93 protein-coding genes, 1 tRNA gene and 2 pseudogenes (1 of these 96 running past the window's edge) are annotated in these 115,343 nt (G+C 38.8%); 73 read left to right on the top strand and 23 right to left on the bottom strand.

Annotated features, from left to right (window positions below; translation table 11 throughout):
- From NRL14_RS08200 to NRL14_RS08150, 11 genes are all read left to right on the top strand, one after another.
- On the top strand, positions 1 to 1,420 hold the 3' portion of the coding sequence (locus tag NRL14_RS08200; protein WP_149606084.1) for a tryptophan halogenase family protein. The gene continues 74 nt to the left of window position 1, outside the view; only the last 1,420 of its 1,494 coding nucleotides appear in the window; its start codon lies off the left edge, out of view; it ends in the stop codon at positions 1,418 to 1,420.
- A complete protein-coding gene (locus NRL14_RS08195) occupies positions 1,420 to 3,276 on the top strand; it encodes a glycoside hydrolase family 13 protein (RefSeq protein WP_149606085.1) in 1,857 nt (618 codons plus the stop codon). Before NRL14_RS08200 ends, NRL14_RS08195 begins: the two co-directional genes overlap by 1 nt.
- Before the next feature lie 89 nt (positions 3,277 to 3,365).
- Positions 3,366 to 5,225 (top strand): alpha-amylase family protein, encoded by a 1,860-nt coding sequence (locus tag NRL14_RS08190; protein WP_149606086.1) that lies wholly within the window; start codon positions 3,366 to 3,368, stop codon positions 5,223 to 5,225.
- Positions 5,218 to 6,714 carry an MFS transporter gene (locus NRL14_RS08185; RefSeq protein WP_149606087.1) on the top strand — a complete coding sequence of 499 codons (1,497 nt, stop codon included), beginning with the start codon at positions 5,218 to 5,220 and terminating at the stop codon, positions 6,712 to 6,714. The genes NRL14_RS08190 and NRL14_RS08185 overlap by 8 nt, the downstream gene beginning before the upstream one ends.
- A 10-nt stretch (positions 6,715 to 6,724) precedes the next feature.
- On the top strand, positions 6,725 to 9,133 hold the full coding sequence (locus NRL14_RS08180) for a glycoside hydrolase family 15 protein (protein WP_306724418.1): 2,409 nt from the start codon (positions 6,725 to 6,727) through the stop codon (positions 9,131 to 9,133).
- 673 nt (positions 9,134 to 9,806) lie between these two features.
- Positions 9,807 to 12,491, top strand: a complete 2,685-nt coding sequence (locus NRL14_RS08175) for a TonB-dependent receptor (RefSeq protein WP_306724417.1) — start codon at positions 9,807 to 9,809, stop codon at positions 12,489 to 12,491.
- 104 nt (positions 12,492 to 12,595) lie between these two features.
- On the top strand, positions 12,596 to 13,369 hold the full coding sequence (locus NRL14_RS08170; protein WP_007375369.1) for a family 16 glycosylhydrolase: 774 nt from the start codon (positions 12,596 to 12,598) through the stop codon (positions 13,367 to 13,369).
- A gap of 380 nt (positions 13,370 to 13,749) precedes the next feature.
- The gene (locus NRL14_RS08165) at positions 13,750 to 16,302 is read left to right on the top strand and encodes a glycoside hydrolase family 3 protein (RefSeq protein WP_306724416.1); all 2,553 of its coding nucleotides are present in this window, start codon (positions 13,750 to 13,752) and stop codon (positions 16,300 to 16,302) included.
- A gap of 45 nt (positions 16,303 to 16,347) precedes the next feature.
- Complete coding sequence (locus NRL14_RS08160; RefSeq protein ID WP_033039307.1) at positions 16,348 to 17,430, top strand: sensor histidine kinase; 1,083 nt, start codon at positions 16,348 to 16,350, stop codon at positions 17,428 to 17,430.
- Positions 17,405 to 18,232, top strand: a complete 828-nt coding sequence (locus NRL14_RS08155) for a LytTR family DNA-binding domain-containing protein (protein WP_096792971.1) — start codon at positions 17,405 to 17,407, stop codon at positions 18,230 to 18,232. The genes NRL14_RS08160 and NRL14_RS08155 overlap by 26 nt, the downstream gene beginning before the upstream one ends.
- A 235-nt stretch (positions 18,233 to 18,467) precedes the next feature.
- Positions 18,468 to 18,701: a DUF6429 family protein gene (locus NRL14_RS08150; protein WP_008134061.1), complete on the top strand. Its 234-nt coding sequence runs from the start codon at positions 18,468 to 18,470 to the stop codon at positions 18,699 to 18,701.
- A gap of 14 nt (positions 18,702 to 18,715) precedes the next feature.
- Here the strand turns inward: NRL14_RS08150 and NRL14_RS08145 are convergent, their stop codons facing one another.
- Positions 18,716 to 19,732, bottom strand: a complete 1,017-nt coding sequence (locus tag NRL14_RS08145; RefSeq protein ID WP_007375364.1) for a LacI family DNA-binding transcriptional regulator — start codon at positions 19,730 to 19,732, stop codon at positions 18,716 to 18,718.
- A gap of 292 nt (positions 19,733 to 20,024) precedes the next feature.
- On the opposite strand from NRL14_RS08145, the gene glk reads away from it, so the two are divergent.
- From glk to NRL14_RS08115, 6 genes are all read left to right on the top strand, one after another.
- The gene (glk, locus tag NRL14_RS08140; protein WP_007375363.1) at positions 20,025 to 21,017 is read left to right on the top strand and encodes a glucokinase; all 993 of its coding nucleotides are present in this window, start codon (positions 20,025 to 20,027) and stop codon (positions 21,015 to 21,017) included.
- A 35-nt stretch (positions 21,018 to 21,052) separates the two neighbouring features.
- Positions 21,053 to 22,069, top strand: a complete 1,017-nt coding sequence (locus NRL14_RS08135) for a LacI family DNA-binding transcriptional regulator (RefSeq protein ID WP_007375362.1) — start codon at positions 21,053 to 21,055, stop codon at positions 22,067 to 22,069.
- Positions 22,070 to 22,403: 334 nt separating this feature from the next.
- Entirely contained in the window at positions 22,404 to 24,254 is a 1,851-nt protein-coding gene (gene edd / locus NRL14_RS08130; protein ID WP_096792974.1) for a phosphogluconate dehydratase, read from the top strand.
- A gap of 33 nt (positions 24,255 to 24,287) precedes the next feature.
- Positions 24,288 to 24,908 (top strand): bifunctional 4-hydroxy-2-oxoglutarate aldolase/2-dehydro-3-deoxy-phosphogluconate aldolase, encoded by a 621-nt coding sequence (gene eda / locus NRL14_RS08125; protein WP_007375360.1) that lies wholly within the window; start codon positions 24,288 to 24,290, stop codon positions 24,906 to 24,908.
- Between the two features lie 9 nt (positions 24,909 to 24,917).
- Positions 24,918 to 25,922: a type I glyceraldehyde-3-phosphate dehydrogenase gene (gene gap, locus NRL14_RS08120; RefSeq protein WP_007375359.1), complete on the top strand. Its 1,005-nt coding sequence runs from the start codon at positions 24,918 to 24,920 to the stop codon at positions 25,920 to 25,922.
- Positions 25,923 to 26,127: 205 nt separating this feature from the next.
- Positions 26,128 to 27,252 carry a sterol desaturase family protein gene (locus NRL14_RS08115; RefSeq protein WP_306724415.1) on the top strand — a complete coding sequence of 375 codons (1,125 nt, stop codon included), beginning with the start codon at positions 26,128 to 26,130 and terminating at the stop codon, positions 27,250 to 27,252.
- Between the two features lie 78 nt (positions 27,253 to 27,330).
- Here the strand turns inward: NRL14_RS08115 and NRL14_RS08110 are convergent, their stop codons facing one another.
- The 4 genes and pseudogenes from NRL14_RS08110 to NRL14_RS08095 all read right to left on the bottom strand — a co-directional run bounded on the left by NRL14_RS08110 (position 27,331) and on the right by NRL14_RS08095 (position 33,755).
- Positions 27,331 to 28,653: a leucine-rich repeat-containing protein kinase family protein gene (locus NRL14_RS08110; RefSeq protein ID WP_373462525.1), complete on the bottom strand. Its 1,323-nt coding sequence runs from the start codon at positions 28,651 to 28,653 to the stop codon at positions 27,331 to 27,333.
- 41 nt (positions 28,654 to 28,694) lie between these two features.
- Positions 28,695 to 29,408, bottom strand: a complete 714-nt coding sequence (locus tag NRL14_RS08105) for a YebC/PmpR family DNA-binding transcriptional regulator (protein ID WP_002959761.1) — start codon at positions 29,406 to 29,408, stop codon at positions 28,695 to 28,697.
- Positions 29,409 to 29,666: 258 nt separating this feature from the next.
- Positions 29,667 to 31,745, bottom strand: a pseudogene (locus NRL14_RS08100) (M13 family metallopeptidase).
- A 228-nt stretch (positions 31,746 to 31,973) separates the two neighbouring features.
- Positions 31,974 to 33,755: an ABC transporter ATP-binding protein/permease gene (locus tag NRL14_RS08095; protein WP_306724413.1), complete on the bottom strand. Its 1,782-nt coding sequence runs from the start codon at positions 33,753 to 33,755 to the stop codon at positions 31,974 to 31,976.
- 101 nt (positions 33,756 to 33,856) lie between these two features.
- Here NRL14_RS08095 and NRL14_RS08090 point away from each other — a divergent pair, with 101 nt between their 5' ends.
- The 6 genes from NRL14_RS08090 to NRL14_RS08065 all read left to right on the top strand — a co-directional run bounded on the left by NRL14_RS08090 (position 33,857) and on the right by NRL14_RS08065 (position 38,762).
- Positions 33,857 to 34,318, top strand: coding sequence for a hypothetical protein (locus tag NRL14_RS08090; protein WP_008134047.1), 462 nt, complete (start codon positions 33,857 to 33,859; stop codon positions 34,316 to 34,318).
- 108 nt (positions 34,319 to 34,426) lie between these two features.
- Entirely contained in the window at positions 34,427 to 36,265 is a 1,839-nt protein-coding gene (secD, locus tag NRL14_RS08085) for a protein translocase subunit SecD (RefSeq protein WP_306724412.1), read from the top strand.
- Positions 36,258 to 37,211 (top strand): protein translocase subunit SecF, encoded by a 954-nt coding sequence (gene secF, locus NRL14_RS08080; RefSeq protein WP_306724411.1) that lies wholly within the window; start codon positions 36,258 to 36,260, stop codon positions 37,209 to 37,211. Before secD ends, secF begins: the two co-directional genes overlap by 8 nt.
- A 182-nt stretch (positions 37,212 to 37,393) precedes the next feature.
- Positions 37,394 to 37,870 (top strand): GreA/GreB family elongation factor, encoded by a 477-nt coding sequence (locus NRL14_RS08075; protein ID WP_306724410.1) that lies wholly within the window; start codon positions 37,394 to 37,396, stop codon positions 37,868 to 37,870.
- A 323-nt stretch (positions 37,871 to 38,193) separates the two neighbouring features.
- Entirely contained in the window at positions 38,194 to 38,451 is a 258-nt protein-coding gene (locus NRL14_RS08070; protein ID WP_010555056.1) for a type II toxin-antitoxin system Phd/YefM family antitoxin, read from the top strand.
- A complete protein-coding gene (locus NRL14_RS08065) occupies positions 38,439 to 38,762 on the top strand; it encodes a type II toxin-antitoxin system RelE/ParE family toxin (RefSeq protein ID WP_306724409.1) in 324 nt (107 codons plus the stop codon). The genes NRL14_RS08070 and NRL14_RS08065 overlap by 13 nt, the downstream gene beginning before the upstream one ends.
- 15 nt (positions 38,763 to 38,777) lie before the next feature.
- Here the strand turns inward: NRL14_RS08065 and NRL14_RS08060 are convergent.
- A pseudogene (locus tag NRL14_RS08060) lies at positions 38,778 to 39,076 on the bottom strand (IS110 family transposase); the annotation flags it as partial.
- A gap of 142 nt (positions 39,077 to 39,218) precedes the next feature.
- Here NRL14_RS08060 and NRL14_RS08055 point away from each other — a divergent pair.
- Entirely contained in the window at positions 39,219 to 39,686 is a 468-nt protein-coding gene (locus NRL14_RS08055) for an SLATT domain-containing protein (protein WP_188085494.1), read from the top strand.
- Between the two features lie 146 nt (positions 39,687 to 39,832).
- Complete coding sequence (locus tag NRL14_RS08050) at positions 39,833 to 40,270, top strand: hypothetical protein (RefSeq protein ID WP_096792987.1); 438 nt, start codon at positions 39,833 to 39,835, stop codon at positions 40,268 to 40,270.
- Positions 40,271 to 40,369: 99 nt separating this feature from the next.
- Here NRL14_RS08050 and NRL14_RS08045 read toward each other — a convergent pair whose 3' ends face one another.
- Positions 40,370 to 40,708 carry a zinc ribbon domain-containing protein YjdM gene (locus NRL14_RS08045; RefSeq protein ID WP_306724408.1) on the bottom strand — a complete coding sequence of 113 codons (339 nt, stop codon included), beginning with the start codon at positions 40,706 to 40,708 and terminating at the stop codon, positions 40,370 to 40,372.
- A 294-nt stretch (positions 40,709 to 41,002) separates the two neighbouring features.
- Between NRL14_RS08045 and NRL14_RS08040 the strand changes: the two genes are divergently transcribed.
- The 3 genes from NRL14_RS08040 to NRL14_RS08030 are packed head-to-tail and all read left to right on the top strand — an operon-like array spanning position 41,003 to position 44,035.
- On the top strand, positions 41,003 to 42,397 hold the full coding sequence (locus NRL14_RS08040) for a RimK family protein (protein WP_306724407.1): 1,395 nt from the start codon (positions 41,003 to 41,005) through the stop codon (positions 42,395 to 42,397).
- 4 nt (positions 42,398 to 42,401) lie between these two features.
- Entirely contained in the window at positions 42,402 to 43,514 is a 1,113-nt protein-coding gene (locus NRL14_RS08035) for a GNAT family N-acetyltransferase/peptidase C39 family protein (RefSeq protein WP_306724406.1), read from the top strand.
- Positions 43,515 to 43,522: 8 nt separating this feature from the next.
- Positions 43,523 to 44,035, top strand: coding sequence for an MgtC/SapB family protein (locus NRL14_RS08030; RefSeq protein WP_149605384.1), 513 nt, complete (start codon positions 43,523 to 43,525; stop codon positions 44,033 to 44,035).
- A gap of 55 nt (positions 44,036 to 44,090) precedes the next feature.
- Here NRL14_RS08030 and NRL14_RS08025 read toward each other — a convergent pair whose 3' ends face one another.
- Positions 44,091 to 45,101 (bottom strand): GlxA family transcriptional regulator, encoded by a 1,011-nt coding sequence (locus NRL14_RS08025; protein WP_306724405.1) that lies wholly within the window; start codon positions 45,099 to 45,101, stop codon positions 44,091 to 44,093.
- A gap of 126 nt (positions 45,102 to 45,227) precedes the next feature.
- Here NRL14_RS08025 and NRL14_RS08020 point away from each other — a divergent pair, with 126 nt between their 5' ends.
- Both NRL14_RS08020 and NRL14_RS08015 read left to right on the top strand, forming a co-directional pair.
- A complete protein-coding gene (locus tag NRL14_RS08020) occupies positions 45,228 to 47,135 on the top strand; it encodes a beta-ketoacyl synthase (protein WP_306724404.1) in 1,908 nt (635 codons plus the stop codon).
- Between the two features lie 180 nt (positions 47,136 to 47,315).
- Positions 47,316 to 48,341, top strand: coding sequence for an energy transducer TonB (locus NRL14_RS08015; RefSeq protein WP_306724403.1), 1,026 nt, complete (start codon positions 47,316 to 47,318; stop codon positions 48,339 to 48,341).
- A 62-nt stretch (positions 48,342 to 48,403) separates the two neighbouring features.
- Here NRL14_RS08015 and NRL14_RS08010 read toward each other — a convergent pair whose 3' ends face one another.
- Both NRL14_RS08010 and NRL14_RS08005 read right to left on the bottom strand, forming a co-directional pair.
- The gene (locus tag NRL14_RS08010; RefSeq protein ID WP_306724402.1) at positions 48,404 to 49,588 is read right to left on the bottom strand and encodes a DUF1624 domain-containing protein; all 1,185 of its coding nucleotides are present in this window, start codon (positions 49,586 to 49,588) and stop codon (positions 48,404 to 48,406) included.
- Between the two features lie 149 nt (positions 49,589 to 49,737).
- On the bottom strand, positions 49,738 to 50,154 hold the full coding sequence (locus tag NRL14_RS08005) for an MgtC/SapB family protein (protein WP_024590122.1): 417 nt from the start codon (positions 50,152 to 50,154) through the stop codon (positions 49,738 to 49,740).
- Positions 50,155 to 50,366: 212 nt separating this feature from the next.
- Here NRL14_RS08005 and NRL14_RS08000 point away from each other — a divergent pair, with 212 nt between their 5' ends.
- Entirely contained in the window at positions 50,367 to 50,591 is a 225-nt protein-coding gene (locus NRL14_RS08000; RefSeq protein WP_306724401.1) for a hypothetical protein, read from the top strand.
- A gap of 75 nt (positions 50,592 to 50,666) precedes the next feature.
- Positions 50,667 to 51,041: a hypothetical protein gene (locus NRL14_RS07995; protein WP_008134020.1), complete on the top strand. Its 375-nt coding sequence runs from the start codon at positions 50,667 to 50,669 to the stop codon at positions 51,039 to 51,041.
- Here NRL14_RS07995 and fghA read toward each other — a convergent pair.
- Together fghA and NRL14_RS07985 are read right to left on the bottom strand one after the other, a co-directional pair.
- A complete protein-coding gene (gene fghA / locus NRL14_RS07990) occupies positions 50,995 to 51,837 on the bottom strand; it encodes an S-formylglutathione hydrolase (protein WP_306724400.1) in 843 nt (280 codons plus the stop codon). The two genes, NRL14_RS07995 and fghA, sit on opposite strands and share 47 nt — an antisense overlap.
- A 66-nt stretch (positions 51,838 to 51,903) precedes the next feature.
- Entirely contained in the window at positions 51,904 to 53,025 is a 1,122-nt protein-coding gene (locus tag NRL14_RS07985) for an S-(hydroxymethyl)glutathione dehydrogenase/class III alcohol dehydrogenase (RefSeq protein ID WP_306724399.1), read from the bottom strand.
- A gap of 134 nt (positions 53,026 to 53,159) precedes the next feature.
- Here NRL14_RS07985 and NRL14_RS07980 point away from each other — a divergent pair, with 134 nt between their 5' ends.
- The 6 genes from NRL14_RS07980 (at position 53,160) to hflX (ending at position 59,617) form a co-directional block, all read left to right on the top strand.
- On the top strand, positions 53,160 to 54,032 hold the full coding sequence (locus NRL14_RS07980) for a LysR family transcriptional regulator (protein WP_306724398.1): 873 nt from the start codon (positions 53,160 to 53,162) through the stop codon (positions 54,030 to 54,032).
- A gap of 147 nt (positions 54,033 to 54,179) precedes the next feature.
- Positions 54,180 to 55,397, top strand: a complete 1,218-nt coding sequence (locus NRL14_RS07975; protein WP_306724397.1) for a lipoprotein-releasing ABC transporter permease subunit — start codon at positions 54,180 to 54,182, stop codon at positions 55,395 to 55,397.
- The gene (gene lolD, locus NRL14_RS07970; protein WP_007375330.1) at positions 55,390 to 56,088 is read left to right on the top strand and encodes a lipoprotein-releasing ABC transporter ATP-binding protein LolD; all 699 of its coding nucleotides are present in this window, start codon (positions 55,390 to 55,392) and stop codon (positions 56,086 to 56,088) included. Before NRL14_RS07975 ends, lolD begins: the two co-directional genes overlap by 8 nt.
- Positions 56,078 to 57,322: a lipoprotein-releasing ABC transporter permease subunit gene (locus NRL14_RS07965; RefSeq protein WP_007375329.1), complete on the top strand. Its 1,245-nt coding sequence runs from the start codon at positions 56,078 to 56,080 to the stop codon at positions 57,320 to 57,322. The genes lolD and NRL14_RS07965 overlap by 11 nt, the downstream gene beginning before the upstream one ends.
- 117 nt (positions 57,323 to 57,439) lie before the next feature.
- Entirely contained in the window at positions 57,440 to 57,913 is a 474-nt protein-coding gene (locus tag NRL14_RS07960; RefSeq protein ID WP_002960721.1) for a DUF1456 family protein, read from the top strand.
- A gap of 354 nt (positions 57,914 to 58,267) precedes the next feature.
- A complete protein-coding gene (gene hflX, locus NRL14_RS07955; protein ID WP_007375328.1) occupies positions 58,268 to 59,617 on the top strand; it encodes a GTPase HflX in 1,350 nt (449 codons plus the stop codon).
- A gap of 152 nt (positions 59,618 to 59,769) precedes the next feature.
- Here hflX and NRL14_RS07950 read toward each other — a convergent pair whose 3' ends face one another.
- Positions 59,770 to 61,503: an AMP-binding protein gene (locus NRL14_RS07950; RefSeq protein ID WP_306724396.1), complete on the bottom strand. Its 1,734-nt coding sequence runs from the start codon at positions 61,501 to 61,503 to the stop codon at positions 59,770 to 59,772.
- 184 nt (positions 61,504 to 61,687) lie between these two features.
- On the bottom strand, positions 61,688 to 62,134 hold the full coding sequence (locus NRL14_RS07945; protein ID WP_002960715.1) for a DUF3010 family protein: 447 nt from the start codon (positions 62,132 to 62,134) through the stop codon (positions 61,688 to 61,690).
- A gap of 353 nt (positions 62,135 to 62,487) precedes the next feature.
- Between NRL14_RS07945 and thrS the strand changes: the two genes are divergently transcribed.
- The 9 genes from thrS (at position 62,488) to NRL14_RS07900 (ending at position 72,778) form a co-directional block, all read left to right on the top strand.
- Positions 62,488 to 64,398: a threonine--tRNA ligase gene (gene thrS / locus NRL14_RS07940; RefSeq protein WP_149605398.1), complete on the top strand. Its 1,911-nt coding sequence runs from the start codon at positions 62,488 to 62,490 to the stop codon at positions 64,396 to 64,398.
- 59 nt (positions 64,399 to 64,457) lie between these two features.
- Entirely contained in the window at positions 64,458 to 65,018 is a 561-nt protein-coding gene (gene infC, locus NRL14_RS07935; protein ID WP_007375325.1) for a translation initiation factor IF-3, read from the top strand.
- Positions 65,019 to 65,230: 212 nt separating this feature from the next.
- Positions 65,231 to 65,431, top strand: a complete 201-nt coding sequence (gene rpmI, locus NRL14_RS07930) for a 50S ribosomal protein L35 (RefSeq protein ID WP_002960713.1) — start codon at positions 65,231 to 65,233, stop codon at positions 65,429 to 65,431.
- A 15-nt stretch (positions 65,432 to 65,446) separates the two neighbouring features.
- On the top strand, positions 65,447 to 65,806 hold the full coding sequence (gene rplT / locus NRL14_RS07925; RefSeq protein WP_002960711.1) for a 50S ribosomal protein L20: 360 nt from the start codon (positions 65,447 to 65,449) through the stop codon (positions 65,804 to 65,806).
- A 633-nt stretch (positions 65,807 to 66,439) separates the two neighbouring features.
- Positions 66,440 to 68,260, top strand: a complete 1,821-nt coding sequence (locus tag NRL14_RS07920; RefSeq protein WP_306724395.1) for a M14 family metallopeptidase — start codon at positions 66,440 to 66,442, stop codon at positions 68,258 to 68,260.
- A 207-nt stretch (positions 68,261 to 68,467) separates the two neighbouring features.
- The gene (locus NRL14_RS07915; RefSeq protein ID WP_007375323.1) at positions 68,468 to 68,926 is read left to right on the top strand and encodes an Lrp/AsnC family transcriptional regulator; all 459 of its coding nucleotides are present in this window, start codon (positions 68,468 to 68,470) and stop codon (positions 68,924 to 68,926) included.
- 128 nt (positions 68,927 to 69,054) lie between these two features.
- Positions 69,055 to 70,611 carry a SulP family inorganic anion transporter gene (locus NRL14_RS07910; protein ID WP_008133998.1) on the top strand — a complete coding sequence of 519 codons (1,557 nt, stop codon included), beginning with the start codon at positions 69,055 to 69,057 and terminating at the stop codon, positions 70,609 to 70,611.
- Between the two features lie 272 nt (positions 70,612 to 70,883).
- Positions 70,884 to 71,957 carry a sensor histidine kinase gene (locus tag NRL14_RS07905; RefSeq protein WP_033029398.1) on the top strand — a complete coding sequence of 358 codons (1,074 nt, stop codon included), beginning with the start codon at positions 70,884 to 70,886 and terminating at the stop codon, positions 71,955 to 71,957.
- Positions 71,954 to 72,778 carry a LytTR family DNA-binding domain-containing protein gene (locus NRL14_RS07900; RefSeq protein WP_306724394.1) on the top strand — a complete coding sequence of 275 codons (825 nt, stop codon included), beginning with the start codon at positions 71,954 to 71,956 and terminating at the stop codon, positions 72,776 to 72,778. Before NRL14_RS07905 ends, NRL14_RS07900 begins: the two co-directional genes overlap by 4 nt.
- A gap of 64 nt (positions 72,779 to 72,842) precedes the next feature.
- On the opposite strand, the gene pyk is transcribed toward NRL14_RS07900, so the two are convergent.
- Complete coding sequence (gene pyk, locus NRL14_RS07895) at positions 72,843 to 74,279, bottom strand: pyruvate kinase (RefSeq protein ID WP_306724393.1); 1,437 nt, start codon at positions 74,277 to 74,279, stop codon at positions 72,843 to 72,845.
- A 373-nt stretch (positions 74,280 to 74,652) separates the two neighbouring features.
- Here pyk and gndA point away from each other — a divergent pair, with 373 nt between their 5' ends.
- On the top strand, positions 74,653 to 76,026 hold the full coding sequence (gene gndA / locus NRL14_RS07890; RefSeq protein WP_007378052.1) for an NADP-dependent phosphogluconate dehydrogenase: 1,374 nt from the start codon (positions 74,653 to 74,655) through the stop codon (positions 76,024 to 76,026).
- Between the two features lie 67 nt (positions 76,027 to 76,093).
- Here the strand turns inward: gndA and ansA are convergent, their stop codons facing one another.
- Complete coding sequence (gene ansA / locus NRL14_RS07885; protein WP_007378053.1) at positions 76,094 to 77,104, bottom strand: asparaginase; 1,011 nt, start codon at positions 77,102 to 77,104, stop codon at positions 76,094 to 76,096.
- 82 nt (positions 77,105 to 77,186) lie between these two features.
- Positions 77,187 to 79,052 (bottom strand): signal peptide peptidase SppA, encoded by a 1,866-nt coding sequence (gene sppA, locus NRL14_RS07880; RefSeq protein WP_306724392.1) that lies wholly within the window; start codon positions 79,050 to 79,052, stop codon positions 77,187 to 77,189.
- Between the two features lie 290 nt (positions 79,053 to 79,342).
- Between sppA and NRL14_RS07875 the strand changes: the two genes are divergently transcribed.
- From NRL14_RS07875 to NRL14_RS07845, 7 genes are all read left to right on the top strand, one after another.
- Positions 79,343 to 81,304 carry an FAD-dependent oxidoreductase gene (locus NRL14_RS07875; RefSeq protein WP_033039371.1) on the top strand — a complete coding sequence of 654 codons (1,962 nt, stop codon included), beginning with the start codon at positions 79,343 to 79,345 and terminating at the stop codon, positions 81,302 to 81,304.
- Between the two features lie 103 nt (positions 81,305 to 81,407).
- Positions 81,408 to 82,094, top strand: coding sequence for a DoxX family protein (locus NRL14_RS07870; protein ID WP_306724391.1), 687 nt, complete (start codon positions 81,408 to 81,410; stop codon positions 82,092 to 82,094).
- Positions 82,095 to 82,225: 131 nt separating this feature from the next.
- Entirely contained in the window at positions 82,226 to 82,774 is a 549-nt protein-coding gene (locus tag NRL14_RS07865; RefSeq protein WP_008136700.1) for an NAD(P)H nitroreductase, read from the top strand.
- A gap of 203 nt (positions 82,775 to 82,977) precedes the next feature.
- Positions 82,978 to 83,355, top strand: coding sequence for a hypothetical protein (locus tag NRL14_RS07860; RefSeq protein WP_149614847.1), 378 nt, complete (start codon positions 82,978 to 82,980; stop codon positions 83,353 to 83,355).
- A 96-nt stretch (positions 83,356 to 83,451) separates the two neighbouring features.
- Positions 83,452 to 83,542: transfer RNA gene (locus NRL14_RS07855), tRNA-Ser, on the top strand.
- A 50-nt stretch (positions 83,543 to 83,592) separates the two neighbouring features.
- Entirely contained in the window at positions 83,593 to 83,976 is a 384-nt protein-coding gene (locus tag NRL14_RS07850) for a hypothetical protein (protein ID WP_149605403.1), read from the top strand.
- A 69-nt stretch (positions 83,977 to 84,045) separates the two neighbouring features.
- Positions 84,046 to 84,666, top strand: coding sequence for an FKBP-type peptidyl-prolyl cis-trans isomerase (locus NRL14_RS07845; RefSeq protein ID WP_007378060.1), 621 nt, complete (start codon positions 84,046 to 84,048; stop codon positions 84,664 to 84,666).
- Between the two features lie 362 nt (positions 84,667 to 85,028).
- Here the strand turns inward: NRL14_RS07845 and NRL14_RS07840 are convergent, their stop codons facing one another.
- Positions 85,029 to 87,410: a TonB-dependent receptor gene (locus NRL14_RS07840; RefSeq protein ID WP_306724390.1), complete on the bottom strand. Its 2,382-nt coding sequence runs from the start codon at positions 87,408 to 87,410 to the stop codon at positions 85,029 to 85,031.
- Between the two features lie 433 nt (positions 87,411 to 87,843).
- Here NRL14_RS07840 and NRL14_RS07835 point away from each other — a divergent pair, with 433 nt between their 5' ends.
- From NRL14_RS07835 to NRL14_RS07810, 6 genes are all read left to right on the top strand, one after another.
- The gene (locus tag NRL14_RS07835) at positions 87,844 to 90,171 is read left to right on the top strand and encodes an agarase (protein WP_306724389.1); all 2,328 of its coding nucleotides are present in this window, start codon (positions 87,844 to 87,846) and stop codon (positions 90,169 to 90,171) included.
- A complete protein-coding gene (locus tag NRL14_RS07830) occupies positions 90,158 to 91,156 on the top strand; it encodes an SMP-30/gluconolactonase/LRE family protein (RefSeq protein ID WP_306724388.1) in 999 nt (332 codons plus the stop codon). The genes NRL14_RS07835 and NRL14_RS07830 overlap by 14 nt, the downstream gene beginning before the upstream one ends.
- A 290-nt stretch (positions 91,157 to 91,446) precedes the next feature.
- Positions 91,447 to 92,556, top strand: a complete 1,110-nt coding sequence (locus tag NRL14_RS07825) for a mandelate racemase/muconate lactonizing enzyme family protein (protein ID WP_306724387.1) — start codon at positions 91,447 to 91,449, stop codon at positions 92,554 to 92,556.
- A gap of 528 nt (positions 92,557 to 93,084) precedes the next feature.
- Complete coding sequence (locus NRL14_RS07820) at positions 93,085 to 94,257, top strand: cytochrome P450 (protein ID WP_306724386.1); 1,173 nt, start codon at positions 93,085 to 93,087, stop codon at positions 94,255 to 94,257.
- A 60-nt stretch (positions 94,258 to 94,317) separates the two neighbouring features.
- A complete protein-coding gene (locus tag NRL14_RS07815) occupies positions 94,318 to 94,626 on the top strand; it encodes a 2Fe-2S iron-sulfur cluster-binding protein (protein WP_096793009.1) in 309 nt (102 codons plus the stop codon).
- Positions 94,627 to 94,642: 16 nt separating this feature from the next.
- On the top strand, positions 94,643 to 95,920 hold the full coding sequence (locus NRL14_RS07810; protein WP_306724385.1) for an NAD(P)/FAD-dependent oxidoreductase: 1,278 nt from the start codon (positions 94,643 to 94,645) through the stop codon (positions 95,918 to 95,920).
- Here NRL14_RS07810 and NRL14_RS07805 read toward each other — a convergent pair.
- Positions 95,906 to 96,655, bottom strand: a complete 750-nt coding sequence (locus tag NRL14_RS07805; RefSeq protein WP_007378069.1) for a helix-turn-helix domain-containing protein — start codon at positions 96,653 to 96,655, stop codon at positions 95,906 to 95,908. The two genes, NRL14_RS07810 and NRL14_RS07805, sit on opposite strands and share 15 nt — an antisense overlap.
- A gap of 141 nt (positions 96,656 to 96,796) precedes the next feature.
- Here NRL14_RS07805 and NRL14_RS07800 point away from each other — a divergent pair, with 141 nt between their 5' ends.
- The 4 genes from NRL14_RS07800 to NRL14_RS07785 all read left to right on the top strand — a co-directional run bounded on the left by NRL14_RS07800 (position 96,797) and on the right by NRL14_RS07785 (position 101,109).
- Positions 96,797 to 97,906: a Zn-dependent alcohol dehydrogenase gene (locus tag NRL14_RS07800; RefSeq protein ID WP_007378070.1), complete on the top strand. Its 1,110-nt coding sequence runs from the start codon at positions 96,797 to 96,799 to the stop codon at positions 97,904 to 97,906.
- Between the two features lie 11 nt (positions 97,907 to 97,917).
- Positions 97,918 to 98,736 carry an alpha/beta hydrolase family protein gene (locus NRL14_RS07795; protein ID WP_306724384.1) on the top strand — a complete coding sequence of 273 codons (819 nt, stop codon included), beginning with the start codon at positions 97,918 to 97,920 and terminating at the stop codon, positions 98,734 to 98,736.
- An 11-nt stretch (positions 98,737 to 98,747) separates the two neighbouring features.
- Positions 98,748 to 100,670 carry a beta-agarase gene (locus NRL14_RS07790; protein ID WP_306724383.1) on the top strand — a complete coding sequence of 641 codons (1,923 nt, stop codon included), beginning with the start codon at positions 98,748 to 98,750 and terminating at the stop codon, positions 100,668 to 100,670.
- A gap of 157 nt (positions 100,671 to 100,827) precedes the next feature.
- Positions 100,828 to 101,109 carry a hypothetical protein gene (locus NRL14_RS07785; protein ID WP_306724382.1) on the top strand — a complete coding sequence of 94 codons (282 nt, stop codon included), beginning with the start codon at positions 100,828 to 100,830 and terminating at the stop codon, positions 101,107 to 101,109.
- A gap of 29 nt (positions 101,110 to 101,138) precedes the next feature.
- Here NRL14_RS07785 and NRL14_RS07780 read toward each other — a convergent pair whose 3' ends face one another.
- Positions 101,139 to 101,525, bottom strand: a complete 387-nt coding sequence (locus NRL14_RS07780) for a YkgJ family cysteine cluster protein (RefSeq protein WP_033029369.1) — start codon at positions 101,523 to 101,525, stop codon at positions 101,139 to 101,141.
- A 281-nt stretch (positions 101,526 to 101,806) separates the two neighbouring features.
- On the opposite strand from NRL14_RS07780, the gene NRL14_RS07775 reads away from it, so the two are divergent.
- The 3 genes from NRL14_RS07775 to NRL14_RS07765 all read left to right on the top strand — a co-directional run bounded on the left by NRL14_RS07775 (position 101,807) and on the right by NRL14_RS07765 (position 105,299).
- On the top strand, positions 101,807 to 101,986 hold the full coding sequence (locus tag NRL14_RS07775) for a hypothetical protein (RefSeq protein WP_007378075.1): 180 nt from the start codon (positions 101,807 to 101,809) through the stop codon (positions 101,984 to 101,986).
- Between the two features lie 199 nt (positions 101,987 to 102,185).
- Positions 102,186 to 102,614: a hypothetical protein gene (locus NRL14_RS07770; protein WP_007378076.1), complete on the top strand. Its 429-nt coding sequence runs from the start codon at positions 102,186 to 102,188 to the stop codon at positions 102,612 to 102,614.
- Between the two features lie 639 nt (positions 102,615 to 103,253).
- Positions 103,254 to 105,299, top strand: a complete 2,046-nt coding sequence (locus NRL14_RS07765; protein WP_262501083.1) for an agarase — start codon at positions 103,254 to 103,256, stop codon at positions 105,297 to 105,299.
- Between the two features lie 235 nt (positions 105,300 to 105,534).
- Here the strand turns inward: NRL14_RS07765 and NRL14_RS07760 are convergent, their stop codons facing one another.
- A complete protein-coding gene (locus tag NRL14_RS07760) occupies positions 105,535 to 106,638 on the bottom strand; it encodes a 6-bladed beta-propeller (protein WP_306724381.1) in 1,104 nt (367 codons plus the stop codon).
- 78 nt (positions 106,639 to 106,716) lie between these two features.
- Positions 106,717 to 107,490: a phytanoyl-CoA dioxygenase family protein gene (locus NRL14_RS07755; RefSeq protein WP_306724380.1), complete on the bottom strand. Its 774-nt coding sequence runs from the start codon at positions 107,488 to 107,490 to the stop codon at positions 106,717 to 106,719.
- A gap of 232 nt (positions 107,491 to 107,722) precedes the next feature.
- On the opposite strand from NRL14_RS07755, the gene NRL14_RS07750 reads away from it, so the two are divergent.
- The 5 genes from NRL14_RS07750 to NRL14_RS07730 all read left to right on the top strand — a co-directional run bounded on the left by NRL14_RS07750 (position 107,723) and on the right by NRL14_RS07730 (position 114,736).
- Positions 107,723 to 108,490, top strand: a complete 768-nt coding sequence (locus tag NRL14_RS07750) for an IclR family transcriptional regulator (RefSeq protein WP_306724379.1) — start codon at positions 107,723 to 107,725, stop codon at positions 108,488 to 108,490.
- A 432-nt stretch (positions 108,491 to 108,922) separates the two neighbouring features.
- A complete protein-coding gene (locus tag NRL14_RS07745) occupies positions 108,923 to 111,694 on the top strand; it encodes a TonB-dependent receptor (RefSeq protein ID WP_306724378.1) in 2,772 nt (923 codons plus the stop codon).
- Positions 111,695 to 111,767: 73 nt separating this feature from the next.
- Entirely contained in the window at positions 111,768 to 113,321 is a 1,554-nt protein-coding gene (locus tag NRL14_RS07740) for a tryptophan halogenase family protein (RefSeq protein WP_149605411.1), read from the top strand.
- A 23-nt stretch (positions 113,322 to 113,344) separates the two neighbouring features.
- Positions 113,345 to 114,067: a SapC family protein gene (locus NRL14_RS07735; protein ID WP_306724377.1), complete on the top strand. Its 723-nt coding sequence runs from the start codon at positions 113,345 to 113,347 to the stop codon at positions 114,065 to 114,067.
- A gap of 69 nt (positions 114,068 to 114,136) precedes the next feature.
- Complete coding sequence (locus NRL14_RS07730) at positions 114,137 to 114,736, top strand: DUF1287 domain-containing protein (protein WP_306724376.1); 600 nt, start codon at positions 114,137 to 114,139, stop codon at positions 114,734 to 114,736.
- A gap of 158 nt (positions 114,737 to 114,894) precedes the next feature.
- Here NRL14_RS07730 and NRL14_RS07725 read toward each other — a convergent pair.
- On the bottom strand, positions 114,895 to 115,343 hold a 449-nt coding region (locus NRL14_RS07725), incomplete at its 5' end, for a tetratricopeptide repeat protein (protein ID WP_373462524.1).

The following is a 115,343-nucleotide window of genomic DNA, read 5'->3' as shown; positions in this document are numbered from 1 at the left end:
AGTGTTAGGTAAAGTAATTAATATCACATTGATAGAGTCATCATCTATTGGCACCGTGGGAGTTGGAGAAGCAACAATTCCGCCTATTATTTCACTTAATAACGCATTAGGCATTAACGAAAAAGAGTTTATAAACGAAACCAACGCAACAATTAAACTCGGTATTGAATTCGAAAACTGGAAAAAACCAACGCACAGTTATATGCATGCGTTTGGCCCGATTGGAAAAGACTTCCCGTTTTGCGACTTTTATAACTTTTGGTTAAAAGGTCGAATCACGGGTTGCGAAGACGATTTATGGGATTTTTCGTTAAATTACCAAGCCGCTAAACAGCATAAATTTGCTCCCTTAAACACAATACCCAATACCCAATTACCAGGGCTAAGTTACGCTTATCATTTTGACGCCACACTTTACGCTGAATATTTAAAAAAGCTGGCAATATCGCGCGGTGTAAAACACATTGATGCCAAAATTAGTGAGGTTACACAATGTTTAGCAACGGGTAATGTAGAAACACTCATACTCGATGATAATAAGCAAATCAACGGTGATTTATTTATAGATTGCACAGGGTTGCGTGCGTTGCTTATTGAGAAAACACTCAATACCGGATTTGTAGATTGGTCTCATTATTTACCATGCGATAGTGCCATCGCAGTACAAACAAAATCAAACGACGAATTAAAACCTTATACGCAATCAATTGCGCACAGTGCCGGTTGGCAGTGGCAAATTCCGTTACAAAGCCGAATAGGCAATGGCTTGGTTTATTGTAGTCGTTATTTATCGGATGAAGACGCAAAGGCGTTGTTGCTTAATAACTTACCGGCAGATCCAATAACAGAACCTAGATTTATTAAATTCAAAACAGGTAGACGTGTAAAACAATGGCATAAAAATGTAGTCGCGGTTGGTTTATCAAGTGGCTTTTTAGAGCCATTGGAATCTACAAGCATTCACCTAATTCAAAGCGCAGTTACACGGCTGATCAAATTATTTCCACACCATGGTATCAGCGATGCGTTAGCAAGCGAGTTTAATAAACAAAGCGTGACAGAAATAGAGCACATGCGCGATTTTATTATTTTGCATTACAAACTTACAGAGCGGGGCGACTCTGCATTTTGGCGTCAGTGTAAGCAAATGGAAATTCCCGACTCATTGGCTCATAAACTCAGTTTATTTAAACACACAGGCAAGGTAGTCCGTGAAAACGACGAGTTATTTGCTGAAGTTGCTTGGCAGCAAGTGTTTATAGGCCAGGGCCTTATCCCCGATGATTACAACAGTATTGTAGATTCACTCAGTAGTGAACAACTTAACGATTTATTTTCTACATTAAAAACGCTTATTACTTCAACGGTAGAGCAGTTACCCACTCATAAAGATTTTTTAAAAGAAATCAAAAAGGCCTAATGATGCGATTTTTAAACACACTTTTACTTGTAAGTGCATGTACCTTACCAACCATTAGCTATGCACTTGACGTTGAACCGGCCAATTGGTGGGTAGGTATGAATAAAAGCACTATAACCATCATGGTGCATGAAAAAAATATTTCTAACGAGCAAATTAAATTAGCTAAATACAATGGCGTTAAGTTAAATAAAATAACGCGTACAGATAACCCTAATTATGTATTTTTAAATATAACCATTTCCGATGCCGCTAAAGCGGGAACGCTTGAATTTAATAGCAGCGAAACGAACCAACGTTTTGAATTTCCGCTACTTGCACGTTATAAAAACAGTGCAAAGCGCCAAGGGTTTACATCAGCCGATACTCTTTATCTAATTAACCCCGATCGTTTTGCTAATGGTGATGAGCAAAACGATACTGTCCCTAGCATGCTAGAAGCCGCTGATCCTACTACAAAGGGCGGGCGACACGGTGGTGATATACAAGGTGTTATTAATGCATTGCCATATTTAAAAGATTTAGGTGTAACGCAGTTGTGGTTAACGCCGGTGCTTGAAAACAACATGCCCGATTACTCTTATCACGGTTATGCTATTACTGATTTTTATAACGTAGACCCACGCATGGGTTCTAATTCACTTTATAAATCGCTCTCAGTAAAGGCCAAAGAGCAGGGGATTGGTCTTGTAATGGATATGGTGCTTAATCACTTTGGTGCTGAGCATACATGGATGAAGGATAAACCGAGCAAAGATTGGATCAACTTTAATGGCGAATTTGAAAATGGTAAAAATGCGACAAGCCATGCCCGCCAAACAATTCAAGACCCACACGCAAGCGATTACGATAAACGCCAGTTTAACGATGGCTGGTTTGTAGCCAGCATGCCGGATTTAAACCAGCGCCAACCACTTTTAAGCGAATATTTAACTCAAAATGCGATTTGGTGGATTGAATACGCAGATTTAAGTGGTATTCGCGTTGATACTTACTCTTACTCAGATAAAGCATTTTTGAGCGATTGGACAAAAGCAATTATGCAAGAGTATCCGGATTTTAATATTGTAGGAGAAGAGTGGACCTCTAACCCTGCTATTGCCTCTTACTGGCAACGTGGTAAGCATAACCAAGATGGCTATACATCAAGCCTACCAAGCGTTATGGACTTTTCGTTGCAAGAGGCGGTAATTCAAGCGCTAAACGAAGATGAAAGTTGGAACACCGGTTGGGTTAAAGTATATGAATCGTTAGCTAATGATTTTTTATACCCTGATACCAATAACATTATGGTATTTGCAGATAATCACGATATGAGCCGCGTTTACACTGAACTTGGCCAAGACGAAGCCAAAACTAAAATGGCAATGACCTTGTTTTTAACCACACGAGGTATAGCCCAAATGTACTACGGTACGGAAGTGCTATTAGATAACACTCCAAGTAAAGACCATGGTGATATTAGAATAGACTTCCCAGGTGGATTTAAAGGCCAAACTCGTAACGCCTTTACGGGCGAGGGGCTAACAAAACAGCAAAAAGAGATGCATAAAACAATTAGCACCTTGCTTAACTTTAGAAAAGGCAGCAATGCGCTTGATAAAGGAAAGCTTGTACACTTTACGCCTCAACAAGGTGTGTATAGTTACGCGCGTATTAGCGACGAGCAAACTGTGTTGGTATTTATGAATAAAAACACAAAAGAGCTCACTAAGAATATTGAGTATATGCAGGAAGTAATACCAAAAAATACCAAAGCACTTAACTTATTCACCCACAAAACACAGGTGTTGGGTAATACAGTTGCTTTACCGGCAATGAGTGCAACGGTATTAATTATAAATACCTCTCAATAGTTTACCTGAATACGTATGCAGCAACTGTATGGTTGCTGCAGTAATCTTTAGTATAAAGTTAATAACAATACTGACAAAAAAGACACACAATGAAAAAATCAGTTTATGTACCCGCAGTACTGTGTAGTGCACTTATTGCTACAGGGTGTTCAGAAAATAACAAACCTGAACAACAGCAAACCCCCGCACACACACAAAATGAGCTTACCAAGCCGGTTGTATATCAAGTATTTACCCGTTTGTTTGGTAATACTGAAACTGCCAATGTGCCATGGGGCACTAAAGAGCAAAATGGTGTAGGTAAATTTGCCGACTTTAACGATGCAGCCCTAAAAGGCATTAAAGAGCTAGGTACCACGCACGTTTGGTATACCGGTGTGTTACACCATGCGTTAGTAGGCGATTATACCGACTACGGCATTTCGCAAGATGACCCCGATGTAGTAAAGGGCCGTGCAGGTTCACCGTACGCAATTAAGGATTACTACGATGTTAACCCCGACTTAGCCGTTAATGTGACGAACCGCATGGGAGAGTTTAGCCAGCTCATTGAGCGTACGCACAGCCATGGCATGAAAGTCATTATTGATATAGTGCCTAACCATGTTGCGCGACATTATCAATCATTAGGAAAGCCTAAAGGGGTTGAAGATTTTGGCGCGCAAGACGACACCAGTAAAACGTACGATAAAAACAACAATTTTTACTATGTGCCTGGGCAGTCATTTCAAGTGCCTACCTCTACAACCTATAAAGTGCTAGGCGGGAATGCTCATCCTCTTGTTGATGGTTTTTTTGATGAAACACCCGCCAAATGGACAGGTAATGGTGCTCGATCTCCAAAACCAGATATGAACGATTGGTACGAAACAGTAAAAGTGAATTACGGTATAAAGCCTGATGGCAGCTACGACTTTGTAGAGTTACCAAATGAATACAAAAATAAAGATTACCGTGCTCACTACGCGTTTTGGCAAGATAAAGAGCTCCCTAACAGCTGGTACAAATTTAGAGACATTGCGCTTTTTTGGTTAGATAAAGGTGTTGATGGCTTTAGGTACGACATGGCCGAAATGGTGCCGGTTGAATTTTGGAGCTTTTTAAACTCATCAATAAAAATGCAAAAACCTGATGCATTTTTACTTGCCGAAGTTTACAACCCAAAAATGTACCGTGCTTATATCCATCAAGGTAAAATGGACTATTTATACGATAAGGTCGGTTTTTACGATACCTTAAAAGCAATTATGCAAAGCAAGCAACCTGCAAACGCTATTTTTGATGCGCAGCAACAGGTTGCGGATATTGAACAGCACATGCTGCACTTTTTAGAAAATCACGATGAACAGCGTATCGCAAGCCCAGACTTTGCAGGCAAAGCCGTGTGGGGTAAACCAGCCATGGTGGTTTCAAACCTGATTAGCCGTGCACCCACCTTATTATATTTTGGCCAAGATGTAGGGGAGGATGGATCTGAATATGCAGGCTTTGGCTTACCAACCCGCACCAGTATTTTTGATTACATTGGCGTACCAGCGCATCAAGCATGGATGAATAGCGGTAAGTTTGACGGCGCTAATTTAACAAAAGAGCAAGTAGCACTTCGTGATTACTATAAAGCCATTCTGTCACTTAATAGTTTACCTGCAGTGGTGGGCGGTGAAATGAGTGAGCTTAGCATTACAGGAAGTGAGCGAGTTATAGGCTTTACCCGCAAACTTGGCCAACAAATGCTTTACGTATTAAGTAACTTTAGCGAACAATCTCAAACAATTACGGTTAATTTATCAAAAGTGCAATTAGCGGGACTCAGCGAATACACTCAATTGCATGACTTACTTGAGCAGCATAGCACCGAGATTACATCAGGGTCTCAAGGCGCAACCTTCACACTTACACTTGATGCATTTAGCAGCGCAGTATTAACAAATAAGGCTAATAATGAATAATCAAAATAATAGCGACAAGCCAACTCTAAGCTTTTGGCAAATATGGAACATGTGTTTTGGCTTTTTAGGCATACAGTTTGGTTTTGCCCTGCAAAACGGTAACGTGAGCCGAATATTTCAAACCCTTGGCGCACAAGTGGATGATATTCCTATTTTATGGGTAGCAGCACCGCTAACCGGTTTAATTGTGCAACCTATTATTGGTTATTGGAGTGATAAAACGTGGTGTCGTTTTGGTCGTCGTCGTCCATTTTTCTTTTTGGGTGCAATATTAACAACCATTGCATTGTTTATTATGCCGCATTCGGCAACATTGTGGATTGCTGCTGGTATGTTGTGGATTATGGATGCGTCAATTAACGTAACCATGGAACCATTTAGAGCGCTTGTAGGCGATAACTTGCCAGAAAAACAACGCGCTACCGGTTACGGGTTACAAAGTTTTTTTATTGGTATAGGTGCAGTTTTGGCATCAGCACTGCCATGGATGATGACAAATTGGTTTGATGTGAGTAACACGGCAGCTATTGGTGAAATACCAGACTCAGTTAAGTACTCATTTTACTGGGGTGGCGTTGTTTTACTAGCTGCTGTGTTGTGGACTGTTGCAAAAACAAAAGAATACACACCTGAGCAATTAGCTAAATTTGAGGCACAAAAAGGGCCAGTTGTAACGGCTGAGATTGCTGATATTAACTACAATAAAGGCGGCATTATATTTGTTGTATTAGGCCTTGCAACACTTGCCCTAGTGATGGGCTTAGCGCTTGAAAAAGAACTTTATTTATTAGCGGGTGGCTTACTTGCCTTTGGCATTGTGCAGTGGATTGCTGGTTTATTAAAAGCTAAAAATCACACTCAAGGGGGCTTTTATCAAGTAGTGCAAGATGTATTTACAATGCCAACTGCGATGAAGCAATTAGCTTGGGTGCAATTTTTTAGTTGGTTTACCTTATTTGCGATGTGGATTTATACCACGTCGGCAGTAACAAGCTTTCATTATGGGAGTAGCGATACAACATCAAAAGCGTTTAACGATGGCGCTGATTGGGTCGGTATTTTATTTGCGGCTTACAATGGATTCGCTGCTATTGCCGCAATGTGCATTCCATTCTTAGTTAAAAAAATGGGCTTAAAAGGCGCGCATTGTTTTAACTTATTACTAGGCGCATTAGGCCTTGCCAGCTTTATGTTTATAACAGACCCCAAAATGCTGCTTATTCCTATGATTGGTGTTGGTTTTGCGTGGGCTTCAATATTGTCACTGCCTTATGCAATGCTAAGTAACTCATTACCGAGTAATAAAATGGGTGTTTATATGGGAATATTTAACTTCTTTATTGTTATTCCACAGCTACTTGCAGCCAGTATTTTAGGGCTTATTTTGAGTCATGTGTTTTCTAATCAGCCCATTTACGCTTTGTTAATTGGTGCTGCGTCATTTGTATTAGCAGCCATTGCTGTTATGCGCGTTAAAAATTCTAATTAAGAGTAAAAAAATGAAAAACTATAACCTAATTACTATTTCATTATTAGCACTTGGATTAACTGCATGCGGTGCTCAAAATACGAATCAGTCACAAACAGTACAAACATCTAAAACAACTGCGCCTGGTGCTCCGGGCAGCGACCCGTTTTGGTCATACGCAGGTAAAACAGGGATTGGCACATCGTACGAGCAATACCAAAATGGTCATTACACAAGTGATGCACCAACAGGGGTAGTATCAAAAGTCTGGTTTTCAATTGCTAAAGGCATGATCACCGAAACTATGTTTGGCCTTATTCATCAAGCACAAATAAAAGATATGCAATTTGTGGTAACAGGAAAAGACTTTACTGTTAGCGAAGCAGACGATCTTGATGTCACTATTGATTATCTATACAAAGACGAGCAAGGCCGTCCGTTATCACTTGCTTATAAAATAGTAAGTAAAGATAAACAAGGCAGATTCACTCTTGAAAAACACGTTTTTACCGATCCTGATGGGCAAAGTTTATTTGTTCGTAGCGTGTTTAATACCGACCTTAAAGACGTTAAAGCCTATGTTGTGGTAAATCCATATATTGATAATAACGGCCTTGATGATTTTGCAAAAACTACCGAGCAAGGTTTAGTTGCTTGGCAAGGTGACAACTACTTAACATTGCAAGCAAATACTGAATTTGGCGCAAAAACGGTTGGCTTTACGGGTGTAAGCGATGGTTTGGATGAGCTTAAAAAGTCACAAGCATTAAATACCAGCTATAGCAATACTGGTGAGCAGTCAGGTAATGTCAGTTTACTTGCTGAGCTTGGCAATATTGAAAGTAATACCACGTTTGATTTAGTACTGAGCTTTGCACATAACGAGCAACAAAGTGCAGAGCAGGGCGCCCAAACATTAGCAAAAGGTTATCAAAGTGTACTTGATAACTACAATGGTAAAGGTACGGCATTTGGTTGGCAAGATTACCTACAAAGCCTTACACCTATTAATAAAATGTCGGGGCAAACGGCCGATAACGGTAAGTTACTTTATACCAGCGCAATGGTATTAAAAGCACAAGAAGACAAAACACACGCAGGTGCGCTTATTGCGTCGTTGTCTAATCCGTGGGGCGAAACCGTATCGGCTAAAACAGGCTCAACTGGTTATAAAGCCGTGTGGGTACGAGATTTCTACCAAGTAGCTATGGCATTTATGGCACTGGGTGATACAGCTACAGCAAAAATAGCATTCGAATACCTTGAAAAAGTTCAAGTTAATAGCAAAACGCCAGGTAACAATGGCGATACAGGCTGGTTTTTACAAAAAACACATGTCGATGGCGAACTAGAATGGGTGGGTGTACAGCTTGATCAAACTGCGATGCCAATTATGCTTGCGTGGAAATTACACCAAGCAAATGTACTTAGTGATGCCGAGCTTAAAGACTGGTACGCACGTATGTTAAAACCAGCGGCGGATTTTTTAGTCGAGGGCGGCCTTGCTAAAATTTTGTGGAACGACACGCAAATTACACCACCGGCAACACAACAAGAGCGCTGGGAAGAGCAAAGCGGTTATTCGCCTTCAACTACAGCCGCAATAGTAGCAGGCCTTGTTACAGCCAGTGATATAGCAGCGCTTAGTGGCGATGATAAAAACGCACAGCGCTACCTAGCTACGGCTAAAAAGTATAACAACGATATTGAATCGCAAATGTTTACCACCGAGGGTAACTTAAAAGGCGAAGATAGTGATGGTGAATACTTTATTCGTATAGGCCAAGATACCGATGCAAAATCAGACACTAAAATTAACGCTAATAATGGCCGTGAAGGTTTTAACAAAAAGCAAATTTTAGATGGTGGGTTTTTAGAACTAGTACGCTATGGCGTACGTGGCGCAAACGATGAAAGCATTGTTAAAACACTACCTGAGTACGATGACGAAACGCTTGAAGATAACCTACAAGTTAAATACAGCTTTAGCTTTGACGACGGCAGCGGCACATTTACAGGCTACCGTCGCTACGGTAATGATGGCTACGGCGAAGATGAAGTAACCGGTACTAATTACGCAGAGGGTGGCAGTAATACACCAGGCCAACGTGGTCGTGTATGGCCGTTTTTCACCGGTGAGCGTGGTCACTATGAAATAGCTGCAGCTAATGCGAACAACGCTCTGGATGATGCTAAACAAGCGCAAATTAAAAACAGCTATGTTAAAGGCTTAGAGCAATTTGCCAATGAAGGCATGATGTTACCAGAGCAAGTATGGGACGGCGTTGGTGTAAACAAAGCAGGTTATACACTGGGCGAAGGGACTAATTCAGCAACACCTCTAGCTTGGACACACGCAGAATACATTAAGCTGGTACGCTCACTCAGTGATAAACAAGTATGGGATCACTACCCAGTTGTTAAAAAAGCACTAAAATAGTAATTTTCATATTTTTAAATTTAAAAGCCATGGTTTATAACCATGGCTTTTTAGTATCTGTGACTTAAGAGTTGTTAAGCTGACCTCCTTGCTTTTAGTTCATCAAATCTGATTATCCATAAAGCGTATGTTCACCTCAATCGGAACACTTTTATTGTGGCTGGTTGATCTTTCAGGATTTAAATGTGTTTTATCTAAATGCGGCTTAACCGAGGCGTAAGGTGTGTAACCGAATGGAGCTGGTAACGGCTCCTGCGCTAATATAATGACTTACATCGCCTATGGTGAATAACCTCGACCCATAAGCGCCAATTTGCGTAAAACCAGACATACTGCTGTAAATTTAACCTCGAAAGGTAAATAGGCTCTAGTTAATTTATATCTATTTAACCTGAATTCTGGTTAAGAGATTTATGAACATATTGAACCACAATGATAGTTAAACTTATTTATCTCAAGCAGTTATTATCCAAAGTTCAGGTTATTTAATAATGATAAATATGACAACTTAATTTTTATTTACGTGTAATTTACTCGGGTTGTATTGCCAGTGCTTCGCTTTACCGTATTAGGGTAGTCAATGGGTGTAACTAATTTGTAACCTGTTAACAGGTAGTAAATAAAGCTGTTTTACATGCCTCTGACAACCCACACAAATTGAAAGGTGATACCCGTGCAAAAAATAAACACAATAACTTTGGCAATCGCACTTGCTTGTTCGTTGCCTAGTATTGCTCAAGAGTCTTTAGCAGATCAAAGCAATAGTAACGAGGTTAAAAAAAATGACACTGCATTAGAAGTTATATCGGTAACGGCGACTAAGCGTAAAACAAGGTTAATGGAAACACCCGTCGCAATTACAGCGTTAACATCGGCACAATTAAAACAAAGTGGTGTTAATAATATAAGGGATATAGCAAATCTTGTACCTGGGCTTGATATATCAGCGGCAACAGATCAATCAGCACCAGTTATATCTATGCGAGGCGTGCGCTCTACCAATATTACTGAACTTGGCGACCCTGCTGTTGGCGTGCATTTAGATGGAATTTATTCACCAAGAATGCAAGGTGCTTTAGCATTAATGTACGATGTTGAGCGTATTGAAGCACTACGTGGACCACAAGGTACGCTGTTTGGCAGAAATTCGACCGTTGGTAGCATTAATGTTATTTCTGCAAAACCTGATTTTACTGATGATTATGGTAGTGTAACGTTAGAAGCGGGCAAATATAATACACGCAGTGCGGAAGGTTTTTATAACTTTTCAGTTAGCGACGATTTTGCGGTCCGTATTGCAGCTAAAGGGTTAAAACGTGATTCTTATTTGGAAGGTTATTACGATCCTAACCAATACGATACTCGCAGATTAAGTGATGCAGTACTAAATACAGACGTTATTTCACAAGATTCATATCAAAACATTGGCAGTACACTTACTCAACGAGAGAATTGGTGGATAGATGCAGCTGGTACCAACCCAGAGTCGCAGCAAGTTCGCGCGTTAACAGAAGCTGACAAATCAGATTTTTATAATAGTGCTAATGAGTATTCATTTAGAGTAAGTACGTTATGGTCGCCTTTAGATGGTAATTTCACCAACCATACCGTATTTCAAAAATATGTTAACGACAGTGGTAATAATGTTGATTTGGTAAACTGCGATAAATTACGAGGTCGCCCAACAGAGTACGGTGGCGATTGTTCAAACTTTTTACCTTCAGATAATACATATCAAGCGGTTGTGAATGTACCCGGTGAACTTAAATTAGATATAACGTATTTACGTAACACTCTTAATTATGCATTAACAGACGATCTTGATTTAGTGTGGTTAGTGGGCTTTGAAGACATGGAGCGCTCTTCAAAGCAAGATAGCGAAGCGGGTTTAGATGTTTGGGATGGTGCAACTTATTTTTTAGACGGTACTGGCGCTAAATCTTATTCTACAGAGCTGCAACTACAATCATCAGATATGACTGACCTTACTTGGATTGTGGGCGTTAACTATTTTCACGAAAAAACCACAACGCTCGGGTATTACGATAATCCAATGGACGATAAAGTATTTTGGGATCAACCTGATAGATCAACCGATGCATTCGCATTTTTTGCACAAGCTACGTATAAAATAACCCCCAAACTGCACGCCACACTGGGGTATCGCTTTAGTGATGAAACAAAAGAAGATAAAGGCGGGCGCTCTTATCGTTGCTCAAATGCAGATGGCTGCGCGCCGGGTTGGTTTAATCGTACTGATTTAAATAACTTGCCAGCAGATTACTTTGAAGATCCTACTATTTACGCATCATTTTTTGAAAATGACAACAAAGGCAGTTGGACGCACCATGACTTTAGAGTGGGTTTAGATTACGACTTGAGCCCCGATACAATGCTTTATACTTATTTAGCAAGCGGCTTTAAAGCCGGTGGTATTGGCGATGTGTTTGAAGTAGTAAACGATAGAACCTCTGAAGTAAATCGATTCGAAACGCAATTTGATCCAGAAGAAGTATTAACATGGGAAATAGGCGCTAAATCGAGCTTTTTTGATAACTCGTTAAATCTACAAGCTGCATTTTTCTACACAGATTACACAGACATGCAGTATGCATCTGTTGGTTCTATTGGTAACGTTGAGCGTCTTTCTGCTGTTGAGGATAATGATGGCAGGCCTATTTTGGATGGCTCAGGAAACCCTGTATTAGATTACATAAATCAGCCTGTTATAGCGTATTACACACAAAATGTACCTGGTTCTACTATTAAAGGAATTGAGCTCGAATTTGATTGGAAGCCATATCCAAACGGTCGAATTACGGGATATGTAACCTGGACAGAGGCTCAAGTAACAGACGATTGGTTTACAAAGTGGGACTACGATGCTGAGTATTTATTTGATATTTCTTATGAGGACTCACTCAATCCTGAAAATCCTTTGTTACAAACTAATTTAAAAGGCAATGTCTTGGCGATGACGCCTAAATTTACTGCTAATTTAAGTTACACGCATAGTTTTGATTTTGGTGAATACGGGTTTATACACAGCTGGTTTAATGTAAGTTGGAAGGATAAATCATATTCAACAGTTTGGAACGTTGATAAACACCTCGATGATATGGAGTTTGCCATCTCTGATGAAGCAACGCGTTATATAGATGACTCCCGTGATAGCTTTGCAATGTTTAATGCCTCTTTAAAATATGAACCGCAAAGCCAAAAATGGTTTGCAGAAGCGTTCATTAGTAACGCCAGTGACGAAACTGTTCAGCATTGGAACAGTACCTCTAAAGGCTTTGCTAAAGGCAGTTTTGGTATGCCTAGGTACTATGGTGCAAAAGTAGGGTTTAACTTTTAACCTATAGTGTTAAATATAGTATTAAAACGTACGTCCTGTGCTTTAAGCGGTTGTGTAATTGCAGTATTTGACGTGCATTTAAATCTTAATAGAGATCATTAAATATGTATAAAAAAATAGTCGTATTCATTTTACTAAGTGCGTTGTTAGTACCTGATGTACTAGCAAATAGTTTTAAAGATAATTTTACATGGGGTTTTGATTCATCAATATGGACACCCAGATCAGGCGATAATGGCAGCCCATTTGGCTGTACATTTGAACCAGGTCTAATCTCACCAAGCTCACATGGCATAACACTGGTAGTTGATAACAACAAATGTGCTGAGCTACAAAGTACAAATACGATAACCTATGGCAAAGTACAAGGAGCATTAAAAACAGGGAATACCCCAGGGACTGTATCATCTATTTTCACCTATACCTCATGGTTTGATGAGCCAGGACGGGCTTGGCAAGAAATTGATATTGAATTTTTACCTTCACTTGGCAATGTCGTTCATACCAATATTATTTATCAGCCAAATGGCGGGGTATATCAAAGTTGGGAAGAAGATATTGATTTAGCACAGTTTGGAGTAAACATTCAAAATGAGTTAGTAGAAATAGGATTTGAGTGGAGTGTAAATCAAATACGCTGGTTTATTTATAATAGCCAAGGTACAGAGCAAACAATTCGCGTTATGTATAAAGACAATGGTGATGGCAATTTAACAAATAACGAAATTCCTGCTTATGCATGGCCGGTTGATAACACCAAGTTGATGATTAATCACTGGCATGGTGATAACTCAGAGCAAGCTTATTATTTTCCAGGTCAGTATTATCAAAGCTCTGCTTGGGCATACTATGACTTCATTCAGTACACGGCTAACTAATTAAGCTCACTTTGTCGTTCTACAGTACTTTGTTTAATTGATCACTACATTAAACGTTGTGTGGTTCGTTTTTTATTACGGCTAATTAACCTGAACTCTGGATAATAAACCTATCTTGAGCAGCTATTTTCAGCGCTAACTGCGTTAAATTTACTTGCATTAGGCCAGCTATTGACGTGTAAATTCGCCTTGTTTCACTGAAAATCGCTGGTTAGAGAGAATAAATTTAAATATCACCCTAATTCAATATGTTAGTAAATCTCTTAACCAGGGTTCAGGTTAATTACATAAAATCGCAAGGAAGCGTTTTTCGTAATAATGTTAGCACGAATGGCTAACAGCATTAAAAATCAAGTTATAAAAACTCTAAGGATCCCTAAATGCTTACTATTAATCGTCGTTTTTGGCGAAATACTTTTCCTGCTTTGTTAAGCGTATGTACTTTAAGCGTTAGCGTAATGGCTACAGAATTAGTAGATTGGCCAATGGTTAATACGCAATTAAAGCCTAATCTATCGGTTGAGCACCAAATTGATGAGCTTATGGCGACAATGAGTATTGAGCAAAAAGTAGCACAATTAATTCAACCAGAAATAAGCTATCTCAGCGTTGAAAAAATGCGAAAGTATGGCTTTGGCTCATATTTAAATGGAGGTAATTCAGCACCATACGGCAATAAAACCGCAGATTCAAAAACGTGGTTACGCTTTGCTGATGAAATGTATTTAGCCTCAATTGATAGCTCGCAAGACCAAAGTACAATACCCACCATTTGGGGCACAGATGCTATGCATGGCCATAGTAATGTATATGGTGCAACGTTATTTCCTCACAATATTGGTTTAGGTGCAGCTAACGATGCAGAATTAATAAAAAAAATTGGCAAAGCAACAGCAAAAGAAGTTTCAGTAACCGGTATTGAATGGAGTTTTGCACCCACAGTTGCTGTAGTAAGAGATGATAGGTGGGGACGTACTTACGAAAGTTATTCAGAAGACCCTGATATAGTTAAACGTTACGCAAGTGCTATGGTGTCAGGTTTACAAGGTGATATAAACGACGATTTTTTAAATGGTTATCATCGTATTGCTACGGCAAAACACTTTGTGGGTGATGGCGGCACCGAAAACGGTATAGATAGAGGAAATACTGTGATTGATGAAAAAACACTGAGAGATATTCACGCGGCGGGTTATTTTTCGGCGATTGAAGCGGGTGTGCAATCAGTCATGGCCTCGTTTAATAGTTGGAATTCAAGACGAGTTCACGGCAGTAAATATTTATTAACGACTGTACTGAAGAAAAAAATGGGGTTTGATGGATTTGTTGTAAGTGATTGGAATGCGCATAAATTTGTAAAAGGATGCGATCTTGAACAATGTGCCGGTGCATTTAATGCAGGTGTCGATGTAATGATGGTGCCAGAACACTATGAGGCATTTTATCACAATACAGTTAAGCAAGTTAAGCAAGGCGATATAAAGCTTGAGCGAATAAATGACGCGGTTAGGCGTTTTCTTCGCGCAAAAGTGCGTTGGGGATTATTTACCAAGGATAAGCCATCGAGTCGTGCAGAATCTAAAAATACAGACTGGTTAAATGCCCCAGAGCATAAAGCTTTGGCACGTGAGGCGGTTAGAAAGTCTTTAGTATTATTGAAAAATAATACACTAAAAAATAATCAAAATGTGTTACCAATATCTCCGCGTAGCAAAATATTAGTGACAGGTAATGGCGCACATAATATTGCCAAACAAGCGGGTGGTTGGAGCGTATCATGGCAAGGAACGGATAATACCAATGCAGATTTTCCAAATGCAGTGTCTATTTTTGATGGTTTAAAAGAACAAGTACTTGCCGCTGGTGGTGAAATTGAATTATCGCAAAATGCACAATATAAGCAAAAACCCGATATAGCAATAGTCGTGTTTGGCGAAGATCCTTACGCCGAGTGGTTTGGCGACATACAAGGGCTTGAATATCAGCAAGATAATAAAAAAGATCTCGTTTTATTAAAATCGCTGCAAGCACAAAACATTCCGGTAGTGAGTGTATTTATAAGCGGTCGTCCGCTTTGGGTAAATAAAGAGATAAATGCGTCGGATGCGTTTGTAGCCGCATGGTTACCGGGCTCACAAGGGCAAGGTGTTGCTGACGTTTTACTTTTAGATAAAAACGATGCTGTTAAATACGACTTTACAGGTAAATTAAGTTTTTCGTGGCCAAAATTTGACGACCAATTTATTCTCAATAAAGGCGATAAAAACTACGATCCTTTATTTGCTTATGGTTATGGACTTAGTTATAAAGAACCTAAAAGTGTAAAAAAACTATCAGAAAAAACCAGTCCAAAAGCTAATGAAAGTGACAGCCAAGGCACCTCATTTTTTGTTAGAAACTTAGCACCTAACGTTCGCTGGGCGTTATCAGACCAAACTCAAACCAACATAATGACTAAAAGCTCATCAGCCATGAGCGCCGACGGCAAAAGTATTTCTATGCAATCGGTTAACTTAGCGTATCAAGAAGATGGCAGACAGTTTGTTTGGAATAATACACAAGAGATTGCCATAGTGAGTTTACGTTTTGAACAAGCAACGACAGAGTTTAAAGACGTTGATAAACAGTTCATACAATTTGATATACGCGTTGATGATGTGCAATCGGATGTTGTTGAGCTTCGCGCAATGTGTGGGGAACAAGTATGTTTGACTAAAATAAGTCTAATGACTCAACTTACCCAGTTAAAAAATAAAGGCTGGCAAACTGTCGCTATAAAGTTGGGATGTAGTGCAGCTCAAACAAAGATGAACGAAGTCACTGAAATACTTAGTATTAATGCTCAGCATCCACTCAATTTAGCAATTGCGAATGTTGCGTTAGTGAAAGCGACACAGAGTAATAGCCTTATTATAGGCTGTAATGATTTATAAACTTTAATCGGGTTTAATACCTGTTTTCATTTTATTAGGATAGATGTGAAATTAGAATCTCGGCGTTATTTATTTTGGGCTTTTCAGTTGAGTGGTTGGGGGATTTATGCGCTTTTAACTGAAATAATGATAAAGCTACCTAGTAACGAGCCTTGGCAAATTCATATTCCGCATTTGGTACTCGACACCTTATGCGGGCTTTTCATAACGCTTGGTTTAAGGAAGTGTTATTTGTTCGCAAGAACAAAATCGGCAAACATAAGTATTCCACTGCATGTTTCAGCGCTGTTGATTGCAAGTATAGTGTGGACCGCTTTTAAATGGGCTGCTTTGCAGTGGTTTTATGGCCATTGGTGGTCAGCGATGAGTTGGTTTGACTTTGGCACCTGGAGTACGGCGTCACTTACTATGTTAGCAACATGGACGGGGGCTTATTTTGGTATTACATCTTACCTTGATAACCAAGCGCAAAAACAAAAAGCTGCTGTTGCTCTTAACTTAGCAAACGAAGCACAGCTTAAAATGCTGCGTTATCAGTTAAATCCTCATTTTATGTTTAATAGCATTAACGCAATTTGTACGTTAATACTAAAAAAAGATAATATGCATGCAGTTGATATGCTTGAAAAACTATGCGATTTATTACGGTATAGTTTGTACACCGATCCGCTTGCTAAAATAACAGTGCACGAAGAAGTACAAATATTAAATACCTATCTTGATATAGAGCAATGCCGTTTTGGTAATAAGCTGAATGTAAACATTATTACCGAGTCTCACTGCGATGACTTTTTAATTCCTTCTATGCTTATTCAGCCTTTAGTTGAAAACGCTTTAAAGCATGGAATGGATCAAGCTCAAAACATAACAATAACGCTAAGAATAGAGCAAAAGAATAATACGTTGTCTATTTCTGTTTTAGATACAGGCAAAGGTTTTAACACAAATACTAATTCTCAAAGAGGAATAGGCTTAAAAAATTGTGAACAACGATTAAGCTTAATTTATCCTCAAAATAATAAATTTAAAACAGGTAACAACGAACTGGGCGGAGCGTGGGTTAATATGGCAATTCCACTTGAGCGTACACAGGAGAATATGCATGCAGCTAAAAACACTGATAGTTGATGATGAGTACAGTGCTATAGAAGGGTTGATGATAAGGCTTGAAAGCTTTCCTCAAATAGATGTTATTGGCCATGCTAATAGTGTAGATGACGCCGTAAGTATTATAAATAAAACCCAACCAAACCTTATTTTTTTAGATATAGAAATGCCTGAAAAATCAGGCTTTGAGTTAGTTAAATACTTTATTGGGAATTATTGCCCTGCTGTTATTTTTGTTACAGCTTTTCATCAGCATGCAGTGCAAGCTTTTGAAGTTAAGGCGGTAGATTATTTGCTCAAGCCGGTTAAATTGCAGCGCTTAGGTGAAGCTATTGAGCGCGCAAGTGAACGTTTAAGTAGCGTGGTTAACAAGCAGCAATTACTTGAAATGCGCGAAAGTTATTTAAACGCGCAGCAACCAAGACTCACCAACTCAACAAAAATTGAAACGTTAGTTGAGGCTAATAACTTAATTATACAAGATGGTCGAAACCCTATACAACTTGTACCTTACAACGATATTTTATGTATAGATGCAGCAGGTGATTATATGTGTGTACATACTCAACAAGAAACATTTGTGATGCGCGCTCGAATGAAAAGTCTCGAAAAAGATACACTCCCAGCTGATTTTGTACGCATACATAAATCAGCTATCGTAAATCTGAAGCATGTAAAGCGTTTAGAACCTCTGCGAAATAGTGAGTACAACGCTATTTTAAAAAATGATAAATCTATGAAAGTAAGCCGTACTTACAGCAAAGAACTAAAAAGTCGATTACTTAAAAACTCTGGTTACTTATTATCACAGAGTTTGAATTAGAAATAATGGTTTCAGTGGCAATTATATTGCTCAATTATTTTATCTTCTTCATTCTCTGGTTCAAGAATGAAACTAAACCAGTAGCAGATAGACGAAGTGATGAAAAAGCAGAACTGCACGTCCTGGTTATAAAAATGAAAGGGTTTAATGAATAAAGCCTCGCTATAAAGGGTTTAATGAATACGTAAATAATTTAAAGCTTGAATTCAAGAGTCCTAATGATTGGGAGTTAGTAATGAATATTGATGAAAATAAAATAGATGAAGCTGCATTAGCGTTGATGTATCTCACATTACATGAGCACAATCGAGCTTGGAAGCAAGTTGATTGGGAAGTAACCAACCGGTTGTTTGAAAAAGGTTTAATCTGTAACCCTATTGGTAAAGCTAAATCTATCGTATTAACGGTTGATGGGCTTAAACAATGTGAAATGTTATTTAATAAGTTATTTGTAAAAAATGAGCCCTAAAGTTTACAATTAAATTAACTTGAGCCTCTGGCAATTAACAGCGGCGGTAATAAAGTGCTTTGCACTTCTTCCCCGCGTATGAGTTTTAATAAATTTTCAACTAGCATTTGTCCTGCAACCGTCGTATTTTGCTCTATGGTCGTAAGTGGTGGGTTTACATAGCTCGCAATAGCAATGTTATCAAAACCGACAACAGCTACGTCTTTAGGTACCTTGATATTTGCTTCTTTAAGCGCTCGTATTGCGCCAATGGCGATTAAATCGCTTGCAGCGAATAAGGCGTTAAACTTTATATTATTAGCAATAAGGGAGCGGGTGGCGTGATATCCAGATTCTTCTGTAGATATAGCGTTGGCCATCTTTCTTTCGTTTATTGTTACCTTATTAGCAAGTAGCTCATCTTTGAAGCCTTGAAAGCGTGCAAAAAATTCTGGACTATGATCTGAAGCATCACCTATAAACGCACAATCGCTACGATTATGTGCAATAAAATGGGCTGCAGCTTGCTTACCTCCACCATAGTTATCACAGCATACGGTTAGATCAGGGCGGTTATCAACCGTTGCTCCCCAACAAACAAATTTAGTATTTTGTTCAAGTAGGCTTTTAAACTTTGGTTGAAAGTCGATGTAATCACCATAACCTAATAAGATGATGCCATCAGCTCTGTGGCTATCTTCGTAGTCAGCTTGCCAATCAGCACTAGCAGATTGAAATGAAACTAATAAGTCATAGCCTTCTTTAGCGCACGCGCGAGTTATGCTACCTAGCATAGCCAAAAAAAATGGATTAATTTGTGAGTCATCTGAGGTTGGGTCTTCAAATAATAACAACGCGAGTGTACTACTTTGTTGCGTGCGAAGATTACTGGCATTTTTATCTACTTTGTAGTTAAGTTGTTTGGCTACATCGTGAACACGTTTGCGTGTTTCTTCATTAACCAGAGGGCTATTACGTAAAGCACGAGAAACGGTTGATTGAGACACTCCAGCATAGTGGGCAATGTCAAATGAAGTAGCTTTACCTTTCATTGTTACAACTTAATTAAAGTAATAAATAATTGTGCCATTCTCGTTTATTAATGGATTTTTTCAAGCTTTTTATGGTTAAAGGCATTTATTTATTGATTTGACCATGACACCGGTGTCATAATGTGGGCGTTTTATCATTTTGTTGTCAAAACGTATTGGCTGTCTATATTCTTATAGGCAGCATTTTTACTGTGATAGCTGCTTTAGGGTGATAGCCTAAAGTAAATAAATACCAATGGTTTACCGTTGTAGAATAATAAGCATTAATCGCTTAAACAAAAGAGATAACACCATGAGCTTACACGCTTCTACCAAATTTGATCCTATCCTGGTTGCTGATGTCGGCGGCACCAATGCTCGTTTTGCTCTAATTACAGCTTTTGACGAGGCAAAAAACCAATTTATTATAGAGCATAACAACACATTTCCCAGTGCTGATTTTGGTTCGCTTGAAAATGCATTAGAGCGTTACTTATCAACCATCTCACATATTAAACCTAAACGCGCATGTTTAGCAGTTGCAGGCCCTATAAAAGCAGGGCAAGTGCATTTAACTAATTTAGGCTGGCATTTTAGTGTTAACGAATTTAAACAACATTTTAATTTAGAAAAATTAGATGTTATTAACGATTTTGCTGCTTTTGCGTATGCGTCGCCTTATTTAGATCCTCTGCAAAATGTGACTGTGAAATCAGGACAAGCTGATGAAAATGCAAATATTGGTGTAATGGGCCCCGGTACTGGCTTTGGTGCTGCGTGTTTAGTAAGAACAGCTCACTCTACGTCAGTATTAAGTTCTGAAGGTGGTCATATATCGCTTGCGGCGGTTAACGAATTAGATACCGCACTAATTACAGAACTCAGAAAAGAGCATCAGCATGTATCTGTAGAAACCGTATTCTCTGGTCCAGGCATTACACATTTATACAAAGCAATGGCTGCGGTTAAAGGTGTTACTGCAAAAAACCTTGATGCGGCGCAAATTAGTAGCTTAGCTAATAGTGGTGAGTGTGAAGTGTGCGATGCAACTCTCAATCAATTTTGTGATTGGATAGGCAGCGTGGCAGGTGATTTAGCATTGGCTTATGGCGCATTAGGTGGTTTGTTTATTGGTGGTGGTATTTTGCCTCGCATGCAATCTCGCTTACTTGAAAGTCGTTTTGTTGAACGTTTTTCGCAAAAGGGTATTATGTCGCAATATACAGGGCAAATTCCCGTAACGCTTGTAACGCAAGATAACATCCCGTTAATTGGTGCCGCAGCATGTTTGCACAACAGTAAATAAGGTCGTTTCCTTGTTTGCATTTGGAAAATAGAGTGATGAAAAAAGTAACAATCAACAGCGTAGCAAGCCATGCTGGTGTTTCTAAAAAAACGGTATCACGCGTTTTAAATAACGAACCTAATGTTAGTGTGGCTACGCGTGAAAAGGTGCTTGCAGTATTCAAAGAGCTTGATTATACCCCAAATCCAATAGCACGTGGGCTTGCTCAAAATCGCAGTTTTATCATTGGTTGCCTCTACGATAACCCAAGTAAAAGTTACATTACGCGAGTGCAAACAGGTGCGCTAGCTGCTTGCCAAGAGAATAATTACAACCTTTTAATTCACCCTTGTGAATTTAGAGGTGAAGCTCTTATCAACAATATTGAGCAATTATTACAAACATCACGGTTAGATGGAATTGTTCTGACGCCACCATTTGGTGATTTTGCTGAGTTGGTTAATTTTTTAAAATCAAAAAAAATTCCTTATGCCAGAGTGGCATCAGCAATATTAGAAGATGATTCAATCTCTGTGCGCAGTAATGATGAGCAAGGTGCATTTGAAGTAACAGAACATTTGATAAGCCTTGGTCATAAGTCAATTGCTTTTATCAAGGGGCATCCAGATCATAGTGCTACGCAACAACGATTTAAAGGTTATAGACGTTCGCTTGCCAGCCATGGTATAGAATTTAACGAACGCCTAGTAGAGGAGGGTAACTTTAGTTATCACTCTGGTGTGGATAGCGCACGTAGTATTTTAGATTTGTCACCAAGGCCAACCGCTGTATTTGCTTCAAACGATTACATGGCTGCAGCAGTACTTAAATTAGCAACTCAGCGTCAATTAAGAGTGCCTGATGATATTTCAATAGCAGGGTTTGATAATGCACCGATTGCACGCCATATTTGGCCAGGATTAACAACAATTGCACAACCTGTTGAGGAAATGACTAAGCAGGCTGTTACTCAACTTATTTCTCATATAGCACAGCCTCAAGATGAGCCATTTCAGGTAATTCTTGAATCTCGTTTGATCACACGTGAATCAACAGCTCAAGTTAAAAAATAGTCTAAATTCTTTTTCACAGTAGCCCGAATATGAGTGACGCATATTTGGGCTTTTTTATTTTTATAAACTTGCTAAAAAGCCGCTTATACCTAAAAATTATAATGTTCATTAATCGGTCATGTTAAAAAGTTAGTCTATTTTTATTACTCAGGGTTGACACCGGTGTCATGGTCATGCGTTAATACAGTGACACCGGTGTCAGGGTTGTTGTGAGAGGCTCCCTGGTAGCGTACCTTTGAACGGGTAAATCAAAGATGCTCAGTACAGTTATTTACGTGGAGTCTGTAATTGCTACTGAGCCTTTATCCTCTAACTAATAGAGATGAGTTAAATTATGTTGCACCCTCGTATTCAAGAAGTTACCCAGCGCGTTATAGAACGCAGTAAAAATACCCGTCAAGCCTACTTAGAACGTATTTCGCACGCAAAAAAACAAACAAGAGTTCGTGCTGGATTAGGTTGCGGTAATATTGCGCATGTTATGGCTGCATGTAGCAGTGATGACAAAGCCCGCTTAAAAGCTGATGAGCAGCCAAATCTTGCTATTATTAACTCATATAATGATATGTTATCGGCTCATGTGCCATACAAAGACTATCCAGATTTAATTAAAGACATTGCAACAAAATACGATGCTACAGCTCAAGTTGCTGGTGGCGTTCCTGCAATGTGTGATGGTGTTACGCAAGGGCGTGACGGCATGGAGCTTTCGTTATTTTCTCGTGACGTAATCGCTATGTCTACAGCAATATCGCTTTCGCACGATGTGTTTGATGGCGTTTTTTGTTTAGGCGTTTGTGACAAAATTGTTCCTGGTTTATTAATCGGTGCATTGTCGTTTGGTCATTTACCTGTGTTCTTTTTACCAGCAGGTCCAATGCAATCAGGTATTCCTAACAAAGAAAAAGCACGTATTCGTCAAAAATTTGCACAAGGTTTAGTCAGTCGCGAAGACTTACTAGAGGCCGAAAGCGCTTCTTACCATAGTGCAGGTACGTGTACGTTCTACGGTACTGCCAATTCAAACCAAATGTTAATGGAAATAATGGGTTTACACCTTCCAGGTAGTTCATTTATTAATCCTTACACTGAGCTTCGCGATGGCCTTACTGGTAATGCTGTAGAAACCATGCTTAAGCAGCTTACCGATGATAAAGAAAGTCCGTGTTTAGCCGATGTGATCAGTGAAAAAACGATTATAAACGGTTTAGTGGGCCTGCTTTCTACAGGTGGCTCTACTAACCATGCAATCCATATTGTTGCGATAGCAAAAGCTGCCGGCATTCAGGTTACGTGGAAAGATATGTCTGATTTATCAGAAGTTGTACCACTGCTTACACGTATTTATCCTAACGGCTCAGCTGATGTAAACCACTTCCAAGCAGCTGGCGGTATGGGTTTCTTAATGCGAGAGCTTGCAAGCGCTGGTTACTTACACACAGACGTTAAAACAATGCTAGGCGATGGTTTAGCACCTTACATGACAGAGCCTCGTTTAGATAAAGACGATAGCTTGATCATGAGTAACTCAACCGGCCCAACTAAAGTTAAATGGGTAGATTGCCCAGCAAACTCACACGATGAAGAAGTACTTCGCCCAGTGAGCAACCCATTTAGTAAGCAAGGTGGTCTGCAACTTCTAACGGGTAACTTAGGTAAAGCTGTTATCAAAGTGTCAGCGGTTGCTGAAGAACATCAGATTGTTACTGCTCCTGCGAAAGTATTTAGCTCACAAAGTGCTCTGCAAGATGCATACACGCGTGGCGAATTAAACCAAGACTTTATTGCTGTGCTAAAAGAGCAAGGCCCTAAAGCGAAAGGCATGCCAGAGCTACATAAGCTAACGCCAGTAATGGCAACGCTTCAAGATGAAGGCTTTAAAGTCGCCATTGTTACTGACGGCCGTATGTCGGGTGCATCAGGTAAAGTACCTGCAGCTATTCACTTAGCGCCAGAGGCTGTTGAGGGCGGTATTATAGCTAAAATTCGAGAAGGTGACTTAGTGACGCTTGATGCGCCAAACGGAATTTTGAAAGTACATGTTAGCGATGAAGAACTTGCAAAACGTGAACTAGAACTTAGCCAACCAAGTGCAACATTTGGTACGGGTCGTGAATTATTTACAGGGTTTAGAAATATCGTAAGCAGTGCCGATTTAGGGGCGAGTGCTTTTGGACTTGAATAAAAATTAGCCATACTGGGTAATGAGGAACAAGTAATGAGTATTGAAAAAATCTTAGCATCGGCACCAGTGGTGCCAGTGGTTGTAATCGAAAAATTAGAAGATGCTGCACCACTTGCTAGAGCGTTATATAACGGCGGTTTAAAAGCCTTAGAAATTACACTACGTACACCAATTGCCGCAGAAGCTGTAAAGCTAATGAAAGCGGAAGTACCAGAAGCATATGTTGGCACTGGAACAGTTGTAGATAAAGCAAGCTTTGATCTTTCAGTAGCTGCGGGTGCTGATTTTATGGTGAGCCCAGGTGTTAGCGATGAGCTGATTGCTTTAGCAAAAGAGTCAGATATACCATTTTTACCAGGCGCTGCAACGGCGAGTGAAGTTATGCAGCTTGCGTCGCATGGTTTTAAGTTTTTAAAATTCTTCCCTGCAGAAGCCGCGGGCGGAACAGCAATGCTTAAATCAATCGGTGGCCCATTACCACATATTACTTTTTGCCCAACTGGCGGCATTAGCCTAGCAACTGCACCTAATTATTTAGCGCTTAACAACGTTATTTGTGTGGGTGGTACTTGGATGCTAGATAAACAACTAATTGAAAATAAAGACTGGCAAGCAATTGAAGCGCTTGCTCGCCAAGCAAGTGAACTTAAATAGGAGTCTAAAATGATTAATGTAGCAATTAACGGTTATGGCCGTATCGGTCGCAATGTATTACGTGCACTTTACGAGTCAGCTCAAAACAACGAAATTAAAATTGTCGCAATTAACGATTTAGCACCAGCTAACGTAAATGCACATTTAACGCAGTATGACTCAGTTCATGGTATTTTTTCTAAAAAAGTAACACTTGAAAACAACACTATGCTAATTGGTGATGACGTAATTACGTTAACGCAAGAGCGTGATCCTGCAAACTTACCGTGGAAAGAGCTAAACGTAGACATCGTTTTAGAATGTACTGGTTTTTTCACTAAGCGTGATGACGCTGCTAAGCACATTACTGCAGGCGCTAAAAAAGTAATCGTATCTGCTCCAGGTACTGGTTTAGATGCAACAGTAGTACATGGTGTAAACAGCGACGTAATTAATGCTGATAGCAATATCATTTCTAACGCTTCTTGTACTACTAACTGTTTAGCGCCAATTGCAAAGGCAATTAACGACACAGTAGGTATTGAGCAAGGTAGCATGACGACTATTCACGCTTACACCAACGATCAAAACTTATCTGACGTTTACCACCCAGATTTATACCGTGCGCGTAGTGCAACTCAATCTATGATCCCAACTAAAACAGGTGCTGCGGCAGCTGTTGGTTTAGTATTACCAGAACTTGCTGGTAAATTAGATGGTATGTCGGTACGTGTACCTACAATCAATGTTTCTTTAGTTGATTTTACGTTTATCACTAAGCGTGATACGACTACAGAAGAAATCAATGCAATCATGAAAGAAGCATCAACGGGTTCAATGAAGAGTATTTTAGAATATAATGAGCTTCCGCTTGTTTCTATCGACTTTAACCATAACCCAGCGTCGTCTATCTTTGATGCAACGCAAACTAAAGCCAATGGCAAACTAGTTAAAGTAATGGCTTGGTACGACAACGAGTGGGGTTTCTCAAACCGCATGTTAGACCAAGTTAAAGCATTAGGTCAGTACTTATAATTGACCTTGTAAAAGTTTAGCTTTATCCAACCAAGCCACGCATTGCGTGGCTTTTTTGCGTTTGGTTTATCTGTATATTTGCAATTCAAAATTAGCAGGGAACTATTTGTATTTTTTATACCCTAAATTTTGTTAATATGTGGGTGTGTAAATTAATGGAATTTCGTTGTATTTAATCAACTCAACGACGCAAGGAATAATAAAAATGATCAGAGCTTTATCGCGAAAAGTATTTCGCACAAATCATCTTCAGATAGGTGAGGGCAACATAAGTGGCTACATAGCCTGCTTTTTAGCAATACTGAGTTGCTTAGGCGTATTAGCGTTTCACTTTCCTGAATATTTAACCACACCAGAGCTGAGAAAAAGCTACAGCGTCGACTTTTTACGTCAGCTTATGTTTGCATCATTATTAGTCTCGGGCAGTTTAGGATTACTTAACTTTGTACGTAATACCAATAAGCGTTTAGGGGCTACAGCGTGGTTTTTTATTTTACTCGCTATTATGTTTGGCGGACCAAACGTTGAAGTAAATGAATTTGCTTCTGATACACCTTATATAGGGCTTGATTGGTTTATTTTAGATTTACTCGGTTCAACACTTATATTTATTGTGATTGAAAAGTTATTACCTCATCGTAAAGATCAAAAAATATTACGTAGTGAATGGCGGGGCGATTTAAACCACTTTTTTGTAAATCATTTAATTATTGGTTTTGTATTACTTGTTACTAACCACTTTGTGCATTATGGCTTTGGCTGGGCTGTATCATCTACAGTACAAGGTTATATAGAGCAAACTCCCTTTGCAGTGCAGTTGTTTTTAATAATACTCGTGGCTGATTTAATGCAGTATTGGGTGCATCGTGCTTATCACGAAGTCCCTTTACTATGGCGCTTTCATGGCGTACATCACAGTGCTAAAGAAATGGATTGGTTAGCGGGCTCTCGCCAGCATATTCTTGAAATACTCGTAACGCGCAGCTTAGTGCTCACGCCTATATTTGTACTTGGTTTTTCACAGCAAATAATTAGCTTGTACGTAATAATTGTGGGTTTACAGGCTGTGTTTAACCATGCAAATGTACGTGTGAAATTTGGTTGGCTAAAGTATTTTATGGTTACACCGCAGTTTCACCATTGGCATCATGCGTCAGATAAAGCCGCGATTGACCGAAATTACGCTGCACATTTTTCGTTTTTAGATTATGTGTTTGGTACTGCTGTTAAAGGCCAAAAAGAGTGGCCACAAGCGTATGGCGTAGTCGGGGATTACATGCCCATAGGTATGCTTAAACAACAGGTTTACCCGTTTAAGCGCACTAAATAAATTCGGGAATCCGGATAAACATAAATTAAAAGCGAGCAAGGTGTTACATTTTGCTCGCTTATATTATTAATATTAAACTTATTTTAGCTCAGCTAATAACTCAGTAAATGTAGGTCTTTGATTTAATATAGGTTTCATGGCGCATTTTGCCATATCGGACATTTTAACAAAGAGCTCACTTTGTTTATCATCGCCAGTTACCGTGCCTAATAAGTCTTCAATTAAACACCCTAATGCACGTACTTCAATTAACTCGATTTGCTTTTGTTGATAATCACTTAACATGGCTAAGTTTGTGGCTGCACCAAAATCACCAAATAATACATCAGCATCTTTGTTTATCATGGTGTTATGCGCATACACGTCGCCATGGCTTACTTTACAAATATGTAAGTGATGCAGCGTACTTACCATTTGCTGTGCAATTTTTAAAATAGCGTGAGTTGAGTAATGGCAATCATCATCAAAGGTATCACGCGTACAGGTTTCAAGGCTTGGAGGCAGGCCTAAATTAGTAAAGCTTTTATCTATTAGCTCCATCACTAAACCTAGCTGATCACTTTGCTCTATGTAGGCAAGTACCTTAATTAAATTAGCGTGATCGCCTGCTTGTAAGCAGCAATTTACTTCATCAAGCGGGTAGCCGTCGCTGGTAATTGCGCCTTTAAATAATTTAATAGCTACAGCGCTATCAGCTGCTTGCGCTAAATGAATAACGCCCGATGCACCTTGGCCAATAACATGACTAAGTGTGTAATCGTTAAGAGGCTTATTTTCTAAGCAGCTTTTTGTAAGGCACTGAGCTTTATTAAAATCGTTACCGGCAAACGCAAGCCAAGCAAGTTTAGGTAATTCAAACAGCCAGTCGTCTACGTGTGTTAAGTTATTAGCAGAGAGCCTAACAAGCTCAAGGTTTTTACACTGCGCCATGCTACTTGGCAGTTGCTTAAGTTGATTGCCTGCAAGCGCAAGCTTTTTAAGCTGGGTATAATTACCAAAATCTTCAGGCAATTCGCTTAACGTATTATCGGTGAGTATTAGCCACTCAATATTTTTTGGCAGGCTGTTTAAAGCAAATTCAGAAATTTGGTTACCTTTAAACGCGACCATAATTAAAGCAGGGCATTTAGCGAGCACTTTGGGAATATGCTTAAACTGATTAAACGATAAAAACACACGCTTCAGATGTGTTAAACAGGCAAATTCATCAGGTAGTGTTGATAAGTTATTATTTGATAAATCGAGAACTTCAAGCGTGTCAGCTAAGCTAAAAATTTCTTCAGGAAATGTCGTTAGCTCTTCTACCAATTGCAGGCGAGTAGCACCAACAAGTTTGCCACTTTTAAGCTCTTTAAGGGAGTTCATATTAATACCATGTTCTAAAAATGAAAAAGCCAACATAGCTGTTGGCTTAAAGTCGTTCTAACTTACTAAATCGCTCTTTAGAATTGCGCGTTATGGTAAACGTTTTGTACGTCGTCGCAATCTTCTAACATTGCTAAAAATCGTTCCATAACTTCAACATCTTCGCCTTCAATCGGCGTTTCAATTTGTGGCACAAAGCTAATTAGGTCTTCGTCAAATTCAGTCACGCCCATTTCTTCAAGCGCTGTACGTGTATTGTTGTACTCTGTGTGAGGAGCAAAAACAGTAACTTTACCGTCATCTACTTCTACGTCAGTTACATCAACATCAGCCATCATAAGAGCTTCAAGTACGGCTTCGTCGTCATCACCGTCAAATACAAAAATAGCAAGGTGATCAAATAAATGTGAAACAGAGTTTTGAGCGCCAATTTTAGCATTTGCTTTGGTAAAACAAACACGTACATCAGCAAAGGTACGCTTGTTGTTGTCTGTTAAACAGTCAACAATAATCATACAGTTACCAGGACCGTAACCTTCGTAACGTGTTGCTGCGTAGTCTTCACCGCCGCCGCCTTTTGCTTTGTCTATTGCGCGGTCAATAACGTGTGCTGGTACTTGGTCTTTTTTAGCGCGTTCAATTAAACGACGCAATGATAAGTTACCATCTGGATCTACACCGCCGTTTTTTGCACAAATATAAATTTCTTTGCCGTACTTAGAATAAACTTTAGTTTTAGCACCCGCAGTCTTAGCCATTGAATCTTTTTTGTTTTGGTAAGCTCTTCCCATCTGCGTTTCGCCTTAATATATGTAAATAATAGAATAAAATTATAATGCGTATTCTAAAGGTAAATGCATTCAAGGGCTAGTAAGTATTAAAGCCGATTAAAACTGTAGCGTTTAAAGTCCATCTAAAGTGCATTTTAGTGAGGAGATTATCGAGGGATTTAGACGTTGGAATTATATCTATTATTGTAAATTTAACTCAATAAAAAAGGCAAGCGGTATAACAGGTTGCCTTACTAAGTAATAAAAAGTAAGTATTACTTACCAAATACGTACACGTTCATCTTCAGGAAGGTATAACGCATCGCCTGGTTTCACATTAAACGCTTTATACCATGCATCGTGGTTACGTGGCGCTTGTGCTCTAAAGCGACCTGGAGCATGTGTGCCACCACGAAGTTGGTTAAGCATGCTTTGCTCAGTACGTTTTTCTTTCCATACTTGTGCCCACGCAAGGAAGAAACGTTGATCGCCAGTCACGCCGTCTATTACAGGCGCTTCTTTACCATTTAAACTTAGCTTGTACGCGTGATAAGCCATCGATAACCCACCTACATCACCAATGTTTTCGCCAAGGCTATTGCGACCATTAACAAAGTTACCTTCGATTGGCTCGTATTTACTGTACTGCGCAGCCAGTTGGTCGGCTTTTTTGTCAAATGCAGCGCGGTCAGCATCAGTCCACCAGTTACGTTGCACACCGTTTTCGTCAGATTTTGAACCTTGATCGTCAAATCCATGACCCATTTCGTGACCAATTACAGCGCCAATACCGCCATAGTTTACAGCCGGATCGGCATTTGGATCGAAAAACGGCGGCTGTAGTATCGCAGCCGGAAATACAATTTCATTAAACGAGCTATTGTAGTAAGCGTTTACGCGTTGTGGCGTCATGCCCCAGCGGTTACGATCTGTTTTTTGTAGCTCTTTTTCAACACTTTCTGCGTGGAAAAACTCACGCATGTTTTTTACATTACCGATTAAATCGTTTTTAGTAATGCTTAAACCATCATAAGACTGCCATACATCGGGATAACCAATTTTTGGTACAAATGCAGCCAGTTTAGCGCGCGCATTTACTTTAGTTTCATCGCCCATCCACTCTAGGTTATCAATACGTTCACCAAGGGCTGTACGAAGGTTTTCAACCAGCTCTGACATTTGTTGTTTTGATGATTCAGGGAAGTAACGTGCTACGTATATTTTACAAATAGCAAAACCAAGCGAACTTGTGCCTGACATTTGACTTATTGCACGTTTCCAACGAGGGCGAGGCTCTTGTTGTCCGTTTAGTTCTTTACCAAAAAAAGCAAAGTTAGTATTAAATACGTCTTCTGATAGTAAACCTGCGTTACCGCTAATAGCGTGATACGTTAGGTAGTCTTTCCATACTGCAATATCTTCTTGATTGATTAGCTCAATCATCGCTTTTATAGGTTCAGGTTGAGAGACATTTAACTGAGGTACTTTATAACCTGTTTGCGCAAAATATAAATCCCAGTTAAAACCAGGATAAGCAGTGCTTAAATCGGCGCGTTCAATTTGGTTTAGCGTTAAATCGCGATTACGGCGCTTTTCACGAGGCCAATGACCTTGTGCAATTTTGGTTTCAAGATCAACAATTGCTTGAGCACGCTCTGCGGTATTTTTTACTCCTGCAAACTCAAGCATGTCAGCAATGTGAGCAACATAAGCTGTACGGGTTTTAACAAAGCGCTCAGCGTCTTCAAGGTAGTAAGAACGATCTGGTAAGCCTAAACCACCAGCACCTAGTGACATTTCATATTTATTAGGGTCTAGGCGATTAAACCACATGCCGCCGCCAAAAGGGGCTTTATTACCGGTTAACCAAGACTTACCAAACATCTCAGCTAAATCGTCGGTCGACGATATATCATTAATTTCACTTAATAATGGCTTGATTGGCGCCACACCTAGTTTATTAAGTGTTTCGGTATCCATGTAGGCGTTGTAAAAATCAGCAACGAGTTTTTCTTATGCGTTTAAGTCTTTGCGTGCTGCAATTTCTTCAATAATAGCTTTAACATCGCCTTCGCTGCGCTCAGCTAATCCAGAAAATGCACCGTAGCGGGTTTTATCTGCAGGCATTTCGTAGTTGTCATACCACGTGCCGCTGGCATACATAAAAAAGTCATCGCCTGGTTTAACGGCTTCGTTACGGGCTGTTAAATCAACACCAAAACTACCCAACTCTGCTTTTTCTGTTACTGCTGCTGTCGCTACTTTAGGTTGTTGTTCGTTTGCTTTTGTTGTTTGCGGATCTGAACAACCGGTAATAAATGTGGCAGTTAATGCTGCGGCAATTAAACTCTTTTTCATTACTTACTCCTGAGTATCACTGATTGAATTAAAGCAGCAGTGAATCATTTTTATTGTTACGAATATTTAACTTATCGATTGTTATAGATATCATACATACAAACAAACCTTTTGAGGTGAATCACCACAGTGCTCGATAAAACTAATTTAGAAGAAAAGAGAAAGGCTAAATAAAAGTTTTATTTAGCTCTAATACCGGCAAGCATAAGAGCTAAAAGGGGTTACACATTATTTATTTTTATGTTGTAGTTCCCACATACGGGCATATTCTCCGGCGAGAGTAAGTAACTCATCGTGCCTACCTTGCTCTATAATTTCACCAGCTTTGAGTACAATAATGGTATCTGCATCGGTAATAGTAGAAAGGCGATGGGCAATAACAATACTCGTATGGTTACTAGCAACTTCACGCATTGCTGCGAGTATTGCTTGCTCAGAATGAGAGTCGAGTGCAGATGTTGCTTCGTCAAAAATTAAAATAGGGGACTTTTTCAAAATGGCGCGCGCAATGGCAATCCGCTGTTTTTCACCGCCTGATACTTTTAAACCACGCTCGCCAACCAGTGTTTTATCGCCTTTATCAAGTGTGCCTATAAAGTCTTTTAAGTGCGCCATTGCAATGGCTTCGTCAATTTCAGCATCGCTTGCTGATGGTCTGCCGTAAGCGATATTTTCACGAATAGTGGTGTTAAACAGCACCGTATCTTGTGGGACGATTGCAATGGCTTGTCGAAGGCTCTGAAGTGTTACGTTATTTATAGCTTGGTTATCAATACTAATTTCACCAGCGTTTGTATCATAAAAACGATAAAGCAGTCGCGCTAACGAACTTTTACCAGCACCACTGGCGCCAACGATGGCTACTTTACTGCCTGCTTTAACACTAAAGCTAAGATTATTAAGAATAGGGCGATGCACATCGTAACTAAAACTTACATTTTTAAATGCAATTTCACCATGTTGAATATTTAACACTTTAGCGGTTGATGAATCAGTAATAAGTGGTTTTTTATTAAGTAGCCCAAGCATGTTTTCAAGGTCGGTAAGGGCGCGTCTTATTTCGCGATATACAAAGCCTAAAAAATTGAGCGGTAAAAATAACTGAATCATATATGCGTTAATCATCACAAGCTCACCAATAGAAAGCTCACCGGTAACCACTTCGCTTGCACCAAGCCACATTAAAGCCGTAATAGCACAAGCAATAATAAGTGCTTGTCCTGAGTTGAGCGCAAGTAACGACATTCTATTTTTTAATCGAGCTTTTTCCCATTGTGCTAAAAAGGTGTCGTAAGTGCTTGCTTCAAATTCTTCATTATTAAAATATTTTACAGTTTCATAGTTAAGTAGGCTGTCTATAGCGCGGGTATTACTTTGGCTGTCGGCAGCGTTTGCTTCGCGAATAAAGCGGTTTCTCCACTGAGTAACCACCACAGTAAAGGTAATATAGATAGCGACTGCCAATAATGTAATAAGCGCAAACCAAACAGAAAACAACGTGCCAAAAATAATCGCAACGGTCAGTATTTCAAATAAAGTAGGTACAATGTTAAACATTAGAAAACGCATTAAAAAGCTTAACCCGCTAGTACCACGCTCTATATCGCGGCTAATGCCTCCGGTTTGCCTATCTAAATGAAAAGCCAGCTCAAGTGAATGCAAATGCTTAAATACCTTTAAACCAATATCACGCATGGCATGCTCGGTTACGCGAGAAAATACAGCATCTCTTACCTCACCTAAAAACACGCTAGCAAAACGCAGTGCACCGTACATCAGTAATAATAAAACGGGGATAACTAACAGTGGGTTAATTGACTTATCTACCGAGTCTATAATTTCTTTAAGTGCCCACGGCATCAACAAAGTGGCACCTTTTGCGCCTATAAGCGCCATAAGTGCAATAAAAACACGGCCTTTAAATTTTGTAAGGTAGGGCCACAGTGTTTTTACACTTTGGCGTAAATTCATGGCGTCGGGGCGTTTTTCTGTGCTTTGTCTGGGGCGCATTAGTGATCTCTGTTAAAACTAAATACTTAATTAATAAGCATTGTATTTTAAATGCTTGCCCTTATATACTACGCATCCCTTATTTTAGTTTTAAAACGTGAATGTTTAAATTTAGAGTGTTTTTAACTGCCTTTTTGCTACTTGCTGCACTTTTTAGTGTGCAGAGCAATGCTATGGGCGCCTCACAAAATTTAAATATTACTGTTAGTACGCAGGTTTCGCTTACTGATATTGGCGATTTAACTAAAATACAGCCTATTAGTAAGTCTGTAGATACTTCGCAACATAAAAAAACGCATCAAACCGATTTTGACGCGCACCAACCAAGGTTAACTGCCAATAATTCATCATTGTTTTTGCACACTGTTCAAAGTGAGCCAGAATACGATGTGGTTTTTGAATTTTTTGCTCAAAATCTTGTTAGGCATATATTCTTACGACCAAGAGCGATTAATCCTATACAGCCTTGGTATACGCTTGTAACTAATAGTAAAAAGTCGCGCTTGAGTGGCTGGAAAGACGTAAACTTACTCTACAGAGCTGTAACTACCTACCACGCTTAATTTTCCTTATTTAATTTTATTAGGTTTTAACTTTTAAAGTTTTAGCCTGCAGATTAATTGTGCTTTTAAAAAGTACGTTGCTAGCTTTGCTGGCAATAAGGATTAAACATGTTAAGTTTTAAAAAAGATAAAAAGCCGTCTACGGCTAAGTTTAAATTAAGCTATATCGCCATGCTAATAGTACTGGTTTTATTAGCTATCAGCGCATTACCAAATTTATACCCAAATAAATCGTGGTTGCACATCAGTACTGCTCCGCACAGCGAAACGCAATCTTTACCGAGTACTAAAACGCTAGTTACTTTTTTAAATAAACAAGGGCTAGAGGTTGAGCAGGGTTTAGATAAGCAATCGACTATTAATGTACTTTTAAACGCGCCAACTAAAAGCGCTCAGGCGCAAGCGGCTATAAAAGCGCAATATCCAAACACGCAAGTTAAAATTGTTGAGCATGCAACCAGCCCAACATGGTTACAAGATTTTGGTTTATCACCAATAAAGCTGGGCCTTGATTTAAATGGCGGTGTGCTATTTGTACTAGACGTAGATTTAGATAAAGCCGTTGATGAGCAGTTAGCCAGTGCGTATCAACAAGCTAAATCAATTATTATTAAGCAAAAAGCACATGGCGTAAAAGCGCAGCAAACTCAGCATGGGTTTGAAATAAACGCACTGCCTAATGCAACCGACAAGTTAACCCCTGTTATTGAAGAGCTAAAAAGCCGATTTGCTAATTTAGCCGTTGTAACAAGCAATAAGGGCAGCGTTAAAACTGCCAAATTTAGTTATTCAGAGCAAGGCCGCAGCAGCTTTGATAAAGAAGTAATGGGGCAAACACTTACAACCCTTCGTTCACGTATTGAAGAGTTAGGCATTACTGAAGCGGTAACACAGCAACAAGGTAAGCACCGCATTCGTATAGAGCTACCGGGTGTGCAAGATCCAACCGAAGCTAAGCGTATTATTGGTGCAACAGCATCGCTTGGTTTTTATCAATTAAAAGAAATAGGCGGACAAACATTTAATATGCAATCGGGCGGAACCATAAAGCTCGATCCTGTGCCAATTTTTACAGGCGATCATATTAATAATGCAAACATAGGCCGCGACGATTGGGGTAAACCACTTGTACAACTAAGCCTAGACGGCCAAGGTGGGGATGCAATGTCGGCATTTTCAAAAGCCAATATTGGTAAGCCAATGGCGACGGTTTACTCTGAGTACTCTCAAAATACTAAAGGTGAAGTAGTTAAAAAAAGCGAAGTTATTAATGTTGCCAATATTGCTCAGCATTTAAGTTCGCGTTTTAGTATTACCAATATGAAAAGCCAACAAGCGGCAGCCGATCTGGCATTATTACTACGTGCAGGCTCGCTTACCGCCCCTGTTACAATTGTGCACGAACAAACAATAGGGCCAAGCCTCGGCAGCGAAAATATTAGTAATGGCTTAGCCGCGCTTATGTTAGGCATGGGTATTACGCTTGCATTTATGGCGCTTTGGTATCGCCGTTTAGGCCTTATTGCAAACGTAGCACTTATATTAAATTTAACGTCGCTTGTGGGCTTAATGTCATTATTACCAGGGGTTGTGTTAACCCTGCCGGGTATCGCTGGCCTAGTATTAACCATAGGTATGGCGGTAGACACTAACGTAATAATATTTGAACGCATTAAAGAAGAACGTCGCCAAGGCCGTGCACCATATCAAGCTATTCAAGAGGGTTATAAACAAGCCGCAAATACAATATTTGATGCCAATATAACGACCATGATCACCGCACTTATTTTATACGGCATAGGCTATGGGCCCGTTAAAGGTTTTGCCATTACACTCGCACTGGGACTTTTAACATCTGTATTTACAGGTGTGTATGTATCAAAAATATTAAGCCAAACGTTGTATTTAAAAATGGGTAAAAAAGCAGGAGTAAAAGCACATGCTTAACACTTTTTTAAAAGGTGAAAAGGGTACACGCTTACGCTTTATGGGCATGCTTTTGAGTGCCATCTTAGTGCTGCTATCAGTATTTACGCTGACGCAAAAAGGTTTAAATTTTGGCCTAGATTTTACCGGCGGTTATTTAACTGAGTTTACAACCAGCCAAAGTGTAGCTCTAAAAGAGCTTCAATCATTTATTGCCAAAAATCACAGCGGTGAGTTTGAGCTAACCGCGCAAGGTAATAGTCATTTTCAATTAAGAGAAGCGCCAGGTGCATCAACAACATCAACAACATCAACAACAGCTAATAGCCTTGATTGGCAAAGCGCTGTTACACAAAACGATGATATAAACGCACAGGTGTTATCGTCAGCTTATATTGGCTCACAAGTGGGCGATGAGTTATTTGATCAAGGCTGTTTAGCCATGTTTGCTGCAATGATTGCGGTAATGATTTACCTTGCAGTGCGTTTTGAATGGCGCTTAGCGGTAGGGTCTGTAGTAGCGCTAATGCATGATTTAATACTCGTACTTGGGTTGTTTTCACTATTACAAATTGAGTTTAACCTAACCGTGCTGGCTAGCTTACTGGCTATTATTGGCTATTCACTTAACGACTCAATAATAGTGGGGGATAGAGTGCGTGAGCTTTTACGTGTTCAATCAAATAATGTACTTAGCCCAGCGACTATTATTAATAATGCGATTAAAAGCACACTAACGCGCACCTTAATAACGTCGGGTACCACACTTGCGACGGTTGCGAGCGTTTGGTTACTTGCAGGCGCACCACTGCAAGGCTTTGCTATAGCATTATTTACCGGCATTGTAGTGGGTACGTTCTCGTCTATTTGTATAGCGGCAACCTTGCCGGAACTATTGGGCTTAAGCGCTAAAAACTACGAAGTTAAAGTAGATGCCCACACGCAGACATTATTAGATATGCCATAAGGTTTTTAATAAAGCACAAGCAAAGAGCTGCACCAACCAACAGCTCTTTGTTAGTTTAATGCTAATTTAAGCCCCGCTAGTATTCCCACCAAACTTGCGGGGGTTTAAAACAATGGTTTTAAGCCTAGCAAAAATGTTAAACTAACTGCCTTATTTTTACTGCCAGTATTGTATTAATCCCCATGAATAAAACCCACGTTATCGAACATCTTCGTTTTGCGCTTGAAGCGCAGCTTACAACAGCAAAAGTAGCGGCAAAAACCGCGCACGACACCGCCACACATGAAGAAAACATAGCCGAAAACAAATACGATACCCTAGGGCTCGAAGCCGCTTATTTAGCACAAGGCCAAGCCCAGCGCGTAAACGATTGCTATAAAAGCATAGAATTGTTTGAGCCTGCCTTTAACGAAAAGCCTACCGACAAAATAGCTATCGGTTCGCTGGTGTGTTTAGAAGATAATAACGCAGCCCAAAAATGGTTTTATTTAGGCCCCGCAGCTGGTGGTTTAACGGTAAATGTTAAAGAGCACGCAATAGCTGTAGTAACACCCGGCGCACCAATGGGTAAGCAGTTATTAAATAAACAGATTGATGATGAAATTACGTTAACAATAGCAGGTAAAGCCCACGAATATGTGGTGGTAAAGATTTTATAAAGCTTTGGTTTTTTAAGAGAACACCATCTGAAAAAGCTATGCCAACGTAATAATCGCTTATTTATATTCATAAATTAATTGTCGGATGGCATAGCTTCGCCATTTATCCAACCTACAGCTATGTTTTTATAGCGTAACGTGGTGTGTATTTCAATTTCTACAAAGGCATATAATGAGAAGTACCTAATAGTTTAAAAATGAGCAGGGTTGACGTTAGGTGCTCCCTTTTTAATTGATTTTAGTGGTTATACAGCCTCGTTAGTTGTATTTCCCAAGTTGGCTACTCGGTGCTACTATAGTGATACATTTGTTTGGGGATTATTATGAGAGTAGAACTAGTAACAACATTGAAGCGTCAAGCAACGAAGATATTATCTGAACTTCATTCCTCTAAAGAACCTGTGTTGATAACTGAACATGGACAACCATCTGCATACTTAGTAGATGTTGATGATTATGAATTTATGCAAAAGCGTATGCAAATTCTTGAGTCTCTTGCAAAAGGAGAGCAGGCAATAAGTCGTGGTGAAACCATGTCGAATGTTGAAGCTAAAGATAAAATGAATAAATGGCTGAAATAATTTGGACTAATCCAGCTTTGGATGATCTTAACGATATCGCTGAATATATCTCATTAAGCAATTTGCAGTCAGCGAAAAAATTGGTTTCCAAAATATTTGAAAAAGTTGAACGTCTCGAACTCTTTCCTGAATCAGGTAAAAAACCAATTGAGTTAGCTAACCTAAATTATCTTGAACTGGTCGTGAATCCTTGTCGTATATTTTACAAAAAAGATAACGATAAAGTATATATTTTGCACGTAATGAGACAAGAACGAGACTTACGAAAATTTTTGTTGCTAACGCAATATACAGCTAACAACACGCCCTGAGGTGGACAGCAAGCGCTAAAGCTCACTTTCCACCTCAAATTTTAACAGCGGTGAACCCTTACTTTTCAATGCAGTTAAGTAAGTTGATTCATCGTAGGGCGTATGTGTTTTCCAGCGCCTAAATAGGATTTGCATCCACTTAAATGCCAATGATCTAATGATGGTATTATGGGTTTTCCTTTGGCTTCTTGCTGGCGATAATATGCTTTAGCCCAAAATGAATAACGCACAGATAATCCTGCCCATTCCACAAATGTTTGCCTTAAAAATTTAGTGCACGAATATCGCCAGTGTATCCATTCTTTCTTGCCACTGTACCACTACACTTTTTATATCCTGTGTAAAAGTACAGTAATAGATTGAACAAAAATAGGAACTCAGATATGGTTTGTTTATCAATAAAAACAAATAAAAACGAGTTACTCTACAGGTTCGTTAGGTGCAAAGGAGATAACTGTGAATCATCGAAAGGTTGCATTAGAATGGAGTAATCGTGTGGCTGCAGTAGCACATGGCCATTATCTCGCTGCATCTAGATACTCTCGACTCCATTTTTGGCTTGGCTTACCAACAGTTTTACTCGCAACAATTGTTGGAACAACGGTTTTTGCTACACTCCAGCAAAAGCCAGAAATTTGGTTGCAAATCACAGTAGGCTTAATGAGCATTACCGCAGCCGTACTATCTGCACTACAGTCATTTCTAAATTATTCAGATAAAACTGAAAAGCATAGAACTGCAGGCGCACGTTATAATGCAATCGGGCGTGAGTTGGAGCAACTTTTAGCACAAGAAGATAACTGGGCCTTACTTGATACTATTCGAGAAAAGATAGACCAACTTTCCCAAGAAAGCCCTCACATTCCAAATACTGTACGAAGCTCTATAGCGGATATAAGTGAAGGTGCTCTTTGGACAGAGTAGTTTAAAATACACCTAACTAGAAAATAAAGCGTGACTGCTAACAGTTTACTCGGTTCCACTTCGTTTCATATTTTGGCAAGCTATTGACCGATTAATGCTTTGTTAGATTTCTACGTAAGCTCAGTCTATTCAGCTCTGGAGAATAAATGAACAAAGGATTTGCGGGTATATTTGAAACGGATTCTGTACTAAAGACTGTCGTTTTATGTGTGTTAACTATAGGCTCACATTTAATATATAAGCTTTACCGATTTACGAGCCAGATCAATCTTCATACCGAACTTAAAATACCTAACTTATTTATTACAACTACCATTGTTTTATTTATTATTTCTTTAGGTAGTTTAATTTATGGTTTAGCTAATTATCATGACCTTGCTATTCTAAAAAGCTCAATTGGTATTCATGCTATATCTAGTGCTTTCGATGTAACTTGGATTGTCATGGTTCGTAATCGTATTAACTTAATAGCGGACTCTAATAGAGGTGACAAACTTTGGTTAAATCCTTTTATTACGTCAATTTTCCATGTTATTTATATACAACATAAAATCAACCAAGGCTTGGCTAAAAACGCAATATAATAAGCAAGTAAATAGGGGCAATATTGTTATTTTGCTTTAGTGAACACTTCCTCATTCCTTTGAGGAGGTTAGGTGAATTAGTTTTGTTAAACACTTAACTCAATTAGTCTTTTTCACAAACTTAGCAGTTACCATCATTTCGCCAATGCCTTCTACTTTAGAATCAAGCTCGTGATCTTTTTTATCAAGCACTCTTCTAACTACCGCTTTGGTGCCAATTTTAATTACTTGCGAGCTGCCTTTAATTTTTAAATCTTTGGCTACGGTCACTTTATCGCCATCATTAAGTAAAGTGCCGTTGGCATCTTTTACTAAAATTGCGTGTTCATCGCTTGTATTATTAGGGTTCCACTCATGGGCGCACTCGGGGCAAACAAGCAGTTGTTGGTCCTCGTAAACATATTCACATTGGCATTTTGGGCAAGCAGGCAGCGACATTTATAACACTCGTAAAATATTAATTTTGCGTATTTTAATCTGCATTTATAGTTAATCAATATTTTTCATCTTCACGCTAAAAATATCTCGTTTGTGCGTTTTTAAAAAAGGGCATATAAAGCACATGTCGCTTAAGCAATTTAAGCGCTAACTCGTACAGTAGGTACCTGTTAAAGCACCCATCATATTAAGTGATTCGCGCAATGCCCACTTAGTACGATGGGTGTTTCTATTTATAATGCTTAGTATTTTACTAAGCATGCTTTTTATATTTTGACTTAACTAGGAAAAGTCGTGTTTAAAACCTTAATTGTGGTTGATAACAACGAGCAAACGCTTGCTCAATCGTTCGAAAATGTAATTACGTTTAATACCTACTTACGTGATTACCCAAAACATAACGAACCAAAAACACGCATTATTAATCTATGCGACTCAAGCCAATACTTGAGCAAAGGTTACTATTGCTCATTACTTGCAGAGGCGCGCAAGCACCAAGTTTTACCCAGTGTAAAAACCATTAATGCTCTTCGTAGTGGCCAAGCTCCTATGTTAAATGTGGGTCAAATAGACGGCACACTTTACTTTGGTAATGCCCAAAACGATTTACAATCAAAAGCGGCAAAGTCGGTATTTAAACAATACCCAGCGCCTATTTTATTTGTTGATGAACAAGGATTATTGCAACAAGGCTCGATGTCGTCTTTAAGCGAGCAGCAGTACAGTGAATTTGTATCCAAGCTAGATAACTTTACTAAAACGCAGTGGCGTATTAGTTCGGTGCAACGTCGTTTTAGATGGGATATGGCAATACTTGTTGATCATAACGAAAAAGTACCACCGAGTGATAAAGATGCCATTGCACGCTTTATTAAAGCAGCGGCTAAACACGGTATTTATGCACAAGCATTAAGCTTTGACGAAATTGACAATATTGCCCAGTTTGATGCGTTATTTATTCGCCAAACTACAGCGATTGACCATCCAACGTATCGCCTTGCGAGCAAAGCGCAAAGCCTGGGTTTAGTGGTTATTGATGATGCTGAGTCTATTTTACGTTGTTGTAATAAAGTGTATTTACACGATGCATTTAATTATCAAAAAGTGCCAAGTTTAAAAACGGTTGTAGTGGCTGATCAAGCAAATGAAACGCTTGAGCAATTAGAAGAAGCGTTTACGTATCCGCTTGTTTTAAAAATGCCTGAAGGGTCTTTTTCAAAAGGTGTGTTTAAAGTTTCAAACCGTGATGAGCTTGCCGCTAAGCTTACAGAGCTGTTTGAGTTTAGCGCATTAGTGCTTGCACAAGAGTACATGTATACCGAATACGATTGGCGAGTGGGTGTGTTAAATGGCCGTGCAATTTATGCATGCCGCTATTTAATGGCGCGTAACCATTGGCAAATTTATAACCACGACGCGAAACGTTTTTTCTCTGGTGGCTTTGAAACTCTGCCAACCTTTGAGTTACCAAAAGCGATATTAGATGCAGCATTAAAAGCCTGTAAAACAGTAGGTAGGGGTTTATATGGCGTAGATGTTAAAGAGCATCAAGGCAAAGCATATGTACTTGAAGTAAACGACAACCCAAGTATTGATCACAAGGTAGAAGACGGCTATTTAGGCGATGAGCTATACATGATCATTATGGATGAGTTTAAACAACGCTTAGAAGCACGAGGCCGTGGGTAATAACATGAGCAACCTTGTTATTCGAAAGGCGCTTAGCAGTGATTTAAATGCACTGATTGACGTTGAAAATGCTTGCTTTAATAACGATAAATTAAGTCCCCGTAGTCTAAAACGCTGGCTTAGTGCAAAACACGGTATTTTACTCGTTGCCCAAAATGGCGAGCAAGTATGTGGATATGGATTAGTGTGGTGCCATAAAGGGACGCGTTTAGCGCGTTTATATTCGCTTGCTGTAAAACCCACAATGCAAGGTAAGGGGATTGCAAAAGCACTACTTACTAGCCTTGAAAAAGAAACGTGTGAGCGGGCTCGTATTTACCTTCGTTTAGAGGTGGCTGTAAATAACGAAGGTGCGATAGGGCTTTATAAAAGCTTGGGTTACAGAGTGTTTGGTCAATACAGCGATTATTACGATGACCACAGTGATGCCCTACGAATGCAAAAAAACATTCGACAAACAAGTGAGTTAAAAGTGGCACGTTTAACGCCGTGGTATCAGCAAACTACCGAGTTTACTTGTGGGCCTGCTGCGCTATTAATGGCAATGGGTGCACTTGAGCCAACAACTGAGCAAACTCAATCACATGAGCTGGCACTTTGGCGTGAAGGTACCACCATTTTTATGACATCGGGTCATGGTGGTTGCCATCCGTTTGGTTTGGCGCTTGCCGCTAATAAGCGTGGTTTTAAAAGCGAAGTAATGGTTAATACCACAGAGCCTTTGTTTTTAGATGGCGTACGCAACGAAAACAAAAAAGTGGTGCTTGCCACAGTGCATCAGCAATTTGTAGATGGTATTGCACAGGCAAATATACCGCTTACGTATAAAGATGTAGAGCTTGAGCATATTGAGCTGTGGTTAAGTAAAGGCTTTAGTGTGCTGTTATTAATTAGTACATACAGTTTTGATGGTAAAAAATCACCACATTGGGTGTGTGTTACGCACCTTGATGAGCACTGCGTGTATGTTCACGATCCATTTTGTGAGCCTGGTAACGATAAACAGCTCGCAATAGATTGCCAATATGTACCTATTGCGCGAAGTGATTTTAGTAAAATGTCAGCGTTTGGTAGCCAACGTTTAAGAACGGCGGTGGCTATAGCTAATAAAATATAAGGTTAACAGTGACTTTTTTAGATTTAATTGATGTAGCCCCGTATTCGTGGGCAGCTATTGGTACTGCGGCTTTTTGTGGTGCTATTATTGGTATAGAGCGCCAGTTGCGTGGTAAACCTGTAGGGATTCGTACATCAGCGTTAATAACTTTGGGTACGTATTTGTTTTTATCCACTGCGTTTAATTTACAGGGGGATGTAATAGATCATTCTCGTGTGGTTGGGCAAATAATTACAGGTATTGGCTTTTTAGGGGCAGGCGTTATGCTCGCAAAAGATGGTGCGGTAGTTGGCGTTACATCAGCTGCAACCATCTGGGTGCTTGCATCAATAGGCGTTATGATAGCGACCGAAAACCTTGGCGCTGCAATAAAACTCTCGGTGCTGGTGGTCGGTATTTTATACGGTGTAGACGTACTCGAAGCTAAATTTAAAAGCTTAAGCAAAGGCGTACACACTAAAGTAAAAAATTATCAAAAACGTTACTATCGAAAAGAATTTGATGAATCAGAACGCCACTAAAAGTGGCGTTTTTTTAGTGCTATTGAAATTAGTCCTATTCGAACAAGCACTATAATTAGCCAAATAACTTTCTCCTAACTACTTTTCTGTAACCACTGGGTGTTTGGCTTAATACTTTTTTAAACACGCGGGTTAAATGCCCTTGGTCGTTATATCCTACTTCTAAAGCCACTTCTTGAATTGATAAATTTGATGATGCTAATAACTCTTTTGCGCCTTCTACACGTAATTGCTGCCAATACTCAATAGGGCTTTGATTAGTAGCGGCTCTAAAACGGCGGGTAAAAGTACGATAGCTTAAGCTAAATTGGGCAGCGACTTCTTGCAAGTTTAGCTCGGTGGCTAAATTAGTTTTTAGCCAAAATTGAATTTGCGCAATTAGCTCATCGGGGTGGCGATCTACTGCACCTTCTAAGTAGCGTTGATCTTCATAGGGTTTGCGTATTTCGTGCGAAAAATTACGCTCTACATGCTGCGCGGCGGCTTTTGTGTAGTACTGGCTAATAATATGCACGATCACATCGGCAAGCGCATTAAGGCTTGCTACGGTATACATTCGCTCTGACTGGGTTATAAAAAAGTCGGGCTTTAGGTGCACCTGCGGGTAGTCATGGCTAAATTGTTTGGCGTAATGCCAATGGGTGGTAGCAGGGTGGCCATCAAGTAAGCCTGCCTCAGCTAATAAACAGTTGCCAGTACCTACACCAATTACATGGCTGCCTGCGCTAAAGCTCTCGCTTAGCCAATCAACTACCTCTTGATTTGTACGTACCACAGGGCGCGGATTTCGCCAAATACCAGGCACTATAATTAAATCGCTGTAGGGCGCATTAGTTGTTATGCAATCAGGATTTATAGCAAGGCCTGCGCGGGTGGGTATAAATTCAGCACTTTTAGCCACTAAATTTATAGCAAGTGGCCTAAAGCTTTGCTTATCAAGATGCCCTTTAGCAAAGGCCTCGCCGGCTCTTAGCATTTCTATAGGTAACGTTAAACTAGTCACTAGTAAATGCGGATATACCGCTATAGCAATGTTTAGTGGTGGATTAGTGTGTTTATCAGTCATATAAATGCTCCGACCAGTACATTTTGGCCTTTTGTGCTGAATATTTGGCTATTAAAGCACAATGTATGGTGCATAATCCATTTAAACTGCCTCTTCTCCTTATAACACGTTTCTAAAAGGTAAATTATGACAGCATTACCCGTTATAGTAGGCATGGGTGGCATTAACGCCGCTGGCCGTACTTCTTTTCATCAAGGTTATCGCCGTATCGTGTTAGATAGTTTAAATGCTCAAGATCGCAGTGAAACATTTTTAGGCCTCGCCACACTGATGAATCTAGTAAGCGTTGTAAACGGCCAATTACAAGATACACAAGGTAATAATGTTGAGCAAAGCGACATAGAAGCACGCTTTGGTGAGCAAATTATTGCTGGTACACTTATTCGTAAAATTGAAAAAGAACACTTTGATGCCGATGCCACACCGTGGCAGCAAAAAATGACACTGACCGCATCAAGCGATAACGCAATTGTGTTTGAAACGCGTGCTCGCGACTTACCTACACCGGTTCCTGCTAGCTGGCAAGTTGAAGAGCTTGAAGGCAAAAAAGTAAAAGTAACTATTGCCGCAGATATAGATGTTAAGCACGACTCAACACGTGATAACCCGATTAAATCAGCAGGGCAATTTCCGACTGGGTTTGATCCATCAGTTATGTATAACAGCCGCTATCAGCCTCGTGGTTTGCAAGCCACTATTTTTGCAGCTACCGATGCTATTAAATCAACAGGGCTTGATTGGCAGCATATTATGAATAGCGTAGAGCCAGATAAAATTGGTACCTATTCAGCATCGGTAATTGGCCAAATGGACGACAAAGGCCTAGGTGGTTTAGTAAAGGCGCGCCAACAAGGCGACCGTGTTAGCACTAAGCAGTTAGCACTGGGCTTAAATACAATGTCGACCGATTTTATAAACGCCTATGTTACGGGCAATGTAGGTACTACGTTTTCGACCTCGGGCGCATGTGCAACGTTTTTATATAATTTACGTGCAGCGGTTAATGACATACAAGCAGGGCGTACACGCGTTGCGGTTGTCGCAAGTGTTGAGTGTGCTATTACACCAGAAGTTGTAGAAGGCTTTGGTAACATGAGCGCACTTGCAAACATTGAAGGGCTGCGTCGTTTAGATAACTTATCAAATGATGAAGAACCAGATTACCGTAATAGCAGCCGCCCATTTGGCGATAACTGTGGCTTTACATTAGGTGAGGGCGCGCAAGTTGCTATTTTAATGGATGATGCTTTAGCCCTTGAGTTGGGCGCTGATATTATGGGCAGCGTACCGGATGTGTTTGTAAATGCAGATGGTGTTAAGAAGTCGATTACATCACCAGGACCTGGTAACTATATTACAATGGCAAAATCAGCTGCACTTGCTAGCAGCTTATTAGGTAAAGAAGCACTGCAAGAACGTAGCTTTATTTTAGCTCATGGTTCTAGTACACCGCAAAACCGTGTAACAGAGTCTTTGATTTATCATAAAGTAGCGCAAACGTTTGCTATTGATAACTGGAAAGTAACAGCGCCAAAAGCGTATGTTGGCCATACTATTGCACCTGCAAGTGGTGACCAGTTAGCGATTGCGTTAGGCATATTTAGTCATAATATTATGCCGGGTATTACCACAATTGATAAAGTTGCTGATGATGTTTATAGCGACCATCTTGATATTCGTAATAGCCATCACGAGTGCGCTGATATGGATATTGCTTTTATAAATTCAAAAGGCTTTGGCGGAAACAATGCAACAGCGACTGTACTTTCACCAAAAGTAACAATGCAAATGCTTGCTAAGCGCCATGGCGATGATGTTATGACTAGTTACACACAGGAAAATAGTGTGGTTAGCGCTTCGCAGAAAACGTATCAAACGCAAGCAGATTTAGGCCAGTACGAGCTTATTTATCGCTTTGGCGACGGACTTATTGACGACAACGACATTGTAATAGACGAGCAAAGTATTCAGTTACCAGGCTTTGAAAAAGCAATTACGTTTAGCACAACAAACTCCTATCAAGATATGTTTTAAGCACACATACTTGTTAGCAAGGCGCTTTTTAAGCGCCTTTTTTAATGCCATAAATATATTTAGCTATTAAGTTTTGTCTGAGTGAAGCTCATTAAATGAACTGATTTTTGTATTTACACTTGCTTTTATGTGGATCGTTTGTTTCTATTATATAAACACTATCTAGGATGGATAAAATCGATGAAAAAACTCGTATTAGCGCTTTCTTTAACTTCTGCTTTTACTCAATTCCCTGCGTTTGCTGACGACTTTGTCCCTGCAGAAGTGATTAATAAAAATTACGATCAGCTTACTAATACCTCACCGCGTGCGTCTCGATTAGAAGGAATTAATTTAAGTAGTTATCTAGTTGATGAAAACGGCCAAGTGAGCGATATCGAAATTGTAGCTACAGCTGGTCAAAAAAAGTATCAAAGAGAAGTAATGGACTACGTGTCTAAGCTCAACTACAAAAGTGCAAAACTAAATGGCGAGACTATACCTGTAGCAAAAACTATTACTGTAAGTTCGCAAAATTTACATGTTGGATTTTCAAATGATAAAGCGTCTCGCGGCTTTTTTAATGATTATGAACAAGTTAGTAAATTAATTGATGAAAAGAAATACGATGAAGCTAAAAGCCGTATTAATGAGTTAGAAAATGAACATACGAAAAATACGGTTGAGATTGTTTTGCTTGCATGGCTTAAAAGCCAGCACAGTTATTTTGTACAAGACTGGAAGAGCTTTGATCAGCACATCAACGAAGCATTTTTATTTCGAGGTAACCTACCAGATCAAATTCAAAAGCGTGTGATAAAAAATGCATTACAATGGTTTATATCAAAACAAGATTATGTACGTGCCTATGACGCAATAGATGCGTTAGGCAATATTGAATCCATCACTTTTACACAGCAAAATAAGGAACAGTTATTAGCTCAAGTTAATGACATTTATAAACGTTCTGGCGATATAAAACAACAAATAGAGTTTTTGCCTAAGCAGGCGGTATTACCTTTATTGTCAAAAAGTGAAGTAGCGCTTGAAGCGCAAATGCCGCTTACTAAAGTCCAGTTACGCTGCGAAAACAAAGTAGTAAATTACGATACAAGCACTATTGATAAAATTGTGATTTCACAAAACGATGTGCGTTGTGGGTTATTAATTAAAAGCGCTCAAGCACAAACCGTTACGCTAAAACAAAGTGGTGATAGCTTTTTATAAGTTTTAGGTATTGGCTAATTACATCAAACCCCGCAAATATTATGCGGGGTTTGTGTTTTTATTTATATATATTTAGCAATTAAGCTATGTTTGTGGTTTCGCTTCCAAACAATGTATCGCTTAGCGAGTAGGGTTGTTAGCCCTATTACAACGGCAATAAATAAAAGTGTTGCCGTGTAACTCATGCCATAACCTTCAGGCAAACCAACGAGAGTATCTGCGTAGGTCATATCGCTAAAATTAAAGCCAAGAATAGGTATAAGTAACCAAGCAATAGCATGTAATAAATACAAATGCACAAGGTATGAAAACATACTTGTTTTACCCAGTACTTGTAAAAAGTTATGCGAAAAATCGGTTTTTAAACCACTTAATGCCTTTAAAGAAATAAGTCCAAGGCCAACTGTAAGTAACATAAACTGCAGCGAAAGCGGATACTTTGTTGGGTTTAGAAATGACATAACAGTGAGCAATGAGCTTGTATGTATAGCAAATTGTGATGTATCACCGTATATGTTAAATCCACGTAAAACGCCATAAAGCGCAAGGCAAGTAACCCCTAATAACAATGCGTGATTCATCACTTTTTTACTGTATTGTTGCGCTTTGTAATAAACACCAGCGCAATATGCCAATGCCATTAAGCCAACAATGGGGGCAACAGGGTAGGTTGTTCTAATTTGAAAATCAAAAGGGAGATCAAGTACATTTTTTTGATGTGCGATAGACCAAGCAGTATGTGCAAATGTATTAGGCTCAAAGCTTGTGCCATCAAATAAATTATGCCCAAACACGAGTAATAAGCCTGCTACAAAAATGGCATAAATGCCAAGGAAACGCAGCAGTCCTAAAATCACAAAGCCCCAGCCGATAGCCCAAATAACTTGTGCGTATAGCATTGGATATAATGGGTTAAAGCTCCAAGACCACGAAACAATAGTAAATTCAAACAAAATTAGGACTAAACCACGAATAATCAAGCTCTGTGAAAATGCTTTAGTGGATACATATTTATGCTCTGTTATAGCCGCAGATAGACCTGCTAAGAATACGAAGAGTGGTGCGCAAAAGTGAGAAACAAAACGCGTAAAAAAGGTAACGGGATCAGTCCCTGGAATGGTCATCGGATCAGTAACTGAGTAATTAAGGCAATAATACATACCATGGTCAATAACCATAAATAAAATTATAATGCCTCGTAATATATCAATATGATGTAAGCGGTTATCGGTTGAAGGTAGCGACATAAGAGAGCTATATAGAGTGATTTAAAACTGTATTTATTATATGTTATATAGTATCAAATTAAAACCGTGTATTTATATTTTGCCAGTGATTATACACACGCAATGCGACCAATATTTGCTCGCATTACTTGTAATAATACAGCTAATTATCACTTAAACTTTTTTACATACCTTAGCGTTATAAAATTAATAATGGCAAGTAAAATGGCTATTTCGTAACGGCTGTAGGCTACGGCTATACCAATTAAGCCCATATTCCAAATACTTGCAGCGGTTGCTGTGCCGGAGGTTGATTTGTTATTTTTCAAAATAGCCCCACCGCCTATAAAACCAATTCCGGTAATAATACCCTGTAACATTTTAGATTGAGCTTCTGCGCCATCTAAAACCGACATAGCGATTAATGCATACCCACACGATGCAACAGCAACAAGAGGAAAGGTACGAAGACCTGCGCCATCATTACTTCGCTCTCTGTCGTAAGCCATGGGTAGTGCAAGTAGGTATGCAATACCTAAGTGTATTAAGTTATCGATGATTTCATTCCACTGTAAATCAATTTCCATTATTGAGCCTATGCGGGTTAATTTTGTTAATAATAAGCAAACAGCGGACCATTTCATAAATAACTAATAATCAATGACTTATTTTAGGAAGCTGAGTTTAATAAAAATTATTGAGGAAACTTTTACATGCCTTTATTACTATTTTACGCAATAGTTAATTTGATCTGAGTTTTAAAGCCCCGTATTCTTTTATCATACTAAAAGACACCTATGTGAACCTTTTGCCTTTAAATAAAACATTAATCACAACAACTAACCTTGAAAAAACAGCGTTACTATTTTGCGCTGGGTTATCTGTTTTTGCTTTTTTATTCCCTGAATTTCTCACAGAACACTTACAACCTACCATTAATAAAATTTTAGGTTATTTAGGATCACCATTTTTTATATTGCAGCTGGTGGGTGTTACAAGAAAGTTTATAAATGATTTTAGGTAGTAATACTTACATTTTTTTACAGAGTTACAATAAAAAACGTATACAATTTAGGTAATATTTTGTTTAGGATGAATGATGAAAACAATTATTGTACTTTTGTTTTTTTATTGCCTTTCTGGCTGTACAGTTGCGGGCGCTATTATTGATGGGCAAGCACAATCTCAGGCGCGTAATGATAAAAATAGTATTAGCCCAGCGCAGTCAACACCTTATAAAAACCCACTAGAGCCAGTACCTACAGATAAAAACGGATTTAACTTTACTGATATGGGATTAAAGATAGATTCGGCTCTTGTTAGCCTAGTTAAAGGGGAAAGCACTACTACGCAAGTATGTAGGCAGGTCACTAAAAGTCTAAAAGAGTGTGTAGAGGTAGAAAAGTCATCTCTACACACTAATGAGTCTAAGCAGTTAAAAACTGATGATGAAATAATAAGTGTTGGTCAATAAAGCTGCTTATAAAAAAGTAACTATGATCATAGCCTGCTTGCATTTCAAGTGTAAGCGGGTAGCCTTTTTTATTTGCAATAGCGACTAAGTTTTCTGGCTTAAGTTGCTCTTGTAAAAAACCATCGGCATCACCTTGACTCACTAACATAGGTAAGTAATTAGCTTGCTCTGCGTTTTTCATCAGCTCGCAGCTGTCGTATTGCTTCCAAAGCGCTTTATCATTTCCTAAATAACCAGTAAATGCTTTTACACCCCAAGGGCATTCAATCGGATTTACAATAGGGCTAAAAGCCGAGGCACTTACAAACGCAGTCGGGTTTTTAAGTGCGACCATTAATGCACCGTGCCCGCCCATAGAGTGACCGCTAATTGCTTTTGTGCTTGTTATTGGAAAATGTTGTTCAATCAATGCTGGTAATTCACTAACAACATAATCGTACATATTAAAATGGGTGTTGTAAGGAGCTTGCGTGGCATTTACGTAAAAGCCTGCGCCTTGTGCAAAGTCGTAACTGTCTTCATTGGGTACGTTTTCGCCACGCGGGCTGGTGTCAGGCGCTACAATAGCAATGCCTAGCTCTGCTGCTTTTTTAAATGCACCGGCTTTTTGCATAAAATTTTCGTCGGTACAGGTTAATCCCGATAACCAATAAAGTACCGGTACTTTATTTGCTTCACTTGCGCCAGGTGGTAAAAATACGGCAAAGCGCATAGTGCAATGTGTACTTTGCGAGCTGTGAGTATATTGCTTATGCCAACCGCCAGACACTTTTACACTTGAGATATTTTCTAACATACTTAATCCTTAAAAGCCGTAAACTTAAAAGTATTACGGCTTATTATTTAACGTGCTTAGCTGTTATCAGTAATGAATGACTGTACGAATACTTTTGCCTTCGTGCATTAAATCAAACGCTTCGTTAATTTCTTCAAGGCTCATTGTGTGAGTAATAAAGTCGCTAAGAGCAAATTCACCCGCCATGTAACGCTCAACAATTTCAGGGAGTTGTGAACGGCCTTTAACGCCACCAAATGCACTACCACGCCATACACGCCCAGTTACCAGCTGAAACGGACGGGTTGATATTTCTTGGCCTGCACCTGCTACACCAATAATTACCGACTCACCCCAACCTTTGTGGCAACACTCAAGCGCTGAGCGCATTACGTCAACATTACCGATACATTCAAACGAGTAGTCAACGCCGCCGTCTGTCATCTCAACAATAACTTCTTGAATTGGCTTGTCGAAATCTTTTGGGTTAATTAAATCAGTAGCACCTAGTTTTGTAGCTAAATCGAATTTAGTGGTGTTTATATCAACACCAATAATACGACCTGCACCAGCCATTTTTGCGCCAATAATCGCAGATAAACCAATACCGCCTAAGCCGAATATAGCAACAGTGTCGCCAGGCTTTACTTTAGCTGTGTTGGTAACTGCGCCCATGCCCGTTGTTACACCACAGCCTAGTAAGCAAATCTCTTCTAGTGATGCTTCTTTATTTACTTTAGCGAGTGAAATTTCTGGCAATACAGTGTACTCAGAGAACGTTGATGTACCCATGTAGTGATAAATTGGTTGGCCATCTTTAAAAAAGCGTGTAGTGCCGTCTGGCATTAGGCCTTTACCTTGTGTTTCGCGCACGGCTGAACACAGATTAGTTTTACCTGAAGTACACATTTTACATACGCCACATTCTGCAGTGTATAAAGGAATAACATGATCCCCCACTTCAACACTCGTTACGCCTTCGCCAACTGCATAGACAACACCAGCACCTTCGTGACCTAAAATAGCAGGAAATATGCCTTCAGGATCTTGGCCCGATAATGTAAATGCATCGGTATGACACACACCTGTAGCGGTAATTTTTACCATTACTTCGCCTTGTTTAGGCATCATTACATCAACTTCTTCAACGCTAAGTGGTTGATTAGGACCCCAAGCAATAGCTGCTTTTGATTTAATAAATTCAGACATGTGTTTTATTTCCTTTAACTGGCTATTAAAAAATAATTGTAGACCCAATTTGCTTGGGTGATGTGCTTATTGTATTTGTTTCTCAAATAATGATAATCTCAGTTTTATTAAAACACTTTTACAGTATGGTAATAATGGCGCGTTGGAATGGAATAGATGAGTTTATAGCTGTAGGGGAGGAGGGCAGCTTTACTGCGGCTGCAAAAACGCTTGGGCTTTCGGTTGCGCATATTAGCCGCCATGTTACGGCGCTTGAGCAACGTTTAAATACCCAGCTTTTAACTCGTACAACCCGTAAAGTGGTTTTAACTAAAGAAGGTGAAGTGTATTTACATCAAATAAAGCACTTACAACATGCTATGGATGAAGCAACTCAAGGTCTTGCCACGCACCAAACTACACCAAAGGGTAAAATTAAGCTCACAGCACCAGTTATGTACGGAGAGAGCTTTATTATGCCTATAGTGCATAATTTTATGAAGGATCATCCCGAGGTAGAAGTTGTTGCCACATTAAGTAACGAGCAAGAAAATTTGTTAGAGGGTGGATTTGATTTAGCCATAAGGTTAGGGCATTTAAAAGATTCGAGCTTAAAAGCGCGTAGGTTAAGTGCGCGGCGTTTTATTATGTGCGCGGCACCACAGTATTTAACGCGATTTGGTGAGCCGCATACTTTAGGCGAGCTAAACAGCCATGAATGCTTAATTGGGAATAGTAGCTACTGGCGCGTAAACGAAAATGGGCGCGATAAACACATTAAAATAGCGGGGCGGCTACAGTGTAATAGTGGTTGGGCGCTGGTGGATGGCGCAAAAAAGGGGCTCGGTATTGTACAGCTCCCAGACTACTACATTGAAAACGAAATTAACTCAGGGCAATTGGTGCCTATTTTAACACCCTATCAACCACAGCAAGAAGGGGTATGGGGTGTATATCCACCAAGGCAGTTTGTGGCGACTAATGTACGGGTATTGCTCGATTATTTAGTTAAAGGGCTGAAAGCTTAACCGCGAATTAATGGTTAAGCATGTATTGCTGTAAATATAGCCAAGTATCAGATTTTTAAATTATTTCTTACATTTTACGCCATACCCAAAGGCACTTTTTTCGTGCTACTATTGCTCAATACTTTTACGATAAGTGTTAAAAATAATATGTTTCAACCGGTTAGCTTATTTATAGGGCTTAGATATAGTCGCTCCTCTAAAGGAAATGCGTTTATATCGTTTATTTCGTTTTTTTCTATTGCCGGTATCGCTATTGGTTTAATGGCATTATTTACGGTAAGCAGTGTAATGAACGGGTTTGAAAATAGCCTAAAAACCAATATGCTTGGACTTATTCCGCATGTTGAAGTTAGCGCAGGTAAACACACTGCCACTCAAATGGGCACCCTTAAAACCGACCTCGAACAATCTCCTTATGTTGATCATGTAAGCTTGTATCGCCACGGCGAAGCTATTTTGCAAACGAATAAAGACTTGCACGGCGTTTTGCTGCAAGGCCTTTATAACGATAGCGGTTCTTTGTATAAAATTACCGATAAAATAGTGCAAGGCGATTGGAAAACTGTATTAAACAAAAATTACAACATTGCTATAAGCCGTTATTTGAGTCGTAAATTAGGCGTTAGCGTGGGTGATAAGCTTCGCGTTATTATGCCTAATGCTTCAACGTATACACCTCTTGGGCGAGTACCCAGCCAGCGTTTATTTAAAGTTGCCGCAATATACGAAACCGGATCTGAGATAGATATGGCACTTGCGTTTACGAGTGGCGCTTCGCTACAACGGGTATTAAAGCTGGATAAAAACACTGCCCCAAATTTAAGTGTTTCATTGCACGAACCTTTCGAACTAGATGAATTTATTGAAGCAAGCCAACGTATTTTACAAGATCATAATTATAGTGATTGGCGCAGCACCCAAGGTACTCTATTTGCAGCCGTGGCTATGGAAAAACGCATTATGTCTATGTTGCTTGCCCTCATTGTATTGGTGGCTGTATTTAATATTGTATCGGCATTAACCATGATGGTAAGCGAAAAACAAGGTGAAGTAGCCATACTACAAACGTTAGGTTTAACACCTTCGCAAGTGCAAAAAGTGTTTATGGTGCAAGGCTTATATAACGGCGTAATTGGTACTGCAATAGGCGCATTTTTAGGTGTAATATTTAGTTTATATATAAATGAGCTACTTGCATTAGTGGGCTTAAACTTATTGGCGGGTATAGAGCTTCCGGTAAAATTTGATATTTTGAGTTTAGTAATAATAGTGTTTGCCAGTATTGCTATGAGCTTTTTAGCTACCTTATATCCTGCGCGTAAAGCCGCAAAAGTAAAACCAGCAGAGGTATTACGTTATGAATGATTTAGTAATTAGTTGTGAAAATTTAAGTAAGGTTTATCAAGATGGCAGCAACCAAGTTGAAGTATTAAAAGGTGTTGATTTAGCGCTGCAGCAAGGTGAAATGCTCGCTATTGTAGGGAGTTCTGGCTCTGGTAAAAGTACGCTTTTACACATACTTGGCACATTAGATACCGCAAGCTCAGGTAGCGCTAAAATTAAAAACCAAGAAGTTGCAAAACTTTCGCGAACAGAGCAAGCCGCATTTAGAAACCAAAATTTGGGCTTTATCTATCAATTTCATCACTTATTAATGGAGTTTAGCGCAGTCGAAAACGTGGCTATGCCATTACTAATTAAAGGCTTGAGTGCAAAAGAAGCCAAAGCTCAAGCGCTCGATATGCTCGAAAAAGTAGGCCTTGCACATCGCAGCTCGCATAAACCGTCTGCGCTTTCTGGTGGAGAGCGCCAACGCGTGGCTATTGCCCGCGCACTGGTTACTAAACCTGCGCTTGTGCTTGCTGATGAACCAACCGGTAATTTAGATAAACAAAATGCGATTAAAATTTACGATTTAATAAATGAGCTTAACCAAAGCTTAAACACCAGTTTTGTGGTAGTTACACACGATTTAGAACTTGCCGATAAGCTAGGCAAAATAGCTTATTTAGACGATGGAAAATTAGCTATTAAAGAGTCGCAGCATGTTGCTTAGTGCATTTTTAAGTAAACGTTTTAGAGCCTATTCAGGCCACAAAGATGAAAAAAACGGCTTTGTTAGTTTTATCGCTAAAGCGTCGACTATTGGTATTTTATTAGGTGTCGCGGTTTTAATTGTGGCGCTGTCGGTAATTAATGGTTTTGAGCAACAACTAGTACATAGATTGCTAAGCGTTGTGCCGCAGGTGGAATATGTAGCACCAAGTAGACCCATTGCAAATTGGCCGCAAAAAGTTGAGGATTTACAAACACAACCGCATGTAACAGGGGCTGCGCCATTTATTGCAGTGAATGGGATGGCGCAATATAAAAGCCAGCTAAAAGCGATAGAAATTCGAGGTGTTGAGCCATCGCTCGAGAGTAATGTATCGGCGGTAAACCAGTTTACCAGTGGTAAATTGGTCAGCCAGTTAGGCTTTGACGATGTAATTTTAGGTAAGCAAATAGTAAAACAGTTAGATGCAAAAGTAGGCGACAACATTACGTTACTTATTCCGCAAATAGGCCAAAAAGGTCAGTCATTATTAGCGCCTAAACGCGTAACACTTAACCTTGCAGGTGTTATAGAAATGGGAGGCCCCATTGATAGTACCGCTGCGTTTATACATCTTAATAAAGCGCAGCAAACATTGGGTTACGATGAAACTCAAGTAACAGGGCTGCGGTTAAGTGTTGATGATGTGTTTTCGGCGCACCAAATAGCGCTAAAAGTGGGCCAAACTATTGACGACTATGTGTATGTTTCTAGTTGGTTTAGAACCCAAGGCAGCCTTTATCAAGATATTCAAATGGTACGTACTATTGTTTATATTGTGGTGTTTTTAATTATAGCGGTAGCCAGTTTTAATATTGTATCGTCCTTAGTGATGGAAGTACGCGAAAAACAAGGCAATATCGCGATTTTAAAAACCATGGGCGCGAAAGACAGTACTATTTTAGCCACCTTTGTAATGCAAGGCTTAATGCAAGCATTTGTAGGCGTGGCACTAGGAACACTAATTGGTGTGGTATTAGCGCTTAATATAAGTGAGCTTTTTACGTGGATAAGCCAATTATTTGGAGCCAATCCACTTGAGGGCGTTTATTTTATAGAGTTTTTACCAAGTAAATTAGTACTCGAAGACATTGGTATTACAGTGATTGTTACGTTTGTGCTTGCGATACTTGCCACTATTTATCCTGCATGGCAAGCAACGCGCGTAGATCCTGCCAAGGTGCTTGGTAACTAGGTATAAGAAGCTCAGATAAAAATTAATAGGGTGGTATTAGTAAACCTGTTAAACTAGGCGCTTATTTAAAATTAAGCAATAACTGCTTGGTTGCTATACCTCACTTTGGGATTTACTTTGACTAATAACGATATTTTACGCCGCATTCGCTACACTTTTAACTTAACTGATACTGCTATGGTCAATGTTTTTGCATCAGCAGAGCATACGGTCACCAAAGAGCAAGTAATTGCATGGTTAACTAAAGAAGGTGAAGAGGCTTTTACCCCAATAAGTGATACTGAGTTTGCTAGCTTTTTAAATGGGTTTATTAATACCCAACGTGGCAAACGCGAAGGTGAGCAACCAGAGCCTGAGAAAAAGCTAAACAACAATATTATCTTTATGAAGCTACGTATTGCTTTAAATATGAAAGCAGAAGATGTCATAGCAACACTTGCACTTGTTGATTTTGACTTAAGTAAACATGAGTTAAGTGCATTTTCTCGAAAAGTAGATAACAAACATTACCGTGTTTGTAACGATCAAATATTACGCTTGTTTTTAACCGGTGTACAAAAGCAGCATCGTCCAGAAGAGTCTGCTGAGTAATTGATTTTAGCTAATTAGTTTTTAACTAATTAGTTTTTAACTAATTAGCTTTTAGTTAATGGGCTTGTGTATGCGCAATGCTACATAAAGCCTATTATCAATGGTAAACCCCAACACTTAATAATTAAATACATTTATAACAACACCAAGTTACTTATTGGTTTACTTGCGTGTAAAAATTATAATGCCCCCGTATAAATAGTTCATAGATTTACGCTAATTTTGGCAAAATGAAGATAATAATTGCATTCGTAAGCTATAACGCTGTAAAGCTCGGCCATAACAGCGTAGGATCAGCTTACTTTCGAATGAAAATTAGGTTTGCACTTTAGGTGCATTAACATATAAAAAATTATGCAACTAACTGCAAAACCATCACTTCCTAATGCGTTACTTATTTCTATTAGTACACCACAATTTAAAGGTGACGAAGCAACAGAGTCGCTTGCAGAGCTTGCTCGTTTGGTGACTACGTTAGGATTTAAAGTAGTAGGTACGCAATCGCAAAAGCAAAGCTCAACTCAAAAAGTTAATGTACTGGGCTCAGGTAAACTAGCTGAAATAGCTCACCTTACCGGCAATAAAGGGATGGTTGAAGACGAGCAAGAAGATAATTTACTTGATGAAGACCCTTTAACCGAAATATCGTCAGAAATCCCATCAAACGATTTAGATTTTGCATGTGCCGATGTAGTGGTATTTGACTGCGATTTAACGCCCTCTCAACTGCGTAATGTTGAGAACCAGCTGGGTGTAGAAGTATTTGATCGCACCGGTATTATCATTGAAATATTTAGTCGTCATGCGCGTACTAAAACAGCAAAATTACAAGTTGAAATTGCTCGCCTTAATTATGTCGCGCCACGACTGCGTGAAACATCAACAGGTGATAAAGAACGCCAAATGGGTAAAGGTGCGGGTGAAACCACACTTGAGCTAAATCGCCGAAAGGTGCGCGATCAATTAGCAGAGTTAAAGCGTGAGCTTGTTAGTGTTCAAGATGTAATGATGGACAGACGTACGCAGCGCTCTGAGCTATTTTCAGTGGCTTTAATTGGTTATACCAATGCAGGCAAGTCATCAATGATGCGCGCAATTACAGGCAGTGATGTAGAGGGCGAAAACAAACTTTTTGCTACTCTAGATACCACTGTTCGCGCGTTGTATCCGATTACACAGCCTCGTATACTCGTATCAGATACAGTTGGTTTTATTAAAAAGTTACCTCACGATTTGGTGGCTTCATTTCATTCAACGCTCGCTGAGGCACATGATGCGTCGTTATTGTTATATGTTGTAGATGCTTCAGATCCTTCTTTTCGCTCACAGCTTGAAGTAGTACATAAAGTACTGGCAGAAGTTGGGGTAGAAGGTAGCAAAAAATTATTAGTACTGAATAAGTCAGACCAATTAAGTACTGAGCAGCAGCAGTCGCTAATGGATGAATTTCCTGATGCGATGATGACCTCTACGCGTAATCCAGATGATATTAGTAAATTGCACAAATATATTATTGGTATTGCTCAAGAGGACATGATTGAAGAAGAGATTGTTATACCGTATACAGCCAAAGGTATCGTGGGCGAAATTCGCTCAAGTATGAGTGTTGTTAAAGAAGAATATGAATACAGCCATATTAAATTAACAGTGCGCTCAAGTGCGATTGACTTAGAACGTTTAAAAAAGAGAATGTTGAATTTATAATAAATTCAGCACAATTCAGTTCATAAAAAGCACAGCCAATTGGCTGTGCTTTTTAGTATTAGTTCTAACATACGTAAATTTAACGCTGCTAGCTCTGAACATAGCTCTGAGATAAATTCCCTATCCAGAGTCCCAGTTACTTAAAGACGAAACTAGGAAAAAGGATTTTCGCTTAGCTCTTCTTGCATTTGCTCGCGCATTTTAAATTTTTGCAGTTTACCTGTTACTGTCATTGGGTAGTTTTCCACAAAACGGATATGTCGTGGCATTTTAAAGTAGGCTAGTTTGTCTTTTAAAAACTCACGAATTGCTTGCTCATTAAGTACAGCATCTTCTTTTGGTTGGATCCAAGCGCACACTTCCTCGCCATACTTTTCATCGGTTATACCAAATATGGCAGCATCTTGAATGCCCGGGTAGGTGTAAAGTACTTCTTCTATTTCTCGAGGGTAAATGTTTTCGCCGCCGCGAATAATCATATCTTTTATACGCCCAACAATCGTGACAAACCCTTCTGTATCCATGACACCTAAATCGCCAGAGTGCAGCCAACCTTCGTCATCTATTGTGGCTTTTGTTTTAGCTTCGTCATTCCAATAGCAGCGCATTATGCCTGCACCTTTACTACACACTTCGCCAGGTTGACCAATTTTTTGAATGTTACCCAGCTCGTCAATTATTTTAACCTCGGTATGGGCAAGGGCGCGGCCAACCGTCGTTACTTGCCGCTCTATTGAAGAGTCTGTTTCGGTAATGTTGTTTATGGGGCTGCACTCCGTTTGCCCGTAAGCAATCAGTACTTGATGCATGTTCATTTGTGTTTGTACTTTGCGCATTACTTGCTCTGGGCATGTAGAGCCTGCCATTACACCCGTGCGTAAAGTACTTAAGTCATAATCGTTAAAATTACTTAGCTCAAGCTCACTAATAAACATAGTAGGTACACCGTGCAGCGCTGTACATCCTTCTTGTTGAACTACATCTAGTGTGGTCTTTGCATCGAACGAATCACTTGGGTAAATGGCTGCTGCACCTTTACTAACACACAATAAGCTACCCAATACCATTGCAAAGCAATGATATAACGGGATAGGGATACATAACTTGTCATCGCTCGTAAAGTGCATAGATTCGGCGACGAATAGCGCATTATTTAAAATATTTTTATGCGTGAGCGTTGCGCCTTTTGGGTTGCCTGTTGTGCCTGATGTAAATTGTATATTGATGTCTTGCTCAGCATTTAAGTTTTCACCTATTGCTTTTAATTCAAGCTCATGTGCCGGTGCTGGCAAGTTAATAACATCGTTAAAAGAGTACATACCAGGAGATGCTTCATCGCCAATGCGGATTATATTTTTAAGAGTGGGCAGTGCTTTTAAATTAAGTGTGTCTTTATCGCAAGTTGCAAGTTCTGGAGCCAAACCATTGAGCATTTCTAAATAATCACTGCCTTTAAAGTTTGATGCTGTGATTAGAGTAGAGCATTCAACACTATTTAAGGCATATTGTAATTCGTTAGGGCGATACGCTGGGTTGATACACACCATTATTGCGCCAATTTTTGCCGTTGCAAATTGGGTTAAGCACCACTCAATATTATTAGGAGACCAAATACCAACACGCTCGCCTGGTTTCACGCCAAGTGCCAGCAACCCCATAGCAAGTTGATTAACTTCTTTTTGAAATTCTTTATACGTTAAGCGAATACCCTGGTGATGAACTACAACAGCTAACGCCTCTGAGTTTTTGTCGACAATAAAGTCAAAGTACTCGCCTATAGTTGAATTTGTTAAAGGTGTGCTTTGTATACCTTTAAAGTAGCTTTGAGATAACGGCAAGTGATTTATTTGTTCTACTTCTTTTACCGCAATAGTGTGTGTGTGCATTGCTCTCTCCATGAAAATGTGTGTGAGTTATTAAACTACAAAGTTAAAATAAACACATATTGTCGACAAAGAGAAGTGCGGTTAGACTAATGTATTATTCGATTAATAAAAGCTAATACTACTTTTTAGACATAAAAAAACGCGTCTTACACTGTAAGTACGCGTTTTTAAAAGAGTAATGAGTTTACATTTCGTCGCTGCGGTATGTTTTTTTCATGATGTAAACGTAAGCGTTTACAAAAGCATTTTCTTGGTACTTTTTAAGGCCTGTTTCTTCAAAATCAATAGGGATGGGGTTGCGTTTTAACTGCTCTTTAACTTCAGTTGTAGTAAATAAACGTACATCTAAGTTGTCGATTAATTGAATTGCAGTTTCCATTTTAAAGCCTTTTGCACTGCCAGCAAACTTACCTTTAGGCTGACGCTCACGAATTGCAACAGAATCAATTTGGTAATCTTGCATTAGTTTTGCAAAATCGAATTGAAATTTACGCATTACTTCAGTGTCGTTACCGTTACCTAAGGTAAAGCGTGTTTGGCGCACATCGCGAATATCAAATACGTCATTATCTTTACTTAAAATACAAAGTAGTACATCACTACCGGTAATTTCTACACCACATGTTCTCATGTCTATTCTCTAAAATAACTTAATTACGCAGTATTATACGCAACGCACATTAAAATGCGAGTGTGGGTATAGTTGTAGGCGCGTAATTAATGCATTGATGCTTTTATATTTTAATAAAATGATTTTTTTGCTTTAAAAGCTACATTTTGTGGATAAAACGGGTGGATTTCACCCCTTTAAACTTGTAATTAAATGCGCGGCACGCGACAATATATCTTGTAGTTGAATAGACTCCTCATCTACATATATTAGTCAATGCTTATTCGTAAAAGCGTTGTCGAGTCATTCTCATTTAATTTATTAAAAATACACGTGATACATTGTAGGTGTCACCACTGTAGCAAGGATTTATAATGCCAATTATTACTCTTCCAGACGGAAGTCAACGTAGTTTTGAAAACCCTGTAAGCACGCTTGATGTTGCAAACGACATTGGTCCTGGTTTAGCTAAAGCGACCATTGCGGGCCGTGTAAATGGCGACCGTGTTGATGCATGTGATAAAATTTTTGAAGACTCTCGTCTTGAGATCATTACCGCTAAAGACGATGACGGCCTTGAAATCATTCGTCACTCTTGTGCTCACTTAATTGGTCATGCAGTTAAGCAACTTTTCCCCGACGCAAAAATGGCAATTGGTCCTACCATTGATAACGGTTTTTACTACGATATCGATATGGAACATTCATTATCACAAGATGATCTTGAAGCAATTGAAAAGCGTATGCTGCAACTTGCAAAAACCAACTACGACGTAGTGAAAAAAACAGTAAGCTGGCAAGAAGCACGCGATACATTTGAAGCGCGTGGCGAAACATACAAAATAGAAATTTTGGACGAAAACATCGCTAAAGATGACCGTCCAGGGTTATATCACCACGAAGAATATGTAGACATGTGTCGTGGACCTCACGTTCCTAACATGAAATTTTGCCAAAACTTCAAAATAATGAAAGTTGCGGGTGCATATTGGCGTGGTGATTCAGAAAACAAAATGCTACAACGCATTTACGGCACAGCGTGGGGCGATAAAAAGCAACTTAAAGCGTATTTAAAACGCCTTGAAGAAGCTGAAAAACGCGATCACCGCCGTATTGGTAAAGCGCTTGATTTATGGCATTGGCAAGAAGAAGCGCCAGGCATGGTATTTTGGCACAACGATGGTTGGAGTATTTACCGCGAGCTTGAAGAATTTGTACGTGAAAAGTTACGCGAATATGAGTACGAAGAAGTAAAAGGTCCAATGATGATGGACCGTTCACTTTGGGAAAAATCAGGTCACTGGGAAAAATATTCAGAAGCAATGTTTACCACTGAGTCTGAAAAGCGTGAATACGCGATTAAACCAATGAACTGTCCTGGTCACGTGCAAATCTTTAACCAAGGTTTAAAATCGTACCGTGATTTACCACTTCGTATGGCTGAATTTGGTTGTTGTCATCGTAATGAACCATCAGGTGCACTACACGGTTTAATGCGTGTACGTGGCTTTACACAAGATGATGCTCACATTTTCTGTACTGAAGAGCAGATAATGGACGAAGTATCAGCGTGTATTAAGATGGTTTATGATACATATGAAACATTCGGATTTGAGAAGATTGTCGTTAAGCTATCTACTCGCCCAGAACAACGCATTGGTGAAGACCATATGTGGGATAAAGCAGAGCTTGCTTTAGCTGATGCACTTAAGCTAAACGATATTGAATTTGATTATCTTCCGGGCGAAGGCGCGTTTTACGGTCCGAAGATTGAATTTACTTTGTACGATTGTTTAGACAGAGCGTGGCAGTGTGGTACAGTGCAATTAGACTTTGCTTTACCGGGTCGTTTAGGTGCTACTTATGTAGCAGAAAATAACGAACGTCGTACCCCTGTAATGATACATCGTGCTATTTTAGGTTCTATTGAACGCTTTATTGGCATTTTAACTGAAGAGTACGCTGGATTATTCCCGACGTGGCTTGCACCAAAGCAAGTGGTAATTATGAATATTACCGATAAACAGGCTCCTTATGTTAAAGAAGTTGTACAAAAATTAAATAAACTTGGAATTAGAGCTGCTGCTGACTTGAGAAATGAGAAGATTGGCTTTAAAATCCGTGAGCATACACTGAAGCGTATTCCATATTTACTTGTTGTTGGCGATAAAGAAGTTGAACAGCAAGAAGTAGCAGTGCGTACTCGCACAGGTGAAGACCTTGGCAAATTTAATGTTGATGATTTTGTAGCTAAAATTAGCGAAGAAATTAAAAATCGACAGTAAAAACCGAGCGTGTAGGGCATTAACAAACAGCCAATTACACGCTTATATTATTGATATTCTTGGAGGAACGTACTATTAGAGGCGGCAAGAAAGGGCAACAAACAGCTCAAAAAAATCGTATTAACGAAGAAATTACAGCGCAAGAAGTTCGTTTAATTGACATTGAAGGCGAACAAGCTGGAATTCAGTCATTACAAGACGCGCAAACTATGGCCGATGCAGCGGGTGTTGATCTTGTTGAGATCAGTCCAAACGCTGAGCCGCCTGTTTGTAGAATCATGGACTACGGTAAGTTCATCTTTGAAAAAAGCAAAGAACTAAAAGAGCAGAAGAAGAAGCAAAAGCAAATCCAGATAAAAGAAATCAAATTCCGTCCAGGTACGGATGAAGGTGATTATCAGGTTAAGCTTCGCAACTTACGTAAGTTCTTAGAAGCTGGCGATAAAGCTAAGATTACTATCCGCTTCCGTGGTCGTGAAATGGCTCACCAAGAAATTGGTATAGAATTATTAAACCGTATCAAAACCGATTTAGAAGAGCTTGCTGTAGTTGAGTCTTTCCCAAATCGTGTTGAAGGTCGCCAAATGGTTATGATGATGGCGCCTGTTGCTAAAAAATAATTTTTAAGCGATAATACGCACCGAAATTAGCTCAGGTCTGCAAGTAATATGCGAATATTCACCTGAGTTAACCGGTATTAAAGTAAGATTGCGGCATTTATGCTGGGTCTTCACCGGAACATGGCAGTAAGTTAGGCCTAAAAGTGGAGCTATAGAAATATATCTCACGCCTGCTTACTAATTTAAAAGCAATACAATTTGGAGTTATTGCAATGGCTTATAAGCTAAAAAGTCACAGTGGCGCTGCTAAGCGTTTCAAAAAGACTGCTTCTGGCGGTTTCAAGCGTAAACAAGCGCATCTTCGTCATATTCTGACTAAGAAAACTTCTAAGCGTAAGTTACACCTACGTCCTAAGATGATGGTTCATAAAAATGACCATGGTCTAGTTTCACGTATGTTACCGTTCGCTTAATAGGGGTTTTTAGAAATGGCAAGAGTTAAACGCGGCGTTGTCGCACGTGCACGTCACAAAAAAGTTTTAAAACAAGCAAAAGGTTACTACGGAGCACGTTCACGTGTTTACCGCGTAGCTTTCCAGGCTGTTACTAAAGCGGGTCAATACGCTTACCGTGACCGTCGTGCGAAGAAACGTACTTTCCGTCAATTATGGATTGCACGTATCAATGCTGCTTCACGTCAAAATGGTCTGTCTTACAGCCGTTTTATCAATGGTCTTAAAAAGACTTCTGTAGAAATCGATCGTAAGATCCTTGCAGATATCGCTGTTTACGACCAAGTTGCATTCGCAGCGCTTGTAGAAAAAGCAAAAGAAGGCCTAGCCGCTTAAGCTTTTTTGTATAAGTATTAAAGAGGAGCCTATGGCTCCTTTTTTTGTGCCTGCTATTTAGTAATTTTATTTCAATTACAAATACCTATCCGTAATAATATTTGCTCAAGTTGGGAGATTAAACCAACCTGCATAAATCTTTGAGCAATTTAACTAATTATACCAATCCGCAATAATACCTAATCAATTTAAGGGATTAAATTTGACGTTAACTGCGTTAAAATATTTCTTATATAGAACAACTATATAACGAATTTTTTGCCTTGTTATCAACACGATTTTCTTACCTAAAAACAGAACACTTAATTAAGCGAATTGGTATTAAATTGCACTATAACGTCGTTGAAATTTTCTTAATGTTAAATAGACCCATATATGAGCAGATTGTTATTAAACCTAGCGTTAACGGCGCTAAAAATTCTGATTCAGTTCAACAATGAAGAAGAGTTTGAACCAGTTGTTTTTTTTAAACTTTATACCGATTATTCGTTAGCGTAATAAAGCCTTAAATTTCAAACATAAGTGAGTCATATGCTATTGGCTGCTTTTTTTTGTTGAATCACCGCAGTTTTCTCATTATAAAAAATTTAGTTGATATAATTTATATAATTAAGGCGTTTGTTAGAGAATTTTATGTTTGCAAGTTTACTCGTTTTATCTGCAAGTGTGGCGTATGACGCACATTTACCTCCACTCATTGAGTGGCAGGGAAAAAGTGTAGAGCTTTTACAAAAACAGGGCCCATTAACAACCGATTTTGAGTTGTCTAACGGTGAGATATCGCCTAATTATGCAGATACTATGGCATTTGTTGATAGACTCGTTGCAGCAAACCCTACTCAGTTTCAATCTCATACTATTGGCTACAGTAACAGCAAACGTGCAATTAAGATGTTGATAGCGAGCGAGCAAGGTTTTTTTGAATCAGGACAAATGGCTAATAGCACTAAGCCGACTATTTTTATTCAAGCGGGAATACATTCTGGAGAGATAGACGGTAAAGATGCCATGTTTATGCTGCTCAGAGACATAGCCACGGGTAAGCGTCGTGACATTTTAAAAAAGGTAAATATATTATTTATTCCTATTTTAAATGTAGATGGACACGAGCGTAGCAGTGCATTCAATCGTATCAATCAGCGAGGCCCTACAAAAATGGGCTTTAGAACAAATGCTAATAACCTTAATTTAAATCGTGATTTTACTAAATTAGATACGCCAGAAGTTAGAAGCGTTTTAAAGGTTATTAACGACTACAACCCAAATTTATACATTGATGTACACGTAACCGATGGTGCAGATTACCAGTACGATGTGACTTATGGTTACAATCCAGTATTTTCGAGCGAATCGCCTGCGGTATCTGATGCTTTAAATCAATTTTTTAAACCCCTAATAGATGAGACGCTAGCTAAACAAGGACATACGCCAGGGCCACTTGTTTTTGTTATGGATAAGCGAGATTTTAAAAAAGGGTTAGCGGGGTGGGTTGCTACGCCGCGCTTTTCAAATGGTTGGGGTGATTTAAAGTCATTACCGACTATTTTAGTAGAAAATCATTCATTAAAGCCATACAAGCAACGTGTTTTAGGAACTTACGTATTTTTAGATGGTGCTATTAATGCACTATCTAAACATGGTCATGAGTTAGCTAATGCAGTTAAAAAAGAACAAGAATTTGTTCCTAAACAGTTAATAGTCAAGCGTGGCTATGCCAAGCAGGCTGATACGATTACACAATTTAAAGGTATTGAATATTCATCAAGCATGAATGCGCTCTCGGGCCAAAATGAAGTTAAGTATTTAGGTAAAGCACATGCATATACTGACTTACCTATTTATTGGCAAAAAGATGTACAACATACAGTTGAAGTACCCAAAGCGTTCTTTATTCCGCCTGTATACATTGATATTATAGAAAAGTTGAAACTACACGGTGTCTCTATTAATAAGCTGGAAGGTGAAAATAAACAGCCTTTAAAAGTAGCAAAGGTGGCAGAGTATACGTTTGACAAAGCGCCATTTGAAGGTCGTTTTAGAGTATCAGCGAGTTTTGATTATATCCCTGCAATTAATGTTGATTTAGATGGTTGGTACCAAGTAACAACTCAACAAAAAGCAGGTGAGCTTGCAGTGCATTTATTACATCCTGAAGCGCCAGACTCATTTTTTGCTTGGGGGGAATTTAATACAATTTTTCAGCGAACAGAATACATGGAAAATTATGCGCTCATTCCATATGCTCGTCAAATGCTAAAAGATAATCCGAAACTTGCACTCGCGTTTGATAAAAAAATCAATGACGATAAGACGTTTGCTCAAGATGCGGACGCGCGTTTGAATTGGCTATATGAGCAAAGTCCGTTTTACGACCAAGCTTATTTAAAATATCCGATACTCATGTCGTTTGAAGAGAAGGTTGCTATACCGGATCAAAAGAATAAAGAAATATAATACGCCCTAGGGCGTGCAATACACAAATACTTGTAGGGCATAATAGGTGTGTTATGAAAATACTAACTCATTTATAATCGGTTAGTATGGTTGACTTTTTACTTTGATGATTGAAATAACATATAAGTATAAAAGATAAAAATAAGCAGACTGTTTTTTAAAATAGCTGTATAATTTAACCAGTTTATTTGATAAATAAGAAATAAAATGTCTCTAAATCACGTAGATCGCCAAATTTTGGCACTTTTACAACAAGATGCCAGTTTATCAACAGCTGAAATTGCTGATAAAGTCGGCTTGTCACAATCACCTTGCTGGCGACGCATCGCTAAACTTGAGCAAGATGGATACATAAAAAGCAAAGTAGCTCTTTTAGATGAGAAAAAACTAGGCTTTGATATGCTTGTATATGCACATGTGCGGTTATCAAATCATGGTAAGAAAAACCTTGCTGAGTTTGAAAAGCTGATTATGAGCTACGACCAAGTGACTGAGTGTTACACTATGGCTGGAACAATGGACTTCATGCTACGTATTATTTCACAAGGCATTGAAGGCTATGAGCACTTTGTCCGTGATAATTTATTAAGCTTAGAATACGTACAAGAAGTACATTCTAATGTAACAATGACATGTGTAAAACGTAGTACTTCTCTTCCTTTATAAAAGCACTTTCTTTTTAAAGCTAAACTGCTTTAGTTTAGCTTAACCACACAATGACAATTGTTAACTGAGCGCTGATTTGATAGAATTTAGCGCTTTTTTTATACCCATTATACCATTTGAGGAACTCAATGTTTAACTTACTCAGTAGGGCGCCAAGCTCTGCTAAAAACGATATACTGTCTGGATTGACTGTGGCGTTAGCCTTAGTTCCAGAAGCTGTTGCGTTTGCCTTTGTAGCAAATGTAGAACCTTTAGTTGGTCTATATGCCGCGTTTATCGTTGGTTTAATTACGGCAATATTTGGTGGCCGTCCTGGTATGATTTCAGGTGCAACCGGTGCCTTAGCTGTTGTTATGGTAAGTTTAGTACTTGATCATGGTGTAGAGTACCTATTTGCTACCGTGCTCTTAATGGGGATATTGCAAATACTAGCGGGGATATTTAAGCTCGGAAAGTTTATCCGTATGGTGCCTCATCCGGTAATGCTGGGTTTTGTAAATGGTTTAGCAATTGTTATATTTTTAGCCCAGCTAGGGCAATTTAAAGTGCCTGACGGTATGGGCGGGCAAGAGTGGATGACAGGCAGTCCATTGTTTATCATGCTGGGATTAGTGGCATTAACAATGGCAATAATTCACTTTTTACCAAAACTAACTACAGCGGTTCCTTCGTCATTAGTTGCCATAGTAACAGTGACAGGATTAGTGATTGGTTTTGATTTAGAAGCGCATACCGTGCTTGATTTCTTAAAAGGAATGACGGGCGACGAAGCGGCAACAATAGCCGGCGGTTTACCAGAATTTCATATTCCTATGGTGCCTTTTAACTTTGAAACACTGCAAATTATTTTTCCGTATGCACTTATTTTAGCAGCTATTGGTTTAATTGAATCGTTATTAACGCTTAGTTTAATTGACGAAATAACAGAAACACGCGGCCACAGCAACAAAGAATGTATAGGTCAAGGCGCTGCAAATATTACCTGTGGTATGTTTGGTGCAATGGGGGGCTGTGCAATGATTGGCCAGTCTATGATAAATATAAATTCAGGTGGGCGCTCTCGTTTATCAGGGATAAGTGCTGCGCTTATGTTACTTGGTTTTATTATTTTTGCCTCAAGCCTAATTGAAATGATCCCATTAGCTGCACTTGTTGGTGTAATGTTTATGGTTGTACTGGGTACATTTGAATGGGCAAGCTTTAAAATGATGAAGCGTGTACCATTATCGGATGCGTTTGTAATTGTGCTTGTATCAGGTGTAACGGTTATTACCGATTTAGCAATTGCGGTGTGTGTAGGTGTTATCGTCTCAGCACTTGTATTTGCTTGGCAACATGCTAAACAAATATATACAACTAACTACATTGATGAAGAAGGCGCTAAAGTCTACGAGCTACATGGTCCGTTATTCTTTGGTTCGGTTAAAAACTTTTCTGAGTTGTTTGACGTAAAAAATGATCCTAAAAATGTGATTGTTGAATTTAAACATAGCCGAGTATCGGATCACAGTGCAATAGAAGCAATTGATACGCTTGCTGAAAAATATACAAAAGCCGGTAAACAACTTCACTTGCGTCACTTAAGTAAAGACTGTACTCAGTTATTACATAAAGCTCGCGATTTGGTTGAAGTGAATGTGATTGAAGATCCAACTTATAAAGTTGCTTCAGACAAGCTTGCATAGTTACTTATTCAATAAATAGCATTAAAAAAGCGAAAGGTTACGGCCTTTCGCTTTTTTATTATCAGCGGTGCTGAACTTTGCGTTAAGGCTCTTAAAAACTAAGACAGTTGGCAGTGCTAAACATTCTTATAAATCGATATAATGTGTAAATATAATTATTATTAAAAGTTAATTTTACGCTGTTTTTTATTATCAAAATAAGAAAATATCAGGCCAAGCGAAAAGTTGATTTTATATAATTAGGCTTTAACACTGTGGAGTAAAAGTAAATTTTGAACTGGCAATCGTTAGTTGATAACCGACAACGCTTTTTTTGGCTTTTGCAAATTGCAGGCTGGATTGGTTATGCACTGGTAAATTACATCGGCTCTAAAGTATTTGAAATGCGTGATATTTACGTGTTTGTTATTTTACTCAATGCTTATGCCGGCTGTTTAATGACAGTGCCACTTCGTTATATCTATCGCACAATATGGAACGCCTCCCCTTGGGTGCTTATATTGGTGGTATTTGGTGCCTCTTACATAACCGGTACTTTGTGGGCGGTGGTTCAAAAGTTCAATCTATGGGAAATTTACCGACACGGATATAGACCTGAAGAGTGGTTTTATTACTTACAACAGGGTTTAGATTCAGTTTATATTATACTGTGTTGGAGTGGTTTATACTTTGGCGTTAAGTATTATCAATTGCTACAAGGTGAACGGCAAAAGGCGTTAAAAGCGACAACCATGGCACATGAAGCGCAATTGAAAATGCTAAGATATCAACTAAATCCTCATTTTTTGTTTAACACACTTAACGCAATTTCTACATTGATTTTGGTGAAAGAAAATAAAGATGCTAATTTAATGGTCTCTAAACTTAGTGACTTTTTGCGTTATACATTGAATACTGATCCGATTAAAAAAGTTCCGTTAGAGCAAGAGCTTCATGCGCTTATGTTATACCTTGAAATTGAACGTGTGCGATTTGACGAACGATTAAAAGTAAACGTTGAAGTAAGCGAAGAAGCTAAGCAGGCATTATTACCGAGCTTAATTTTGCAACCTATTATAGAAAATTCAATTAAGTACGCTATTGCACACTTAACAGAAGGCGGTGTGATTGATATTAAAGCGCAAGTGTTTGCTAATGAGTTACTGTTAGAGGTTGGCGATAATGGTCCTGGAACAGAAATAAAAGATGGTCAACTCGTCAATGCCCAAGGGGTTGGTGTCGCAAACACAAAAGATAGATTAAAAACGCTCTACGAAAATAATTATTCGTTTGTATTATCACATAATACGCCAAGTGGATTAAAAGTTAATCTGCGAGTACCGTTTGAGAAGGCTGTGAAGAAATGATAAAAATAAAAACACTTATTGTTGATGACGAACCATTAGCACGTAAAGGTTTAGATGTAAGGCTTGCAGAATTTACAGACATTGAAGTAATTAAGTTATGTAGCTCTGGTGCTGATGCAATTGAAACATGTAAAAACGAAAAAATAGATTTGGTATTTTTAGATATTCAAATGCCTGGCATGAATGGGTTTGAAGTCGCACGAGCACTTAGCGAAAGTACGAAAGTATTACCTGCGATTGTGTTTGTAACTGCATTTGACCAATTTGCAGTGAAAGCGTTTGAGATTCATGCATTAGATTACATTTTAAAACCCGTTGACGATAACAGACTAAAACAGGCGGTAGAGAAAGTGCATACCTATTTAAAAACGCAGCAAGACAACGCCCATAAGAAAAAACTAGCGAGTTTTGTAGCCGGTATTACAGGTAATAATTGCGAAGAAATACTTAAGAAGTTAGCCACTGGCGATACATTGACAGACAGACGCTACCCAGAGTCGTTAGCCGTAAAAGAGCAGGGGGAAATTATTCGCGTTCAGGCAGCAACAATCCAATGGGTAGATGCAGCTGGCGATTATATGTGCCTACATTGCCAAGATGGACAAACACATATTTTACGTAAAACAATGAAAGAGCTAGAGCAAGAGCTAGATCCTCATTTGTTTGTCCGCGTTCACCGAAGTGCCATTGTTAACACAAAACAAATTAGTAAATTGGTTACACAAGTTAGTGGTGAGTACTTGTTGGTGCTTGAAAATGGACAAGAACTAAAAGTAAGCCGAAGCTACCGAGATAAAGTAAAAGCGGCATTAGCAAGTTAAAGCCAACGTTTTTATTACAGGCACAAAAAATGCGAGCTTAGCTCGCATTTTTTATATTTAGTAATTATACAACAGTTACGATTTTCATTGTGTTAGTTGCGCCCACGGTTTCCATTGAGTCACCGTGAGTAATGATCACTGTATCGCCAGATTCTAAAGAGCCTTGAGCAACTAAAGTATCAAGTGCTGCTTTTACCATACCGTCTTTTTCAGTTTTTGTAGAATCAAAAAATACTGGGTAAACACCACGATAAAGTGCCGTTTGACCTAACGTACTTGCATGACGTGAAAGCGAGTAGATTGGTAAACCAGAGCTAATACGCGACATCAGTTTAGCAGTACTGCCAGATTCAGTTAGTGTGATGATTGCTTTAACAGAATCTAAATGGTTTGCTGCATACATAGCAGAAAGGGCAATTGATTCAGCATTATTAGAAAAGCGACTATCTAAACGATGTTTAGAAACGTGTGTTTCTTTTTGAGATTCAGCACCTAAACAAACACGTGCCATTGTAGCAACTGTTTCTTCAGGGTAATCACCAGCCGCTGTTTCAGCAGAAAGCATTACAGCATCTGTTCCATCAAGAACAGCATTTGCAACATCCATAACTTCTGCACGAGTGGGCATCGGGTTATCGATCATCGATTCCATCATTTGCGTTGCTGTTACTACAGTACGGTTTAATGAACGAGCACGACGAATAATTAGTTTTTGCTTGCCCATTAGTGCAGCATCACCAATTTCAACACCTAAATCACCACGAGCAACCATTACAGCGTCAGACGCTAAGATAATGTCATCAACCGCTTCTTGTGTTTCAACGGCTTCAGCACGTTCAATTTTTGCAAGTAGTTGTGCTTTTGAACCAGCAGCTTCAGCAAGTGAGCGTACGTAGCGCATATCATCGCCACTACGAGGGAATGAAACTGCAATATAATCTACGTCAATTTCAGCTGCCGTGATTAAATCTTCTTTATCTTTTTCAGTAAATGCTGGAGCAGTTAAGCCACCACCCAAGCGGTTAATACCTTTATTGTTAGATAAAACACCACCAACAGTCACGGTACAATGCACTAAATGACCAACTACTTCATCAACGCTTAACTGGATAAGGCCGTCATTTAGGAGAAGTAAGTCGTTAGGGCTAACATCGTTAGGTAATTCTTTATAATCAATACCTACAGAGTTAACATCGCCTTCGCCTTTTTCCATTTTTGCATCAAGAGTGAACTTTGCACCCACAGCAAGCGTTACTTTACCTTCTTTAAAAGTAGAAACGCGGATTTTAGGGCCTTGAAGGTCAGCAAGGATGGCAATATGCTTGCCTAATTTTTTTGCAATATCGCGTACAGCTTGCGCACGGTCTTTATGATCTTGTGCAATACCATGTGAGAAGTTTAAACGTACAACGTTGGCGCCGGCGCGAATAATTTTTTCTAAATTGTTATCTCTATCGGTAGCAGGCCCAAGGGTAGCGACTATTTTTGTGCGTCTTAGCATCAAATTCTCCTGTGTGCTTAAGATGTAAGCGGGTTAACGGTTGTTTTGTTATTTAAAATACAAATACAAAAAGGTAAAAATATTTTTAGTTATGGACAATGTTTGTATTATTGCCACTATTTTATACAAAACTATTGTATCATCATTATGACACCGGTGTCAGAATGCGTCAATGTTCTTAAATTTTAAATAGCATTGCTTTTTGTCACCCTGAGAGCACTGATGTTTGATATAATCGCGTAGCTTATTTATCTATATTAAAAAAGCATGTTGTATTAGTTATGTGATTAGTCTTTTATGACTGTATCAGTATAATGCACACGGTATTATTTACATTCACTAACCAAATAGTTGTTACCGAGGAGGACACTAAATGCAAGTTGCATTAGTCGGGTTAGGCGTTATGGGGAAAAATCTTGCTTTAAACTTGATTGAAAAAGGGATTACGCTAGTCGCTTATGACAAAAATCCGCATGCGGGTGAAGAGTTATTAAGTTGTGCTAAATCGCAAGGTATGGCCGATAGACTGCATATTGTTTCTGATTTAAGAGACATGGTAAAGCGTTTAGAAGTACCTCGTTCAATCTTACTGCTTGTTCCTGCAGGTGAGCTAGTTGATACAGTTTGTAATGAACTGGTGGATGCGGGCGTTGATTGCAATGACATGATTGTTGATTGTGGTAACAGTAATTATAAAGACGGTATAACGCGTAAACTTAAGTACCAAAATAAATTTGAATTTGCCACTATGGGTATTTCTGGTGGTGCAGAAGGCGCTCGTCATGGCCCTGCAATGATGGCAAGTGGTTCTGAGGGTGGTTGGGAACGTATTGAACCTTGGTTTGAAAAAGTAGCTGCAAGCTATAATGGCGACTCATGCTTTGCGCGTGTGGGCCAGTCTGCGAGTGGTCATTTTGTAAAAATGGTTCACAACGGTATTGAATATGCACTGATGCAATTAATCGCTGAAGTGTACCAATTGCTTCGTTTAGGCACAGGCCGTTCACCCAAAGAAGTGGCTGCTATTTTTGATGATTGGTCAAAAGGTCAATTAAATAGTTACCTGCTTTCGATTTCTAGCCATATCTTATCCCTTGAAAATCAAAAAAATGTTCCGCTTGCGGACTTAATTGATAATAAAGTTGGCGCCAAAGGGACCGGTCTCTGGACTGCGCAAAATGCACTCGAACTTGGTATTGCAGTCCCTTCACTTGTTGCTGCTGTGCAAGCTCGTCATTTAACCAATGCATGCGATACAACTGCCGCACAAGAGATGACCTATGCAACTAAATCAACCAACAACGTTGATATTGATTTAGAAGAGCTAAAAGATGCATTTACGCTTGCAAGCTTATTGGCTTATCGCCAAGGTTTAGCGCTTATAAAGGGTGCATCGCGTACACATCAATGGAAAGTTGATTTATCTAAAACATTACAAACTTGGCGCGCAGGTTGTATTATTCGCGCCGATTATTTAGATAGCGTAGCGCAAGGCGTTGAATTTATTGATTCTCTTGATAAAGAAGCTGCGGCACTTCGTAAGGTAACAGGCCAAGCAATTATGTCTGGCTTAGCGTTTCCAGTGCTTAGCTCATCGCAAACTTATTTAGCGACGTTAACTACACCAAGTAATGGGCATTTAGTACAAGCCCAGCGTGATTACTTTGGTGAACACGGTATTAAAACCCACAGTGGTGAAATGTGCCATTTAACAGATTTAGTAGAGATAGACGCTAAAGTTAGATAATAAGCAGTTGTTTAAAAGTTTAAAGGCACGCTTATTAGCGTGCCTTTTTGTTTTTAGTTGTGCGTTATTATCTGCTTAATTCACCACGTAAATTGTCTTGCATTAAATGCCGAATAGTCTCAATTTCAAGCTTTTGACTAAATAAGTAATGCAACTTAGTTAAACAGGCTTCTAACGTCATATCATATCCACTAATAACACCAATATTTAATAATGCGTTACCTGTTGCATACCCCCCCATGTTTACATGACCTTTTAAACATTGGGTTAAATTAACGATGACCATTCCGCGCTTACTTGCTTCACTTAGCACCGATAAAAATTCTGGATCTTGAGGTGCATTACCCACTCCAAAACTAAGTAAGACTAAGGCTTTAATATTGTCGTTTACTAAGCTTTTAACTACGTCTCGGCTAATACCTGGGTATAAATATAGTACCCCGATAGGTTGAGGCGTTATAGGCGTTACTTGCAGCTCGTTTTCAACGTAAGGGCTAAGCTGACCTTTAATAAGTTGAATACTAATACCAGATAGCGCTAAAGGTTCAAGGTTAGGCGATGCAAATGCATTAAAACCGTCAGCATGGGCTTTTGTTGCTCTATTTCCTCTAAATAGCTGGTTATTGAAAAACAAGCTTACTTCAGCAATCGGATAGTTTGCGGCTAAATACATTGCGTTAAGCAAGTTGACTTGTCCGTCTGAGCGCAATTGTGAAAGCGGAATTTGCGAGCCGGTTACAATCACAGGCTTAGTAAGATTTTCAAACATGAACGAAAGTGCAGAGGCGGTGTACGCCATTGTGTCAGTGCCGTGCAGAACAACAAAACCATCGTATTGTTGATACTTACTTTTAATATCATCAGCAATAAGTTGCCAATGAGCAGGCGACATATCAGACGAATCAATAAGAGGACAGTATTCGTGAATATCAAATAAAGGCATTTCATCACGATTAAATTCAGCGTTGTTGACCACTGTCTCAGTTAAAAAGCCTTCGGCCGGAATGTAACCACGGCTCGATTTTTTCATCCCTATAGTACCGCCAGTGTAAGCGATATAAATGCGTTTGCGTTTCATAAAAAAAGCCCAGTAAAAAAACTGGGCTTAGTATAACGTTAAGCAGCTTCAAATACAGCTGATTAGACGAAGCGATGCACTTTTATTGTGCAACTTCACACACTAGACAGCGTGCATATACACCTTGTGGATCGTTGTAATCTTTAAGGTTTTCAACTTCAGTACTTAATTGGTTAATAACGCTTTGCAAGTTAGCTTGCGTAGCGAGCACTGATGTTTTTTGTGATTGTAGGCCTAACATTGATTTAATCGACGCATTTCCAAAGATATCTTGCATCATTTTTTCTTGCGGGCTTAAATCACGCGTCATTGTTTTAACTTCGTAGTGATTTAGTTTTGCAAGAGCAGCTGCAGCATCAATTGCATCTTGTTTATTACCAAGCTTATCTACCAAGCCTAACTCTAGAGCTTGCGAAGCAATCCATACGCGGCCTTGGGCAATTTTATCAACTTGCTCAGGCGTCATATTACGGGCATCAGCGACAACATTTAAAAAGCGACCGTATGCTTCTTCAACGCTCATCTGAATTACTTGACCCATTTTTTCGTTTAGGGGACGAGTGATAGAAAAACCAGCCATTTCGGTTGTTGCAACGCCATCTGAATAAACACCAATTTTAGATAAGGTTTTTTCAAATGTCATAAACGTACCAAACACACCAATAGAACCTGTTATTGTACTCGGCGCTGCCCAAATTTCGTTTGCTGCAGAGGCAATCCAATAACCGCCCGATGCTGCTACAGAGCTCATAGAGGCAATAACAGGCTTACCAGCAGCTTTAAGCGCTAATACTTCTGCACGAATAACTTCAGAGGCGAACATGCTACCACCACCAGAGTCGATACGAAGTACAACTGCTTTAACTTTATCATCAAGGCGTGCTTTACGAAGAAGGGCTGCAGTAGAGTCGCCACCAATTTCGCCAGCTTTACGTTCACCGTCAACAATTGTGCCCTTTGCAACAACAACGGCTACTTTTTCAGTTAGTGGATTATCAAATACAATAGGTGGTTTAACTAAGCTTAAGTATTCACGAAATGATACTTGCTTAAATGTTTTACCATCTTCTTGTGTGCCAACTAAGTCGATAAGTTGTTGGCGGATCTGTTGACTTGTTTTTAACGAATCAACCCATTGATGATCTAGTGCATATTTACCAGCGTCACCATTTGCGGCTTGCATTTTTGCTAAATACACATCCATTGTTTCGTCAAAGTTTGATTCATCAAAAGGGCGTACTGCAGCAACATCTTGTTTGTATTCGCTCCAAAGAGCGCCTAACCATACACGGTTAGCTTCTTTCGCTGCATCAGACATGTCATTACGGATAAAAGGTTCTACTGCCGACTTGAAAGTACCAACACGGAAAATATGCTGCGTTACTTCAAGTTTTTCAAGTGCGTCTTTGAAGTAAAGTGGGTACATGCCATACCCCTCAATTGCAACGCTACCGTAAGGGTGCATAGCAATTTCATCAGCATGCGATGCTATATAGTATTGCGCTTGCGTGTAGTAATAGCCTGATGCTATAACTTTTTTACCTGTTTCTTTAAAGCGGTCAATGGCACTTGAAATTTGCTTAAGCTTATTCAAATGTGCTTTAGGCATTTCTTGTAAATCAAGAAGTAACACAGTAATGCGTTCATCTTTAGCCGCTTCATTAATTACTTCAACGATATCATCTAGTAAAATTTCACTTGGTACTTCTGAACCTGATGTCACATCGCTGATAGCTGCTTCAATTGGATCAATGTATGTTTTTTCTTCTACGATAGGACCATTAAGATTTAATCTTAGGACAGAACCATCTTCAATAATTATCTTATCGTCATCGCTCGATATACCCGCAATAAAAACAATTACAAGTAATAAAAACAAAATGTTAAGTACTAATCGACGAGAAAAGTTAATCCCAGCCCAAATACCTTTAAATATTTTTGCTATCAAAATAGCTCCTTAATTTGGTACAGCTAATACGTTTGTTCCATCTTATCCTAGAATAAAAAAAAATTTAACTGCTAAATCGTAACGAAGTGTTTATGAATGTGTTTAAGTGCCCATAAATACAGTATTTTTGAAGTATTTAATAATTTTTTTGCATCAAATTCATGCGCATTAAAAATTAGTTAATTATGTTAAGAGGTTCACAATTAAATGCAGTCAAATATTGCTTATTACTTGCCATTGAAGCAGAATTAGCTAATGTATACAGGTTAGACCAGTTAACGGGGCAGAGGATGTTAGAACAACAACTACAATTAAAACACACACAATTACGTAACCGCTTAGTGATGGGCTCAATGCATACGGGCTTAGAAGAAGGCTGGCATAACCGAAAACGCTTACGTGCTTTTTATGAAGCACGTGCCAAGGGCGGTACCGCAATGTTAATTACGGGCGGGTACAGTCCTAATTTACGCGGTAAATTGACACCTATTTCTTCCTCATTTAATAGTTATTATGACGTATTTAAGCATCGCGCATACACAGATGCTGTGCATAAACATGGTGGGAAAATTTGCCTGCAACTATTACATGCTGGACGCTATGCATATCATCCATTCAATCAAGCGCCAAGTGCCATACAAGCACCTATTAATCCTTATAAACCTAAAGCTATGTCATTAGGGTCTATTAAAAAAACAATTAAAGACTTTGCGCACTCTGCCTATATGGCTGAAAAAGCAGGGTACGATGGCGTAGAAGTGATGGGTTCTGAGGGTTATTTAATTAATGAATTTATGGCGCCTCATACTAATAAACGCGAAGATGAGTTTGGTGGTAACCTAGAAAACAGAATGCGACTTGCGCTTGAAATAGTTAAAGCAGTGAGAGCAAAAGTATCTGAAAAGTTTTTAATCATTTTTAGATTATCAGTAATAGATTTAATCCCAAATGGCTCAACACCCGATGAAGTGACAATTCAAGCTATTGAACTTGAAAAAGCGGGCGTTGATATTTTTAATACAGGCATTGGCTGGCACGAAGCGCGTGTACCGACTATTGCGAGTATGGTGCCACCTGGTGCATTTAAAGAAGCTTCAAAACGCTTAAAAGATGTAGTTAGTGTCCCAGTAATTGCTGTTAACCGAATTAATACACCTGAAATTGCTAATGATATTTTAACTGCCGGGGAAGCAGACTTAATTTCAATGGCTCGTCCGTTATTGGCTGACCCTGAGTTTTTTAATAAGTATGTAAATAAGCAATCTAAGCAAATCAATATCTGTATTGGGTGTAATCAAGGTTGTTTAGATCACGTGTTTAAGAATAAACGTGCTACCTGTTTAGTTAATCCACAAGCTGCATTTGAGCTAGATTACCCATTAGAGCAAGCGACTAAAGCTAAAAATGTATTGGTAGTGGGGGCCGGTCCTGCTGGTTTATCGGCAAGTTGCTATTTAGCGCAAAAAGGCCATCACGTCACGTTAATTGATCAAAAAGAGCAGATGGGTGGCCAATTTAATTTAGCTATGCAAATACCCGGTAAAGAAGACTTTAACCACACTTTAAATTATTACACTAATGAGTTAGCACGTTTAAATGTGAGTGTTGAATTGGGTAAAGCTTACAATGACAGTATGCTTGAAAGCTATGATGATATTGTTTTTGCTACAGGTGTAAGACCACGTGAAGCAACGATTAAGTGTAATGATGGTAAACGTGTTTTTGCCTACGACGAAGTTATTCGTGGCGAAGTAGAACTGGGTAAATCAATTGCAATTTTAGGCGCAGGTGGTATAGGTTTTGATATGGTCGCATTTTTAAGTGAGCACAAATCACAAACTATTAGCGATTTTAAAACGCAATGGGGCATTGAATGTGAGCCACAACCACATAAAGATGAACGCCAATTATACATGTTAAAGCGAAGTGCAGGGCGCTTTGGTAGTGAGTTAGGCAAAACAACAGGCTGGATACATCGCCAAGTCGCAAAGCAACATGGTGTTAAGCAAATTGCTGATTGCCAATATAACAGTTTTGATAAAAATGGTTTATCCATAACTGTTGCAGGTGAGACACAAACCTTACCAGTTGATACTGTTATTGCCTGTATCGGGCAGGTATCAAATAATGAAGTGCTCAAAAATCAACTTGATAATGCTAAAGTACATGTCATAGGCGGTGCTAAACTCGCTTCAGCAATTGACGCTAAGCGCGCGATATTTGAAGCATTGCAAATTGCCCGCAGTATTTGACGAACATAACGCTATATTTGTGCAATGAAATACTTTTTGTTTTAGTGCGGTCTTGGTTGTTTATAGTCTATAACTAAATAAACAATGAACGAACAGGACACACATGAAAAATAAAATAATTGGTATTTACGATACAATTTTGGGTAAATTATCATTTTTAGATGGTTTACCCGCTTTACTATTTCGTTTGATTTTAGCGCCAGTAATGATTATTGCAGGTTACAATAAACTTGCGATAAGCGGTGAAACCGAAAGTTTTTTTGATAACTTTTTAGCCTCTCCCGACGTTGTTCAATGGTTTGGCAATAGTGAATGGGGATTAGGATTACCTTTTCCCGATTTACTTGTTTTTTTAGCGGGGTGGAGTGAGTTCTTAGGCGGCTGGTTTTTACTGCTTGGTTTGCTCACTCGCTTAGTTAGCATTCCGCTGATGTTCACGATGGTTGTAGCGGCAACATCAGTGCATTGGCATAATGGTTGGTTTGCAATAGCACCTACAAACCCTGATACCAGTGCAGCACAAGTACTTGATTGGCTATCTGTTCCAGGTGCCAAAGAAAGCCTCGAAAACTCTTTAGAAGTACAAAACCGAATCGGGATAATTCGTGGATTAGTCGAAGAACATGGTTCTTCCGATTACTTATACGAAAAAGGTAAACCATCGATTTTAAACAATGGCATTGAGTTTTCAGCAATCTACTTTGCTATGCTATTTAGCTTATTTTTTATGGGCGGCGGACGTTTTGTCAGTATTGATTATTGGCTAAAGCGAGTTGCTCTAAAAGAATAACGACTTAACATGTATTACTAACGGCTACTTAAATTATTATTTATGTAGCCGTTTTGCGTTTTAGACTTTCAATATTTATTTTTTCAGCATTAAAATGCTACCCTAACGTTTTTAATTTTAAGGAAATAGCTGTGAACGCAATCGAGCTTCTACTTACCCGTCAATCTGATCCAAAATTAACTGATCCCGCGCCAAATGAGGAGCAACTTGCAATTATTCAGCAAGCAGCATTACGTGTTCCTGATCATGGTTGTATAGCCCCTTGGCAGTTTATTATTGCCCAGGGTGATGCGCGCCATAAATTAGGCGAAATTTATCATCAAAGTGCAGTGACAGAGCTACAAGAAGAAAAAGTAATTAATCGTGCTAAAGAGCTTCCATTGCGTGCACCTATGATTATTATTGCGATTGCAAAATACCAAGAACACCCAAAAGTCCCTCGAATAGAGCAAATACAAAGTGCAGGATGCAGTGTATTGGCAATGCAACAAGCCGCATTTGCACAAGGTTTAGGTGGCGTTTGGCGTACGGGGTATTTTGCACAAAGTCAGGCTGTTAAAAAGGCACTTAATTTGCAAGAACACGATGAAATAGTGGGCTATTTATATATAGGTACGCCGACTGTAGATTGCAAAAAATCGGCTCGCCATAAACCTGAAAATTATTTTAGTTATTTGTAAAATAGTATGAACTTTTCCTAATTCTAATAGTCTTAAATCATTAATGTTGTATATTGCTTAGAGAAAAAATTAATGGTTCGGCTGTGAGAAGTGCTTGGAAGCATAAAGTATAATAATTCTTCTTCAGTTTGTTTTTTAATCGGTTGTTTTTTGATAATGTATGGAAAGTCTTAATAAAAATAACGATAAAGAAGACGAAAACGATGGGTAATTTATTTTTACGTGAAAAAGAAAACTGGTTAGCATGGTCAATCTGGGGTGTTTTGGGAGCTCTTGTCACACTCTATGTTGCTATGAGTACTAATATAGCGCATTTTGCGGCAGGTTCGGCTATTGGTGTATTAGTAATATTAACTTGGTGGATGCAACAATCTAAACGATTTGATTTTGGTCGGGCATTTAAAATATGTTGCTATGTATTAATGTTAAGTCTATTACCCACCCTTATCCTTGTTGTGATACCAAGTGGTGATTTAAATCAATTTGATATGATTTTTCAAAGCATAACGCTATTTGGACTGAGTTTGTTAGCATGTTTGATTTGTTCGTTTATTGCACGAAGACCAAAGCAGTATTACTAACAAGTAGATTATTAATAAATATATTTAATTTTTTACTCACTAGAGTGTATTAGTTCTTTACAAGCAATGCATTTCACTCTATTATCCGCGCCGTACGGAGAGATGGCAGAGTGGTCGAATGCACCGGTCTTGAAAACCGGCATGGGTTTATAGCCCATCTAGGGTTCAAATCCCTATCTCTCCACCATTATTTAAAAAACCGCCTTATTGGCGGTTTTTTGCTATGTGGAACTAAAAATGACAAAACAAATTCAATCAATCCCACAATTACTAATTAAACATATTTTACTATGGACGGTATTTGGTTACTGCTATCAAAGTGCTATTAGCTTATTAGTAAAAATGGCTATAGACGCTCAACCAGAATACCCATTAATTACCGCTTTAATTTATGGTGTTGGTTTTAATGTTTTAGCTGCCCATCTTATTACTAAATACGATAAGCATTGGCCAGTTATTGGCTCTGTTTTTATCGGTTGTATAGGGCTGCTTGTCGTGCCATTTTTACTGCTTGGCGAATCAGGATTACTAACAATGCCTCTACTTGTTGGAATTTTATTCAGTTTGCCGCTTTGCAGTTATATTGTTGGCCTTATTAAGCTAAAACTCAGCAAAAACTAGCCCCAAACGCGGTTTATTTTGTGATAGCATAGTCGCGTCTTTTAACTAACAAAACGTGAAAAACACATTATGTCAGATAATTTTACTACAGATGCTGAAAAAGCAAGTTACGGTATTGGCTTACAAATGGGTGAGCAACTTAAGTCTAATCCTTTTGAAGGCTTAAACCTAAATTCAGTATTTGAAGGCATGAAAGATGCGTATGCTGGTAGCGCATTTCAAGTTGAGATCCCTGAGATCCAAGCTGCATTTGAAAAAATCAACGAAGAGATTCAAGCTCGTCGTGAAGAAGAGTCTAAAGTACTTTCTGCAGAAGGTATTTCATTCTTAGAAGAAAACGCAAAACGTCCTGAAATCACAGTAACTGAGTCTGGTCTTCAATACGAAGTACTAGCAACTGGCGAAGGCGAAAAGCCAACAGCTGAGTCTACAGTACGTGTTGATTACCACGGTACACTTATTAACGGTACTGTGTTTGATAGCTCATACGAGCGCGGTGAACCAGCTGAATTTCCAGTTGGTGGCGTGATCAAAGGCTGGACTGAAGCATTACAAATGATGCCTGTAGGTACTAAATGGCGTATCTACGTTCCTCATGAGCTTGCTTATGGTGAACGTGGCGCAGGTGCTGCAATCGCACCTTTCTCAACGCTTGTATTTGACGTTGAACTACACGAAATCATTTCTTAATTTAAATAAATTTTAAAATTAAGAGTTTAAAAAGCCGTATTCGATCTGAATACGGCTTTTTTGTATCTGTAATCTAAGCGTTTTATACCAATTCGATTAATTAAGTGGTCTATTTTGCGCTAAGAAAATTGTGTCCATAACAAGGCAAAAATTTCTTTAATTAATTGTTATCACTAATTGCTCCTGCATTGCTCTACCTCCTACATCCATGCAGTCGTATATCAGAATTTTTTACACAGTTAGAGTAAGATTTAATCCCTTAAATTGATTAACTATTATTACGGATATATATTCTAACAATAAAAAAACCGCATTAATAAAATGCGGTTTATAAATATATAAGCTAAAACGATTTTTAATTATTAAAAATAACCACGAACACCAAAGCGAAAGTTTCTGCCTGGAAGTGGTGCGGTATCTTTAATAAAAGAGGTATGCACAAAGCCTAACTCGTCAGTAATATTATCTACATTTAGATAAAGTTGTGCATCTATTGCGCCTAATCCTAATTGGTAGTTAGCCTGTGCATCGAATAATGTATAACCATCTGTTTTAGTTTCAAAGGCCGTTATATCACTTTTATCAAAGTAATGCGTGCCAGTAAGTGTCAACTGTAAATCACCTAAAGTGTATTGCAGTTCAGAACCTAACTTATTAGCTGGAATACGCGGTAAATTACCTTCATCGTCTTTTAATTTAGCGCGAGTCGAGTCGCCAAATACTTTTACCATAGCGCTTGGTGTTATTTGGTAATGTGCATCAAACTCAATTCCATAAAGCTCAGCGTCTTTACTTGTGAACTGATAAACGGCAACGGCATCGTCATGGGCACCAATAGCTGATTCTAAACCATCCTCTTCGTCAAATACTAATCCTGTATTTTCTTGAAAGTAAAAGTTTTTAATATCGTTATAGAAAAAGTTAACGGTATAACCAAAATCGCCACTAAAACGTCTAAAACTTAAATCTAAGTTTGTTGAGGTTTCTTGTTTAATATTTTCTGGTTCGAAATGTGCTTCATTACCTTCAATGTTATACCCAAGACCTAGCTCATACGTACCAGTGGCAATGTGTAAGCCATTGGATAATAATTCAGCAGAGAGTGGTGCACGTTCTGAATGAGAAATACTCGTCGCAATACTATGGCCTGGTTTGTATTGCCAAATAGCGCCAGCAGATACACTTACATTAGTAAAACTTTTGCTGTAACCGATTGTTTCTTCATCGTCATGGTCATCTTCAACTTCGTCGTGATCATGGCCGTGTTCAACTTCTGAAATTTGGCTTTTTATTTTATAATCTTCAACACGTGCGCCCAGCTCTACTGTCACATCACCAAATTCACGTTCTTCTAATAAATACACAGCGTTAGTTGTTGTTACGCTCGCTGGTGTAAATGCTTCTTCACCAATAGCATCGTAATCAGAATCACTGTAATGATAACCAACCATACCGTGCCAATCAGCAAATTTATGCTCTACATTTAAACGTGCTTCTGTCGTTTTATTTGTAAAGGTTGTACCAATTGCACCGTCTTCAATTTCGCTATGCGAATAATCAGTGTAGCCAACACGTAATTTGATTGTTTCAATCCAGTTATTATGCAGTGCATAACTTACAAGTCCTTGCCAGCGGTCTTGCTCTAAATGAGCATAAACTGGGTCTTCAGCCGTTTCATCTTCATGCTCAGCATGCTCTTCTTCAGTTTCGTCTTCGTGATCATGTTCGTGATGATGTTCATGCCCCGGAATACCGTAATCAGTTTCTATATTGCCATATGAAAAACCAACCGTTAAGTGCTCCCCAACATAGCTAGTACCAAAGTTAACTGTTTCACTATCGATAAAGGTATTTTCTACTGAGTTTTCAATTTCTACATCGCCATCTTCATCTGAGATAGTAAAAGTAGGCGTTTGATAATCATCACCTGTACGTTTTGTACCATCAAAATGAAAATTAAAATTGTTATAACCGCTTTCTAATTTTGCAGCATATGTATTAGCGTTTGATACAGTGTCGTGACTGTATTCTGCCGCGCCCGTTAGTTCATCAATGTTACTAGTAGGAATGCGGTTATCTACTACATTTACTACACCACCAATCGCACCCGAGCCATAAAGTAGGGTACTTGGGCCGCGTAATACTTCTATCTGCTCTGCGGCTAAACTATCGCTTGATGTTGCGTGGTCTGGACCAATACGCGACGCATCACTGCTATCTAAACCATTTTGCATGATTTTAACGCGAGGGCCACCTAAGCCACGAATAATAGGGCTTGAAGAAACAGGGCCAAAGTAGCTGGCGTTAACACCTGGCAAACCCTTTAGCGTTTCACCAAGTGTAGGTTTAGATTTATTTCTAAGCTCATCACCAGATAAAACACTCACTGGAGAAATCATTTCTAGACTATTTTTATGAAGCGCTGAGGCATACACAACAACAGTTTCTACCGAGGTTGGTTTAAGAGAAACGGTTACATTGTTAGATAAACCTGTAACATCTATTCGAGAATCAATGTAATTATTTTTACTTATATGCAGTTGGCTTGCTGTATCAACTTCGATAGAGAATTCGCCAAGCTCATTACTTTTTACGCCTTGTGTCTTACCATGTATATGAATAGTCGCATTTTGAATTGGTTGATTTTTATTATCTGTTACTTTGCCATTAATTGTGGCAGCCAGTACTGAATGAGAACATAAAACAGAAAAAATAGCGGAGGAGATTAATGTTAGCTTTGTCATGGATATATTGGTTCGCGGTTATTATGTTGTGATATAATATAACACCCAGAAATAAACGAATCAACAATGTTATACCATAACCTTTACTTTTGCGCTAAATAGGCTAAAAACACCGATAAACAGTTTTATGAACAATCAAGTATCTATAAATGTAGTCAGTACATTTAATTAATTCGCCTAAAATTATTTATACTTAAATCATATAAACTAATTCATTTCAATAATAAAAAAATAAATAAGATATTGTTTATTAAGCATTTGCAAAGTGATTTTCGAACTTTTTATAATCAGAGTGTATCTTTAGATTTATCGTTATTGTTAACAGTTAATTGTTTTGTTTGCAGTGTTGTGTAATTATCCTGCCTAGTTTTAAATGCTTTTAGCTTTGCTACTTTAAAGCTCGCTATTAAACCAACACAATAATAGGCTCAACATGAATCACATACCTAAAGACGTAAGATTGACACTAATACTTTGCTGTTTAGTAGGACTTGCAGGGTGTAATAATGGAAAAATATCAGAAAAAAAACCGAACAATACAGTCGTTGATTTTAAGAAACAGCTTGTTATTTTTGATTTCGAAAAAAACAATTACAGCGATAATATAAATACCATTAATGCTTCTACTAAACTTGTTGAGCAAAGTGGCAATCATAAATTACAAGTAAATCTATACTCTAAATCACACACCGAAAGCGATTTTGAGTTCGTTAATCCACAAGGTTGGGATTGGCAAGCTATTGGTAACTTTGCCCTTGCGATTGATATTCAAAATCCTAATAGCGCATCCACCCATATTTATGTGAAAACTACCGATAAGTCAGGCAAGTCACAAACACGCAGTGTCGTTGTACCCGGGCACTCAGAAAACACTTATTACATCGAGCTTAAAGGCGCTAACCTTAATATAAACTCAGGCATTCGCTCAAATCCACCCAGTTGGCATAGCGGTTATACACCTATTATTTATAGGGGTGGGCAAAAAAATATAGATGTAAGCAGCATTGTAAAGGTGTCGCTTGGTGTAAAGGGCTTACTTGAAGATAAACGTTTTTTAATTGATAACTTACGCTTGATAAAACCAACTAATTTTGATGTAAATTACCTCAAAGGGTTGGTGGATGAATTTGGACAGAATGCAAAGTTAAACTTTATTAACAAGGTTACGTCAACTGAGCAGCTATTAGTTATCTCACAAAAGGAACAAGCTCAGCTGCAAGCACAGCCACTGCAAGGGCGCTCTAAGTTTAGCGGCTGGAAAAATGGCCCGCAATTAAAGGCTACAGGGTATTTTAGAACCGAAAAATACAAAGGTAAATGGAGCTTAGTCGACCCAGAAGGTTATCTGTATTTTTCGACCGGTATCGATAACGTCCGCATGGCAAACACCTCAACGATTACAGGCTACGATTTTGATCAAAGTTATATTAAACAACGCGAAGCTGGCGACTTAACACCCGAAGACTCTCTTGGATTAAACCCAGCGCCTGTAGCTGCTTGGCCAACACGTTATCAAAGCTCAAAGCTCAGAGCTGAGATGTTTAACTGGCTACCAAAACAGGACGATCCCCTTGCCGATAATTATGGCTACAGACGCGAAGTACACAGTGGAGCAGTTAAAAAAGGCGAAACGTTTAGCTTTTATCGCGCTAACTTAGAGCGAAAGTATCAGACACGTAACAACAATGAATTAATGAAACAATGGCAAAAAACAACCGTTAATCGTATGTTGTCGTGGGGTTTTACATCGTTTGGTAACTGGATAGAAGAGCAGTATTACCATACTAAAAAATTACCTTATTTTGCTAATGCATGGATCATTGGTAACTTTAAAACAGTAAGCAGCGGTAACGATTATTGGAGCCCACTACCAGATCCATTCGATCCTTTATTTGTTGAGCGCGCCGATGTAACACTTGCAAAAGTAGCTCAGCAAGTAAAAAACAGTCCATGGTGTGTTGGAGTGTTTATTGATAACGAAAAAAGCTGGGGCATGATGAATTCAGATACCACACGTTACGGCATTGCCATTAATACACTTAAAAATAATGCCAAAAATAGTCCAACTAAAGCTGAATTTGTACTTTTAATGAAAAATAAATACAGCAAAATAAGTAAATTAAATAAAGCATGGAATACAACACTCTCATCGTGGGATGAGTTTGCAGAGGGAGTGACTTTAACGCAGTTTAACGATCACGTTAATACCGATTTATCAGCGATGTTGTTCCATTATGCTAATCAGTATTTTGCAGTGGTGGATGAAGCAATTACCAAACACTTACCAAATCAGTTAAATATGGGAGCGCGTTTTGCCGATTGGGGAATGACTCCTGAAATTAGAGCCGCCAGTGCAGCTCACGTTGATGTAATGAGTTACAATTATTATCGAGAAGGCTTAAACCAAGAGTTTTGGGAGTTTTTGTCGGATATAGATATGCCAAGTATTATTGGCGAGTTTCATAATGGAGCTCTTGATTCGGGTCTGCTAAACCCTGGACTAATACATACTCAATCGCAGCAAGAGCGCGGAACAAAATACCAAAATTATATGAATAGCGTAATTGATAACCCTTATTTTGTCGGCGCACATTGGTTTCAATATATAGACTCACCTTTAACAGGGCGCGCATACGATGGCGAAAACTACAATGTGGGTTTCGTAAATGTGGCTGATATTCCTTACGAACCACTCGTTAATGCAGCTAAAAATGTGAATAAATCTTTATATGAGCGCAGGTACCGCAATGATAAAAATTAAACACATTATTAACGTTCTAACTGCTTTGTATTTAAGTGCTTTTGGTTTAACGGGGATAGCATTAGCCGAACCAACCGAAAAACTATTGTATGAGCAGGGGCCGTATCAAATATTTAATGAACAAGCGCTTGAGGTACTCAACTTAAAGGTGCCATTGCAAATACTTGCCTCTGGGTATGAATGGCTAGAGGGACCCGTGTGGGTAAATCAAGGGGGGTATTTGTTATATTCTGATATACCTAATCATCAAGTATATAAATACACGCCAGGTAAAGGTATTAGCCTATATCTAGCGCAAAGCGGCTACTCAAATGGCTTATTGGTTAATGCACAAAACGAGCTTGTTCTTTTGCAATCTCGCGCTCGTGTTGTATCTAAAATGAAAGCGCCTTTAAGCGCCCCAAAATCTGATTACTTACCTATAGTAAGTCACTTTAATGGTCAAAAGTTTAATAGTCCAAATGATGGTGCATTTAATAACAAAGGCACACTTTATTTTAGTGATCCACCTTATGGACTTCCTAAGCAGCTAAATGACGAAAATAAAGAGTTAAGTTTTCAAGGTGTGTGTTCGGTTAAAGATACAGGAGAAATAACGTTATTAGACGACGAATTAATTTATCCTAATGGTGTTGCGTTGTCGAATGATAACAAAATTTTGTATGTAGCTGCATCGAATGAAAATAAACCCGCTTGGTACCAGTATTATTTAAATAGCAATGGAGGTGTTATTAGCAAATCACTGTTTTATCAGCTGCCACCAATTGCAAAGCACGGCAAAGGATTACCTGATGGTTTAAAAGTACATAAAAGCGGGATTATCTTTGCTACAGGACCCAATGGTTTATGGCTATTTAATAAAAAGGCTGAACTATTAGCTAAAATTACCACGCCAAATATGAGTGCTAATTTGGCATTTAATACTCAACAGAACCGCGTTTATATAACCGCGCATACACAGTTATTAGCGCTTGATTTAAAGTGAAAATCAATTATAAGTTTTTGAATTACATTGTTAATTGTTAATATTTGTTGGGTTGTTTATATGGGGCAACAAGGTGATACTTTTATATCTGTTAAACAGATCCGGCTCAAGTAAATATACCTTCAGTAAACTGCAAATTTATTTTTGACATTTTGCAGTTTAAAACAATTACCTTTAAAAAGTCTCACAAGTTAATTTCATTTTATTAATGACATGACCTTTACAATAATTCAATCATGTTGTAAATTGTTAACAATGAACAGTGTTATGTGAACTAATTCGGTGGTTTAATGAAAGTATCATCACAAACAATAAAAAGTGTAAAAGTAGAGTATTACCAAATTCCGCTAGCTGAAGTATTAAGTGATGCTAAACATGGCGATCACACTCACTTTGAAATTATTGCATTACATATAATGACCCATGACGGCTTTGAAGGTATGGGTTACACCTATACTGGTGGAAAAGGTGGACGTGCAATTTATTCACTCCTTAATGACGAAATTAAACCGGGGTTAATTAACCAAGATTCAACGTCAATTATGGCAATCTGGGATAAGTTACAGTGGGATCTACATTATGTAGGCCGTGGTGGTTTACTTAGTTTTGCGATTTCAGCAGTTGATATAGCGCTGTGGGATATTAAATGTAAACGTTTAAATGCACCCTTATGGCAAGTTGCTGGGGGCAGTAGTGATAACACAAAATGTTATGCAGGTGGAATAGATTTAAACTTTAGTGAGCAAAAACTACTTGATAATATTGGTGATTATTTAAATCGTGGTTTTAACGCCGTAAAAATTAAAGTGGGTAAACCAGATTTTAAAGAAGACATAGAACGTGTAGCTGCAGTACGCAATTTAATTGGTAATGACAAAATCCTCATGGTCGATGCTAATTACTCGATGAGTGTGGAGCAAGCAATTCGCTTTGCAAAATCGATTGAAAAATATGATATTACATGGTTTGAAGAGCCCACCATACCAGATGACTACAAAGGTTTTGCTCGCATAGCACAAGCAACCTCAATACCGCTTGCCATGGGCGAAAATTTACACACACTGCATGAGTTTGGCTATGCAATTGACCAAGCTAAATTGGGGTTTTTACAACCAGATGCATCAAATATTGGTGGTATAACAGGGTGGTTACATGTAGCCAGTATGGCATATACCCATAACTTACCTATTTGTAGTCATGGTATGCATGAACTGCATGTATCATTACTGGCATCTCAGCCACATGCTGGTTTTTTAGAGGTTCATTCTTTTCCTATTGATGAATACACAACGCGTCCTTTAAAACTTGAAAACGGCAAAGCGTGCGCGCCAGATATAATAGGTACAGGTGTCGAGTTTGACCCACAACTCGTTAAACCACATTTAGTTAAGCACTCCTAGTAAAAAATAAACGAGTCGTTGTGCGGCCACAAGAGCAGTGAAGTGATTATTTAACAAGGAGTGATGAATAATCCATCATTAATTAAATCTTATGTGCATTGCCCTTGTGGGCGCCTTTATAAAAATAGTTACATTACTTACAGTGCAAGCTGTTGATATTAAATCCACTATAATAGGAGTATTTAACGTTAAAAAATTGTTTTCTAAAGAGGCAATATTTTATATTTAATTATTCAGAGATTTATCTGAATTGGCATTTACCACAACCCAAATTGCAAAGTAAGTGGTAAAGCGTTAGATTGCTATAAAGTAATGCACTCTTTGCTGAATAAGCAATACAAATTAAATTAGTTAGTAACTCTCACATCCCCACTAAAAGCCAACATAAACTGTTGGCTTTTTTATGCTTTTAAATTGCATTAAAAAGCATGAAACTACCATTTTTAAGCAAAATTCGTGTATTTCCATCATAAAGTTGCCCTTAATATGTTGTATCTAAATTCATTTATTACAGTGTTAGGTTTTATTATGACGTCAAAAATAATAGGTGTGAGCGATTTCCCTGATGCATTTTTAACAAAACGCACAGCAAGTGGCATGGGACAAATGGACGATCAAAACGATCCCGTCAATATGATATTAGGTCTAAAAAATGTACGTAAAGCGGCGCATAATTGTGCTGTTTTTCAATCAGGAGCTAAACCAGGACGTATTGTAATTCCATCAGAAGTCGCAATACGTGAAACACGTCAAATCCCATTTGAAGTAGACCCACCTGAGCACGGCGGTTTTCGTGAACTATTAAATCCATGGTTTAAGCGTCCATTAGATGAGGGTTACCAAGCGCGCTTACAAGCTATTATTGATGAAACAATAGACAATGCCTTCAAAGCCGAGTCGTTAGATGTGGTGTCACAATTTGCACTTCCGCTGCAATCTAAAGCGTTAACGCTGTTACTTAATACCTCAATGGATAAAGCACAAACATGGATAGATTGGGGTACGCACGTATTTAGAAGTGAAGATAGTGACCTTGATAGCGATAAAGCCAATATTCTATACGATTACATTGATGAGCAAATAGAAAACGCCATTGCAATCCCGGGTGATGATTTATATTCAGTGCTTTTAAATTCAGAGGCGAACGGTAAAAAGCTGAGTAAAGAAGAAGTAAAAGGTGTGATGATCCTCACCTTTGCAGGGGGGCGCGACACCGTTATAAACGCGATCACAAACTCTATTGCCTACTTTAGTGAAAACATCAGTGATTTAAAGCGTATTGATGATGAGCCTGAAATATTAAACAGGGCCGTAGAAGAACTCATTCGCTATTTTTCGCCGCTTACGCAAATGGGCCGCGTCGCTACGCAAGACACAAGCGTATGTGAGCACGCTATAAAAGCCGACACACGAGTTTCGTTATGTTGGGCGTCGGCTAATCGCGATGAAAAGGTATTCAAAGATCCCAACAATGTCGACTTCGACCGAAAAGTTAATCCGCATATTAGTTTTGGTTTTAGCCATCACAATTGTTTGGGCGCAACGCATGCTCGCCAAATTCTGCGTCAACTAGTGTTATCACTTGCTAATAAAGTTGCTCGAATAGAGACAATAAAAGCAGATGAAAATATTGAAAAACTAGGTGAGTTTTCAAGAAAGGTAGGCTTTAACAGTCTGCACGTTAGCTTTAAATCAAAATAAAAACACCGTACTAAATAGTTAAATAAATACAGTAACAAGTAAAAGTAGAGGATTAATACGATGGCGAAAGTAATATTTATAACCAAAACAAATAATGCAGTTGAAGTTGAGGGCGACAGTGGCTCGCTAATGGAACTAGCATCAGCAAATGGTGTTGCTGGTATTGATGGTGATTGTGGCGGTGTATGTTCGTGTGCAACGTGTCATATTTACTTAACACCGGATGACTTTAAAAAAGTAGGTACACCCGATGAGATAGAAAGCGACATGCTAGAGCTGGACGATAACGTAACGCAATACAGCCGTTTATGTTGCCAAATTGAGGTGTCTGACAATATTGATGGCATGACCTTCAGAGTAGCCAATTAAAAGCGGGTACAGCATTATGCAAAACACACATACAGAACCAAATCTACTTGAGCAAAGCGTGGTGGTTATTGGCGCAAGCCATGGCGGGGTTAACTTTGCTTTTACCCTTCGCCAGCAAGGTTGGCTGGGTAAAATTACGTTACTCGACAGCGATCCAGAGCTGCCATATCATCGGCCACCTTTGTCTAAAAAAACGTTGCAATCGGATGATGTAAAATCGACTCCATTAAAAGTAGAAAAAGCTTATACCGATAGCAATATAGATTTATGCTTGGGCCAGCGTGTTACTGCAATTAATAAACAAAGTAAAACAATTACGCTGAAATGTGGAAAGCAAATAGCCTTTCATAAATTAGTGATAGCGACGGGATGTTCGCCCTTTATTCCGCCTATTAAAGGGCTTATTGATACCGTTGACGATAAAGGGAATGCACAATATTTTGCGATGCGAACACACGCAGATGCAGTGGCAATAAAAACAGCACTCAATAAAAGTAATGATAAACAGGTAGTCATTATTGGTGGCGGCTACATTGGCCTTGAGTCGGCGTCATCGTTTATAGCATTAGGTGCAAAAGTAACGGTAATTGAAAAGCAACAAAGCATACTCTCGCGTGTTACATCAGCTGTTATGTCTGACTTTTTAACTCAATTGCACATAAGCAAAGGGGTAGATTTGCAAACAGCAAAAGATGTTGTACAAATAAAGCACACAGCTAATAAACATTATGTTGTATGCAGTGATGGCACTCAATATCCCGCCGATTTTATTTTAGTGGGCGTTGGGGTAAGGCTTAATACCGAGCTTGCAGTGACTGCAGAGTTAGCGCTCGAACAAGGTATCAAAGTAAATGATGTATGCCAAACTTCACACCCTGATATTTTTTCTATCGGCGACTGTACCTCACATTTTAATAAAATTTATCAGAGATGGATAAGACTTGAATCGGTTCAAAATGCAGTAGAACAAGCCAAAACAGCTGCACAGTTTTTAGCAAAAAATAGTGAACCGGTTCCTGCTTTACCTTGGTTTTGGTCAGATCAATACGAGTACAAACTACAGATAGTGGGTTTATCACAAGGGTATAACGAAATTGTCGTACGCGAAGAGTCACCGGAACAATTTTCGCTTTGGTATTTTAATAACGACACATTGTTGTGTGTAGAAGCGGTTAATCATGCTAAAGCCTACGTACTTGGTACACAGGCTATAAAGCAAAATATAAAGGTTAATAAGCGGATATTAAGTGATTTAGCAACACCGCTTGCAAAGCAACACCTACTTGAGACGTAGCTGCTGGCGATACTGGTGAGGGGTAACTTTAAAATGGTGCTTAAACTGCTTAATAAAATACGACGGGCTGGAGAAACTCAAGTCGTAAGAAATATCAGTTACCGAGGCATCACTTTGCCCAAGTAGTCGTGCGGCATTATATAGCTTGTGCTGAATAAGGTAGTCGGAGTACGGCACTCTAAAATGCTTTTTAAATACTCGTGAAAAATACGAAGGTGATAAATAACAAAGTGCTGCGGCTTGCTCTAGCGAAAGATTGAGGCCATTTTTTGTTTTTAGCTCATTAACAACGGGTGTTAACTTTTTAAAGCTAGCTGAACCACTCAACGGTTTTTGCTGGTTAGATAAACTACTTTTACCGTATTCGCACACCATGGTTATTAAACTATTAAACAGTTGTTTGCAGGTTTTACTTTTTGGGTTTTCGTTAAACTCGCTCAACATCCATGCGAGTAGTTTATGGATTCTTTTTTGTAGTTCAACGCTAAATGTTAGATGTAAACCGGTTTTCAATAGATCTAAAAACTCTTGTAGGGCTGGGTCGTTAAGGCGCTCAGGCATAAACTGCACAATATACCAAGATTTAGGACGTGGGTTTAAAGCAAAATCATGCGTTTCCATTGCAGGCGTAAAAACGGCCTCAAAATCAGACAGAGTTGATTCACCCTGATGGTAAAAATACGTGCCATCAATTTGTTCAAAAAATATAAATTCGTGCACCTGATGAAAGTGCATAAAACATGAATAGCTATCGTGCTGAAGATAACTTACATGATGAATTTCGAAATCGTAACCGTCTTTTATACAAAACGGTTCACAGTAAATTGTCGGTTGCTTCATAACATAATACTTATATTTAGAGACTTAGGAGTCTACATGTACAAGGCAAAAGCTGCAATTGCAGATGGAAAAGGCGGTTTTTTCTTCGATACCGTTAATGTCGGAAAACCAAGTACTGGCGAAGTAAAAATTAAAATAAAAGCCTCAGGTATTTGTCATACCGATTGGGATTCAATTAAAACGTGGAATAAAAAATTTATCATTGGTCATGAAGGCGCAGGAACCGTTGTTGAGTTGGGCGAAGGTGTAACGGAATTTACTATTGGCGATAAAGTAATACTAAATTGGGCAATTCCGTGTGGTGAGTGTTTCCAGTGCCAAGAGGGTAATTTACACATTTGTGAAGTAAATAGCCCCGTAACTGGCAATGGTTTATGCGGACACGCAGGTAAACAAGCGTGTGAGCATAATGGCAATAGCTTAGAGCGCTCATTTCATTTAGGTACGATGAGCGAATACACCGTCGTTAAAGCTGCTGCAGTTATAAAAATACACAGTGACATTCCTTTTCCAAGTGCAAGTATTGTTGGTTGCGGTGTAATGACCGGTTACGGATCAGTGGTTAATGCCGCTAAAGTAAAAGCAGGTTCGTCAGTGGCCGTATTAGGCTGTGGAGGCGTAGGACTAAATGCAATACAAGGGGCTGCAATTTCAGGCGCCGCTAAAATAATAGCAATTGATTTGTCACCAGAGCGATTAACACAAGCTAAAGCATTTGGTGCTACACATACTGTACTTGCTAAAAAGTATGACCCTGATTTAGTTCATATGATAAACGAAGTTAAAGCGCTAACAAATAGTCGCGGAGCCGATTATGCCTTTGAGTGTACAGCAGTGCCGGCACTTGGTTCAGCGCCATTAGCATTAATACGCAGCGCGGGCGTTGCGGTGCAAGTGAGTGGCATTGAGCAAAAAATAGATTTTGATTGCGAATTATTTGAGTGGGATAAAATTTATATAAATCCGCTCTACGGGCAATGTAATCCTAAGCGCGACTTTGCTCAAATACTAGACCTTTATGACGCAAAAAAGCTCAAGCTCGATGAGCTAGTCACAAAAACTTACTCGTTAGATGAGTTACAAACAGGCTTTGACGACATGCTAGCAGGGCGTATCGCTAAAGGTGTCGTCGTGTTTGATGATTAAAGGAGCATAAAATGGCAATTCATCGTTTAGAGGTATCAAATAACTGTTACACCGCTGATAACTTTGTAACGCTAACCGCGTATAGCAGTCACTTAAAAGGGCGAGGTGATATAAGCATTTACCAAGAAGCAACCAGTAATAAAAATGTACCTATAATTGTATTACTGCATGGTGTGTATGGTAGCCACTGGGTGTGGGGCCAGCTAGGGGGTGTACATAAAGTGTATCAGCAGCTTCGTAGCAGTGGCCTTAACGAGTTTGTATTAGTGATGCCATCAGATGGCGCGCACGCCGAGGGCAGCGGGTATTTGCCACTTAAAAATGCAGATTATGAAGCATGGATAGTTGATGATGTGATTAGCGCTGTTATTCAAACTCAACCAATGTGCTCGAGCTCATCAAATATTTATATTACGGGCCTTTCAATGGGAGGGTATGGAGCATTATGTTTAGGTGCAAAGCATCCAACTATTTTTAGCGGTATATCAGCGCATTCATCAATTACTAAGCTTGACGACTTTAATCACTTTGTTGATGAACATACTCTAAAGCCACTAAAAAAAACCACTGATAAGTACAAAGGCGACGTGTTTAAAACATTGATCGCGAATAAAAAGACATTACCGCCACTGCGATTTGATTGCGGAAAAGACGATGTACTTTTTAGTGCTAATACTGCGCTTGCAAAAAAGCTAGTTGATGAAAATGTTCCTCATACGTTCGATATTTTTGCAGGCACCCATTGCTGGGAGTATTGGCACGAACATGTAGCTAAAACTATGATCTTTTTTGCTCAATTAGAAAGCAAAACTCACACACAATTAAAATAAGGAGATAACACATGAAAGTCATTAGCTCACTTTTAATTGCATTTGCATGTACTGCATCATGCAATTTAGTCGCGCAGCCAGAAGTATCCGTAAATTTAAACGTAAAGCGAAGTATTGACGGCCTATCAACCTTTGATAGAAGCAAATATATTGTTATGCACTCGATGCTAACAACAACCGATTGGAAGGGGGAAGAAGATAAGCTCGACTACTTACTTAACGACCTTGATGTGTACTTTGGTCGTGATAACGGTTCTATGCCGTATTACGCGACTCAAGTTGAGCAGAACCCAAATAATCTAGGGTACGCAAGCCCTGATAGTATCGCTGCTTATGGCAAAACTGCTCGCGAAGATTATTATGGTAAAACGTTGTCGAAGCTTCATAAATACGATAATAGATCCCACGTAATGATAGGCGGGCAAATTAATCAGTTTTGGATTGGTAATCATAAAGGCAAAGGCGAATGGAGCTTTGCTAATACCGATGCTGTGGGTCAATATATGGGAAATTTTGTAAATGAATTTTATCGAAATGACAACCAAGGACAGAACAAAGGCCCAGCACGGCCACAATACCTTGAAATACTTAATGAGCCACTTTACGAACTTGTTGATGTACATCACGGTAAGCCTATCGATACATTTATTTTTCATAACGAAGTAGCTCAAGGCATACGAAAAGTTAATACAAGTATTAAGATTGGTGGGTACACCACTGCCTTTCCATGGTTTGACGATAACAACTTTAATCGTTGGGATGAGCGAATGAAGATATTTTTAGATACCAGCGGTGAATACATGGATTATTTTTCGATTCATCTTTACGACTTTGGCTATTTAAACCGCGATAAAGGCGTTGCTAACTTTAAAGGAGCCCGTATAGAAGCCACTATGGACATGATGGAGCAATACGAAAAGCTTAAGCTAGGTAAGGTAAAACCTTTCATGATTTCGGAATACGGCGGGCGTGACCATAAAACAGAAGCAACGCCATGGACTGCAATAAATGACTGGCAAACTATGAAATCGTTTAGCCCTATGATGATGCAATTTATGGCTAAACCTAATCTCATAATTAAAGCCATTCCATTTAGTTTAGCAAAAGCAGAGTGGAGTGGTAATGAGGGGCGTGATTATGCTTGGCGTTTGCTACGCCACAATGACGAAAAAACAGGTGAAACAGGCGATGAATATGTATTCACCGACATTATTAAATTTTATCAATTGTGGTCAGATGTAAATGGCACACGTGTTAATACTGACTCAAATGAAGCCGACTTATTAGTAGATAGTTACGTAAACAAGAACAAGGCATATGTAATTATCAGTAATTTAGAAACAAGTGCTAATAGCGCCTTGCTAAATTTAACAGAGCTACCAAGCAATCCGATTAGTAACATTAAAATTAAGCACTTGCACTTTGCTAATGGTGAGTCAACACTTACAACAACATCACAAAATATTGGTGTAAAAAATGAGTTACCAAAAAGCATTAACATAGGCGCAGAAGCCACAGTAATTATTGAATATACGTTCAGCAACAATATAAAAATTACTGCTGAGTCTGACGAGCATAAATACTATGCAACAACCTACAAACAGCCAATTAAAGCCAATACAGCGCTTAAATTTAACATTAACGATGTAAAAACAAGTGAATATGGTAAAGGTATATTGCGTTTAAGTTTTGGTAGAGAGCATGATTTAGCTCAACAACCTATCGTTAAAGTAAATGGCACTTTAGTTACTGTACCAACCGATTATGCCGGTGATGAGCAAGTATTTCGCCCACAAGTATTTAGCATGCTAGAAATCGAAGTTCCAAACGAGCTGTTAAAAACCAATAATACGATATTAGTTACATACCCAGATGATGGCGGATTTGTTAGTAGCGTGACGCTTCAAGCGTTTGAGTACAGTGATGATATTTAATTTAAAAAACTAACTATTTGTTATGTTATAAAAAGCAAGGTCACTAATTATTAGTGGCCTTAGTTGTCACAGAAGTCTTATTAAATTTTAAAAATAGATGGCATAATTTGTATGCATTAGTGATTGATCTTAATGTGTATTATATTTACTTGTGCTATTGGCCGAAAAGAAAACAGATGCATTAATGGTCGGCGGAAGCTTATGTTATGTCTATCCCGCACTACTTGTTTATGGGGTACCAATATCAATTTTATTAAAAAAATTTAATGTTTTTAATTTACCTATGGTTCTTTTAGCGAGTGCAAGCCCATTTATTGTAATTATTTCAATAGGTTTGATTGAGCCTATAGGACCCTTTTTTTTAATTTGCTTTGGCTCTATTGTTGTTGCTATAGGTTGTTGGTATACAGATTTACTCTTTTTTAAAAATAAAAACTAACCAATAACCTGTTGCAGTTTAAAAGAGAATTATCGACTATCAATCATGAGTATATCGAGTTTATGTTGAGCTCTGGTTTGATTCTTTATGTCGATAGGTTCAATCATCTCGCATTCGTCTCTGATCATTTCAGGAATGAGGCTAGGGTAGTGGCGACAGTCCTCTGGGCGGTCGAGATAAATACTGCAGGTGTACATGTTTTTAGCCAAGGGATCTTTTTTAGGCGCAATTTCTAAAAAAGGGCAAGCATCTAGTCTCAATCCTGTTTTTGGGTCAAACCAAATTTCGTCGTTTTTCACGTATTCATAGATTTCGGGGTTAAAAAGCTCCCATAAATCAATTTCTTCTTTTGATGCGCTTAAATCGCCACCACCGTATTTAATACAGCACTTACCGCATTGATTACATTGTTTCATAATTTGCTAATTGAATTGGTTGTCAACGAGTTTAAGTTAGCTCTGAGTGTAGCACTGAATTTATTATTCGCTGTTTGCTTAATTAAAAAACCATCCCTTTAATTTGTGTGTACACAGTAGTTACGGCATTAATCTAGATGAAAAATCCCTTGTTACATTTTATATAGTGCAGACATTATTAAATGGTTTACTCTAAAGGTAGTTAAAAATGTTATGAAATCAGTTTGAGTAACTTGTGGTTGTTACAATTACTGTACAAAAATATTTGATCAGGAATTATCATGAAAGAAGCTGTTTCAAAGTTAAAAACAGAATTTAATGCAAAGTTATTGTATTGGAACAATCTTAAAAGTAACAAAGCTAAAGCGCTAATTCTCTTATTGTTTATAGCTGTTATTGCGCTTAAGGTATTTACAACCATCTTTACCTTCGATTGGCTTGCGAGTTTATTTCGCATTTAAGGTTACAAGCAATAATTTCGGTAAAATTTTAATCACAAAGTGTTTAACGCCTACCCGATGTTTATTATTAATGTATTATTACGCTATAGACCAAATTAAATAAATCAGTTGTTAAAACATGTTTTGTAATGGCTGAATGCTATATTTTGGCTAAATTGAGTGAGTAATTGAGTTTAGCTGCATTAAAAGGTAATACGTAATGATGAACACAAAAGTATACAAAGCGGTACACGACTTAGCAGAAGAGCTAATGACGGCTGCTAATAAAAATGATCGTGAAAAGTTTGAGTCTTTATTTGCTCAATTAAAAGCTATTTGTATGGAAAACGAAAATACGTCTAAAGATCACCCAGTGCAATGGGAAACCCTAGCTGATTTTACCGAAGAGCTAGAAGAAGCGATCACCACTTATGAAAAAGCGTTAGAGAAGTCAATTGCAATTAATAACAAAGATCATATGTCATCGGTTGCTTTTTCAATGGCTACGTTACAGTTAGAAATAGGTCAAAAAGACGAAGCGATTAAAAACTTACAAAACGCTAAAGTCAGTGCTAATAAAATTGAAGATAAAGAGCTTAAAGCTGAAATACATGACTTACTAGAGTCACTTATTGAAGAGGAAGGTTAAGTATTTAAAAGTATAATTAGCCCCCATTAAATGTGATTTTTGTGGACTTAACTTGATATTAATAACGCGCTGGTGGTTTATACCCTCAGCGCTTTTTTATGTTTACTATAAATGACAAAAAGAAATGCTTTATTTTTGAGCCAGTTTACTCATAAAGTTTATATTTATTAATCAGCCTGTTACTTATTAAATTCTATTCAGCAAATTTATAGATTACTTTTTATGAGTGAGTCCCACTAAAATAAGTTAACCAATGTGGTCATGAGTCATCTTCCTTTTGAATGAATAACAACAAATTGTTAACACTGAAAAACGTCTGAAATAATTAGAATGTAATTAAAAGTCACACATAAAATATTTTTTATCAAATGCTTGGGTTCTGGTTTGGCTAAAAACCAAGCATGCTGCAGCAAATTCAATCTCAAAAAGTTAACACTCTCTAAATACCTAGTTGTAAATAGGGTGTTCAGCTTGTTCATTTACGGCGTTAACTTAGTCCCGTTAATTACCACTAAAGTGTGAAATTTGAACAAAACTTTAACTAATCGTTGCATTTTGTTAATTGTTAACATTATATTAATTGTGAGTTCCATGCCTTTACACAAAGGATTAATTTTTACACCAAGATAGGTAACAGTTATGAAAAAAAGATCATTGTATTGTGCGGTTTCGAGTGCGGTATTACTTTCAAGTACCTTTAATGTGCACGCTGTTAAAGTGCAGTTTAATATTGATACAAAACATGCTGTAGGACAGTTTGATAGCTTCGATCGTCGTAAATTTATTACGTTACATTCATCAAATACCGAAAGTGACTGGTTTGGAAATAACGCTCAAAGCTTAAATGCGCCTAATGCTGATCCTGATTTAATGACGCATTTTTTAGAAGATTACGATGTGTACTTTGGTCGTGATACAGGGGGCATGAAATATCAACTAACACAATTACCAGAAGATTCAGCAAAACCAGGTTATGCAAGCGCAGCAACCGCAACAACAAATGGCGGCGGAGTAAAATGGAATTACACCAATATTACAACAGCTCAAGCTAAAACAATGCGAAAGCATGAAGGGCGTAACAGCGATTTAATTGTCGCTGCACAGCAACATCCTTATTATCCTGATGGCACTAAAATTGGTAATCAAAATTGGTCTTTCTCGCAAAGAGATACTGCGGCTGAACCACTAGGTACAGCCATGGGCGACTACATGGCGCAGTTTTTACAAAAATACTTTAAAGCAAACCCATCAGATAGCCTTGGTCAAAAGCGCCCAACGTATGTTGAGGTAATGAACGAGCCACTGTTTGAACTGCACGACTTTCCGCATACCGGTTATGATAAAGAAAGCCTCTATGACATTTTTAGATTGCATAACTCAGTTGCTGATGTGATTAATGCTAACCCTGCACTGAATGATGTGAAAGTAGGGGGCTTTACGGTGGCGTTTCCTGATTATGAAAAAGGGTCACAATTTTTCGATAACTGGAAGCAACGCGACAAGGCATTTTTAGATATTGCAGGAAATAAAATGGACTTTATTTCGATGCACTTATATGACTTTCCAAATTTCCCAGGTGGCCCTGGTGGTCAGCATCAAATACAGTACCGAAAAGGCAGCAATATGGAAGCGACCCTTGATATGGTTGAGCAATATATGGCTTATAAATGGGGAAGTATTAAGCCGTTAGTTATTTCCGAATATGGCTCTCAATTACAAGGCTCATTTGGTACTAAATGGACACCGCAACGTGACTGGTTATGTCTAAAGGCAATGAGCTCAATGCTGATGAGCTTTATGGAAAGGCCAAACCGTATTGATAAAGCCATTCCGTTTATTCCATTAAAAGCAGAATGGGGCCGTATAAGCGACACTATTCCCTATTACTGGCGTTTACTGCGTCAAGCTAAAGAAGGTCAAGGTGAAACCGGCGAGCAATGGGTTTACACCGAAATGGTTAAGTTTTACCAGTTATGGTCTGATATAAAAGGGACGCGAATAGATAGCTGGGCAAGCGATATGGATATTCAAGCTGACGCGTATGTTGATGGCAAAGATGTTTATTTGGTATTAAACAGCCTTGAATTTTCACCGACCAATATTGATTTAAGTGTTTTAGGCAAGGGTTCTAACAACGTAACGGGTGTAAATATTAAGCATTTATATCCTAATGCCCAAGGCAAACCAGTATTGGATAACAGCAACAGAACAACACTCCCAAGCTCTGTTGTATTAGGCTCTGAGTCAACCATGATAATTAAAGTGAGTCACCAAAAAAATGTTGTTATTAACAATATTAATCAAGAGACTAAGCATTACGCAAGTGCAGTAGTTAAAAATATTGCAGCCAACGCGACCCAGTTCTTTACTATTAACAATGTAGATAAAGGGGCTAATGGCGAGGCTACATTGCGCTTAGGTGTTGGCCGCCCTCATGGTAAGTCGTTAACGCCAGTTGTAACTGTTAATGGGAATAGAGTCGCTATTCCTACTGATTTTAGAGGATATGATCAAAAAAATGGTGGCCTTGGACGTGAGCGTTTCTTTGGTGTTATTGAAATTCCAGTGCCATATAATAACATTAAAAAAACTAACAATATTGAAGTTACATTCCCTGACAGTGGTGGTGCAGTTAGTTCACTAACATTGCAAAGCTTTAAAATGAGTAAACGTATTACTCGCTAAAAACGTGTAATAAAGGTTTAGTAATAAACAAACTGCGGGTTTATCTATATGATAGCTTAGCAGTTTTTTTATTTGTATCGCTACTACTGCCTAACACAATACAAATAAACTAATACTAAATATGCTGGGAATGGCTTTAGGTGTATTTTTGCTGTTAAGCCTGTGAGTTTTATGCTTTACAATGAGTACAAGGTACTCATTATTAAAAATAAACACTATTCTCAGAGCGTTAAACTTAGCATGACTGTTTTATTAATTTAATTGGGTATGTTTTAGAGGAGTTCCACTGACCTACATATAAGTTGTCGTCTTGATCTACGCAAATACAATGCACGTGATTAAAAATGTCCCCGTTACTTTGCATCGGCTGTAGTTCTCCATTTATATACTGCGGTTGCGGTGCCCCTAAATTAGCTATTAGCGTGTTACTTTTATCAAATATACTAATAAAACCAGAATCGTCAGCATTTTTATTGTCAATATGCGACCAGCAAACTGGTGCATAAAATAGTTCACCTTTGAACACGGGACCGCCAATATATGCCCCATTAGCGCTAATTCTATCAAGGTACTTACCATCAAACGAAAATACTTTTAAACATTGCTCAAAACGAGAGCTTACTATTAATGTAGGATTTAAGGGATCTCGTAAGTCTACTTCAACCCCATGGGTGTTGTGTAAATTGTAATTTTTGTCTTCATTATGGTGACCGCCCCAATGGTTTATATAGCGACCTTGTTTATCATAATGCAGTAAAAAGTCGCTGCCATAACCATCGGTGACATATAAATCCCCATTGGGGGCAATGGCAATGTCAGTAGGGCGAAAAGGTTGCTCGGGTTTATAAGCACCGCACGTTTGTGGATGGCCGATACTGTATATTAGTTTGCCATCTAAGGTCATTTTGGCAATAAAGCCAGCCTGTGGAATGACATTGTTAGTAGGGCTATCCCATTGCTCTGTGCTGTGACCATCCCAGTGGCGATTAACAATCCAGCCACTATCTATAACGTATAGAAATTCTTGCTCGCCTTCTTTTACAATTTTTATAGCGTGTCCACCAGGAAAAGAGCTTCCAAAAGCGTCAAGTAATTCACCGTTTTGGCTATACACTAAAATATTATTAGTCGTGTTATCGGTGATCATAAATATTCTCCCTTGTGAGTCCATCACCATCGCATGACAATTTTCTATAGGGTATTTATTGGGGTTTAACTTTCCCCAGTGGGCGTCTATTTTGTATTTAAATTTACCTTGGCCAATTATTTTCCCGTGTGGGTCTTCGTCATTTTTAGGAGTAGCGTGAGGTATAAGGTGTTTTTGCTCTGAGGTTAACATACAGAATTTTCCATATAAAAAAAACCAGCTTATGCATTGGGCTATAATGCATAAGCTGGTTTAGGCTAGAAGGTTACTTTAAGTACGTTCTTTTACTTTAAAATTTAAAATAGCATCATCGTTAACGCGATTTAATGGATAATAAACAGCTTCATTTTCTTTAAATGGCTGGTTGCTAATCGCATTGTAAGCACTGATCATTGACCAACGAGGTTCGGCAGCGCGGTTTTGATTTGATTTATGCAGTAAATTACAGTGGAAAAACAGTACATCACCTGGTTCAAGTTCTACATTTATAAGTTCATGGTACTTCATTGCTTCTTCTACAAACTCTAAACAGGCGCCTTTTTGGTCACCGGTTTTACTGTGATCCAATCGTCCCAAATGATGTGAGCCTTTAAGTACTTGCAAGCAACCATTTTCTTGCGTCGCTTTATTAATGGCGACCATACAGCTAATTGATTTTGGATAAAGCATGTAATTATCACGATGCCAGTAGCCAAAATCTTGGTGCCATTCCCAGGCGCCACCTACAAATGGTTCTTTCATCATAATTTTAGTGCTGGTGTGGTACACCTCTTCGCCAATAAGTGTTTCGCATACTTCAATTAAGCGACGACCGCGAGAAAACATACTGTATAAATCGTCGCCTGTTTTTTGCCATAAACAGACTTTACTTACAGCGCCATCGGCGTCTTTTTTGTCCCATGCTCGTTCATAGAGTGTATCGTCATTAAAAGCAGTTTGTTGTAGTAGCTCAATTTCATCAGCGCTGTAGTAATTTTTGACAATAATATAACCATCACGGTGAAAATCAGCTATTTGTTGTGGTGTTAAATAAGTGTGTGACATAAATGTAGTTCCATTTTATATTTATTTGTTTATTGTTGACAATATTTGATCGGTTATGCATTTAGGTCAAGTTTAATTTATATAAAAATACTATATTTATATATAAATTGATTTTTATTCGCTATGTGCTTGATTGCAAATAAGTAAATTGTTTTTTGTAGTCAAAAAAATTTTTAAATTTATATATAAAGATACAAGTTATTTTAGGTTGAAATTCAAACAAAGGACATCTATGAACGATAAGTCAAAAGCAAAATATGCAGTGCCCGCTTTAGATAAAGGTTTGGATATATTAGAGTTTTTAGCTCTAAATAACGCACCTTGTACGCAAAGTGAAATAGCATCTGGTATTTCTAGAACACCTAATGAGGTATACAGAGTGCTCGTGGGCCTTGAAAAGCGTGGCTATTTAGTTCGCTCACTGGAGTCGGGCAGATATTGTCTGTCGTTAAAGCTTTATAATTTATCACGAAGTATCTCCCCTATGGATAATGTACTGCAATCGGCATTACCGCATATGGAAGATTTGGCTGTAAATAGTGGGCAGTCTTGCCATTTAAGTATGTTGTATCAAAGCCAAGCAATGGTTGTTGTGCAAGCGCGTAGCAAAAGTCCAATGCATTTAAGTATTGCAGAAGGGGCTTTATTTACGCTGAGTAGTTCTAGTGCAGGTAAAGTACTTTTATCAAACAGTAATGACGAAGTGCGCCAGATGCTTATTGAACACGATGAAACGTATAGTGCTTATGAAAATGAATGTCATCAGTTATTGAACGAGCTCGATTTAATTAAAGAGCAAGGATACCTTGTACAAAATAACCCACTGATCGCTGGTGTACACGACTTTAGCGTATTAATAGGTAAGCCTAATGCAAAATTAATAGCCGCACTTACCATTTCGTCTTTTGATTCAGCACTTAATACTTCTTTAAATAAGCAATGTGCTATTGATGAACTTAAAAGCACAGCGCAAAAAATTACATCATTATTGGCGCGCTAAACTTAGTTTTAGCGCTTAAGTATTAACTCGCGCCTAGGAGGAACCAAGGATAGCAGTTGTTTGGCATTTATGCTGCGTTGCGACACAACACAGGCTCTGCATTGCCTAAAAGTCAAACATACTGCTGCAAATTCAGCCTCGAAAGATAAATTTAAATATCCTTATGGCTCAATATATCGATAAACCTCTTAACCAGCGCCGCGAAAAATTAACTTTTATACCGCCTTTTTAGCTCACTAAATATTTATTCCCACTCATTCTTGAGCGAAAACTAAACGTTATTTGTAAAATAAATGGTCAATTTGTTTGACTTGGTTAGTTAAATTCCATTACTGTAAAGTTAATTGTTAACAATGTTATTTTAACAATGATAACGCCCATAGATAACCTGCTAATGGTTAAAAGTTATAAACACAATATTTAGGTGCAATAATGACTAACACACAATTCAAATTAAATGCGATTTGCGCGGCAATGCTGATAACTTCTCCAGTAAGTTACGCCGCACAGGAAAACGAGACAACTGTACAAAGTGATGTTGAAGTTATCCAAGTAACAGGTATCAGAAGCGCATTAAGTAAATCTGCGTCAATAAAGCAAGATTCATCAGGCGTCGTAGATGCTATATCAGCAGAAGACATTGGTAAGTTACCTGATACTAACTTAGCTGAATCGCTGCAACGTATTAGTGGTGTATCAATCGACCGTGCAAACAATGAGGGCAACCAAGTTAGTGTTCGGGGTTTTGGTCCTGGCTTTAATTTAGTAACCTTAAATGGTCGTCAAATGCCAAACTCTTCGGTTTTACAAGAAGCGGGAGTTTCTCGCAGCTTTAACTTTAGAGAAATTGCGGCTGAAAGTGTGTCGGGCGTATCAGTTTATAAAACGGGTAAAGCGAATGTAGCCTCAGGTGGTATTGGCGCAACCATTAATATAAATACAGCAAAACCATTTGATTTTGACGGTTTTAAAGCATTTGCAAATGCAAAGGCAATTAAAGACACCAGCTCAGAGAAATCAAACCTAACACCAGAAATTTCGGGAATGGTTAGCCAAACATTCGCTGATGATACGTTTGGTGTTTTACTTGCGCTGTCGCATTCAGAGCGAGAAAGTGGCCGAGAGCGCGTAGGCACATCGCAAGGTTGGGTACGTAACCGAGCAAATGCTGCCGGTGTTGATAGCAGTGCAATTGATACAACAGTTAATCCAACGGGTACTTATTGGGTACCTTGGACGCCAGAAATGGAGCGCTTTGAAACTAAGCGAGAACGCCAAAATGCGCAGTTGGTTTTACAGTATGCGCCTAATGATAATATTACAGCCACGCTTGATTACACGCTATCGCGCTTTGAAGAAACGAGTAATACCAATAAAATGGCGTTTTGGTTTGATAACCCAACAGGTACAACCGATGCCAACGGTACGTTAGTTGATATTAAAAATGCAAATGATGAGTTGAATTTTTGGGCGTGGGAGCTCTACGAAGAAAAAGAAAACGATTCATTAGGCTTAAATTTAGCGTGGCAAGCAAGCGATTCATTGAAACTTACGTTTGACGCTCATAACTCTACATCACACTCAAACCCAGATGGTGATACAGCTGAAACAATTGCAAATTTAAAGAATGTCCCAGGTTCGGTTAAATCCATCAGTGCTAACTTCTCTGGTGACATTCCGAGTATTGGGGTTGATGATTCAACATTGGCGGGTGGGGCTTACAACCCAGCTAATATTGTGTCAGATTTATATCAGCGCCGTGGTTATGAAATGAAAAATACCATTAAGCAGTATCATGCAAGTGGGCAATGGGAGAATTTGAAGAGTGGGGCACTCAGCGCTATAAATTTTGGTGTAATGTATACCGATTACCAAATCGATACTTATCTTTCTGAGCAGTTCTCATTTGTGGATATTCCTCTAGACAACCTAGGGCTAACCTTTGATGAACAAGGTGACTTTGCTGATGAGTTTTCAGGTTCGGATCAGCTATTTCCATTTATTCCACGTTACAGTGCCAACGATTTTGTAGATATTGTCAGAGATGAAGGATTATTTATTGAGCCAAATATTTCTACAAATGGGGTTGAGGAGCAAACGCTCGCGATATATGTATCATTTGATCTTAAAACCGAATTTAATGATATTCCAATTGATATGAATGTCGGTGTGCGCTACGAAGACACCGATGTAACAGGTTATTCAGTCAAGCCTGGGGTTGTTGCTTTTAACTATCGTCATGCTGAAGAGCTTCGCCCTGTATTTGCTGCAACAGCAACACCGCAGGAACTTGAAGGTGGTTATACACGTGTATTACCAAACTTTGATATAAGCGCCGACTTAGATGACGGCTTTAAAACTCGTTTTTCATATAGTCGTACATTAGCTCGTGCAGGTATTGGTGGTATGTTCCCATCAACTACCATTAACGCCCGTCCTGAAGGACCGTTTAATGCATCGCAAGGTAACCCTAACTTATTGCCAATTACGTCAGATAACTTTGATTTTTCAGTTGAGTGGTATGGAGACGACGGAAGCTATGCATCAGTTGGTTACTTTAAAAAGTTTGTTGAAAACTTCATTGGTGCAGGCGTAGTGCAAGGTACGCTAAATGATGTAAATGGCGAGCCGTTACGCGATCCAAGTGTTAACCCCCGCCCTGGTTGTCCTGATAGTTCAGATACACCTAACCCAGCATGTTTAAGCCAAGCGTCAGACCCGATTGTTACATTTGATATTGCAACGCCAGATAATCTTCAAAATCGTGAAGTAGATGGTTGGGAATTAAATGCGCAGTACATGGTGCCTGATACAGGCTTTGGCGTGGTTGCTAATTATACGATAGTGAATAGCGATGAATCGTTTAAACCGTATGATTTTGACCAAACAATTGCACTAGCAGGACTAAGCGATTCAGGTAATTTGGTCGGCTTTTACGAAAACGATGATTACCAAGTACGTTTAGCCTATAACTGGCGCGATGATTTCTTACTGTCTTTGGGAACTGAGCCTACATTTACAGAGGCGTATGGTCAGCTAGATTTTAGTTTTAATTACACCATTAACGACACCTTGGGTGTTAGCTTTGATGCACTTAATTTAACGAATGAAACAACACGCCGCCATGGTCGTTTTGCAGAGCAATTAGTATCTGCTGAGCAATATGGTCCGCGCTTTAGCATTGGCTTAAGTGCTAAATGGTAAGTTAGTTTATTGACAAATAATACAAAACGACAGCTCAGCGCTGTCGTTTTGCTTTTTAACTAACGAGGTTGCTATGAACGATGATATTAAATCAATAGTAATAGTTGGCGGTGGAACTGCAGGATGGCTAAGTGCAGGAATAATTGCGGCGTATTTGCAAAAACATCACAGCAAAAAAATAAATATAACGCTGTTAGAGTCCTCAGATATTCCTACAGTTGGCGTTGGCGAAGGAACGTGGCCTACAATGCGTAGAACCCTTAAAGACATGGGTATTCGTGAAACTGAATTTATTCAACAATGTAATGTGTCGTTTAAACAAGGCGCTAAGTTTACTAAATGGATTACAGGTGAAGAAGATGACTATTACTATCACCCGCTTGAACTACCAACAGGGATGTATGAACATAACTTAGCTACTAGTTGGCTAACTAAAAACGAGCCAAAACCTCCTTTTGCCCAGTATGTAAGTGCGCAGCAGTCAATATGCGAAAGTGGATTAGCTCCCAAACAAATCACCACACCCGAATTTAGTGCAATAGCAAATTATGCTTATCACTTGGATGCAGGCTTATTCGCTACATTTTTAAAAAACCACTGCATTGATAATCTTAATGTTAAACACATTGTAGGCACTGTCGTCGGTGTAAACAATTGCACAAATGGCGATATTAAAAGCGTTAGCCTTAATAATAAAATAGAGATAGCTGGGGATCTATTTATCGATTGCAGTGGCTTTAAATCGTTATTACTAGGTGAGAACTTAGGGGTGGGGTTTAAATCTTGTAAAGATGTATTATTTGCTGATAGTGCGCTTGCCATACACATGCCATACAAAGATGACGAACCAATATGCTCGCATACTTTATCTACAGCACAAACATCGGGCTGGATTTGGGATATAGGATTACAAACACGCCGTGGAATAGGGCATGTGTACTCTAGTAAACACATTAGTGATGAAGATGCTAAGCAGCAATTATTTGATTACTTAAATATTAATAAAGATCAGCAAAGCGAATACAAAGTTAAAAAGCTTAGTTTCGAACCAGGGCATCGTGAAAAATTTTGGCATAAAAACTGTGTCGCAGTAGGCCTCTCAGCTGGTTTTTTAGAGCCACTGGAAGCCTCCGCTTTATTACTGGTAGAAATATCAGCCAATTTTGTTGCGCAGCAATTTCCGGCCAATAGGCATGTAATGAATATAACCGCGCAGCGTTTTAACCGGACATTTAGCTACCGATGGGAGCGAATAATCGACTTTTTAAAGTTGCATTATATGTTGAGTAAACGAACCGACAGCCCATTTTGGCAAGCGCACTGTCATCAAAATACTATTCCACAAAGCTTAAAAGATAACTTATCACTTTGGGAATTTCATACACCAAGCGATAACCACTTTGATCATTCACAAGAAGTGTTTCCAGCAGCAAGCTATCAATATGTGATGTATGGCATGGGGTTTACAGGCTCAAGCGAACTGTATGGCAACTCAGAAAGTTATTTTAAAAAGGCCATTGCGCTTGTCAATAACAACCAGCAATACACCCAAAAATTACTTAATAAATTACCTACCAATAAAGCATTATTAGCGCAAATTAATCAATTTGGTATGCAGCAAATATAGTTAAAACATAAGAGCGACACACTATGACAAACTCAGTATTACTCGATAAAAATACACATAAGCACACTCGCATTAAAACTGAACGCGGTACACAATACGGCGAAGCAGTAAACTACATTCCGGTTGTTGCCGATGAGCTTGCTCAACTTGCATTAGACTACCCAGTCTATTTTATGAAGAACAATCAAACTGGCCAGTTTGAACTATATGCTTTAACTGGCTTTGATGAGGGGCAAAACTTATTTTTACAAAATGATATATGGCATGCCACATACGTACCTTTACACTTACAGCGACAACCATTTAAGTTAGGAATAGGAAATAAACTTACTAACAAGAGCGAGCAAACAGATCTCGCTGTTACAATTAACGAACAACACCCAAGAGTAAATAATAGTGAGGGAACACGGTTATTTAACGAAACAGGGGAGCCAACCACATATTTAAATAATGTGAGTGAGCAATTGATAAAGCTTATGCATGGCGGCGAACGTACAACCGCTTTTATCAATACCTTACTAAAACACGATTTAATTGAAGCAGTACAGCTAAACATCACTAAACCAAATGGCAAAACACAAGGCTACAATGGCTTGTATTCTATTGCCGCAGATACACTACAACAACTACCTGCTGAAGTACTAAACGGCCTGCACTCAATGGGTTACATACAAGCTTGTCATCTAATCTTATGTTCAAGCGGGCATGTTAAAAAATTAGTAAAATGGTTACATTGCAGTGATTGAACAGTAGTGTTGTTTATGTATTTCTATTAGCGTAATTTGATCATTAAACTATTTTTAAAAGGAATTTGTATGATTAAGCTAACTCTATTTTTAGCTACGACGTTAAATGTAAATACAGCCTCGTTTGAAGAAGATATGGTAACTGCATTACTTGAAAGAACAACACATAACGTTACCTACGATGGGTCTTATCGCTCAATAACTTACCCTGGTGGGGATGTACCAAAGAATACTGGTGTGTGCACAGATGTTATAATTAGATCATATCGTCAATTGGGTGTTGATTTGCAAAAGCGTGTTCATGAGGACATGGTAAAAAACTTTGAGCTATATCCCTCTAAGCGTATTTGGGGTTTAACCAAACCTGATAAAAATATAGATCACCGACGAGTCCCTAACCTGCAAGTATATTTTAAACGGCATGGACAAGAGCTTACTAAATCTAATAACGCGAGTGACTACAAGGCAGGCGATATCGTCACGTGGATGCTGCCAGGTAATTTGCCGCACATTGGTATGGTTATTAAAGAGCAAGATACACGTTCTGGTAGTCCGTTGATTGTACATAACATTGGGCGAGGGCCTGAAAAAAGCGATATCCTTTTTGCCTATAAAATTACAGGGCATTATAGATTTGTGCCTGAAAAGTACACAAATTCATTTAATTAAGTAATCTATTTTTAGGAACGAAAACGGCATTGTTGATAAGGTGTAAATTTTGTATCTTAGTTGTTAAGTGCTAAGTGTCAATTTTGCTTATGTAATTCTGTATTTGAGTAATAGATAATTACTATATTACATAAGTTTCTCTTTTACAGAGGTAAAACCTACTTTAACTGCTTAAAAAATTGATAACCTTCTGCATTTTTCAGCTTTTTAGTAAAGCTCATTCCTAAGCTTTTTAGCTTTACTGCATTATTATATGTGCTGATTTTGGATTTTAACTCACTCACGGCCTGCGCTGTTGCGCCAATGCTATCAAGTGCTAAAAAGTACAAGTAAGCGTATTGCACGTTGTTACTTTCAAGTGCCATTGCGTGTTTGAATGAGCCAACAGCAGCGGGTTTGTTACCGCTTCTAATAAGCGCCATACCATTTGCATAATGTAGCGGCGCAGAGCTAGGCACTGCTGTTAAACCATTATTAAGCACGCTTTGCATTTTTTCTGTTTGGCCAAGTCGGTAATAAATGTCGGCTAGATTCACATAACTTGCATCAAAGTAAGGATCAACGCTAATGCCTTTTTGTAACGACTTTATAGCGCCGTTTATGTCTT

Origin of the sequence: Pseudoalteromonas sp. 20-92, from assembly GCF_030847595.1 — a bacterium.
GTDB lineage: Bacteria > Pseudomonadota > Gammaproteobacteria > Enterobacterales > Alteromonadaceae > Pseudoalteromonas > Pseudoalteromonas fuliginea.
The sequence above is the reverse complement of the archived record's forward strand: the minus strand, read 5'-3'. Positions and strand labels throughout refer to the sequence as shown.

Bases quoted from the DNA above. Each gene is read 5' to 3' on its own strand.
- NRL14_RS07900 (WP_306724394.1), top strand. From the start codon at position 71,954: ATGATAAAAATAAAAACACTTATTGTTGATGACGAACCATTAGCACGT.
- gap (WP_007375359.1), top strand. From the start codon at position 24,918: ATGATTAATGTAGCAATTAACGGTTATGGCCGTATCGGTCGCAATGTA.
- lolD (WP_007375330.1), top strand. From the start codon at position 55,390: ATGAATGATTTAGTAATTAGTTGTGAAAATTTAAGTAAGGTTTATCAA.
- NRL14_RS07810 (WP_306724385.1), top strand. From the start codon at position 94,643: ATGCAAAACACACATACAGAACCAAATCTACTTGAGCAAAGCGTGGTG.
- NRL14_RS08165 (WP_306724416.1), top strand. From the start codon at position 13,750: ATGCTTACTATTAATCGTCGTTTTTGGCGAAATACTTTTCCTGCTTTG.
- NRL14_RS07815 (WP_096793009.1), top strand. From the start codon at position 94,318: ATGGCGAAAGTAATATTTATAACCAAAACAAATAATGCAGTTGAAGTT.
- NRL14_RS08010 (WP_306724402.1), bottom strand. From the start codon at position 49,588: ATGTCGCTACCTTCAACCGATAACCGCTTACATCATATTGATATATTA.
- NRL14_RS08070 (WP_010555056.1), top strand. From the start codon at position 38,194: ATGAGAGTAGAACTAGTAACAACATTGAAGCGTCAAGCAACGAAGATA.
- edd (WP_096792974.1), top strand. From the start codon at position 22,404: ATGTTGCACCCTCGTATTCAAGAAGTTACCCAGCGCGTTATAGAACGC.
- rplT (WP_002960711.1), top strand. From the start codon at position 65,447: ATGGCAAGAGTTAAACGCGGCGTTGTCGCACGTGCACGTCACAAAAAA.
- pyk (WP_306724393.1), bottom strand. From the start codon at position 74,279: ATGCTAAGACGCACAAAAATAGTCGCTACCCTTGGGCCTGCTACCGAT.
- NRL14_RS07830 (WP_306724388.1), top strand. From the start codon at position 90,158: ATGATAAAAATTAAACACATTATTAACGTTCTAACTGCTTTGTATTTA.
- NRL14_RS07875 (WP_033039371.1), top strand. From the start codon at position 79,343: ATGTTAGAACAACAACTACAATTAAAACACACACAATTACGTAACCGC.
- NRL14_RS07825 (WP_306724387.1), top strand. From the start codon at position 91,447: ATGAAAGTATCATCACAAACAATAAAAAGTGTAAAAGTAGAGTATTAC.
- NRL14_RS07835 (WP_306724389.1), top strand. From the start codon at position 87,844: ATGAATCACATACCTAAAGACGTAAGATTGACACTAATACTTTGCTGT.
- secF (WP_306724411.1), top strand. From the start codon at position 36,258: ATGCTTAACACTTTTTTAAAAGGTGAAAAGGGTACACGCTTACGCTTT.
- fghA (WP_306724400.1), bottom strand. From the start codon at position 51,837: ATGTTAGAAAATATCTCAAGTGTAAAAGTGTCTGGCGGTTGGCATAAG.
- NRL14_RS08025 (WP_306724405.1), bottom strand. From the start codon at position 45,101: ATGACTGATAAACACACTAATCCACCACTAAACATTGCTATAGCGGTA.
- NRL14_RS08185 (WP_149606087.1), top strand. From the start codon at position 5,218: ATGAATAATCAAAATAATAGCGACAAGCCAACTCTAAGCTTTTGGCAA.
- NRL14_RS07760 (WP_306724381.1), bottom strand. From the start codon at position 106,638: ATGTTAACCTCAGAGCAAAAACACCTTATACCTCACGCTACTCCTAAA.
- NRL14_RS08110 (WP_373462525.1), bottom strand. From the start codon at position 28,653: ATGTTGGCTTTTTCATTTTTAGAACATGGTATTAATATGAACTCCCTT.
- NRL14_RS08050 (WP_096792987.1), top strand. From the start codon at position 39,833: ATGAACAAAGGATTTGCGGGTATATTTGAAACGGATTCTGTACTAAAG.
- NRL14_RS07850 (WP_149605403.1), top strand. From the start codon at position 83,593: ATGACAAAACAAATTCAATCAATCCCACAATTACTAATTAAACATATT.
- NRL14_RS07915 (WP_007375323.1), top strand. From the start codon at position 68,468: ATGTCTCTAAATCACGTAGATCGCCAAATTTTGGCACTTTTACAACAA.
- NRL14_RS07840 (WP_306724390.1), bottom strand. From the start codon at position 87,410: ATGACAAAGCTAACATTAATCTCCTCCGCTATTTTTTCTGTTTTATGT.
- NRL14_RS08065 (WP_306724409.1), top strand. From the start codon at position 38,439: ATGGCTGAAATAATTTGGACTAATCCAGCTTTGGATGATCTTAACGAT.
- NRL14_RS07780 (WP_033029369.1), bottom strand. From the start codon at position 101,525: ATGAAACAATGTAATCAATGCGGTAAGTGCTGTATTAAATACGGTGGT.
- thrS (WP_149605398.1), top strand. From the start codon at position 62,488: ATGCCAATTATTACTCTTCCAGACGGAAGTCAACGTAGTTTTGAAAAC.
- NRL14_RS08170 (WP_007375369.1), top strand. From the start codon at position 12,596: ATGTATAAAAAAATAGTCGTATTCATTTTACTAAGTGCGTTGTTAGTA.
- NRL14_RS07860 (WP_149614847.1), top strand. From the start codon at position 82,978: ATGGGTAATTTATTTTTACGTGAAAAAGAAAACTGGTTAGCATGGTCA.
- NRL14_RS08195 (WP_149606085.1), top strand. From the start codon at position 1,420: ATGATGCGATTTTTAAACACACTTTTACTTGTAAGTGCATGTACCTTA.
- NRL14_RS07775 (WP_007378075.1), top strand. From the start codon at position 101,807: ATGAAAGAAGCTGTTTCAAAGTTAAAAACAGAATTTAATGCAAAGTTA.
- NRL14_RS08190 (WP_149606086.1), top strand. From the start codon at position 3,366: ATGAAAAAATCAGTTTATGTACCCGCAGTACTGTGTAGTGCACTTATT.
- NRL14_RS07920 (WP_306724395.1), top strand. From the start codon at position 66,440: ATGTTTGCAAGTTTACTCGTTTTATCTGCAAGTGTGGCGTATGACGCA.
- NRL14_RS07735 (WP_306724377.1), top strand. From the start codon at position 113,345: ATGACAAACTCAGTATTACTCGATAAAAATACACATAAGCACACTCGC.
- NRL14_RS07805 (WP_007378069.1), bottom strand. From the start codon at position 96,655: ATGCACTTTCATCAGGTGCACGAATTTATATTTTTTGAACAAATTGAT.
- NRL14_RS07740 (WP_149605411.1), top strand. From the start codon at position 111,768: ATGAACGATGATATTAAATCAATAGTAATAGTTGGCGGTGGAACTGCA.
- NRL14_RS07995 (WP_008134020.1), top strand. From the start codon at position 50,667: ATGAAAACAATTATTGTACTTTTGTTTTTTTATTGCCTTTCTGGCTGT.
- NRL14_RS08090 (WP_008134047.1), top strand. From the start codon at position 33,857: ATGTTTAAATTTAGAGTGTTTTTAACTGCCTTTTTGCTACTTGCTGCA.
- NRL14_RS07770 (WP_007378076.1), top strand. From the start codon at position 102,186: ATGATGAACACAAAAGTATACAAAGCGGTACACGACTTAGCAGAAGAG.
- gndA (WP_007378052.1), top strand. From the start codon at position 74,653: ATGCAAGTTGCATTAGTCGGGTTAGGCGTTATGGGGAAAAATCTTGCT.
- ansA (WP_007378053.1), bottom strand. From the start codon at position 77,104: ATGAAACGCAAACGCATTTATATCGCTTACACTGGCGGTACTATAGGG.
- NRL14_RS07980 (WP_306724398.1), top strand. From the start codon at position 53,160: ATGGCGCGTTGGAATGGAATAGATGAGTTTATAGCTGTAGGGGAGGAG.
- NRL14_RS08145 (WP_007375364.1), bottom strand. From the start codon at position 19,732: ATGAAAGGTAAAGCTACTTCATTTGACATTGCCCACTATGCTGGAGTG.
- NRL14_RS07800 (WP_007378070.1), top strand. From the start codon at position 96,797: ATGTACAAGGCAAAAGCTGCAATTGCAGATGGAAAAGGCGGTTTTTTC.
- NRL14_RS07910 (WP_008133998.1), top strand. From the start codon at position 69,055: ATGTTTAACTTACTCAGTAGGGCGCCAAGCTCTGCTAAAAACGATATA.
- NRL14_RS08115 (WP_306724415.1), top strand. From the start codon at position 26,128: ATGATCAGAGCTTTATCGCGAAAAGTATTTCGCACAAATCATCTTCAG.
- NRL14_RS08020 (WP_306724404.1), top strand. From the start codon at position 45,228: ATGACAGCATTACCCGTTATAGTAGGCATGGGTGGCATTAACGCCGCT.
- NRL14_RS07730 (WP_306724376.1), top strand. From the start codon at position 114,137: ATGATTAAGCTAACTCTATTTTTAGCTACGACGTTAAATGTAAATACA.
- NRL14_RS08155 (WP_096792971.1), top strand. From the start codon at position 17,405: ATGCAGCTAAAAACACTGATAGTTGATGATGAGTACAGTGCTATAGAA.
- NRL14_RS07795 (WP_306724384.1), top strand. From the start codon at position 97,918: ATGGCAATTCATCGTTTAGAGGTATCAAATAACTGTTACACCGCTGAT.
- NRL14_RS07985 (WP_306724399.1), bottom strand. From the start codon at position 53,025: ATGTCTGAATTTATTAAATCAAAAGCAGCTATTGCTTGGGGTCCTAAT.
- NRL14_RS08180 (WP_306724418.1), top strand. From the start codon at position 6,725: ATGAAAAACTATAACCTAATTACTATTTCATTATTAGCACTTGGATTA.
- eda (WP_007375360.1), top strand. From the start codon at position 24,288: ATGAGTATTGAAAAAATCTTAGCATCGGCACCAGTGGTGCCAGTGGTT.
- hflX (WP_007375328.1), top strand. From the start codon at position 58,268: ATGCAACTAACTGCAAAACCATCACTTCCTAATGCGTTACTTATTTCT.
- NRL14_RS07975 (WP_306724397.1), top strand. From the start codon at position 54,180: ATGTTTCAACCGGTTAGCTTATTTATAGGGCTTAGATATAGTCGCTCC.
- NRL14_RS07845 (WP_007378060.1), top strand. From the start codon at position 84,046: ATGTCAGATAATTTTACTACAGATGCTGAAAAAGCAAGTTACGGTATT.
- NRL14_RS07870 (WP_306724391.1), top strand. From the start codon at position 81,408: ATGAAAAATAAAATAATTGGTATTTACGATACAATTTTGGGTAAATTA.
- NRL14_RS08105 (WP_002959761.1), bottom strand. From the start codon at position 29,408: ATGGGAAGAGCTTACCAAAACAAAAAAGATTCAATGGCTAAGACTGCG.
- NRL14_RS08045 (WP_306724408.1), bottom strand. From the start codon at position 40,708: ATGTCGCTGCCTGCTTGCCCAAAATGCCAATGTGAATATGTTTACGAG.
- NRL14_RS07750 (WP_306724379.1), top strand. From the start codon at position 107,723: ATGAACGATAAGTCAAAAGCAAAATATGCAGTGCCCGCTTTAGATAAA.
- rpmI (WP_002960713.1), top strand. From the start codon at position 65,231: ATGGCTTATAAGCTAAAAAGTCACAGTGGCGCTGCTAAGCGTTTCAAA.
- glk (WP_007375363.1), top strand. From the start codon at position 20,025: ATGAGCTTACACGCTTCTACCAAATTTGATCCTATCCTGGTTGCTGAT.
- NRL14_RS08005 (WP_024590122.1), bottom strand. From the start codon at position 50,154: ATGGAAATTGATTTACAGTGGAATGAAATCATCGATAACTTAATACAC.
- NRL14_RS08135 (WP_007375362.1), top strand. From the start codon at position 21,053: ATGAAAAAAGTAACAATCAACAGCGTAGCAAGCCATGCTGGTGTTTCT.
- NRL14_RS07945 (WP_002960715.1), bottom strand. From the start codon at position 62,134: ATGAGAACATGTGGTGTAGAAATTACCGGTAGTGATGTACTACTTTGT.
- NRL14_RS07820 (WP_306724386.1), top strand. From the start codon at position 93,085: ATGACGTCAAAAATAATAGGTGTGAGCGATTTCCCTGATGCATTTTTA.
- NRL14_RS07745 (WP_306724378.1), top strand. From the start codon at position 108,923: ATGACTAACACACAATTCAAATTAAATGCGATTTGCGCGGCAATGCTG.
- NRL14_RS07765 (WP_262501083.1), top strand. From the start codon at position 103,254: ATGAAAAAAAGATCATTGTATTGTGCGGTTTCGAGTGCGGTATTACTT.
- secD (WP_306724412.1), top strand. From the start codon at position 34,427: ATGTTAAGTTTTAAAAAAGATAAAAAGCCGTCTACGGCTAAGTTTAAA.
- NRL14_RS07790 (WP_306724383.1), top strand. From the start codon at position 98,748: ATGAAAGTCATTAGCTCACTTTTAATTGCATTTGCATGTACTGCATCA.
- NRL14_RS07950 (WP_306724396.1), bottom strand. From the start codon at position 61,503: ATGCACACACACACTATTGCGGTAAAAGAAGTAGAACAAATAAATCAC.
- NRL14_RS08015 (WP_306724403.1), top strand. From the start codon at position 47,316: ATGAAAAAACTCGTATTAGCGCTTTCTTTAACTTCTGCTTTTACTCAA.
- NRL14_RS08095 (WP_306724413.1), bottom strand. From the start codon at position 33,755: ATGCGCCCCAGACAAAGCACAGAAAAACGCCCCGACGCCATGAATTTA.
- NRL14_RS08150 (WP_008134061.1), top strand. From the start codon at position 18,468: ATGAATATTGATGAAAATAAAATAGATGAAGCTGCATTAGCGTTGATG.
- NRL14_RS08035 (WP_306724406.1), top strand. From the start codon at position 42,402: ATGAGCAACCTTGTTATTCGAAAGGCGCTTAGCAGTGATTTAAATGCA.
- NRL14_RS07965 (WP_007375329.1), top strand. From the start codon at position 56,078: ATGTTGCTTAGTGCATTTTTAAGTAAACGTTTTAGAGCCTATTCAGGC.
- NRL14_RS07755 (WP_306724380.1), bottom strand. From the start codon at position 107,490: ATGTCACACACTTATTTAACACCACAACAAATAGCTGATTTTCACCGT.
- NRL14_RS08075 (WP_306724410.1), top strand. From the start codon at position 37,394: ATGAATAAAACCCACGTTATCGAACATCTTCGTTTTGCGCTTGAAGCG.